Raw genomic sequence first — 104,827 nt, forward strand, 5'->3', positions numbered from 1 at the left:
AAAGCCTCGAACAGGTGACGCCAGACGCCCCGCGCTGACCATCGATGAAACCGGTTGTAGATCGTCGTCGCCGGGCCGTAGCAGGGCGGGCAGTCCTGCCAGCGGCAGCCGGATTTCAACACATGAATGATACCACTGATCACGCGGCGGTCGTCGGTACGATGTGCTCCAGGCTGATTGGTTGGAAGCAGCGGTTCAATCGCTGCCCATTGCTGATCATCAAGCCAGAATTCTCCTGCCATGAGCCAATCTCCTTCAAATATCCAGATTGAATCATACAGTTCAAGCAAAATCAAATGCATGATTGGGTTTGGAACCTAGAGCTTCGGGCTGAGCGGGACGATGGCGGCAAAGCGCAGCCAGTCCTTTTGCGCCTTCGGCGTCCATGCGGCCTCGGCAACGGCCGGCAGGCGTGGGAAGACCAGACGATTGAAGTAATCACGCGAGATGAAATTCTCCTGCCAGATGCAGGCCTGCACACCCTTCATGAGGTGCTTCAGTTCATCCGGGAAATCACCCTCCGCCTCGTAGGCATAGGTATGGGCCGGCGGCACCGTGCCGGCCCAGCTGGCACCGGGCTCCTGCCAGGCGTCGGCCTGCACCATGTCGAGATAATAGGCCTGGCCCGGGGTCATGACGACCTCATAGCCTTCGCGCGCAAGCTCGATGCCGACCTCGGGTTTTTCCCAGGCCATCAGCAGCGTGCCTTCGGCACCGACACCGCCGCCATGGGCGACTTCGTTCCAGCCGGCAAGCTTGCGGCCGCGCTCGGTCAGCATGGCCTTGATGCGCTTCAGGAAATAGGATTGCAGCGCAAAGGTGCCCGATATGCCTTCGCGCTCCATCAGCTTGCGCGCCAGGGGCGAAGCGAGCCAGGAACCGTTGGCGACCTCGTCGCCGCCAATATGGATATATTCGGAAGGGAAGAGCTCGACCATTTCGTCGAAGACCTTGCCGAGGAATTCGTAGGTCGGCTCGATGGCGGGGTTCAATGCGTTGTTCGGAAAGCCCTGGACGGAATGATAGCTGTCCGGCGCTTCCTGCCCGTCCGTCAGGTCAGGCAGGGCAACAAGGGTGGCGGTGCTATGGCCGGGAATATCGACCTCGGGCACGACCTCGATGCCGAGCGCCAGGGAATGGGCGACGATCTCGCGCACATCATCCTGCGAATAGAAACCGCCGACGGGCTCGGCGGCATTTCCTAGCTGCGGCAGCAACGGCTCATCGGGTCCGCGCAGCACGCCGGTCGATGTCAGCTGCGGATAGGCCCGGATCTCCAGCCGCCAGGCCTCGTCGTCCGTCAGGTGCCAGTGGAAGATATTGAGCTTCAGCCAGGCGAGAATGTCGAGCAGGCGCAGGACATCCGCCTTGGGGGTAAACTGCCTGGATACGTCGAGATGGCAGCCGCGCCAGCCGTAACGCGGTTGGTCGGCGATCTCGCCCGAAATCGGGAAGCGGAACTTGCCGGGTTCGCGTCGCGCGCCGTCCAGAAGCTGCGCCAGCGTCGTCAGGCCGTAGAGGCGGCCGGCATCGGCCGAAAAGGCGAGCACGACCTCATCGCCGGAGAAGGTAAGCTCATAGGCTTCGCGCGCGAGCACCGGCCGATCGACGAAGCGCAGCACCCTGCCCTGCGGCGCGGCGATGAGGCTGAAGGGAATGTGATTGGCGGGAAACAGCCGGCGGAACAGCGCCTGGGCCGTGGCGAGCGCCTTCACGCTTGCAGCATCCGTGCCCTTTGCGGGATAGAGCGCAACCGGGAAGTCTTTGCCCGGCTTGACATCGATCGTCGCCGGCCATGGTTGGATGGCGAAGGGAAGCTCCAGCCTGCCCTCCGGCAACAGCACCGGCGGCGGCTCGCTGACGCGGCCTTCGAGCAGGAGGTCCGACGTGAAGACGGTGACATGGCTGCCATCCGCCAGCGTCAAATAGGCTGATTTGGCGCCATCGGTGCAATGCCGCGCGACCCGGTGAAGGGCGGAGACACTGAACGTCCAGCTCTCTCCGGGACCTACGGAGAAGCCTGCCGGTGGGGCGAACTCATGGAAATTGGCGTTGCGGCGGACGAAGATGGCATTGTCGCAGGCCTCTGGATCGACGACGCGCGTCAGTGTCGTATAGGCAAGGCGGAAATTCGCGAGCGGCGCATCCGAGAAATTGAAAAGCGTCAGGGTCAGTCGACCATGCTTTCCTCCCTCGGGAGACCAGGTGTTTTCGAGATGAAAGGAAGCCGGCTGCATCTTTGTTCCCTCTTTGGCGACGCGCGTTCAGAGCATGATGCCGAAAAATGTAAGCGGTTTCCGGACGACATCATGCTCTACCTCTTTGATTCTAGAGCGGATTCAGATTTTAGGTCGAACAGACCTAAAATCATCCGACTCTAGTAGTGATCGGATTGTGAGAATGTGTGGGCGAGCTCGGCCTGCCCCGCAGTCAACCCGCAATCGACCGGCAGGCAGACGCCGGTAATGGCGGCGGCGAGCGGGCTTGCCAGGAAGGAAACCGCATTGGCGACATCGACCGGGTCGACGACGCGCTGCAGCGCATACCAGCGCTTTGCTTCCTCGAAGACATTCGGATTTGCGGCGGCGCGCTTTTCCCATGCCTGCGTGCGCACCGTGCCGGGTGCCACCGCGTTAGCACGGATGCCGAACTTGCCGTATTCGACAGCGACCAGCCGGGTGAAATGCAGGAGCCCCGCCTTGGCGGCGCTATAGGCCGGGTGGCCGAAGACCGCCAGGCCGTTGACGGAGGCGATGTTGACCAGCGACCCTTTCGAGGCCTTCAACATGTCCTCGACGGCGCGGAAGCAGAGAAACGCCGCTTCCAGATTGAGGGCATTGTCGGCGCGCCAAATCTCGGGCGTCGTATCGTGCAGACTGACGGCGCGGGCAGCCCCGGCATTATTGACCAGCGTCCTCAGCGTGCCGAGCCGAGCGGTAGCCTTCGCCATCTCGGCGGTATCGGCTTCGCTTGTTATATCCGCCTTGAACGCAACGAAGCGCTCTGCGGTGCCCAACGCCTCCGCCGTCTTTTGCGCGGCAGCCCCGTCGATATCGACGAGCAGGATGACATCGTGGTCATCCGCCAGGCGCTTGGCGATGGCGCGGCCGATATCGCCCGCGGCCCCGGTGACGATGGCTACCGATCTGCTCATATCTCTGTTCCCTTGATGAAATCCTAGTCCCCGAGAAGCTGGCGATCGTCGCCATCGCGATGGGTGACGAGCTGCTGTTTGATACGGCGCAATGTCACCGTGGCCTGCGGCTGGATGCGGTAGGCGACGAGGCTGGCGAGAATGTCGAGAACGGCCACATATGCGATGCGCGTCGATGTCGGCCGATAGATATTCTCGCCTTCCGGCAGATCGACCGGCACGGTGATGTCGGCGACGTGCGCCACCGGGCTTCCGCTCTGCGTCAGCGCAATGGTCGGCACCTTGGCCTCGCGCGCCAGCGTGAAGGCGCGCACGAGCTCGGCGTTGCGGCCGGAAAAAGACGAACCGATCAGCACGTCCGTCGGCTTGGCGGCTGCAGCCATCATCAGCTGCATGCTGTGGTCGGAGCTTGCGGTGATGCGCAGGCCGAGCCGGAACAGACGGTTCTGCATCTCGCTGGCGATCATCGAGGAATTGCCGCCGGAGCCGAAGGCGTAGATCATCTCGGCGCCGGCGAGCCGATTGGCCGCCTGTTCGATAGCCGCGACATCCAGCCCGCGGTGCAGCAGGAAGAGCGCATTCTGCGCCTTGGTGATGATGTCCTGCGCGACATCGGCCGGGGCGATGCTCTTCGGCTCTGGCTTGAGATAGCGCATGCCGACATAGGCCGTGCGCGCAAGCTGCACCTTGAAATCGGAGAAGCTTTCGCAGCCGAGACGGCGGCAGAAGCGGGTGACGGTCGGCGGCGAGACATCCGCCTTGCCGGCCAGCTCGATGATGGAAGCGTTAACAGCGAATTCGAAGTCACCGAGGACGATATCGGCGATCCGGATTTCCGATTGTGAAAGCCGCCCCCTCTCGTCCTGCATGGTCGTGAAGATATCCATCAGCTCCCCCTTTGCGTTGCTGCGCTTAAGAACGTCCGATACTTAATGAGCGACGCAATCCATCTCAATCCGGTTATCCATCATCGGGCCAAAACATGGCGCAAGAGCGGTTGCGGCTCGCCGCCTGCTCTTCTCTGGCCGGAACCATAACGCTTGATGGACATCATGCGATTCCTGCAAATTATTTTCTTGATGCGTTGACAAGTGACCATAGAAAGCAGAATTTGACCAGTGAAAATCGTGGATTATGAAAAGAATTTAAATGACGGCCGATACAATGCGTGATCCCTTCAAGAATCCCTTCCCTGCCAGCGATACCATAAGGCATGCGATCTGGGAGATGCTCGTGCCGCGTGACATCGACGCTTTCCTTGCCGCCGACTGGTCGTCGGTAGCAGGCGATTTCGTCGAGGAGGGCTTCATCGGCATCGACGGACGGCGCGAAATCAACCCCGACAAGTGGCGCCTCGCCTTTCCGACACTGTCAGCCTATCGCGAGGAATGGCTGCGCCAGGCGCGCGACTTCGCCGGCCAATCCTTTGCCGAGGATCCGCGTACCGCCATTTTCACGACGACGACGCTCGAAGACATCGAGATCGAAGGCGACACGGCGCTGGTGCGCAAGAAATTCGACGGCAGCCTGAAGAAGTCGGATGGCGGCATCGACGTGCTGAAATGGCAGACACTTTACTATTGCCGACTGCATGAGGGGCGCTGGAAGATCTCCGGCTTTACCGGTTACCTGCCGAACCCCATGGAATAAAGGCGACCGTATTGCGCATTTTCACTGCGGCATTCGCGACCGAGACGAATACCTTCTCCCCGATCTGTATCGACCGGCGCGCCTTCGAGGCTTCCCTCTATGCGCCGCCGGGCATGCATCCGGAAACGCCGACACTCTGTTCCGCACCGATCACTGTGGGACGGCGCGTTGCCGCCCAAAAGGGTTGGGACCTGATCGAGGGCACCGCGGCATGGGCCGATCCTGCCGGCCTGGTGAACCGCCGGACCTATGAGGACTTACGGGACGAGATCCTCGATCAGCTTCGTGCGGCCATGCCGGTCGATGCCGTGGTGCTTGGCCTGCACGGCGCCATGGTTGCGGACGGCTATGAGGATACCGAGGGTGACTTGCTGTCCCGGGTCCGCGAGATCGTCGGGCCGGACATTCTTGTCTGCGCCGAACTCGACCCGCACAGCCATCTGACCGAGAAGCGCGTCGCGGCTGCGGATTTCTTCGTCTACTTCAAGGAATTCCCGCACACCGATTTCGTCGATCGCGCCGAGGACCTCTGGCGCATTGCCGTCGATACGCTGGAAGGCCGCGTAGAGCCTGCCATGTCCGTGTTCGATTGCCGCATGATCGATGTCTTTCCGACATCGCGAGAGCCGATGCGCTCCTTCGTCGACAAGATCATGGCGATGGAAAAGAGCGATGCGGATATCCTGTCCATATCGGTCATTCATGGTTTCATGGCCGGCGACGTGCCTGAGATGGGCACGAAGCTGCTTGTCGTGACCAATAGCAAGCCGGATAAGGGCTCCGCGATTGCGCGTGCGCTTGGGCTGGAGCTGTTCTCCAAGCGCGGCACGTTCATCATGCCGCAGATCGACGAGAAGCAGGCGGTGAGCCAGGCCATGGCGGCGACATCAGGACCTGTCGTCATTGCCGACCTCTGGGACAATCCCGGCGGCGGTACTGCTGGTGATGCGACCGTCATTCTTCAGGAACTGCTCGACCGCGGCGCCACCGACACGGCGATCGGCACGATCTGGGATCCGATGGCGGTGCAAATCTGCATGGCGGCCGGCGAAGGCGCGGAAATCCCGCTGCGGTTCGGCGCAAAATCGGCGCCTGGCACGGGCAATCCCATCGACGGCCTGGTCAAGATCATCAGCCTCGTCGCCAGTGCCGAGATGCGCTTCGGCGAAAGCTTCGCCCCCTTTGGCGACGCCGCGCATATCCAGCTCGACGGCATCGACATCATCCTCAATTCGACGCGCGCGCAGAGTTTCGATCCGAGCCTCTTCTCCGTGATGGGCATCGACCCCACGCTCAAGAAGATCCTGGTCATCAAATCAACCAATCATTTCTACGCGTCCTTCTCCAGGATCGCCTCGGAGATCCTTTACTGCTCCGCCGGAACGCCCTATCCGAACAATCCGGCCCGCACGCCCTATCGCCGCGCGCGGAAAGATATCTGGCCGATGGTGGCCGATCCTCATGTGGAAAAACGGAAAGAAGCCTGAGATGGCACATGATATTGCGCTCGAAATCAGCCCCAAGCCCGGCGACCGGATCGACGGAATTTCGACGCCGCGTCCGATCATCGACGAAGAGCGGCTGGCGGCGAATATAGCCCGCGTGCAGTCCTACATGGATGCGCACGGCTTGAACTTCCGGCCGCATATCAAGACGCACAAGATTCCCGCGCTGGCGCGCGCCCAGGTGGCCGCCGGCGCCAAGGGTATCAATTGCCAGAAGATCACCGAGGCGGAAGCCTTCGCCGATGCGGGTTTCGAGGATATCCTGATCACCTTCAATATTCTCGGCCCCGAAAAGCTCGTTCGCCTCTCGGCCTTGAACGATCGCATTTCCGGCTTGAAGGTCGTGGCCGACAACACCGTCACCGTCGACGGGCTCTCCGCCTGGTTCGCCGAACGCAGACCGCTGACCGTTCTGGTGGAATGCGATACCGGCGGCGCGCGCTGCGGTGTGCAATCGCCAGCCGAAGCTGCTGCGCTCGGCAAGCATATCGCCGGCAAACCGGGCCTCGTCTTCGGCGGCTTGATGAGCTATCCGAAGCCGAACAATGCTGCCGGAACACAGGCGTTCCTCGCCGAAGCCGTCGCGTTGCTGAAGGGCGAGAACATCGAATGCCCGATCGTCAGCAACGGCGGCACGCCAAGCCTGTTCGAAGCGCATCTCGTGACGGCGGCCACCGAGCATCGCGCCGGAACCTATATCTACAATGACAGATCGATGGTGCGGGCAGGCCATTGCCGCGAGGAGGACTGCGCAATGCATATCCTCGCCACCGTCGTCTCGCGGCCGACGGAAGACCGCGCCGTTATCGATGCCGGCTCGAAGGCTCTTACCTCCGATCTCCTCGGCTTTGCAGATTACGGCCAGGTGATCGGCTACCCGGAAGCCGTGATCAAGGGCCTTTCGGAAGAACACGGCGTCATCGATCTATCCAATTGCACCGGTCCGCGCCCGCAGATCGGCGACAAGATCCGCATCATCCCCAACCATACCTGCGTCGTGTCCAACCTGTTCGATCAGATGGTGTTTCACCGCGACGGTATCGTCACGCGCGTCGAGGATGTCGCTGCGCGCGGCCTGGTCTGGTAACGGCTTCAGCAGCAACCCGCCCTCGTGGTTCGAGACGGCCCTATGGGCCGTCTCACCATGAAGGCTGGTCCTCATGCCTCGCGATCTACGCACCTCACCAGGAGAACTGATCCTTTCCCGTCCGGCGACGGGAAAGTTAATCGCTCGACTGCTATTTTGTCACAGCGCTGGCCATCTCCCCTCATCCTGAGGTACGCAGCCCACAGGGCGGAGCCTCGAAGGACGATGCGGCCCGAGATGGCAGCCGCTTCCCTTAGGAAGCCGCAGAATTCAGCAAATCCATGTCGATATCGGTCAGTTCCACCCTGCGCTCGAAGGCCATGCCGCTTTCATCGAACAGATGGCAATCGGCGATACGGATGCCGGTCTTGAGCGGTGCCTCCAGGCGGATGGCGACGCTGCCCGGCAGCGTGGCGCAAAAATTCTCGTCGACACCCTCGGCGGCGGCGTAGGCAACAGTCTGCGCACCCAGATGTTCGACGACGGTCGGCACGATGGTCAATGTCAGCTCGCCGCCACCGAGCTGGACATGCTCCGGCCGTATGCCGAGCGTCAGCGCCTTGCCGACCGCGCCCTGGCGCGGCGTCACCGGCAACAGCGCCTTCTGGCCCTTATAGTCTATTTCCACGCCGGCCTCGCTGACATCAGTGCAGGTCACGGGCAGGAAGTTCATCTTGGGATTGCCGATGAACCGGGCGACGAATGTATTCGCCGGCTTGTGATAAAGCTCCAGCGGCTCGCCGACCTGCGATATCTCGCCGGCATTGAGGACGACGATCCGGTCGGCCATGGTCATGGCTTCGACCTGGTCGTGGGTGACGTAGATCATCGTCGCCTGCAGCTGGTGATGCAGCTTCGCCAGCTCGATGCGCATGTCGGCGCGCAGAGCGGCGTCGAGGTTCGACAGGGGTTCGTCGAAGAGGAAGATCTTCGGCTCGCGGACGATCGCGCGGCCGATGGCGACGCGCTGGCGCTGGCCACCGGACAAATTGCCCGGCTTCTGCTGCAGGCGCTGCTCCAGATGCAAAATGCGGGCGGCATGCGCGACCTTGGCCTTGAGCTTGTCCTCCGGCATCTTCTCCACACGCAAGGGGAAGGCGATGTTCTCGAACACCGACATATGCGGATAGAGAGCATAGGACTGGAACACCATGGCAATGCCGCGCTTGACGGGCGGCAGATCGTTGACGCGAGCGCCGTCGATCAGGATGTCGCCACTGGTCACCTCGTCGAGGCCGGCGATCATCCGCAGCAGGGTCGACTTGCCGCAACCGGACGGCCCGACGAAGACGATGAATTCACCGTCCGTGACGTCGAGCTCGACGCCTTTGATGACCTCGAAATGACCATAGAATTTCTTGACCTGATTAAGGTGCAGCTTTCCCAAACTCTGTCTCCGCGCGGCGCCGCCATTGTGCGTGCAGGGCTCGAAAGGCCGCGCGCGATGCGCGCGGCCCGGCGATTTGCGATCTTATTTGTACTGCTCGAGATTGGCAGCTGCCTTCTTCAGGGCATCCGCCGGCTCGGCCTTGCCTGTTACGACCGACTGGACCATCTCGATCATCACATTCTGGAAGCCCTTATAGTCCTTGAACAGCGGCTCGGGACCACCATAGCTGATGCCGTCGATGAACGGCTTCCAGAAGGGATCCTTCTTCTCGAACTCATCGACCATCGGAGACGGACGCAAAGGCGTGAGACCGGCGCCGCCCTGCAGCTCATATTCGCCCTGCGGACCGGGCGATGTGATGAACTTCGCAAATTCGATCGCCTTGTCCTCGACGCCGCTGCCCTTGAAGACGGCAAGGCTGTCGGTGATGAGCAACGTGCCCTGGCCCTTGGCCGCCGGGCCGAGCGGCAACGGTGCGACGCCCCAGTTGATCTTCGTTTCCTTCAGGCGATAGGCAGCGCCCGAGCCCGCCTGAAGCATGCCGACTTTGCCGTCCAGGAAGATGGCGCGCATTTCGTTCTGCTCGTAAGCAGTCGGTCCTTCGACGGAGTAAGGCGTGATGTCCTTGTAGGCCTGAAGGGCGGCCAGCACTTCAGGGCTATCGAGCACGATCTTGTCGCCGTCGATCACCTTGCCGTTGTTGGTGTAAACCCAATGGAGGAACTGGTGCATGGTATTGTCGAAGGTCTTGGCCGAGAGGCCGTAGCCGGGGATACCGGTCTTTTCCTTGATCGTCTTGGCGTCGGCGATTTCTTCAGCCCAGGTAGTCGGCGGCTTCTCCGGATCGAGACCGGCCTGCTTGAAAAGGTCCTTGTTCCAGTAGAGCGCCTTGGTCGAGAAGGCGATCGGCACGCCCCACTGCTGGCCACCGGAGGTAACGGTACCGACGATACCCGGATAATATGTCTTCTTCTCATCGTCCGTCATCGGAATAGGAACGATGAGGTCGTTCTCCGCGAACTCCTTGAGCGTGCGCGAGCCGACATAGGCCATGGCGACCGGCGTGCCGGCTGCGGCAAGCGTCGTCGCCTTGTCCTGGCACTGTTCCCAGCCGACGACTTCGGGCTTGACCGCCCAACCCGGATTCTTGTCTTCCCATGCCTTGATATATTTCTCATGGATCGGGTCGATCTTGTCGCCGCAATAGATCCAGCTGATTTCCTTGTCGGCAGCATGGGCAGTCACAGCGCCAAGCGCGGTGGAGCCAAGCAAAGCAAGGGCAACCAGCCCCGTTTTGAAATGGAATGTCACGTTTAAGCTCCCGTTTCTCTGGTGTTTGATTGGTTTTATTGCTTCACCGCGCCGGCGGTCAGGCCGCTGACGAGATACCGTTGCAGGAAGAAGATCACGACCAGCGCCGGCGCGATGCCGACGAAGCTTGCAGCCATGAGTTCGTTCCAGACGACCTCCTGCCGGCCGAAATAGGCAAACAGCCCAACCGGCAACGGCATGTATTCCGTTTTCGAATTGAAGGTGAGCGCATAGATGAACTGCTGCGCATAGGCCTCGATGAAGGAAGAAATCGCAACCACAGTGATACCAGGCATGGCGATCGGCAGAATGACGCGGCGCAGCGTGTAGAGCTGGCTCGCGCCATCGACATAGGCAGCCTCGTCGAGTTCGCGGGGAATGCGCCTGATATAGGTGTGCAGCAGCCAGATGCCCGTGGGTATGATGAAGGCCACGCCGGGTATGATCATGGCGAAATAGGTATTGAGCACGCCGAAGGAGCGCATGAGCCGGAACAGCGGGATCAGAAGAACGGCGCCAGAGAACATCTTGACGGCCAGAAAGGCGCCGAGCAACAGGCCGGCGCCCCTGAACTCGAACCGGGCGAAGGCATAGGCGGCCGGCACCACGAGGATCAGCACGATGATGGTGATCGAACCGGAGATCAGGAACGAGTTGAAGATATACCAGCCGAAGCCCGGCACGCTGGTCCACATCGTGCGATAGGCATCGAAGGACCCGTGCTCGGGGATGAAGCGGTAAGGCGATGAAAAAAGCTGGCTGAGCGGCTTGAGCGAGACCAGGAACCCTTCGATGAAGGGCGCCAGGACGAAGGTGAGGAACAGCAGGATTCCGGCATAGATGCCGATGAGCTCATACCATTTGTAACGATTGATCATCGCGGGCTGGCTCATCGCTTGGCTCCTGTGGAAAAGCGGCTGGTGAGGCGGAAATAGGCAAGGCAGAAAAGCGACAGGAAGATGCAGATCAGCACCGCACGGGCAGCACCTTCCCCGTATTTGTAAGATCCGATCGCCGTGCGATAGGTGTCGATGATCATCGTCGTCGTCTCGCCGTTCGGGCCGCCGCGGGTCAAGATCCAGATGATGTCGAAGGAGTTGAACGTCGAAATCAGCGACAGCATCGACATGGTGACCAGAGAGGGCACCAGGAGCGGCAGCGTGATGCGGCGGAAGCGATAGAACCGGCCGGCACCGTCGGTCCAGGCGGCTTCATAGAGATCCTGCGGGATCGCCTGCATGGCCGCCAGCATATAAAGCGTCACCATCGGTACGCCGATCCAGACGTCGGTGACGATCGTCGCCCAGAAGGCCGTGCTGCCATAGGCAAGAAACGCAACCGGACTGTCGACGATGCCGAAGCGCTGCAGTAGGCCGGAAATCATGCCGAACTGGCCGTTATACATCCAGCCCCACATGAAGATGCCGATCGCCATGGGCACGATCCAGGGCGGCATGGTCAGCACCCGGAAGAGCGCACGCCCAGGAACCGCCGCATTCAACATGCTCGCGCCCAGGGTGCCGATGATCATCTTGATCGACACGGAAAAGAACGTCCAGATGAACGTGCGGACGATCACCGATGCGAATGTATCGTTGAAGATCTTGCCGTAGTTCTCGAAGCCGACCCAGTTCGTCACCCGCTTCAACGAGGCGTCGGTGAAGGACAGGATTATGGTGTCGACCAATGGATAGGCGACGATGATGGTGACGTAAAGGAGAGCCGGAAAAAGCAGGACCCAGGCGAAGATGATTGTGCTGCGTTGAACACCCATCTTGCGCCCCTCCCTAGGCTGCTCGTGAATAGAGCGCTTCGTCGAACTCGTCCCATATCGGTCGGAGATCCACGACGGTTCGCTTCATACGTGCCTCATCCATCGAAAGCGCCAGGATGCCTGCCTCCAGCGCATTCAAGGTCGAGACCGGCAGGTGCTGCCCCGATTTGACATGCGAGATGATATCGGCCGCCATCTGCTCGTCGGCACCGTAGTGCTGCGAAAGCGCTGTGCGCGTCGCATAGGTCTTTTCGACCACCTTGTTGCCGGTCAGCATCTCATGGACGTTGAAATAGCCGCGAATGAAGTCGCCTTCCGCCATGCCGCGCGAACCCATGATGGCGAAGCGACGGAACTGGTCCGGTACGTTGAGATTGGTGTGAAAGTTCATGCCGACGCCGTTGGCGTATTCGACGATCGCCACCTGGTAATCGATGATGTCGCCATCGCTGTCGAAGACCTTGTCCGATCCCATCCAGCCGCTCGGCTTGCGATGGAAAAGCTCTAGGTCGTTGATGCCTTCCCTGGCCGGATCGTTTTCCGGAATGAAGCTCTTGCGCCCGCCGAAGCTTGCGACCCTCTCCGGGCGCGCGCCGACCACGCCATTATAGAGATCGAGGTCGTGGCAGCATTTCTCCAGCATGAAGCTGCCGGAATAATGCTCGTAGCGGCGCCAGTCGCGCATGAAGAAGGCGCCGTGATAGGGCTCGATATGTTCGGACGCCTCGATGGAAACGACGTGGCCAAGCTTTCCCTCGGCCTGCGCGACCAGCAGATCGCGATACATGGGCGAATAGCGCAGGACGAGACCGACCATCAGCCTCTCATGGCCATATTTCGCCATCAGCCGGGCAAGCTCGATGCTGTCCTTGATGGTGGTGACGATCGGCTTTTCGCAGAAGATCTTGAGGCCGGCCTCAAGCCCGATGCGAATATGGTCGAGGTGCATATGGTTCGGCGAACCGATCATCAGCAGATCGAACTTTTCGTTGGCGATCAGCTCCTGCGGAGTGGCATAGGCCTTTCCGGCGGAAATGCCCTTTTCGATCAAGCCCGGCAGACCCGCCGGCTCCGGATCGACATATCCGGCGATCTCGAAGCTTTCATCAATCGCCTTGAAGACATAGCCCAGATATCCCAGGCGGAATCCCAGCCCAATGATTCCAACTCGCATGCTTTTTCAGTTCCCACTACGTAATTTATTTTCGTAAGATTGGGACAAATTTTCGCATTCGTCAACGACGTTCGCGCATTTACTCGAAAACATGAAATTTATTTTCAGATGGCCGCCTAAAAATGCGCAGCCCTATCGGAAGATGCTGCGCCTCATTTCATCGCATTGCTGCTTATTTCGGCATGGCAATGGCGTTATCTGTCAGGCTCGTTATATTGCCAATACTGGTAGTTCGGCTTTCTGGTGCTGCTGGAAGTAACGCCGTCCTGCTCGCAAACATAACCCAGGCGCGGGAGGCCTCGGTAGAAATAGCCCCTAATGAAGTCATCCGGATATAAGGTGGTCGTGCGGCATTGAAATTTCTCGTCGGCCGCCATTTTGGGCTCAGTTACACCAGGCAGGTTCTTGTAAGGGTAGACGGGGCGGACATATGGCTTAGGGAGAAGTGGGTTGTCGGCAAAGCCGGTCGCGGGCATGAGGCCTGCGAGGAACAGAGCAACAATGACGATTTTCGATCTGATCCACATGAATTGCTATCGTCCTTCACCGATGCGGACGCCACGACCGTGCGCCGCGTCAATCAGATATAGTGAGGCGGATGCCGGGCGCCAACGGGCAGGTCCGCAAAATCGCGTCCGGCGGGCAATATCCATCCCGGCAGGGAACCGTTCACGAGACGTTACACCAAACAAAATGCTTTTATCTCAAAATGCAACATCCACGTGCATCAGGCATTTGCGACAAGTGATAAGCATGTTATATAGTATAGATCTTGCATTCTTCATTTCCCGCCAACGCGATTTCTGTTTGTAGGAGTAACAGTCATTCTCGAACGGATTAGTCGTATTCCTCCGACCGGCGATCCTTTCATTGTTGCCGAGAGCGCGCAGCAAGTTCGCATCTATGTCATCAATCTCGATCGCTCGCGTGAGCGCTGGGAGAGATTGTGCGGGCAGGCCATGGACTACGACCTGAATATCACGCGAATTCCGGCTATCGACGGTCGTACGGTCGCGGAGAGGGATCGCGCCGATTTTCATCAGAAATCGTTCATCTACCATAACGGCCGCAAGCTGCTGCCCGGCGAATATGGCTGTTATCGCAGCCACCTGCTTGCCCTCCAGCAATTCGTCGCCAGCGGCGACAAGATGGCCATCATCATGGAGGATGACGTCGAGCTGAACGAAAGGCTGATCCCGCGTGCGATTGCCGCCATGGAGTGTGTCAATGGCGCACGCCTCGTCAAGCTGGTCAATCATCGCCTAGTCGGCTTCAAACCGATCTCGGAGACCGCCGAAAACGATATTGTCGGACGCTGCATGCACGGCCCACAAGGATCCGCCGCCTGCTACATCGTCAATCGAAAGGCCGCCAAGAAGCTGCTCATTACGCTGAAGCCCATGCTCCTTCCGTATGACGTCGCTCTTGAGCGCGGCTGGTCCACCGGCGTCGAGACATTTGCAACGCTCGAAAATATTGCGGATTTCAGCCCGTACCGCTCAGATACGACGATCGGCAAGCGCGTGCACTATCGCGCCGTGAAGCGACATTTCCTGCTGCGGGCAACCGCACACTGGTTCCGCACATGCGATCAGCTGCATCGCTGGCGCTATGCCATCAAGGTCAAGCGGGAAACGGGCGTCAGCATCAGCGAACGCTGACGTCGGAGCGGTTGCGCAATTCCGGACGGAAAACCACCGCGCACTTTTCCTGGAACTGCCCTACAGCGGCGCGACGTTGTCGAGATTCGGCTGAACGACGGCGAGGTCCGTTTCACGTTCGCGGTAAACCAGATCGACAACTTCACTGCTCGGCGCATAACCGGACACCAGCTTTTGCAGCATTGTCCGTGCCAGGGGTATGTCGTTCTCATCCAGCGCCGCCTCCAGCGCCGTAAGTCGCTTCGACAGTTCCGGCCAGGCCAAAAAATCCTCCTTGGCCTGCATGATGCGCGGATGGCTCGTCGGCTGCGGGTTGTCGCCGATCAGCAATTCTTCGAAAAGCTTTTCGCCGGGCCTCAAGCCGGTGATCTCCAGCTCGATATCGCCATCGGGCTCATCCTCGTCCCTAACCGTCAGACCGGACAATTCCACCATGCGGCGGGCTAGATCGGCGATGCGTACCGGCTCGCCCATATCAAGCAGAAAGACATCGCCGCCACCCGACATCGCACCGGCCTGGATCACCAGCTGCGAGGCCTCGGGAATGGTCATGAAATAACGGGTGATGTCGGGATGCGTCAGCGTGATCGGGCCGCCGTCGCGGATCTGCTGACGAAACAGCGGCACGACCGAGCCGGATGAGCCAAGCACGTTGCCGAAGCGGACCATGGAGAAATTGGTGCTGGCGACACCGGGTTTGCGACCGGCGTCCATCGCCTGCAGCACCATCTCCGCCAGCCGCTTGCTCGCGCCCATGATGTTGGTGGGACGGACGGCCTTGTCCGTGCTGATGAGGACGAAATCGTCGACGCCATAGTCACGCGCCGCCTGGGCCGTGATCAACGTGCCCAGCACGTTGTTGCGGATGCCTTCGGCGGGATTGTACTCGACAAGCGGCACGTGCTTATAGGCGGCGGCGTGATAGACGGTTTTCGGCCGCCATGCCTCCATGATCTGCCTGATGCGCTGGCCGTCCCGGACGGATGCGAGGAAGGGGATGATGCGGACATCGGCGGGTTCTGCGGATGCAGCCGATTTTTCAAGCTCACCGTGAATGGCGTAGAGCCCGAATTCATTCTGCTCAACCAGCAGCAGGGAGGATGGGCCGTTCTTCAGGATCTGGCGGCAAAGTTCGCTGCCGATCGAGCCGCCCGCACCGGTCACCATGACGACCTTGCCTCGGATGTTCTTCTCGATCAGCGCGCGGTCGGGGACAATCACGTTGCGGCCGAGCAGATCCTCGATATCGAGTTCGCGCAGGTCGGAGACTGCGACACGGCCCTGCGCGAGCGCCGTCAAATCCGGCATGGTGCGCACGGTGACGCGAGCCTTGCGCATATCTTCGAGAATTTCGTTGCGGCGTTGCCGCGTCGCGTTCGGCAAGGCCAGCAGCACGCCCTTGATCTCGCTGGTAACCGCAAGCGCCGGCAGGTCGGTCGGATCATAGATCGGCAGGCCGCCCATGATGCTGCCCTGCAGGTTGCGATCGTCATCGAGATAGCCGACGACATTCAGCTCGGCGCTGTTGGCAAGAGCGCCCGCGAGCTGGCGACCCGAAGCGCCGGCGCCGTAGATCAGCACCTTTGCGAGCTGATTGCGGTTCAAGAGCCGCTGATAGGCATTGCCGAGCCAATAGCGCGTCCACATGCGCGACAGGCCAATCGCGATCAGCAGCAGCAGCGGCTGCAAGATGCCGACCGTGCGCGGCACACCCGGCACGCTGATCGCGGTAAAAATCGTCATGAAGGCCAGCGCGTAGATGGCCACCGCCTTGAGAACCGTCACGAAAGCCGAAAGGCCCGCATATCGGAAAATGGCGCGATAGAGACCAAGGACGATGAAGATGGGGATGGCAACAAGGAGGGAGACGATGGCCGGCAGCCATTCGACGCCTTGCAGAATGACCCAATCGTCAAGGCGCAGACAATAGGCAAACCAAACCGTCAGCACGCAAAGGCTGGCGTCGACCAACAGCGCGAGCGCACGTTTGGTGGAGCGCGGCAGTGCCAGGAACGGCAGAACGAGCTTATCCGCGGGCACCATTGGTCAGTTTCCCCTGGCGCCGGTCATCGGAACAGCGCACCGCTTCTCTCGCATAGATCGTCTCACAATGTAGCCACATGACGCATGATGATTGCATCATGCCTTCATTAGTAAAATTCAATCATTCCCAGCGCCGATTTACATCTAGAACAGCCGGCGCACAATTGCATCCCCGATATTGAAGAGGCGGAAGGCGGAAAAAGATCAATAAGGTTCACTTGGCCAGATAGCTGCGGATCACGGGATGCCGGAACAGGCCGAGGAGAATGGCGAAGGTCATGCCAAGACCTGCGCCGAACATTGCGCCGGCGATCAATCCGGCTATCATCATCACTTTCCGAGCCGGACCATCCGCAGTCAGTGGCGGTTCCGCCTCGGAAATCACGCGAATATTGCTCTGCGACAGGTCCTGCGCATCGCTGCTCTGGCCGGATCGCTTGAGAAGCGACTCGTAGAGATCGCGGGTAGCGGCGGCCTTGCGCTGCAATTCGTTCAGACCGACGAGCTTGCCCGACGTATTGACCTGCGATGCTTTCTGCACCGCCAGCTCCTTGGCAATATCCTGCTCGGTCCCCTGCGCCTGCTCATAGTCGGCGCGCGCCGATGTCATCTGTCGCTGCAATTCGCTCCGTATTTCCGCGGCGAGGCTTTCCAGCGCGGATTTCGCCGCGAGCAGGCGGGGATGGCGGGCACCCAGCTGGCTCTGCAGGCTGCCGACATTGGCGGCAAGCGTCGCATATTGTTGGCGCAGGCTGCTCAGCGCCGTCGATGCCGTGCCGCCGGCAGGGTTGCTGGGGTTGTTGGCGACGACATCCTCGAAGCTCAGCTTGCCGGCCGCATCCGCCCGCGCCTTGGCCTCGATCGTCCTCTGCTGGGCGGTCACCAGCATGTCGTTCAGCGCCGTCAGGCGCTTGTCGGAGATCAGATTGCCCTCGACAGCAACCATGTCATTGTCGGCGCGATAAGCCTCTACCGCTTTTTCAGCTGAAAGCACCTGCTGGCGCAGATCGTCAAGCCTGCTGTCCAGCGCGCTGTTGCTTGTCTTGAAGCTCTTCGCAGCAGCTCCGCTCTCTTCCTCGATGAAGGAGGAAACGAGCTGGTTGGCGATCTTTGCCGATTTCTGCGGATCGCGCGTCGTCACCTTCGCTGTTACGACATAGGTGCTCGATTCGCGAGCGATCTGCACTGCCTTCGACAGGGTTGCCGTCGCTATGTATTTCGCTGCCTCGCCGGTGGCGCCGCCATCGAATTGCGGATCCTGATCGAGCTTCAAGGCGTCTACGACGCGGCCCAACACCCTACCCGAAGACAGGATCTGCGTCTGGCTGTCGATCATCGTCGTGATCAGTTCGGGAGCCGTCGGCGCCTGCTGCGAGGAATCGGCGCCTCCGTTGGGCCGAGGATCGAAATAAAGACTGGTCTCGGCCGAGAATTTCTGCGGGATGAGCGGAATAACGGCAGCGCCCAGCACGGCGCAGACCACCGCCAAGGCGAGAACCAGAAACTTCTTTGCCCAGATCGAGCGAATGGCGGAGCGCAGATCGATCAATGGCGTATCTGCCGCAGGTATCGGCCCCGGTTGCGGAGCGACCGGCGGTACGGCAACGGTTGCCGGTTCCGTGAGCTGCGCGGCGGCGACAGCCAACGGCTCGACAGTTAGCGGCGGCGTCGCTTCCTTTTGAAGCTCGTGCCGGTCCGGCATCTGCCTGGGCGCGGAGTTGTTGCTGCTGGCCTGATCGACTGGTTCCGATGATGTGTCGGCCTCTGCTTCGGCGACGAAGTCGCGCGGACGCAATACCGGACTGCGCAGACGCAGACCGTCGCGCTGCGCGTCAGACGGCTGCGTACCGCGCCAACCCGCAAGTCGGTTCGCTCTCCTGCTTTGTTCCATTGAGCTCATGTCAGACTTTCAATGCTCCGCAGGCCGATTCCACGCAGCAGATGCCGAGAGTTTAGAAATGTTTGGCTAACGGAACATTAAGGACACTCCCAGGAAGTCGCCATGCAGGCGCCGGTTCGGTCCGCCCCTTCATCATTATTCAATACCGTAGCCCTTATGAGAGCGACGTATTCTCGTGGACAACAGGAACGTGCAATGACGGGATCGATGACGGAATTTCTGCGCCGCCTGCTGGCCGGGACGGTCATGCTGGCCGCAGCGGTGCAGGCAGACAGCGGTTTTGCCGCGACGCAGCTCTGCTATCGGGGTGTCAATCTTTCCGGCGCGGAGTACGGCGAGCGCGACGGCGTGGCCAATGTCAACTACACCTACCCATCCGAGGAGACGGTCGGTTATTTCGCGAGCAAGGGCATGAACGTCGTGCGCCTGCCTTTCCGCTGGGAGCGGCTGCAGCCTGTGCTCGGCCAGCCTTTCGACAGAGCGGAAATGCAGCGCTTGAAGGAGGCCGTCGACCTCATCCAGAAGCACGACATGGCCGTGGTTCTCGACCCACACAATTTCGGCTACTACGACAAGACCCAGGTAACGCAAGCACCGGCAACGGATCTTGCCTTCGGCGATTTCTGGGCACGACTCGCCATCGAATTCGCCAATCGCAAGGGCGTCATCTTCGGACTGATGAACGAGCCGCACGACATCAGGGCGCCCGACTGGCTGGAGGCGGCCAATACGGCCATTCGCAGCATCCGCACGGTTGGGGCACGCAACCTCATTCTCGTACCCGGCACGAACTGGACGGGGGCGCATAGCTGGTCTACCGACGTGCTGGGCGGCGGCGCCAACGGCACCGTCATGCTTGGGGTCAAAGATCCGCTCGATTTCTACGCCTTCGAATTCCATCAGTATCTCGATGCAGACAGTTCCGGGACGCATCCGGCATGCGATGGCAGCGACAGCGCGCGACAGGGATTGCTCGATGTCACGGACTGGCTACGCAACAACGGCAAGCGCGGCTTTCTTGGCGAATTCGGCGTGCCCGGCACACAGCCTTGCCTCGACGGGTTGAAGGCCGTTTTCGGCATCATGGCCGACAATAGCGATGTTTGGCTCGGCTGGAGCTATTGGGCAGCGGGCGAATGGTGGCCGCCAGAGGAGCCGATGAACGTGCAGCCACGCAACGGCAAGGACCGGCCGCAAATGAAGACGATCACGGCGGCAGTCGGCAAGAAAACACCCTTGGCGCCTGGCTGCACAGCCGTCAAGCCGGCCGGCTGATCGGCTGAACTTCCGCGACCGGAGCAAGGTGGTTCGGCTTTTCACTGAAAGTCTGAGCCGCTCCAGTTCCTTGTTTTCCAGCACATCCGGACGGAAAACCGCTACGCGCTTTTCCCGGAATTGCTCCAGCGGTTAGCGCTTTGTCACGAATCACGGGACTGCTATCGTTGTGACAGCCAAAGCATGCGGCAGTCGTGGACGACAGATGAGAAGCCTCACAGACAAACAGCGTATCGATTATCCGATCCTGGCGATCACGCTGTTTTCGGTGCTCTACAACTGCATCCTCGCCTATATCAACCACAACATCATGCCGCTCTCGATCTCGCACGTCGTGCTGTGCGAGGGTCTGATGATGATCTCCAGCGTGGCTTTCATCCTGAAGAAGGGGATTTACGAGGAAGACCTGCCGATCGTCCTGTTTCTCGGCTTCGCGCTGGTCATCACGATCTACATCATCGTCTTCAACCGCCTGACCTTCATCGACCAGTTCCGCAACATTCTGATCATCTTCGCCTTTGCCGGCATCGGCAGCTGGGCGAGCGAGAGAACGGTGAAGCTCGCTTTCCGGATCGCCTGCATAGCAGTGCTGTTGTTTCTCGTCTGCGAAATCGTCAGCACGCCCTTTTATGTCAGCCTGTTCCATCCCGGCGAATATTTCGAGAATACGCGCGGCATCAAGCAGGTGAGCTTCAACTCGACCGGCCTTTTCGCCAATGCCCTCGGCTTCCAGGGGCGCTTCTCCTTCGGCCTCATCGATCACCGCTCGTCATCGATCTTCCTGGAACAGGTGTCGCTCGCCAATTTCTGCGGCGTCATCGTCATCTACCTGCTCTCCTTCTGGCCGAAGCTCGCCCTTCTTGAAAAGGCGCTGTGCATCTCGACTGTGCTTTTGATCCTGCTCACCAATGACACCCGCACGATGCTGATTTTTTCCTGCGTCAGCATCGGAGGCTATTTTCTGTTTCCGAAAATCCCGAAGGCATTCAATCTGACGCTGATGCCGGTCATTATCCTCATCGGCTTCTTCGTGCATTTCATGAAGCCGGACGAGGTTGGCGACAATTTCACCGGGCGCATCGGGGTCACGATCAAGAAGATGCTGGACCTCGACATCCAGGCAATGCTCGGCCTGTCGATCTCGCGTATCGGCGAATTTGCCGACAGCGGCTATGTCTATCTCATCTACGGATCGACGATTTTCGGCCTCATCGTCTTCTGGCTCTTCGTCTGCCTCTATCCGGCCGGAAGGACGGCGGCGCAAAGACGCTGTGCGCATTCACTCTCTCTTTTCATTTTTCTGAATATGATGATCGGCGGTACGGCGATCTTTTCCATCAAGATCGCCGGGCTGCTCTGGCTGCTCGTCGGTTACATGCGTGTTTCCGACAACCCGCGCGCCGTTCGGGTGCAGTCGGAAAACCTAAATGAAAGTAGAGTGCCGGGCTGACGACCATTCACGTCGGCAACGGCCGCGTGAGGATCGAGATGCTTGTTCAGTTGCAGTATCTGCGTGCCATCGCCGCGCTGATGGTCGTCTATTTTCATTCGATACTACAGGTGTCGAAGGTCCAGCCCGACTTCCAGACGGATTTCTACCTTTCCGGCGAAACCGGCGTCGACATTTTCTTCGTGCTCAGCGGCTTCGTCATGTGGCTCACCACTGCCGGGCGTGAAATACGTCCGCTGGATTTCTACCGACGCCGCATCCAGCGCATCGTGCCGCTCTACTGGCTGGCGACCTTGTTCGCAGCGAGCGTGGCACTTCTCGCTCCGACATTATTGAAGTCGACGGTCTTCGATCTTCCGCATCTGATTGCCTCGCTCTTTTTCCTTCCCTGGAAAAATCCCGCCGATCCGACGATGGCGGTCCCGGTGGTCGTTCCGGGCTGGACGCTCAATTACGAAATGTTCTTCTATTTCGTGTTCGGCTTGCTGCTGCTCGTGCGCGAAAAATATCGCATTGCGGCACTCTTTGCGACGATGACGACGATCATTCTCGTCTGCCGCTTCATGCCGGGCGGCATGACGGCGGCCAAATTCTACAGCGACCCGATCATCTACGAATTCCTGGCAGGCGTGGTTCTCGCCAAGCTCTATCTCGACAAGATCCTGCTGCCGCAGGCGGTTGCCTGGCCGGCGCTGGTGGTGGGATTCTCCTTTCTGCTGATCAACGAGGCACTTTGCGACGCCAGCACCCGCGCCTATACGTGGGGCATCCCGGCGATCGTCATCCTGTATTCGGCCGTGTCGATCGACTTTTCGAAGCTTCCGGTCATCGCGACGCTGAACTATCTCGGCGATGCCTCCTATAGCATCTATCTCACCCACGCCTTCACGCTCGCATTTCTACGTATCATTTGCGTCCATCTGAACATCCAGATTCTGACAAGTCCTCCGGTCTTCATCGTCAGCTGCATCATCTGCTCGGCAATTGGCGGCGCCATCATTCATGAGCTGACGACACCCAGCCGCTGGCGGAAATGGAAGAGGAAGCGCGCGGTCGCCGCTTGACCGCCTCCTATCAGATTTTTTGGCGTCTGCTCTCAAGACGACGGGGATACGCGGCTTAAAGGCGCAATGGGAACGGAGTTTTCCGCCGCCTGTCATAAGCTTTGTCCCACGTTCGGATCGGGGAGCTTTTCCCTGAGTGCTGATTGCGATAAGCGAGCGGCGACGATGAGCCGTTCTACGAGGGAAGAGACATGAAGAACTATGTACTGACTGTATCGTGCAAGTCGACGCGCGGGATCGTTGCGGCGATCGCCAATTATCTGGCCGACCAGGGCTGCAACATCGTCGATTCCAGCCAGTTCGACGATCTCGACACCGGCAAGTTCTTCATGCGCGTCTCCTTCATCTCCGAGCAAGGGGTCGGCCTGGAGGCGCTGGTCGAAGGCTTCAAGCCGGTCGCCGCCAAGTTCGAGATGGAGGCCGAGATCCATGATGGCAAGAAGCGCATGAAGGTGCTCTTGATGGTCTCGCGCTTCGGCCATTGTCTCAACGACCTGCTCTATCGCTGGAAGATCGGCGCGCTGCCGATCGACATCGTCGGCGTCGTCTCCAACCATTTCGATTACCAGAAAGTCGTGGTCAACCACGACATCCCCTTCCACCATATTCCGGTGACGAAGGCCAACAAGCCGCAGGCGGAAGCACGGATCATGGAGGTGGTCGAGCAGACCGGCACCGAACTGATCGTGCTGGCCCGCTACATGCAGATCCTGTCGGATTCCATGTGCCAGAAGATGTCTGGCCGCATCATCAACATCCATCATTCCTTCCTGCCGTCCTTCAAGGGGGCGAACCCCTACAAGCAGGCCTATGAGCGCGGCGTGAAGCTGATCGGGGCGACGGCGCATTACGTGACGGCCGATCTCGACGAAGGCCCGATCATCGAGCAGGACACGGCCCGCATCACGCATGCGCAGTCGGCCGACGATTACGTCTCGATCGGCCGCGACGTCGAGAGCCAGGTGCTGGCCCGCGCCATCCATGCGCATATCCACTACCGCACCTTCCTCAACGGCAACCGCACCATCGTCTTCCCGGCAAGCCCGGGAAGCTATGCATCCGAACGGATGGGGTGAGCCCCGATCGTTCGATCCACGGCCTTTCCCGATTACAGCATCCGCCGCAGCACCTCATCCTTTCGGAAGAGGTGGTGCCAGAGGGCTGCCACGACATGCAAGCTGACGATCGCATATAGGCAATAGGCGCCGTATTCATGGATTTCGGCGGCCATTCTCTCCAGCGGCTTGTCGAGCGGCAGGAGATTAGGCCACTGGAAAAGCCCGAACCACGGCAGGTCGTGACCGCCGGCCGCGGAGGTCGTGTAGCCTGCGAGCGGCATGAGGATCATCAGCCCATAAAGCAGGATATGCACGCCCCGCGCCGCATAGTGGTTGAGGGCGTCGAGCGGCTGCCGATATGCGGGCTCGCCGAAAGAAAACCTGAGCGGCAGGCGGATTGCAATCAACGCCAGCGCCGTCATGCCGAGCGATTTATGCACATCGAGAAGGCCGCGGCGAAGCGCGGAGCCCGGCACGAGATACGAGCAATAAAGGCCAAGGCCAAGAGCTGAGATGATCACAATGGCCATAGTCCAGTGCAGGATTCGCTGCGACGGTCGATATCGGAGTGTTGGCGTATCGGACGAGGCCTCGGTAGTGTTCGGCATATGCTGGTTCTCCGGTGGTCATGGGATTTCGGCGCAAATGGGTTGATCGTCCGGAACCTGGCTGATTTGAAGGCTTGTCAATTCACCTTCTCGCGAGCTGTGACGCCCGCAATCCGAAGCGCGATTGATGTCGTGCCAAAGGCGAAAACCCTTAGCGAGGCGATGGAAATCGTCCGGCGAGACGCGGGCCGGTTGCAGCTATTCGACTGAGGTCGACATCTGGGCGGAAGCCGCGCGAAGCCTATCTTCCGACTTATGTTCGATCACCCTATCTGTTTTCGGTGATTTTCTTTAGGATGGAATGGTTTAGTGTCGACGCAAATGAACCGTCCGGGGGGATGCCATGGCTGACGCCGCGCTCGTGAACCGTATGCAACTGCAAAGACCGGATATCACGCCGGAAGACGCAGCCGAGATCCTGCAGACGCATTACGGCCTCAGCGGAGCATTGAGCGAACTCGGCAGCCAGCAGGACCGAAACTATCGCATCGATGCCGGCGACAACGCCTATGTGCTGAAGATATGCCGGGCCGAATACGAGCTGGTCGAGCTCGAAGCGCAGAACGCCGCCATCCGCCACCTGCACGGCAAGCCCGATGCACCTCGCATACCCGATGTCGTGCCATCACTCAACGGTCGCGACATTCTCACCATCACCATCCGCGAACAGGACTATCTCGTCCGGCTGCTCGGTTTTCTCCCCGGGCAGACATTGACGCGGCGCAAACATCTCTCACCGGCGGCCGCCGCCGGTCTCGGAGCACTTTCGGCCCGGCTCGCACGCGACCTCGCCGATTTCGAGCATCCCGGCCTTCACCGGAACCTGCAATGGGACCTGCGCCGGGCCGGGCCGGTCGCCGTGCAGCTCCTGTCGGCCATAACGGACCATGAGGCGCGCGACCGCATCGCCAAGGCAATGGTGGCGGCGGTCAAGCGCATCCAGCCGCTCGCGAGCGCGCTGCGCGTGCAGCCCGTCCATCACGATGTCACCGACGACAATGTCGTCAGCCACCCTGATGCGCATGGTCAGCTCGTCCCGGATGGCGTGATCGATTTCGGCGATATCATCCAGGGCTGGCTGGTCGGCGATCTCGCCGTCACCTGCGCCTCGCTGCTGCATCACGCTGATGGCAATCCCTTCCAAATCCTTCCGGCCGTCAGGGCCTATCATGCGATCTATCCGCTGGAAGAGGCCGAGGCCAAGGCCCTATGGCCCCTGATCGTCGCGCGCGCCGTCATCCTGGCCGCAAGCACCGAACAGCAGCTCGCCATCGATCCCGACAACGACTATGTGCGCGGCAATCTCGATTTCGAACGCGAGATTTTCGATGTCGCGACCGGTGCGCAACCGGATGTGATGGAGGCCGCGATCCTGCGAACGATCGGCTTCGATGTCACCCCGATCGCGACCGAAGGCTGGTCGGCGCTGCTGCCGGATATCGATCCGCGAGAGATCGTCGCTGTCGATCTTTCCGTCACCGGGCCGGATTTTATCGATGGCAACTGGCAAAAGCCTGACATGGACTGGCGGCTGCTTGCCCAGGCGGCGATTGCCTCCGGCGCGGCGGCAACGCGCTACGGCGAGTTCCGCCTGTCACTCGCGGCTCCGCTCAGCATGGCGCCGCCACGGAATTTCGCTCTGCACAGTGACATCTGCCTGCCGGCCGGCGCGACGGTTGCGGCGCCCTTCCCCGGGCTTCTGCAGCGTCAAGGGCAACATCTTGTCCTTGTCGGCGAAGAGATCAGCCTGCATCTCGATGGTGTCGACACCGCACTCGAAGACGGCGCGGCCATCGAACGGGGCGCGACCCTGGGCACGATCGGCAGCGAGGGATCGGCGATCGGCGGATTGCGCGTGCAGTTCTGCCGTGTGCCGACACTGGAGCCGCCGCTCTTTGCTGCAGCGGATCAGGCTGATGGATGGTCTGCCGTCTGCCCCTCGCCCGCCGCTCTGCTCAATGCCGCCTGCGAAGCGCCACGGCCGGATTCCTCCTCACTGCTTTCCTTGCGCAATGCGCATTTCGCCGAGCCGCAGAAACATTATTACGAGATCCCGCCGCAGATCGAACGCGGCTGGCGCGAATTCCTGTTCGACATGCAGGGCCGCTGCTATCTCGACATGGTCAACAACGTCACCACGCTCGGCCACGCCCATCCGCGACTGACGGCGGCCATCGCGCAGCAATGGTCCCGGCTCAACACCAACTCCCGCTTCCATTATGCCGCCGTCGCGGAATTTTCCGAGCGGCTGGCGACGCTGGCGCCGGAGGGGCTCGACAGCGTCTTCCTCGTCAACAGCGGCTCCGAAGCCAACGATTTGGCCATTCGCCTCGCCTGGGCGCATACCGGCAAGAGAAACATGCTTTGCCTGCTGGAGGCCTATCATGGCTGGACAGTCGCGAGTGACGCCGTCTCCACCTCGATTGCCGACAATCCGCAGGCGCTGACGACGCGGCCCGACTGGGTCCATCCCGTCATTTCCCCCAATACCTATCGCGGCCCATTCCGGGGCCCTGACTCGGGCCCCGATTATCTCGACGACGTCGCCGCAAAATTGCAGGCCATCGACCAAAAGGGCGACGGCCTTGCGGGCTTCATCGCGGAGGCGGTCTACGGCAATGCCGGCGGCATCACCCTGCCCCATGGCTATCTTGCCGGCGTCTATGATGCCGTGCGGCAACGCGGCGGCCTCTGCATCGCCGATGAGGTGCAAGTGGGCTATGGTCGGCTCGGCGCGCACTTCTGGGGCTTCGAGAGCCAGGGCGTCGTGCCCGATATCATCACCATCGCCAAGGGCATGGGCAACGGCCATCCGCTCGGCGCTGTCATCACGCGCCGCGAGATTGCCGAATCGCTCAAAAAGGAAGGCTATTTCTTCTCGTCTGCCGGCGGCAGCCCGGTAAGCTCCATCGTCGGGCTTACGGTTCTCGACATTCTGAGGGACGAAAACCTGCAGGAAAACGCCCAGCTCATCGGCGATCGTCTGAAGGCGGGGCTGATCGCGCTCATGGAGCGCTTTCCCCTGATCGGCGCGGTGCACGGCATGGGCCTCTACCTCGGCGTGGAGTTCGTCCGCGACCGTGAAGCGCTGACGCCCGCCACCGAGGAGACGGCCGCGATCTGCGAGCGCCTGCTCGATCTCGGGGTCGTCATGCAGCCGACCGGCGATCACCTGAACGTGTTGAAGATCAAGCCGCCGCTCTGCCTTTCCGCCGAGAGTGCCGATTTTTTCGTGAAGGCGCTGGAAAAGGTACTTGGAGACGGATTTTGATCCGTCCAACAGCGCCATTAACCATTAGGGTAATTTAGCGGCGGGTGAATTTTAATGCCGCCGGGGCATTGCCGAATCTCTCGTTCATTCCTACTTGTCTGTCGGTGATCGGCAATACCGTTCCACTACGGAAAGTTGCGCGGAGGTTGACACAACCTACCCCGCAATTAGCCAGGTACGGAATTATATTTCCCCGATCGTCGACATTTTGACATCTTTCGGAATATGTTTCTGGAGATGTATTTGCTATTATCTACTAAGATTGTAGACAATAGCACATCGGATCACCGGCTCTGGAATCGGAGCCTTAACAAGTACAACACCAACTAGGGACGTGACATGCTGAAAGTTAAAGCCATCGCTTCGATCCTTGGGCGGTCCGTGCTTGGCCATGACCGCTCGGGCGCGCTCTCCAGCCCGCGCTGTCGAATGTGACGTTCGTCCCCTTACCGGATTCAAACAGTCAATTCGCCATGTCTGCGCCGATAGCGGTGCGGAGGGAGTATATTTATGAAGAAGCAAGTTATCGAATACGCCGGCGTTCCGGTCGGCATCGTCGTTCCCGATCAGGATCGGCTCAAGTTCATTGCTGTGAAATATCACGTCCATGATCTGGACGAGCAGCATTTCAGAAATGCAGACGAAGTGAAGCTCGCGATCCGCGATCTCCTTTCTCGCCAACAGGCAAAGCCGATCCACGTTTGATGGATCGGCCTTGCCGCTACTTTTACATTCCAATCACCCGCCCTCGCCCTTCGAGGGTCGCTACGCTCTCACCTCAGGGTGAGGGCTGATCTTTCCAATAGAATCAACCGGACCTATCCTGCTTTCGCCTTCGAAATCAGGTTTTATTGCATTCCACGCGAGGCCACTCCGCCCTCATGGTGAGGTGGCCCGAAGGCCCCTGGAACCACGAGGGTCGGCCCCGACGCTCCAACAAACCCATCTTGTCTTTTCATCCTCTTTACGGTCCTATCGCCATGACAGCCTCGCGCTGCAAAAGGCGAAGGATTTTTCATTGGCTGCTCTTCTCAATCTCCTGACCGATATCGAAGGCGTCGCCGTCGGTCATTCCACCGATCTTGCGCTCGGCTCCGGCGTCACCGCCATCATCTTCGACGAACCGGCCGTGGCCTCCTGCACAGTGCTCGGCGGCGCGCCGGGCGGACGCGATACCGCGCTGCTGGATCCGGCCATGACCGTCGGGGTGGTGGATGGCCTCGTTCTTTCAGGCGGTTCCGCCTTCGGGCTCGATGCGGCCGGCGGTGTTCAGGCGGGTCTTCGCGAAATCGGCCGTGGCCTGCAGGTCGGCGACGCGCGGGTGCCACTTGCGCCGCAGGCGATCCTTTTCGATCTCATCAATGGCGGCAACAAGGACTGGGGCCTGCATTCGCCCTATCGCGATATGGGCTATGCCGCCTTCAAAGCTGCGGGCAAAGGGCCGTTTGCACTCGGCAGCGTCGGCGCCGGCACAGGTGCCACGACGGCTACGGTCAAGGGCGGGCTCGGTTCGGCCAGCGCCGTCAGCAGCAAGGGATACCGGATCGCCGCCATCGTCGCCGTCAACGCGCTTGGCTCCGCCACCATCGGCGACGGCCCACATTTCTGGGCCGCTCCTTTCGAGGAGAATGGCGAATTCGGCGGGCTCGGCATGCCGAAAACCATTGATACACGCTTGCGGCTGAAGGGCACCAATGTCACCGCCACGACGATCGGCGCCATCGTTACCGATGCACGGCTGACCAAGGCGGAGGCACATCGCCTGTCGATCTTAGGCCATGACGGCTTTGCCCGCGCCCTGTTGCCGACGCATCTGCCGCTGGACGGTGATACGATATTTGCGGCCTCCACCGGCAAGCATGATCGCGACGACATGCCGAGCTTCATGGAGCTCTGCCACCTCGCAGCCATCGTCATGGCTCGCGCGATCGCCCGCGGCGTTTACGAGGCGACGGCGCTGCCGATCGACGGCACGCAGCCCGCGTGGCGGGATCGCTTCGCCAAGCCTGTCGCCTAGCCGGAGGTTTCGCGCATGCAGATCCGGGCGCTGATCTATTTCGACGAGCTGGTGCGCACCAGTTCGATGCGCCAGGCGGCCGAAAACCTGAATGTGGCGCCGACGGCCATCAGCCGGCAGATCGAGAATCTCGAATATCACTTCGGCACGCAGCTGGTGGAGCGCAGCGCCCGTGGCGTCAAGCTGACGGCCGCCGGCGAATTGCTGGCCGCACGCGCCGGCCGGACGCTGCGCGAACTCGAGCATGTGCATCAGTTGATCGAAGACCTGAAGGGCCTCCAGCGCGGCCGCGTCAGCATCTATGCCAATGGTGCTGCGGTCGCCAATATCCTCGCTCCCGCGCTTGCCGAATTCAGCCTGCGCTATCCGAGGCTTCGCTTCGAGGTGACCATCACCAGCGCTCGCGGCGCCATCGAAGCCGTCAACAGTGCCGAGGCCGATATGGCGGTGACGCTGTTTGCGCCGCCGCTTTCGGGAACCAAAGTGCGCCTGCGCTCCGAGCTGATTTACGACGTGATCCTCGCGGCCTCGCATCCGCTCGCGGGTAGCAAGGAGATCACTGTGGCCGAAATCGCCGCGCAAGCGCTTGCCGTGCCCGACCGCTCCTTCGGTGCGAGGCAAGCCTTCGACGCCCTGTTCGAGCGTGAGGGGCTGACGCTCGATCCGGTATTCGAGACTGGATCGCTGGAAATGCAGAAGGAGCTGGTGCTGCGTGGCGCTGCGATCACCATGCTGCCGGCGCTGACGGTGCAGCGAGAGATCGCGGCGGGCCAGCTTATCGCCTTGCCGGTCGCTGATGGTAAGGGAGTGAGGACACCGATCGACCTGTGCGTCGCTCCCGACCGCCAGCTTTCCTTTGCCGCCGGCAAGCTGCTTGATTTCATCGAGCGCTTCATGCGCCAGCAACTGACCGCCAAGGAGAGGCAGGATTGATCGAAATACTGTAGATGACGGAATTCAGTGTAGCGATATCGGCTACACTGAGCACACATTTTCAGAATTGAGTGTACGCCCGCGAGATGACACTATCTTGAAAAGACCGTATGCCGGAAGGGAAGCCGGACTTGCGGACAAAAGCAAGGGAACTGAAATGACCACGTTTTTACGCCCGAGCCTCGGCGATTTTGCGCGCCGCCTCGCCTGCGGTGCGGCGCTTTCCGCCGGTCTTTTGATGCTTGGTCTAACGCCAGCGGAAGCTGCCAAGACGACGCTCAATCTCGGCATGAGCGTCGAGCCGACCGGGCTCGATCCGACGATCGCAGCACCCGTCGCGATCGGTCAGGTCACCTGGCAGAATATCTTCGAGGGGCTCGTTGCCATCGACGAAAGCGGCAAGATCGTGCCGCAGCTCGCAAAGAGCTGGGAAATATCTGCCGATGGCCTGACCTATACGTTCAAGCTGCAGAGCGGCGTCAAATTCCATGATGGCGAGGCCTTCGATTCGGCAGCGGCGAAATTCGCGCTCGATCGCGCCCGCGGCAAGGATTCCGTCAATCCGCAGAAGCGCTTCTTCGCGACCATCGCCTCGATCGATACGCCGGATCCGCAAACGCTGGTCCTGCATCTTTCCTCGCCGACCGGCAGCCTGCTCTACTGGCTCGGCTGGCCCTCTGCGGTCATGGTCGGACCGAAATCCTCCGCCAACGACAAGACGACGCCCGTCGGCACCGGCCCGTTCAAGTTTTCCTCTTGGGCGAAGGGTGACCATGTCGAACTCACCAAGAGCCCTGATTACTGGAACAAATCCGTCGACGTGAAGCTCGAGAAGGTCACCTTCCGCTTCATTTCCGACCCGCAGGCCGAAGCTGCGGCCCTGAAAGCCGGCGATGTCGACGCCTTTCCGGAATTCGCCGCACCCGAGCTGATGAGCTCCTTCGACGGCGACCCCAGGCTGATGACCAAGATCGGCAATACCGAGCTGAAGGTCGTGGCCGGTATGAACAATACGCGCAAGCCCTTCGACGACAAGCGCGTGCGCCAGGCGCTGATGATGGCGCTCGACCGCAAGACGATCATCGAGGGCGCCTGGTCCGGTTTCGGCACGGCGATCGGCAGCCACTACACGCCGAACGATCCCGGCTACAAGGACCTGACGGGCACGCTTCCCTACGATACGGCGAAGGCCAAGGCGCTGCTCGCCGAAGCCGGCTATCCAAACGGCTTCAGCTTCACCATCAAGACACCGCAGATGGCCTATGCGCCGCGCAGCGCCCAGGTGATGCAGGCCATGTTCGCCGATATCGGCGTGACGATGAACATCGAGCCCACCGAGTTTCCGGCTAAATGGGTGCAGGACGTCTTCAGCGGCCGCAACTACGATATGACCATCGTCGCTCATGCCGAGCCGCTTGATATCGATATCTATTCGCGCGACCCTTATTACTTCAACTACAAGAACCCTGATTTCAACGAGCTGATGAAGAAGATCCAGCTCACTGCCGACCCGGTCGAGCAGAACAAGCTTTACGGGGAGGCGCAGACCATTCTCGCCGAGGATGTGCCCGCACTCTTCCTCTTCGTCATGCCGAAGCTCGGCGTCTGGGACAAGAAGCTGAAGGGCCTCTGGGAAAGCGAGCCTATTCCCTCGAACGTCCTTACCAACGTTTCCTGGGAAGACTGACCTCTTTCGCCTGCAGGCGCGGACGGGCGAATCGTTTCGCCCGCCGCCAACCATTTCGATGCCGGGCATGATCGGCCATGGACATGCTATGATCGCACTCCTCATCCGTAGGATTTTCGGGCTCCTGCTGACGCTGATCGCCGTTTCGCTGCTGGTCTTCGCGGTCATGGCGCTGCTGCCGGGCGATCCCGCTGCGATCACGCTCGGCACATCCGCGACACCGGAGACACTTGCAGCGCTGAGGCACGATATGGGCCTCGACCAGCCGCTGATCGTCCGCTACGGCCAATGGCTTGCCGGTGCGCTGACGGGTGATCTCGGCAAATCCTATACCTACGGCGTGCCGGTCGCCGGCCTGATTGCCGAACGGCTGGCCGTCACGCTGCCGCTTGCCGCCCTTGCCGTCGTGCTTTCGGTCCTCATCGCCGTTCCCCTCGGCGTTGCGGCTGCCGCCAGGCGCGGCGGCTTCTTCGACATCCTCGCCGCGCTGTTTTCGCAGATGGGCATTGCCGTGCCGGGTTTCTGGGTGGGGCTGCTGCTGGTGCTGCTGTTTGCCACCTCGCTCGGCTGGATGCCGGCCGGCGGCTTTCCCGGCTGGGGCAATGGGCTCTGGCCAGCGATGAAATCGCTGGTGCTGCCGGCTGTCGCCCTTGCCCTGCCGCAGGCGGCGGTGCTGACCCGGGTCACCCGTTCGGCCGTGCTCGACACACTGCATGAGGATTTCGCCCGCACGGCGCTTGCCAAGGGCCTGTCGCGCAACCGCGTGCTCTGGGGACATGTGGTGCCGAATGCGCTGGTGCCGGTGCTCACCATTCTCGGCCTGCAATTCACCTTTCTCGTCGCCGGAGCCGTGCTGATCGAAAATGTCTTCACCCTGCCCGGCCTCGGCCGGCTCGCCTATCAGGCGCTCAGCCAGCGTGACATCATCGTGCTTCAGGATGTCGTGCTGTTCTTTGCCGGCCTCGTCATCGTCGTGAACTTCCTGGTGGATCTCTCTTATCTCGTCATCGATCCCCGGCTTCGGGCTGGAGGTGCACGATGAGCGTCACCGACAGCGCGACCGTCGCCCGCCCCCTCCGTTCCCGCTTTCGCGGGCTGCGCCGCGCCAACCTGATCCTCGGGGCGATCATCATCCTTGCGCTTGTCGGCATCGCCATTCTCTCGCTGTTCTGGACGCCGGTGCCGCCGGCGAAGATGCAGATCACCCACAAGCTGCAGCCGCCTTTCGGCTTTGGGCTTCTCGGCACGGATCAGCTCGGCCACGACGTATTGTCCATGCTGATGGCCGGCTGCTGGAATTCGCTGTCGATCTCGGTCTCGGCCGTTGCGATCGGCGGCACGCTCGGGACGATCATCGGCATCACGGCGGCTGCGCGGCGCGGTATTTTCGAGGCGCTGATCATGCGGGCCTGCGATGTGATCTTCGCGCTGCCGCCCATCCTCTCGGCCATGATCCTCGGCGCCTTTTTGGGAACGGGGCGGACAACCGCAATTCTGGCCATTGCCGTCTTCATGGTGCCGGTGTTTGCCCGCGTGGCGCTTGGCTCTGCTCTGCAGGCCTGGAGCCGCGACTATGTGCTGGCGGCGCGCGCGATCGGCAATACACAGCTTTCGATCACCGTGCGTCACGTGCTGCCGAATATCATGAGCGGCATCATCGTGCAGGCGACGATCCAGCTTGGCCTCGCGATCCTGACCGAAGCCGGGCTTGCCTTCCTGGGCTTAAGCGTGCCGCCACCGGAGCCGACCTGGGGCAGGATGCTCGCCGATGCCCAGACCTATTTCCATGCCGCGCCGTGGCTCGCCCTCCTGCCAGGCCTTGCCATCGCACTCTCCGTCCTCGGCTTCAACCTGCTCGGCGACGGCCTGCGCGACCTTCTCGACCCCCGCGAGGCGGCACGCTGATTTCAGACACGAAGAGAATAGACCATGACCGAACCGACCGATCTTTCCATCCGAGACCTCAAGCGCAAATTTGCCGACAAGAGCCTATCGCCCAGCGAATACTGGCTGGCGCTCGAACGGCATATCGATGCGTGGGAGCCGACGATATCGGCTCTCTATGCCTATGATCCCGAGGATGCACGCAGGCAAGCAGCCGCCTCCAGCGCACGCTGGGCAAAGGGCGCGCCGCTTGGGCCGCTGGACGGCATCCCGGTGACCTTGAAGGAACTGATCGCCACCAAGGGCCAGCCGGTGCCGCTCGGCACGGCCGCCGTCGAGCTCGTTCCGGCAGCCGAGGACGCGCCGATCGCCGCCCGCATGCGCGAGGACGGCGCGGTGATCTTTGCCAAGACCACCTGCCCCGACTATGGCATGCTTTCCTCCGGCCTTTCGAGCTTCCACAAACTCAGCCGCAATCCATGGGATCCCTCACAAAATCCCGGCGGCTCCAGCGCCGGAGCTTCGGCAGCCGCGGCCGCTGGCTACGGACCGCTGCATATCGGTACGGATATCGGCGGTTCCGTGCGCCTGCCGGCCGGCTGGACCGGCATCTTCGGCTTCAAGCCGAGCCATGGCCGCATTCCCGTCGATCCCTATTATGTCGGGCGCTGCGCCGGGCCGATGACCCGAACCGTCGAGGATGCGGCCTTCTCCATGGCGACGCTGTCGCGGCCGGACTGGCGCGACGGCACCAGCCTGCCGCCGAGCGAGATCGACTGGCTGGACCTCGACATCGACGTCAGGGGAATGAAGATCGGCCTGATGCTGGATGGCGGCTGCGGGCTGCCTGTCGATGACGAGGTGCGCGATGCCGTTATATCAGCCGCCAGACGCTTCGAGGAAGCCGGTGCCATCATCATCGACGTTGCGCCGGTGCTGACACGGCAGATGCTGGATGGGCTCGACGTCTTCTGGCGCGCGCGCTTCTGGGGCGACATCATGGGTCTCAGCGAGGAACGCCGCAACATGATCCTGCCCTATATCCATATATGGGCCAAGGGCGGCGCCGATGTCAGCGGCGTCGAGGCAGTGCGCGGCTTCAACCAGACGATCGAGATGCGCAAGAGCTGCGGCAGGCTTTTCACCGAGGTAGACGCCGTGCTTTCGCCGACCAATCCGATCGTCTCCTATCCGGCGGAATGGGCCTCGCCCACCAACGACCCGGCCCTGCCGTTCGAGCACATCGCCTTCACCGTTCCCTGGAACATGTCGGAGCAGCCGGCCTCCTCGATTAATTGCGGCTTCTCCCGCTCCGGCATGCCGATCGGCCTGCAGATCGTTGGCCCGCGCTTCGACGACATGCTGGTCCTGCGGCTCTCCAAGGCTTTCGAGGACTGGACCGGCGGTGTTACCAACTGGCCGAAGCGGCCGGGATGAGCCGCCGGCTAGAGCGGTTACGCGGTTCACGGAATCCCTGACCGCTCTATGCTATTGTTTTTACGCAATTCCGGACGGAAAACCGCTACGCACTTTTCCTGGAATTGCTAGTCTCGTGCCAAGGGTAGCGTAAGACCGATCTTCACCCGGTCCATGGTGACGAGCGATTTGAACTTCGTCACATTCGGATTGTCGTAGAAAAGGCGGCGCGTCAGGACTTCATAGTCGGACATGCTGGCCACGACGACGACGAGAACGAAATCGGCCTCGCCGGTGACCTGGTAACATTGTTGAACTTCGGGTGCGTCAAGGAAGCTGCGCTTGATCGCATTGATAAGATCGTAGCGTTCGTTGGCGATCTGGACTTCGACGATGATGGTGATCGGCAATGCCACTGCCGCCGGATCGACGACCGCGATATTCGCCTGTATGACGCCGCTCGCCTGCATGCGCTTGATGCGCCGCTGCACCGCGGGTGCCGACAGGTGGACGTGCTCGCCGATCGATCGCTGCGGGACGGTGTTGTCCTTCTGAAGAATATCGAGGATCTCCAGATCGAAACCGTCGAGGTTGGGCATTTCAAAACATCCCGTCATCAAAAATGAAACAAAATTGCACGAATGCTGCCTAAATGGAGCCAAATCCTCGCTTCTTATGCAATAGATTTGCGCCACAAACCATCTGACTCCAAAAAAGGTACAGGAATGTCTGCGCCCGAATACGATATCCGGTCCCCGGCCCTTGGCGAAACCATGGCGGCGAAAGACGTTGCCGCCATCGGCGTAGCCTCCGCATCCGATGGCTCGAAGGGTCTGGTTGTCGGTCTGGTGGCGATGGTTCTCGCGGCGCTGGCGATGAGCATCTCCCCCAGCCTTGTGCGCCTGGCCGATGTCGGCCCCTTCGCCAGCGCATTCTGGCGTGTCTTTCTCGCCCTGCCTATCCTTTGGGTATGGATGCGATATGCTGAGGCGGCAGGGGCCGACGCGCCCCGCGCGAGCTTCACGCTGGCGACCATCCTTGCCGGTCTCGCCTTTACGGGAGACCTGTTCTTCTGGCATCTCGCCATCTTGCGGACCACCATCGCCAACGCGACCTTCTTTGCGACGATGGCGCCGCTATGGGTCGTTATCTTCGGCTGGCTGCTGCTGCGGCAAAGGGTCAACCGCGCCACGCTTGTCGGGCTCCTCGTATGCCTTTCGGGCGGCACGGCGCTGGTGGTGCAGAGCCTTGCATTCAATCCAAGCCGCGCCGTCGGCGATACGCTGGGGATCATCACCGGTGCCTTCTTCGGCCTCTATTTTCTGGCGGTCGGCGCGGCGCGCGGCAGGACGAACGCCGCACGCGCGACCTTCGAATTGAGCGTCGTCACATCGGCAATCCTCTTTGTCGTTGCCTTCTTCTTCGAGCCGAGGATGCTGCCGCAATCGGTTTCGGGATGGGGCGTTCTCCTTGCGCTCGGCCTTGTCAGCCATGCCGGCGGGCAGGGGCTGGTCTCGGTGGCGCTCGGACGCCTGCCAACCGTTTTCTCGTCGCTCGTCATTTTCCTCGAGACGATCGCCGCCGCGCTTTTCGCCTGGGTCCTATTCGGTGAAAATGTCACGCTGATACAGGCCCTGGGCGGGATCATCATCGTCGCAGGCATCTGGATTTCCCGGCCGCGCACGCCGTAGAGGCTGTCTCGCGAAGGAAGCACGGGGCGCCAACCGCATTACAGCGTGGCGGCGCCCTTTTGCTCGATGTCGGCATCGAGATCGTGCAATGCCTTTTCGATGACGCGCAGATCGTCCTGAAGACCGTCGTCCGCGCTCATCGAGCTTTCGCTGCCGGCGCGTTGGATGCCGCGCGCTTCACTTTGCAATTCGCGCAGCCTGTCGATCTTGCCGCTCTTGCGGATATGGCTGTCGCACAGAATATCCCTGACTGTCTTTTCCATCGCCGTAATGGGCATGTTTCTTCTCCTCTCGATAGGATATCGCGATCAGAAGAATAACGGACGAGCGGAGAGACTGTTCCGAGGCAGGTCAACCGACGAAGCGGCGGTATCCGGTCGGCTGTTGGTAGAGCCAGCCGATACGCTCGACGGCGGCGGCGAAATTCTCGCGCGCGACGGTCATGGTATGGCCATTCGCATGGACGATGGTCTCCGGGTCCTCCATGATCGCAACATGGCCTTTCCAGAAGACGAAATCGCCACGACGCAGCTCCTCGCGGGCGATCGGCTCGCCGAGACCCGCTGCCTGCATATCAGTGTCGCGCGGTGCTGCACGCCCTGTCATAGAGAGCGCCAGTTGCACCAGCCCGGAGCAATCGATGCCCAGGCCGGAGCGGCCACCCCAGAGATAGGGTGTCTCCAGAAAGCGCAAGGCGACGTCGACGTAATCGCCGCCGTCATTGTGACCGATCGACTCCACATGCCTGGCAAAAATGGCGGTGCCGTCGTCCAGAACGACGTAATGATTGCCGCGCGCTTCGGCGGTGCCGCTGACGCGCACGCGGCTGCCCATCGAAAGCACTGTAACATGCGGCTTGCGCAGCTCCGGTTCGGGATAAAGGAAGGTACGCTGCGGGATAACGATGTGCGTCGCTGCCGCCGTCCCTTCCTTGACCGCGCCTTCGGGGAGATAGCCGACATAGCCATCCGACAGGGACTTTACCCAGCACCAGCCATTGCTGCGCTCGAAAACCGTCACCTCCTCCCCCATCAGCAGCTCTGTATCGATGCCGGAGGCAAGATCCGGCTCTGGGCGAAGTGCTACAACGGGACCGACGATCTGTGCTTTGCTGCCTTCGACGAAGCGTTCGGCCTCGACTTTGCCTCGCAGCGAGGCTTCGGCGAGGTCAGGTCTGAAGGCGTTGAGACGGCGGTCGAGCGTCATGAAAAAAATCCCGAACTCATAGTTTGCGGCCCTGCTCGATAACGAGATCGCCGAGTTTTTCCAGATAGAGCGCGCCGGTAACCGTGCGCTTGATGATGACATTGCGGCGATCGCGATCGTCGCGCACGCGGTCGACCAGCCCCATCTCGCCCATCGTGTCAAGCGCCCGAGTGATGACCGGCTTGGTGACGCCGAGCGTCGCAGCAAGCCCGCGCACCGTATGCGGCGGCGGCACGAGATAGATCTGCAGCAGGATCGCGGTCTGCCGCAGCGTCAAATCATGATCCTCGCGGCGCACCTGAGTGAGCGTCACGCCGTGCCAGAGGCCAAGGGCCTGCGAGGCGGAGAGATCAAGCGGCAAGGGCAACCCCGAAAATCGTTACGCTACCGTTCCATTTTCGGCCAAGATCGTGGCGGATTCAAGGGGAATTCATCAACCCTTTCTCCCCGCGATGCGGGGAGAAAGTGGGACCGGGACATTGAGCTTAAGTGAAATGTCGAGGGCTCGGGATGGGGCTTTCTCTGCAGCAGCCTCAAGACGAGAGTTACCGTCCTTTCGGATCCGTTATTGGTGATGGTAAGGCCAGTCCGGCGTGACCGCGCCGACGTGCGTGGCCCCTCACCCCACCCCTCTCCCCGCAACGCGGGGAGAGGGAACTATAGTGCCCTAACGCACACTCTGCCGGATATGGTGATACAAAGCCCGGATCGCCTGCGCCTCGCCACCGCCCGGAGAGTGCGGTCGTTCACTCTGAGCCCAGCCGAAGATGTCGAAATGCACCCAGCTCGGCGTTTTCGTGACGAAACGCTTGAGGAACAGGGCGGCGGTGATGGAGCCGGCCATGCCGCCGGCGGGCGCATTGGTGATATCGGCGAATTTCGTGCGGATATCCTTGTCGTAGCCCATGTAGAGCGGCATGCGCCACAGCGGGTCGTCCGTCTCCAGGCTCGCCTCGGTCAGATCGCGGGCAAGATCGTTGTCGTCGGTGAAGAAGGGCGGCAGGTCCGGGCCGAGCGCGACGCGGGCAGCGCCGGTCAGCGTTGCCATGTCGATCATCAGGTCGGGCGCATCCTCGTCGGCATAGGCAAGCGCGTCGGCGAGGATCAGGCGTCCCTCGGCGTCCGTATTGTCGATCTGCACCGTCAGGCCCTTGCGGCTCTTGTAGATGTCACCGGGGCGGAATGCATTGGCCGAAATCGAGTTCTCGACGACCGGAACGATGACGCGCAGGTCGACCTTGAGCTTGGCGTCCATGATCATCAGCGCCAGGCCCATGACATTGGCGGCACCGCCCATGTCCTTCTTCATCAGGAGCATCGAGGATGCCGGCTTGATGTCGAGGCCGCCGGTATCGAAGCACACACCCTTGCCGACCAACGTGATGCGGCGATGGCCCTTCTTGCCCCAGCGCAGCTCCAAGAGGCGCGGGGCATCGGCGCTGGCGCGTCCCACAGTGTGCACCAGCGGGAAATTCTCCTTCAGCAGATCATCGCCGATGATGACGGACATGTCGGCCTTGTAGTGCTGGGCAAGCGCCCGGAAGGCGGCTTCGAGCTGTTCCGGCCCCATGTCGTTGGTCGGCGTGTTGATGAGATCGCGGGCAAGAAAGACGCCGGCAAGCTGACGCTTGATGTCGGTGGCATCGGTATCGCGCGGGATCATCAGCGTCGGCGCCGTTACCTTCTCGGACTTGTAGCGCTCGAAACGATAGCTGCCGAGACCGAAGCCAAGCGAAAGCCGGTTCGCGGTCAAAGGCGCCGTTTCGATATGCCAGTCGCCCGCCGGCAGGCTGCGCGCCAGCCTGCCGGTCAGGAATGGCTGCTCGGACGGATTGGAGCCAAGGCCGAACAATGCACCGCCCAGATGTCCATCTGCCGTCGGGATCAGGAGCAAGGAGCCGCTGTCGGCCTTGTAGCCGGCCTTACGCGCCCAATCGAGCGCGATGGGATCGATGGTGCCGGTTTCTATATGCGCCGGCGTGACGGCAAAGATCGGCAGCGTCGCCCCACCCTTCGAATTGAAGGGCGTCGCGCGCTCGATGAATTGATAAGGGGCCATGACTTTCCTTTGACGATGACTTCAGGGAATCGAGAGTTAACCGTCTGTTAGGGTTAACAGATTATTGCTGGAGCGAACATTGCGTCGAACCTTTCCCTGTTCCGATTCTAGGCCGGGCGCAAGACTTAAGGATTCAGGGAAAAGCGTCATGTCCGCCGGTTCAATCGCGTCTTCGTTCAGAACCTTTCTTTTCCAGGGCACCTCGGCCGCGCTTCTGGCGCTCGCACTCGCAAGCTGCTCGACAACGGGCAAAGACAAGATGACGACCGGCTCGATCCCGACGGCGTCGAAGTCCCTCGATACGATGAACGGCAGCGACCTGGCGCAGGCGACCCTTACCTTCGGCAAGGCCTATGACGCCAATCCCAAGGATCGCGACGCCGGCGTCAACTATGCCAATGCCCTGCGCATGAGCGGCCGCAACGATCAGGCGCTTGCTGTCATGCAACAGGTTGCGATCAACAATCCGAGCGATCGCGGCGTGCTGGCGGCCTATGGCAAGGCACAGGCGGCGGCAGGCCAATTGGACGAGGCGCTGGCGACCATCGATCGCGCCCAGACCCCCGACCGACCCGATTGGCGCCTGGTGTCCGCACAAGGTGCGATCCTCGACCAGCTCGGGCGTTCCACCGATGCCCGCGGCAAATATCGCGACGCGCTGGTGCTGGCTCCCAACGAGCCGACGATCCTTTCCAACCTCGGCATGTCCTACGTGCTGACCGGCGATCTCAAGAATGCCGAAACCTATCTTCGCTCCGCCGTCGGCCAGCCGGGCGCCGACAGCCGCGTGCGGCAGAACCTGGCGCTGGTCGTCGGCCTGCAGGGTCGCTTCGCAGAAGCCGAGCAGATCGCCCGGCAGGAGCTGACACCACAACAGGCGAACGCCAACGTCGCCTATCTGCGCTCTATGCTGGCGCAACAAAACTCATGGCAGAAGCTCGCCGCCAGTGGCGATGCGAAGAAAACGGTCCAATAAAATAATTCCAGTAAAATGAGCGGCGCTTGCCTCTGGAATTGCCCGTTCGCCAGTTGATCAACGCCAGATATGCCGTGGCAGGCCGTCGATCACCAACCGCGCTCCGAGCGCTCCGATGATGGCACCGGCAACCCTGTCGATCCACAATTTCGATCCGATGTAGAGCGCACGCGGGCGATTGGACGAAAAAGCCATCGTCACCACCATGTACCAGCCCGTCTCGACCACGAAAACTGCCGGCGGCACGGTGAGCAGCAACCGGGGAGCGGGAGACGCCGGAAGAAGTGCTGCAAAAATACTGCCGTAGAAGATGGCCGTCTTCGGATTGCTGAGCTGGGTTCCAAGCGCAAACAGGAAATTGCGCACGATACCGCCCGCCGCCGGCGTGGCCGGTGCGTCGATCGGGAGATCATGCGCCGCGCTGCGCCAGATGCGGATGCCGACATAGATCAGATAGAGGCCGCCCGCGACCTTCAGCGCGAGGTACAACCATTCGACCTTCATCAAAAGTGCGCTCAGGCCGAACAGAGCCAGCGTCGCGAAGATGACGCTTCCGGTTCCCATGCCGAAGGCGGCGGCGAGACCGGCCTTGCGCGAGCGGGAAACGGCAATGCGGGACACGAGCACAAAGCTCGGCCCGGGGCTGACGGCCCCTATAAAAACCGCGGCGATAACGCTGAAAAATATGGCTATGGATGACATGCGACACCTCCCAACATGCCTGGAAATCCGCTTAGCAACTGATGCGAACCTCCGCGCATCGGGGAGGCCATCCGCTGATGCTGTCAGCGACTTCAAATTGGAGATTAACCACGCTTCCGCGCTGGCGGCAAGCTTGCCGGTCAGAACTTGTCCATGGCCTGGATGATCGCCGGACCGAGAATGACCGCCATCAGAACGGGCAGGAAGAAGACGATCATCGGCACTGTCAGCTTCGGCGGCAAGGCGGCCGCCTTCTTCTCCGCCTCGTTCATGCGCTCGTCGCGGCCTTCCTGTGCCATGACGCGCAAGGCCTGCGATAGCGGCGTACCGTAGCGCTCGGCCTGGATAAGAGCCTGGGTGACCGACTTGACAAGCTCGATCTGTGTGCGGGCGGCAAGATTGTCGAAGGCGGTGCGGCGATCCTGCAGGAATGAAAGCTCCGCCGTGGTCAGCACCATTTCCTCGGCAAGCGGCGGGGATTGCTCGGCCATTTCCTCGGCCACACGGCGCATGCCGGCTTCGATTGATATGCCCGACTCCACGCAGATCAGCATCAGGTCGAGGGCATCGGGCCAGGCGCGCTTGATCGACTTCTGGCGCTTGGTCACCAAATTCGAAATATAGATGTTCGGCGCATAAAAGCCGAGATAGGCCGTGCCGATGACACCGAGCAGGCGGATCGGAAGAGGCTTGGCGGCGAAATATCCGAGAACGAAGACCAGGACGATGGCAACGGCCAGGAACAGGAACGGCAACAGAAACCGCGCCACCAGAAACATGTTCAGCGCGTTTTCCGAACGCAGGCCGGCGGCACGCAGACGGTTGACCGTATTTGCGTCCACCAGCGCGTTGCGCAGATTGAAACGCTCGACGATCTGCCTGACGTTACGATTGTTCTGGTTGCGCAGCGTTGCCTTGCCGCCTTCGGCGCTCAACCGCGCCCGCTCGCGCGCCCGGATCTGCTCGCGCTCCGTCGACACGGCCTTCATACGCTTATTGAGATCGCCGCGCTCAAGCATGGGCATGGCGATCGTATAGAAGGTAGCAAAGACGGCGATCGCGACGACGACGGCGAGAATGGTGCCGGGATCGGTCAGTTGAGAGGCCAGATCGGACATGGGCTATGCGGCTCCTTCCGCTCAGATCTCGAAATTGACCATGTTGCGCATGATGTAGATGCCGATCGACATCCAGATGCCAGCGCCCATCAGGATCAGGTGACCGCGCGGATCGCTGAACAGGACCATCATGTATTGCGGCGACGTCAGGTAGACGAGCAGCATGACGATGAAGGGCAGCGCGCCGATGATGGCGGCGGAGGCCTTTGCTTCCATCGACAGCGCCTGGACCTTCGCCTTCATTTTCTTGCGTTCACGCAGCACCCGCGACAGGTTGCCCAACGCTTCCGACAGGTTCCCGCCAGCCTGAGCCTGGATGGTGATGACGATTGCAAAGAAACTCACCTCTTGCAGTGGCATGTGGTTGTTCATGCGCCCACAGGCATCCGACATGCTGAGGCCGACCTGCTGTGCCTCGACCACCCGCCGGAACTCGGTCTTGACCGGCTCGCGCGCCTCGCCCGCCACCAGCCGTATGGCATCGTGGAGTGGCAGACCAGCGCGAAGCGAGCGAGTGATAAGATCCAGCGCGTTCGGAAATTCATCGAGGAATTTGTTCTGCCGGCGCTTGATGAGGAACCCGATGAGCCAGCGCGGCAGACCGAAGGCGGCAGCGAAGGGCAAACCCAGAATGACGAGGAACGGTGCACCGCCGATGAAAAGGATCAACATGACAAACAGGCCGAACAGCACGCTGAAGACGTAGAAACGCGAGGGCGCCAGCGACAGGCCAGCCTGTCCCAGGCGCGCTTTCAGCGACTGCTTCTTCTTGATGTTTTCGGTCTGGCGCTTTTCCAGATCCTTCAGCGAATCCTGCACCGACTTGCGCCGCTTCGACAGTTCCTGAACACGATCACGCGTAGCCTTGACCTTCAGCCGGTCTGTCTCGGCTTGGCTGACCCGGTTGACGCGGCTGTCGGCCTTTTTCTGCGACTCGATCCGCGAATAAAGAATGCCATAGCAGATCGCAGCCGCGGAGACGGCCGTGAGCAAGACAATCAGTAGCACCGTTGGATCGACACCGAACATGGGGAGTCCTATTGCGACTTTTGTTCCATCTCATCGAGGGCGGCGGCCAGGCGCTTTTCCTCGTTATAATAGCGTGCACGATCCCAGAAATGCGGCTTGCCGATACCGGTGGAGACGTGCCGGCCGATGATGCGGCCATTGGCGTCCTCGCCGTCCATCTCATAGCGCATCAGGTCCTGCGTAATGATCACATCGCCCTCCATGCCGATCACCTCGGTAATCTGGGTGATCCGTCGCGAACCGTCGCGCAGGCGCGCGGCCTGGATGATCACGTCGACGGAGCTGGAAACGATTTCGCGCACGGTCTTGGCCGGCAGGCTGAAGCCGCCCATCGCGATCATCGATTCGATACGGCTCAAGCATTCGCGCGGCGTGTTGGCGTGGATGGTGCCCATGGAGCCATCGTGACCGGTATTCATTGCCTGCAGCAGATCGAAGACCTCGGGGCCGCGCACTTCGCCGACGATGATGCGTTCGGGGCGCATACGCAGGCAGTTCTTGACGAGGTCGCGCATGGTGATCTCGCCCTCTCCCTCGATATTCGGCGGGCGGGTTTCGAGACGCACGACATGCGGCTGCTGCAACTGCAACTCTGCAGTGTCTTCGCAGGTGATGACGCGTTCGTGACGGTCGATGTAATTGGTCAGGCAGTTCAGAAGCGTCGTCTTGCCCGAGCCGGTGCCGCCGGAAATAACGACGTTGCAGCGTACGCGGCCGATGATCTGCAGCAGTGTCGCACCCTCCGGCGTGATGGCGCCGAAGCGGACGAGCTGGTCGAGCGTCAGCTTATCCTTCTTGAATTTGCGAATGGTAAGCGCCGGGCCGTCGATCGACAGTGGCGGCGCTATGACGTTGACGCGCGAGCCGTCGGGCAGGCGAGCGTCGCAGATCGGGCTCGATTCATCGACGCGGCGGCCGACCTGGCTCACGATGCGCTGGCAGATGGAAAGAAGCTGGGCATTATCGCGGAAACGGATTTCGGATTCGACGGTCTTGCCGCCCACTTCGATGAAAGTCTGGCCTGCGCCATTGACCATGATATCGGCGATATCATCGCGTGCCAGCAGCGGCTCCAGCGGGCCATAGCCAAGCACGTCGTTGCAAATATCCTCGAGCAGTTCCTCCTGCTCGGAAATGGACATCGCAAAATTCTTGATGGTGATGATGTCGTTGACGATATCGCGGATTTCTTCGCGCGCGGCTTCATTGTCGAGCTTGGAAAGCTGTGACAGGTCGATCGTATCGATCAGCGCGGAAAAGACCTGCGCCTTGGTGTCGTAATATTCCTCGGTGCGTGCGGGTCGGCGCCGGGCGGGCGTCTGCATCGAAGGCGGTGCCACCTGTTGACGCGGCTGCGCGGCGTCGCGCGACGGCTCGACCAGCACTGCCGGACCCGCGAGTGCGCCCGTCGTGGCAGGCGCGCGCGCCGGCGCCGGCGGAAGTGCGCCGCCACCGCTCTTTGCAGAACCTTCATTTCCGCGCTTGCCAAACATGGTCTCGATCCAACTCCATTACTGCAGCATGATTTTCACCGAGGGAAATCGACCCTTCGAAACTCATGCGAAATCAAACAACTACTTCCGCTTCAGGCGACCAAGAAGGCCGCCCCTTTTTGCCTTCTTCACAGCGATGCGCCCGGTGACGATGTGCGATATCTGCGCGAAGGTCTCGGCGACCGGCGACTTCGGATCCGTCTCCGAAATCATGCGACCACTATTGGCCGCATTGCCGAACAGATTGATGTCGAACGGGATGATGGCGATCGGATCCGTCTCCAATGGCGCGCAGAATTCCACCGGGTTGATCTCGGGGCGCTTCGGCATGCCGACTTGATTGAGAATGAGATGCGGCGCCTTGTCGTTGGGACGCAGTTTGCGCAGCGCGTCAATCAGGTTCTTGGTGTTGCGCAGATTGGCAAGATCGGGTGCGGCGCAAATGACGACTTCATCGACAGCCGCAAGCACAGAGCGTGTCCATTCCGTCCACTGATGGGGTACGTCGAGGACGGCGACCGGCGCGCTGCGCTGAAGAACATCCAGGACAGGCAGGAATGCCTGACCGTCGAAATCATAGGCACGATCCAGCATGGAGGGCGCAGCCAGCAACGACAGATGCTGCGAGCATTTGGTCAGCAGGCGATCGAGGAAGACCTCGTCAAGACGCTCCGGCGCATAGACTGCCTCGGCAATACCCTGAGCGGGGTCCTGGTCGAAATCGATGTTGGCCGTGCCGTACGGCAGATCGAGATCGGCAAGAATGGTTTCGGTCGAGAACAGGGTCGAGATTCCGAAGGCGCAATTATGCGCGATCGTGGATGCGCCTACCCCACCCTTCGCGCCGACGAAGGCAATGCTGCGGCCGAGCGGCTCCGCATCGGGGTCGATGAAAATCCCCGCCATCGCCGTCATGATATCGTTCATATCAACGGGCTGGACGATATATTCGGAAATGCCGTTGCGCATCAGTTCGCGGTAAAGGGCGATATCATTGTGGTAACCGACAATGATCACCTTGGTGCTCGGATCGCAGACGGCCGCGAGCGGCGCCAGTTCGGCCAGCAGATTGCGCGAATTTGCGCGCGTCTCGAGGACAATCAGATTGGGTGTCGGCGTCGAAGCAAACATGTTCGCAGCCGCCGCCGTGCCGCCGCTGGTGATCCGGAGGTTGACCTTGGACATGCGGCGATCGTTGGCGCATCGGTCCATAACCTGCTGCAACTGCTCGCTTTCGCAGAAGACATGCACGGAAATGCGTGGCAGCGGCCGCAAGTTGTCGAGGTTGCCAGAGCGCGGGGCTTCCTCGGCCTCCGCGGCAGTCGATCCAATGTCGTAATCGATGGCGCTCATCACTTTATCCTGTTCTGCCGACCGCTTGCTCTCAATTTCCAGAACTGAACCCGCCGAGGGTGGCCGTGCTGGTCGCGACCGAGCCGCTGCGATAATTGTCGATTATCTTGCCGCGCTGATCGGTATCGATCGGCGTCGTGGCGCGCGGTGAGATAAGATCCGTCGGGTTGGCGACCTGTGCCGCCAGGTTCTGCTGGGTCGCGCAGCCGAAATTGTAATAGTTCTGGTTGTCGAAGGCGTTGTCTGAGAGATCGTCGGGCCATTGGCCGCAAGCATTGGTGGCCGCCGTCGTCGCGGCGAAGCGCAGACGGATCGGAGCAGCGTCATCAGGACCACCGGCTGGATAATAAGTATCGACGATACGCCCCGACGGTATGCCATTTGCCACCATTTCCCGGCGAATCTGCCGGCGCAGCGCCGATGCGGCCAAAGTGTTTACCGACTGCCTTGGCGACAGTATTTCGACCGTGCCGGTCGCGTGCGCCCTATAGTCCTGAACGAAGCCGCGGACGGTGTCGCGCATGCCCGTGGTCAGGTGGCGGTCGCTGGCGGCCACCGGTATGTCGATATTATGTTCCTTCTCCGTCAAGACGATCGGGTGGCGCTGACGATAATCGTCATTGATGGCGCTGGTCGTCATGCGATCCCTTGAATCGGCACAGCCGCTGACGGCGACGGCCGTCAAGATCAAGACCGGGGCAATCAAGGCCAGCGTGGAGAAACGGGGCCGGCCGGTGCGGGGCGCGTTACGGTCGAGACTGGCCATCTTCTGATCTCTCGTTGATCCGGTTGAAAAGGTGCGCGTCATGCTCCGTGTCCCCTCATTTGTAGATGAAGCCAACGGTGCCGTGAAAATCGGCGTCGGCGACCCGCGGCGCATCCTTGCGGCCGTAAATCTTGTTGACACGGTTCATGAAGAAGCCGCTGACATCGTTGCTCGGCGAGAAATTGTCGTCGGGACGCGCCAGCTGACTGCGGGCCACCGGGCGGACCAGATAGGGCGTCGCAATAATGACCAGCTCGCTTTCGTCGCGCTGGAAGCTCTTCTGTCGGAACAGCGCACCGAGGATCGGGATTTTCGAGGCGCCGGGCGTACCGTTGGTGGTCTGTTGGATGGTATCATTCAAAAGGCCGGCAAGGGCGATCGAGCCGCCGGACGGCAATTCAACCGAGGTATCGGCGGCGCGCTGATTATACGTTGCCGTGTTTGCCGTGCCGATAGGGTTCGACACCTGCGTCTGTATGTGCAGGCTGATGCGTCCGGCAGACAATACGACCGGCGTGAAGGCCAGGCTGATACCATAGTTGAAGGGCGTGATTGTAACACTCCCATCCTTGTTCGACGTGGAATAGAGTGTCTGACCGCCCGAAGTGAAGGTCGCTGCCTGACCGGAGATCGCCGTCAACGTCGGCTCCGCCAATGTACGAACGGCGCCCGCCTGTTCCATTGCGTTGAGATAGGTGCCGATACTGTACTTGCCGACGGCAGTTTTGAAGAGGCTGGCAAGACCGCCGCCGGCAGCCGCCGCGCTCGCGTCGTTCTGAATACTGCCGAGCTGCGCCACCGTCAGACCCGAAGAGTTGCTGACAAGATTGTCGAAGCCGATCTGCTTCAGCACGCTGCGCTTGATCTCGGCGACGGTCACCTTGAGCGTGACCTGATCCTCGCCCTCGATTTGCAACATGTTGACGATCTGCGAGGTCTGCCGCCCTTCAGCGAAGAGAGCGACAGAGCTGTTGTCGCCGCTGCCTGTCGCCGTCGCGAAGCGAGTGGTTGCTTCACCGCCCTTCAGGAAGGCCTGGGCAAGCTGCACAGCCCGTGACGCATCCTGCGGCGTGCGCACGGTGCCTGTCAGGACGATATTGTCGGAAACAATTTCGACATTGATATCGGAGTCCGGGATGAAACGCTTGATATTGTCCTGCAGGCCGGCAATGTCGCGCTCGATCTGCAGGTCGAGGCTGACGATTTCCTTGCCGTCCGCACCGAAGACGAAGATATTGGTCTGGCCGACCGTCTTGCCGAAAAGATAGATGCGACGCGATGTGCGTGTCACAGCATCCGCCATTTTCGGATCGGAAACGAGAATATCATGTGCGTCGGCCGGCAGATCGACGACCAGCGCCTTGTTGAGACCAAGCTTCAAAGTGCGTTTCGTGCCGAGGCCGGCAATCGTAACGATGCTGTCGGAACCGCCTGCACGTGCGGCGGACATACGCAGAAAAGCCGGGATGTCCGCCAAGGGCAATCCCGCAAAAGCCACGGAAAACGAGAGAATTGCAGCAAGGGGAGAGCTGGCTTTCTTGTTGGTCTTGAACATGATCCCGCCCCTTCTCATTGTGGTTTCATTCCGGTTGGGCCATCGGTCACGATCGCTCCCGACTTGATGACTTGCACAAGGCCGCTGCCGCTGTCGCCGGCCAGCAGATAGTCGGCGGCGGTCGTATCCGGTTGCTGTGCGTCGGCGACGGAGCGCAATGCCAGCGTCAGCCGGTCGGCCATCTGGTGCGCGACGACCAGAACCTTCGTCTGATCCGGCGTCAGTTCCAGCGTCGCGGTCACCCCAACAGCAGCCTTGCTGCCGTCCTGCTTCTCCTCGATCTGCTGGTCGACGGCCAAGACACGCACGTTGCTGAGCACCGTCTCGGTTATGAGCTGCTGCTGCGCACCCTTGCGGACCATGATCACGTCGACGCGGTCATTCGGAAGAATGAAGCCGCCGGCGCCGGTTGCGACGGAAATCTCGGTGGCAACGGCCCGTTTGCCGGAAGGCAGCAACGAGGAAAGGATGCGGCTGTTGGAATCGGCGACCTTTTCTTCCCGGATCGGCTCGCCCTCGAAAATCGGCAGGCGGACCACCGCGCCGTTCAGGTCTTTCAGCGCGTCGGGCCGCTCGCTCTCGGTGATAAGGCCCTTGACGATGCCGCTTTCCGGCCAGCCCATCCAGTGGACCGAGCTCTCATTCAGGCGCGAGCCGACGGGCAGGTTGGCACTCGCAACGAGCACATTGATCGTTGCTTCCTTTTCCACCACCGCCGCAACCTGGGGCACGATATTGTGCGAACCGGCCAGACGCATCGCGAGCAGGCCGGCCATCCCTGCCGCGACAGCTGCCACTGCGAGTATCATTATGCGAGCGGGTTTCATGGTCATTCCTTGGGGAACAGGATTCTTCGCCCCGCAGAATGCTCAGCAATTGGTATAATTATAGTTAATGGTGTATTACATTTATAATTACTTAACCATAATTACTTGATGTAAATTAGAGAATATTTATATAGTGATTTAATTTATACTCGCCGATTTCCGGCTTAGAGCGCCCCTTGGGTCGCTGCAATCAAAAGCGGCGAGGAGGGAAAGGCAAGGATGCCGCCGATGGCAATCGCAATGCCGTAGGGGATTTTTTTGGCGACCATCAATGAATTCGGCACGGGCAGACCAATGGCCATGATGATGCTGGATTGCGACCGAAGCAAAACGATCAGAACCGTCACCACCCCGCCGATAAACGCGACATAGACGAGAAATTCCATCAGCGAAGAATCGAAACCGAACCAGAGTGCTGCAGCAGCCAAGAGCTTCGCATCGCCGCCGCCCATGACATTCAGCGCGAACAGCGCGAAGCAGGCAAAAAAGACAATGCCGGCGCCGGCGAAGTGCATACCGATTTCCGCAAATGAAAATCCGAAAACGGGCGCCAATACCAAGAATGAGACTGCGAGCGCCAGAGACACACGATTTGGGATCGTCATGGTCAGCAGATCGGAGATGGCCGCTATCGACATGCAAAGCGGAAAGATGAGTAATACTGCAGCTTCAAGCAATGCCAACTCCTCCGATCCTGTGTACTAAAAAAGAAACCGCCCACATTATTGGGCGGCTCCCATACCAAATTACTATTATGGCACCGCGACAGATTAATGTGCGGCCGAAGCGTTATTCATCTTCGTCGAGATGTTGTTGAAGGTCGTGCTGAGCGTATTGCCCAGGGTGGTTGCGCCGGCAATGATGGCGACCGAGATCAGAGCAGCGATCAGGCCGTATTCGATTGCGGTCGCACCGGATTCATCCTTCAGGAAGCGCGAAAAAAGCTTGGACATTGATTTACTCCACTCACTTTGTTGACAGCACGTCCGCCAACTGTTTGCCGTTGATCGGATGCGTTGAACCCTAGTCGCGCGCCGTTTCCATCGCTTTAAGGAAGTGGGTTAACGCAGTGTAAATTCTAAAGCGAAAATAGAATAGTTAACTCCAATTCATGTCTTTCCAAGCATTTTTAAAGAAAACTTTTAGCTTAAAAGAAATTATTAGGTACATGTATATTAGAATAATATGCGACTTGCCTCGTAATGACACGTATTTGTCGTGAAAAACGAAGAACGGAAGTCAGATGAGGGACACCAGCGTCATAATCACGCTATCGAGCGACGCCTTAATCGTTCATTCACCATTCTTTCTCATTCTGTGCGGTAAACATTTTCGACATCAACTCCAAGAGGCAAAGCCATGCCAATCGGCGGCAAAACCGCATTCCTTGCCGGCGTAGTCGCCCTGGCCAGCATGACACCACAGCTTTCCCAGGCTGCGGGAGAAAGCATGCTGCGCGTCTACATGGATCACGCGCGCGTATTGAAGCTTGACCGTCCCGTCGCGAAAGTCATCGTCGGAAATTCCCAGGTCGCCGATGCGACTGTCGCGGATCCGAAGACCATCGTGCTGACCGGCCGCAATTTTGGCACCACGAATATCATCCTGCTCGATGCTGACGACAATGCGATCGTGGACGAACAGATCCTGGTCTCGATCGATGAAGGCAATACAGTGCGCGTCTTTCGCCAGACGGATCGCGCCGTACTGTCGTGCACACCCAATTGCGAACAGCACGCCCAGCAGAGCAATACCGCGACAGCCGCGCCAACTGGCCAGTAAGACGCTTTTGTTGATGCAAATATTCGAAAGAAATATTTAGGAATTACCCTCCAATCGATAATTCTGGTTTCCTTTAAATATGAAGGGAGAAGAGAAACGGATTATCAAGAAAGCATCTCTAGTTTCACCCGCAGGCAAATCGCCGCGGATACTCAACGATGCCAGACGATGATCTTCTCGGAAACAAGAGCCCAGCACGGCGGCGTGCCCGAGGTCGTTTGCGCGAATTCGTGCGCTCTCGCGACGGAACCGCGGCGATCGAATTCGCTTTGCTTGCCATTCCCTATTTCCTGATCGTCTTCGCGATCCTGGAGACCTTCGTCGCCTTCACCGCCGAGCAGGTCATTTCCAATGCCGTCGACACCCTGTCGCGCCAGATCAGAACCGGACAAATCACCGCAAGCAATACAACTCAGCAGCAATTTCGCCAGGCCTTCTGCAATGAGATCTCGGTGCTGATCACCTGCTCGTCATCGGAAGCGACGACGCCATCGAGCCTCTATCTCGATGTTGAAAACTACACCAGCTTCGCAGCCATGCCGACGACAGTTCCGCGCCAATCGTCGACGGATCCCTATTCCGATCTCAAGACCACCGGCTTTGCATTCGCACCTGGCGGCGCCAAATCCATGAACATGGTGCGCGCCTATTATCGATGGCAGATCATGACGGACCTCATGCGGCCCTATCTCACCAACATACGACCGTCCGACGGCTCGATGCCGACGACCTACCTCATCGTCGCGACCGCTGCTTTCCAGAATGAGAACTATCCTTGAGCGGGCAAGCGAACATAATAGAGAAGGAAGGCACGTCCTTCGGCCTCCTGCGGCGCTTTGCACGCGACCGGCGCGGCGTCGGCGCGATCGAATTCGCCATTCTCTTTCCCGTGCTGCTGATGCTCTACCTCGGCGCTTTCGAGCTTACCGTCGGCCTCAGCTTCTCGAAGCGCGCCAGCCGCTCGGCCGGCTCGATCGCGGATATCGTCTCGCAGCAGTCGAGCGTCACGAAGTCGGTGCTTGCCACCATGCCGTCCGTGGCCAGTGCTATTTTCGCGCCCTATGTCACGACCGGCCTGACATTGAAGATTACCGGCATTGCGATCGACGCTACAGGAAATGCGACGGTGGCCTGGTCTTGGGCACAGGACGGGACGCGGCCCTATTCGGCCGGCACCGCGGTCACGATCCCCAGCAGCCTGAACCAGGCGAGCACGTTCCTCGTCCGTAGCGAGCTTGCCATCCCTTACCAGCTCATCAGTTTCGGCGCCAACTTCCTGCCGAGCGGCACCAACCAGATCACCATAAGCCGGCAGTATTACTATCGCCAGCGCGTCGGCACGTCGATCAGCTGCAGCGACTGCTGAGCGCGATCATCAAGACCAAGCTCGGCATTCCCAACCGAAACGGAAAATTGCCAAGTCGGTGGCTCCGTTATATGGGTGACGTCCAATGCACCCGGCGGAACCGCTGGGCGGCGATGATCTTTATCGGGTGATCCATGGCGCGCGCCTTTCTCTTCGTTCTGGACTCTTTTGGCGTCGGCGGCGGCCCGGATGCGGCAAGCTATGGCGACGAGGGCGCCGACACGCTCGGCCATATCGCCGAATTCTGTGCCGCCGGTGCCGCCGACCGCGAAGGCCTGCGCCAGGGACCATTGGTATTGCCGACCATGTCCGCCTTCGGGCTGCTGGAGATCGCCAAAGCGGCGACAGGCAGCTATCCCGCCGGAATGCCGCAGCCTGAGAAGCTTTATGGGGTCTACGGCTGCGCCAGCGAGGTTTCACGCGGCAAGGACACGCCATCAGGCCATTGGGAGATCGCCGGAACGCCTGTTATGTTCGATTGGGGTTACTTTCCGGCCGAGGGCGACGCCTTTCCGCCGGAGCTGGTGAAAGCCATCTGCGAGGCGGCCGATCTGCCCGGTATTCTCGGCAATTGCCATGCGTCCGGCACGGATATCATCGCCAGGCTCGGGGAAGAGCATATTCGCAGTGGCAAGCCGATCTGCTACACCTCGTCCGATTCCGTCTTCCAGATCGCCGCACATGAGCAGCATTTCGGGCTGGATCGGCTGATCGGCCTCTGCAAGATCGTGCGCACCCTGCTCGATCCCTATAATATCGGCCGCGTCATTGCCCGCCCCTTCGTCGGCGTGACGGCGGCAACATTCGAGCGGACCGGAAACCGCCGCGACTTCTCCGTGCTGCCGCCGGAACCGACCCTGCTCGACCGCCTCGTCAAGGCCGAACGCACCGTGCATGCGGTGGGCAAGATCGGCGATATCTTCGCCCATCAGGGCGTTTCCAAAGTCATCAAGGCCAATGGCAACATGGCTTTGATGGATGCCACGTTGAAGGCCATGGACGAAGCTGCCGACGGCGATCTGGTTTTCACCAATTTCGTCGATTTCGACATGGTCTACGGCCATCGCCGCGATGTGCCGGGCTATGCTGCGGCGCTCGAGGCCTTCGACGCGCGGCTGCCGGAAGTGCTTAAGAAAATGAAGGCAGGCGATCTCGTCATACTGACCGCCGATCACGGTTGCGACCCGACTTGGCGCGGCACGGATCACACGCGCGAGCGCGTACCGGTCATCGCCTATGGACCGGGCATCCGCTCGCGCTCCATCGGCATCCGCCAAACCTATGCCGACATCGGCGAGACGATCGCACAACATCTGGGCGTTGCGGCAGGACCGCATGGAAGGAGTTTCCTTTGACATCGCATTTGAAGAAGGTGGAGCTGCATTGCCATCTGGAAGGCGCGGCTCCGCCAGCGCTGACGCTCGCGCAGGCACGGAAATACGGCGTCGACACCAGCGCTTTCCTCAAGGATGGCATCTATCTCTGGAAGGATTTCGCCGAATTCCTCGTCTGCTACGACAAGGTTTCCGAGGTCTATCGCACGGAGGAAGATTATGCGCTGCTGACGGAAACCTATCTGGAAGAGCTTGCCGGCATCGGCACCATCTATAGCGAGCTCATCGTCTCGCCCGATCATGGGGACCGCATCGGCCTCGGCGCCGACGCCTATATGGCCGGGGTTTCTGCTGGTATTCGGGCCGCCAAGGCAAAGACCGGCATCGAGGCCCGGCTGATCGTGACAGGCGAACGCCACTTCGGCCCGGACCGGGTGGTGAAGGCGGCCGAATATGCGGCCAGGAGCGACAATCCGCTGATATCAGGTTTCAACATGGCGGGCGAAGAACGTATGGGCCGCGTCGCCGATTACGCCCGCGCCTTCGACATCGCCCGCGAGGCCGGTCTTGGCATCACCATCCATGCCGGCGAAGTCTGCGGCGCCTTCAGCGTTGCCGATGCCGTCGAGCTGGTCCGCCCCGATCGGATCGGCCATGGCGTGCGCGCCGTCGAGGATGCAGACCTCGTCAAGCGCCTCGCCGATCTCGGCACGGTGCTGGAGGTCTGCCCGGGCTCCAACGTCGCACTCAATGTCTTCCCGGATTTCCCATCGCATCCACTGCGCAAGCTGCGCGAGGCCGGCGTGCGGGTGACGATCAACTCCGACGATCCGCCCTTCTTCCATACGTCGCTCAAGCGTGAATATGAACTCGCTTCAACCGCTTTCGGCTTCAGCGACGACGAGATCGACGCCATGACACGCACGGCAATCGAAGCTGCCTTCGTGGACGAGGCGACCCGGGCGGCGTTGCTGGCGAGGCTGTAAAGGCTGGATTCCAGGCCGCAGACTGGGGATGAAATTTCCCAAAGCGGCCTATTTTCTTGCACCAGAGACGATTTCCGTGAAAGAAACATCTCATATCGCGGAATTACTGGAAGGCTGAAACCATGGACGGCGTCACTGTCATCGATCACCCGCTTGTGCAACACAAGCTCACAATCATGCGCAAGAAGGAGACGTCGACAGGGAGCTTCCGCCGACTGCTGCGCGAGATCTCGACGCTGCTTTGTTACGAAGTGACGCGCGACCTGGAATTGACCATCGAGACGATCGAAACGCCGCTTCAGCCGATGGACGCGCCGATCCTCGAAGGCAAGAAGCTGGTCTTCGCTTCGATCCTGCGCGCCGGCAACGGCCTGCTGGAAGGCATGCTCGACCTCGTGCCCTCGGCCCGTGTCTCGCATATCGGCGTCTACCGCGATCACGAGACGCTGCAGCCCGTCGAATATTACTTCAAGGCACCGGAGGATATCGCCGAGCGCCTGATCATCGTCGTCGACCCGATGCTGGCGACCGGCAATTCCTCGATTGCGGCGATCGACAAGCTGAAGGAACGTGGTGCCCACAATATCCGCTTCCTCTGCCTGCTGGCCGCTCCCGAAGGCATTGCCAATTTCCGCAACGCGCATCCGGACGTGCCGGTCTTCACCGCCGCGATCGACAGCCATCTGAACGAGAAGGGCTATATCGTGCCCGGCCTCGGCGATGCCGGCGACCGTATGTACGGCACGAAGTAGATTTCGCCGTTACATTTGCTGTTTTGCCCGGCGGTGTCCAACTGCCGGGCTTTTTACTGATTGCTTTAGCGGCCCTTCAGTAAAATTGACTTACATATGGCGATGCCCGCAGGAGGGGCCTCGCTGATGCTTGTTCGCGTTCTTGTCTTTGCCGGCATCATCGCCGTTGCGGCCACCCAGGTGCCACCGCTCTTGACCGGGATCGCAAACAGAGAAAAGCCCGCGCCGGTGGAAACCGTTTCCGTTCCGCCGCAGAAGGCCGAACCGCCCAGCCTCTATGGCACCGTATTGCTGCACGCCGATGCGAGCGGCCACTATCAGGGCGATTTCAACCTTAACGGCCGACCGGTGCATGGGATGATCGATACCGGTGCAACCTATGTCGCGATCAACGAAAGCACAGCACGCAGCATCGGCTTCAGCAGCGTCGATCTGGACTATCGTTATCCGATGCAAACCGCAAACGGCACTTCCAAGGTAGCTCTCGTCAAGCTCGGGCGCCTGGAGATCGGCGGGATCAGGGTCCGCGATATCGACGCCATCGTGGCGAAGGACAGCGCGTTATCCACGACACTGATCGGTATGAGCTTCCTGAAAAGGCTGAATTCCTATGGTGTCCAGAACAGCACATTGCGCCTGACGCAATAGGGCGGCCAAGCGTTTCGCAGAATCGCTCAACCGCTCCACTCTATTGTTTTGACGTCATATCCTGGTGACGATAACGGGCGGCAAGACAGGCGCAGTCTCAACGATGCGATAGCTGGCAGCCAGATCGGCCGTGGCCTTTTCCGCAGTTACCTCATCGACGGCGTGAACGGTTGCGATGCGGTCGCCTTTGCTGACCCTCGTGCCGAGCGGCAGGATATCGCTGAAGCCAACGCGATGATCGATCTTGTCCTGCGGATGACGTCGTCCGCCGCCCAGATCGATCACGCTCATGCCGATCGCGCGGGCATCGCAGGCGCCGAGCCATCCATCGGAGGAGGCAAGAACGGGCTTTTGCACCGGCGCGGCTGTCAGATACCGATCGGGATTCTCGAGCAGATCGACCGGACCGCCGAGACCATGCACCATGCGGCCGAACACGTCAGCCGCCCTCCCGGAAGCAATGGCGTCTCGCGCCCTGCCCTCCGCCTCGGTGCTGTCCGCAGCAATGCCGGACTGAACCAACATCTCCACAGCGAAGGCCAGCACGATCGTTTCAAGCCGCGTGCCCGCCTTGTTGCCCTTCAGGAAATCCAGGCAGTTGCGAAGCTCCACCACATTGCCGGCGGCATCGGCCAGTGGCTCATTCATATCGGTGATCAGGGCGGAGGTTTTCACGCCGGCGCCGTTGGCGACATCCACCAGCGAGCGCGCCAGTGTCTCCGCCTCCTCCTGCGACGTCATGAAGGCGCCATTGCCGATCTTGACGTCAAGCACCAAGGTTTCCAGCCCCGCCGCCAGTTTCTTCGACAGGATCGAAGCGGTGATCAAGGGTACGGAGTCGACGGTTGCGGTGACATCACGCACCGCATAGAGCTTGCCGTCGGCGGGTGCCAAAGCGCCGGTCTGGCCGATGATGGCGCAGCCCACCTCGTCCACCACCTTGCGGAAGCGCGCCGCATCCGGGGTGATCCCGTAGCCGGGAATGGATTCCAGCTTGTCGAGCGTGCCGCCGGTGTGGCCGAGGCCGCGACCGGAGATCATGGGCACGGCGAGGCCGCATGCGGCGGCAATGGGGGCCAGCATCAGCGAGACGTTGTCGCCGACGCCGCCAGTCGAATGCTTGTCGGCGATCGGCCTGCCGATGACGGACCAGGAGAGCGTATCACCGGAGCGGGCCATGGCGAGCGTCAAGGCCACGGTCTCATCGCGCGTCATTCCGCGAAACCACACGGCCATGGCAAAAGCGCCGATCTGGCTTTCCGCCAGTTCGCCACGCGCCAATGCACCGATGAAATCGTCGATATCGGCAGCCGACAGGGCGGCGCCGTTACGCTTCAGCCGGATGATTTCCTGCGGGATCATGAGTTCAATAGCCTGAGGAGGCCGTCTTCGACTCTCCGCCGGCCAATACGTTCAGGATATCGTCAAGCAGGCTCGACGCACCGAAACGGAAGGTCGATGGCATGGCCCAGTCGGGCGCCATGATGGTCTCGGCAAGGCTCAGGTAAAGCGCCGCGTCGGCGACGGAGCCGATGCCGCCGGCCGGCTTGAAGCCGACCTTGCGGCCGCTGGCGCGGATCGCCCGCAGCATGATGTCAGCCGCTTCGAGCGTCGCATTAACGGCAACCTTGCCGGTTGAGGTCTTGATGAAATCCGAGCCGGCGTCGATGGCGAGTTCGGAGGCGCGCCTGATCAGCGCGGCGTCCTTCAATTCGCCGGTTTCGAGAATGGTCTTCAAGATGACTGGCCCCTTGCACTCGGCCTTGACGGCAGCCACCATGTCGGTGACGGCCTGTTCATTGCCGGCCAGAAATGCGTGATAGGGAATGACCAGATCGATCTCGTCGGCGCCGTCGGCAATGGCTTCGCGGGCCTCGGCTGATACGTCGGCCACCTCCATGTCGCCGGCCGGGAAGTTCACGACAGTCGCGATCTTCACGACATGGTCGGTTCCGAGAATGCTGCGGGCCTGGGCGACGAAGCGCGGCCAGATGCAGATCGCGGCGGTATTGCCATAGGGGGATTGTGCGCGGGCACAGAGCGTCTCGATCTGGGCGGGCGTGCAATCATCCTTGAGATTGGTGAGATCGAGAAGGGAAAGCGCAACGGCCGCCGTTTCTCTGAGGGAATGGCTCGTCATTGGGGATCTCCTCCGTCGGCAATCATTTCTTTCAAGATGGCGGCGAGACGGGCGCCGCCGACCGGAGCCATGTCCTTGGTCTCGTCATGCGAGAGTTCGCCGCCGGTCATGCCAGCACCATAGTTAGTGATGACTGAGGCAGCGGCAACCCTCAGGCCGAAAAGACGTGCCAGAATGACTTCCGGCACGGTCGACATGCCCACGGCATCGGCACCGAGGATGCGCGCCATGCGGATCTCCGCCGGCGTTTCGAAACTCGGTCCGGAAAACCACATATAGACGCCGTGCGACAGCTTGATCTCGGCCTTTTCCGCCGCCTTGCGCATGCGCATGATCAGGTCGGTATCATAGGCGCTGGTCATGCCGACGAAGCGCTTGTCGCTTTCTTCGCCGATCAGCGGGTTCATGCCGGAATAGTTGATGTGATCGGTGATCTGCATCACCGATCCGGGCGCCATCTCCTCCCGCAACGATCCGGCCGAGTTGGTGAGAATCAGCGTCTCGACGCCGAGCGCCTTCAGCGTCTCGATCGGCACGCGCATGGCATTGGCGTCGCCCTTTTCGTAGTAGTGCACGCGGCCGGACAGCATGATAACAGGCACGTCGCCGAGCTGGCCCGCGACCAAAGTACCGGCATGACCGGAAACGGCGCTGACGGGGAAACCGGGCAGATCGGCATAGGGAATGCGCACGGCATCGCCAACCTCATCGACGAGAGAGCCGAGGCCGGAGCCCAAAACGACGCCGTAGCGCGGCTTCAGATCGCCGAGCTTTTCGGTGAGGATTTCGACGGCGGCGCTCATCCCAGCATCTCGGTTTCAAAGCTGAAGGGCAGCATCTCGTCCATGGTCATGGTCTTCTTCACGCCGGCCTCGTCGCAAAGGTAGATGCGTGTCTCCTTGCTGGCGAATTCGGCGATCTTCTGCCGGCAGCCGCCGCAGGGCGGGCAGAGCGGCAGCTTTTCCGCAATCACGGCCATCTCGACGATCTTCTTGGCGCCACCCATGATCATGTGGCTGATCGCTGTGGGTTCAGCGCACCAGCCCTGCGGGAAGGACAGGTTCTCGATATTGGCGCCGGTATAGATCTTGCCGTCCTCGGCGCGGATAGCCGCCCCAACGGGAAATTTCGAATAGGGAGCATGGGCGAAAGCCATCGCCCCGCGGGCAGCCTCGAACAGATCATGCGACATGGACTAGCGCTCCTTGGTATAGGGCACGCCACCGGCCTTGGGAGGCTTGGCGACACCGATAAAGCCTGCGAGCAGGATGCAGGTGAGGATATAGGGCAGCGCCTGGAAAATCTGTACCGGCACTTCGCCGATACCCGGAACCGCCTTGCCCTGCATGAAATTGGCGAAGGCATCGAGGAAGCCGAACAGAAGGCAAGTGAACATGACCGGCACCGGCTTCCACTTGGCGAAGATCAGCGCCGCAAGTGCAATATAGCCCTTGCCCGCCGACATGTTGTTGATGAAGGCGGCGGACTGGGCGATGGCAAGATAGGTGCCGGAGAAGCCGCAGAGAATGCCGGCGACGATCAGCGAACGATAGCGCAGCCACTCGACGGAGATACCGGCCGTATCGACGGCACCCGGATTTTCCCCGACGGCACGCAGCCGCAGGCCGAACCGGGTGCGATAGAGGATCCACCAGGAAATCGGCACGGCGAGGAAGGCGAGATAGGTGAGGATATTGTTGCCGGAAATGACGTTGGCATAAAGCGGCCCAATGAACGGCACGTCACGCATGGCATCGACGCCGGGCAGCGTGATCGAGGCGAAGCGCGCCGAGCCCGGCAGCGTCGGCGTGCGGCCGCCCTGGCCGAACCAGGCCTGTCCGAGCACAATGGTCAAGCCGGCGGTCAGGAAGTTGATGGCGACACCGGAGACGATCTGGTTGCCGCGATTGGTGATCGAAGCGAAGCCATGAAGCAGGCCGAGGACGACCGATATCGCAATGCCGGCGCCAAGCCCGGCCCAGGCCGAACCGGTGACGGAGGCGACACAGGCCGCAGCGAAGGCCGATGCCAGCATCTTGCCTTCGAGGCCGATGTCGAAAATGCCGGCACGCTCGGAAAACAGGCCCGCAAGCGCGGTAAAGATCAGCGGAATCGACAGGCGGATGGTCGAGCCAAGTATGCTGATGAGAAGATCATAATAGTCCATCATCCGATCCTCACGCCCTGGCAAATTTTTGATAGATGCGCGCAAGCGCAGGTCGGAACATATATTCCAGGGCGCCGGCGAACAGGATGACGAGGCCCTGGATCACAACGATCATGTCACGCGTGATGTTCGGCATATCAAAAGAGAGCGCGTCGCCGCCCTGATAGAGAATACCGAACAGGATCGCCGCCAGAATGATGCCGAACGGATGGTTGCGTCCCATCAACGACACGGCGATACCGACGAAACCGGCGCCGAGCACGAACTCCACCTGCAGGCGCGCGGAGGCTCCCATGACCGGATTAAGTGCCATCATACCGGCGAGACCGCCTGATATCAGCATGGCGATGACGACCGTGCGTGCATAGGGGATGCCGGCATAGACCGCGGCCGTCGGGCTGAGGCCGAGCGTGCGCATTTCATAGCCGAGCTTGGTGCGCCAGACGAGAACCCAGACCAGAAAACACATGACCAGCGCGATGAGAAAGGACACGTTGAGCGGCGCTGCCCCAATGGTCGAGCCGAAGATGCCCATCAGCCAATCAAGCTTCGGAAGTTGGCCGCCCTCGAGAAAGGTGCGGGTTTCCGGTGCCATCTTGCCCGGCACGATCAACACATGCACCAGGATGAAATTCATCATCGCCGAGGCGATGAAGTTGAACATGATGGTGGTGATGACGACGTGGCTGCCGCGCTTGGCTTGCAGCCAGGCGGGAATGAGAGCCCAGAGCGCACCGAAGATGGCCGCGCCGATCACCGCGAAGGGCATCGTCACATACCAGGGCACGTATCTGTCCAGCGCCAGCGCCACCAGGGCGCAACCGAGACCACCGACATAAGCCTGGCCTTCGGAGCCGATGTTGAACAGACCTGCATGGATGGCGACGGCGACGGAAAGGCCTGTGAAGATGAAGCTGGTGGCATAGTACAGAGTAAAGCCGATACCCTCACCGCTGCCGAGAGCACCCTGCAGCAGCAGCACAAGGGCATCGAGCGGGCTCTCGCCGATGAACCAGACCACGAGGCCGGAAATCAGAAAAGCAACGATCAGGTTGAGGATGGGGATCAGGCCGTAATTGATCCAATTTGGAAGTGGAACGGAAGCAGTACTCATCAAGGCCTCATGCCGCAATGCCGGCCATCATCAGGCCGAGCGTTTGTTCACCGGCCTCAGCCGTTTTTTCACCGACGATATGCCCGGCGAACATGACAAGGATGCGGTCCGACAGCGCGCGGATTTCATCCAGCTCCACCGAAACCAGCAGGATCGCCTTGCCGGCATCGCGCATCTCGATGATGCGCCGATGGATGAACTCGATGGCGCCGATGTCGACGCCGCGCGTCGGCTGACCGATCAGCAGCGCTTTCGGATCGCGCTCGATCTCGCGGGCGACAACGATCTTCTGCTGGTTGCCGCCGGAGAAGTTGGCGGTCTTCAGCCGCGCGTTCGGCGGGCGGATATCGTATTTCTCGATCTTCTCGACGGCATCCTTGCGCATGGCTTCGAGATCGAGCATTCCGCCCCGGCCGTATTTGACGTCGCGGTGATAGCCGAGCATCGAGTTCTCGTATTCCTCGAACTTGAGGACGAGTCCCATGTGATGGCGGTCCTCGGGGATATGGGCAAGGCCCAGGTCGCGCAGGGCGGCAGGATCGGCCATGCCGATCGGCTTGCCGTGCAGATGGATCTCGCCTGAGGCCGGCTTGCGGATGCCGGCGATCGCCTCCAGCAATTCGGACTGGCCGTTTCCGGCCACGCCGGCGATCCCGACGATTTCTCCCGCACGGACATCGAAGGAGACGTTGTCGACCATCGTGACGCCGCGGCCATCCTTGACGGTCAGATTGCGTACCGACAGCAGGACGTCGCCGGGATTGGAAGCACCCTTCTCGACGCGCAACAACACGCGGCGGCCGACCATCAGCTCCGCGAGTTCCTCCACCGTGGTTTCCGCCGTCTTGCGGGTGGCGACCATCTCGCCGCGGCGCATGACCGATACCGTGTCGGTGATCGCCATGATCTCGCGCAGCTTGTGAGTGATCAGGATGATCGTCTTGCCCTGATCGCGCAGCACGCGGAGAATACGGAACAGATTGTCGGCCTCGGCTGGCGTCAGAACGCCTGTGGGCTCATCGAGGATGAGGATCTCGGCGCCGCGAAACATTGCCTTCAGGATCTCGACGCGCTGCTGCTGGCCGACGGGAAGCTCCTCGATCAATGTGTCCGGATCGACCTCCAGGCCGTAATCCTTCTCCAGACGACTAAGCTCGGCGCGCGCGGCTGCGACGCCCTTGGCGAGCAACGCGCCGCCTTCGGCACCCAGCATCACGTTTTCGAGCACGGTGAAATTATCGACCAGCATGAAATGCTGGTGCACCATGCCGATGCCGGCGGCGATTGCCGCCTGGCTATCACGGATGGCGATGGGATTGCCGTTGATGCGGATCTCGCCGCTGTCAGCGTGATAGAATCCGTAGATGATCGACATGAGCGTCGATTTCCCGGCACCGTTTTCGCCGATGATCCCGTGGATCGAGCCTTTGGCGACGGTCAGGTTGATATCTTTATTGGCGTGGACAGCACCGAATTTTTTGTCGATGCCCACGAGCTCGATGGCAGGTGTTTGGCTCACTATAGGGGGCTCCAGAAACCAGATTCCGGATAAGAAAAGGGCGTATGACGTTTTGATCCGTCATACGCCCTTGTTTCATATCAGCTCTTCGGGCAGGCGTTGTCGGTCGTATAGTCGTGGACCTTGACGGTGCCGCCAATGATATCGGCCTTTGCCTTGTCGACCGCAGCCTTGATTTCCGGCGTCACGAGCGGCTTGTTGTTGTCGTCCATGGCGACGCCGACGCCCTCTTCCTTCAGGCCGAGCTCCTGCGTGCCGGGCGTGAACTTGCCGTTCTTGGCATCGCTGAATGCGTTGTAGACGGCGAGGTCGACGCGCTTGACGACGGAGGTCAGAACGGAGCCCGGATGCAGGTAGTTCTGGTTGCTATCGACGCCGATCGACAGCTTCTTGTTGTCGGCGGCCGTCTGCAGCACGCCGAGGCCGGTCGCGCCGGCAGCCGCGTAAACAACGTCGGCGCCCTGGTCGATCTGGTTCTTGGTGAGCTCGCCGCCGCGGACCGGGTCATTCCAGGCAGCGCCCGTCGTGCCGGTCATGTTCTGGAAAACTTCGATCTTCGGATTGGCGGCGCGTGCGCCCTGCTCGTAGCCACACTCGAACTTGCGGATCAGCGGGATGTCCATGCCGCCGACGAAGCCGACCTTGCCGCTCTTCGAAGACAGCGCAGCCATGACGCCGGCGAGATAGGAGCCTTCGTTTTCCTTGAACTTGACGGAGCGGACGTTCGGCAGATCAAGACTGTCGTCGATCAGCACGAATTCGGTCTTCGGATATTCAGCAGCAACCTTCTGGAGAGCAGAGGTCCACGCGAAAGAAACGGCGATGACCGGATTGAAGCCCTTGCTGGCAAAGTTGCGCAGCGCCTGTTCGCCCTGGGTGTCGCCCGTCGGCTCGAAGTCGCGATAGGCGATGCCGGTTTCCTTCTTGAACTTTTCAGCGCCATTGTAGGCAGCTTCGTTGAAGGACTTGTCGAACTTGCCGCCAGTTCCGTAGACGATTGCCGGCTTGATATCGGCCGCAAGCGCCGTTGCCGACATGGCAGCCAAGGCGAAAAGGGTCAGAAGGGATTTTTTCATGAGTTGCAGCCCTGTTGTTGCTATCTTTGTTGGGTCCTCCCGCAAGCCCGTTGGCCGGACATGTCTGCGGAACCGCCGGCCTCCCCCGAGGCCAAGCTGGCGCATCCTTGCATGGCTGCACGAAAAATTCACGAGAAATTTTTCAGTTGGTAAAGATTTGTGGGAATTGCCAAAAACCCGTCCAAAGGGGCCGATTTTTGAACAATTTCGCTCTCAAACTGCGATTTTATTAGCCAGCGAGGCGGTCGTCGAACGTCCGGCAGCCGTTGGTTTGGCGCTTCGCATTCCCTTTGCAAGACCGCCCGAGGGCGTCCCCGTCGCTGCCAAACTCCCCAAAATGGCACAGGTCCCGACGGCTCTTGCATAGCGCTTCAGACACTGAAGCGACCGGCAACCGGCGGCCGCTTGTAGGCGACCATCCAAAGGAGCAGCGCGAGCACCAGGAAAACGGCAAAGGCCGGCTGGGACAGCAGCCATTGCATCGCCAGATCATAGAATTGCGGATGGACATAATAGGAGATCATCGAGCGGAGCGTCGCCAGCGACGATGGGCTGACATCGTTCCAGGCATCGCCCATCGGGGTCATCACCACAGCCGATGCCGCGACCGACTGGATGGAATCGATGGTGCCGGCGATAACAGCAACCACCAGCGCGACAAGGCTGGCGAAACGCAGCAGGAAACGCATGAACCCCTCCGGATACTCAATTATCCTCGGCCATACACGTTTGGCCGGTCGCGTTCTTTTTCCGTCCTCATCTTTAGATAGGTTGAGAATGGCACAAACGCAATGGAGGAGAAGTGTGTAGTTTTTTGTCCAGAAGTCAAAAAACTGTCAGATTCAGGTTGATCCCAGAAAATTCATCGGTATATATCGCGCCGTTCCCACGATAGCTCCTTTATCGGACGCGAAGTGCAGATGGACAGGTGGCCGAGTGGTTTAAGGCGCACGCCTGGAACGCGTGTGTACGTGAAAGCGTACCGTGGGTTCGAATCCCACCTTGTCCGCCATCCAACGCTACAGCGTGATGTAACTCTCTATCCTCCGCAATAACCGGCGATCAGCGTGCGTTCACAAAATTGGAGGGCGCCAATGACCAGCGGCCCCGCGGATCAGCATATCATGCACGCCGAACGCTGTAAGAATGGCATCGAGATGGGTGCCGTCGAAACCGTCATCCCTCGTCTTTTGATGACCGTTTCCTCGCGGCCGGGTGCAAAATGCAGTTCCCATCCAGCCTGAAACGGCAGCGCTGCGGCCGCTCCGCAAAGATCGCGGCACTGCGCCTCACCGACGATTGGGCCACGCGCGCCAACTCTCGGCATGCACGCGCTCCGCCGAGGAGCTGGCACCGCCGGCACGGGATCTTTTCGAGCATCTGGCAGTAAAGTAACCGCAGTGCCCTCTTGGAAAAACGAAGCAGGATCGAATAGGTTCGTTCGCGTTGCTGCCTGGAGGAGGCAGCGCGTTGGGAGGTCAGCATGGAATTTCAGGACGACGGTCTCGATCGATTCGAGGCGGAGGGCGCAGCGCCCTTGCCGCACGCAGAGACGGAAGGACACGTCGATCACGACGGCGCTCGCATATGGTATGCGGCCTACGGCAGCGGCGCCCCGGTGATCCTCCTTCATGGCGGGCTCGGAAACAGCGGTAATTGGGGCTATCAGGTGCCGGCGCTGATCGACGCCGGCCATCGCGTCATCGTCATCGACAGCCGTGGCCACGGTCGCAGTACGCGCGACATGCGACCCTACACCTACGAGCTGATGGCTACCGACGTTCTGGCCCTGATGGACAGGCTGGGGGTCCGAAAAGCCGCCATCGTCGGATGGAGCGACGGCGCCTGTACGGGTCTCATTCTCGCAAGAACCCATCCGGAGCGCGTTGCCGGCGTCTTCTTCTTTGCCTGCAACATGGACCCGAGCGGTACGAAGGAATTCGTGGCCACGCCGGTCATCGACCGCTGCTTTTCCCGCCACACCAAGGATTACACGGCTCTGTCGTCAACACCAGATCAGTTCGATAGCTTCGTTGAGGCTGTCGGCCTGATGCAACGAACGGAGCCGAACTATACCGCCACCGATCTCGCCGATATCGATGTGCCCGTTGCCATCGTGCATAGCGAGCATGACGAGTTCATCAAGCGCGAGCACGCCGATCACCTCGCGCGGCACATCCCCGGCGCGGAATTGATCCTTCTGGCCGGCGTCAGTCATTTCGCCCCATTACAGCGACCAGCGCAGTTCAACGCCGCCCTGCTCCCCTTCCTTGCGAGGATTTCGGCCTGATATCAGATTCAGTTGCGCACGTCCGATTGTTGGAATAAATGATGATCATCATCTTATTCGAGACTCCCGAGACCGAATCGCCGCTGACAGGCCCTTCCCCCCCGGGGGGAGCAACATCAGCTCCAGGCAGGATAATTTTATGACAGCGACCTTATTTTCACCACTTGCCGTCGGCCCCTATGAACTCGCGCATCGCATCGTCATGGCGCCGCTGACGCGCATGCGGGCAAGCCAGCCGGGCAACGTGCCTTCCGCACTGAACGCCGAATATTATGCGCAGCGTGCCACCCAGGGCGGGCTGATCATTTCCGAAGGCTCGCAGATTTCTCTTGCCGGACAAGGCATGCCGGCAACGCCCGGCATCCACACGGCCGAACAGATCGCCGGCTGGAAGGCGGTAACGGAGGCTGTCCATCGCAAGAGCGGCAGGATCTTCCTGCAGCTCTGGCATGTCGGCCGCATCTCCCATTCCTCGCACCAGCCAGGCGGTGCTCTGCCCATCGCCCCTTCCGCCATCGCCGCCAAGGGACAGGCTTTCACCGCTTCGTTCGAACGCGTGCCCTTCGAGACGCCGCAGGCGATCGACATCGATCTCATGCCGCTGCTGATCGACGTCTATGCGCAGGCGGCTGCCAATGCCAAGCAAGCCGGATTCGACGGCGTCGAGATCCACGGCGCCAACGGCTATCTGATCGAGCAATTCCTGCAGGCGCGCACCAACCAGCGCGCCGACCAATATGGCGGCTCGATCGAGAATCGCACACGGCTGCTGCTCGAAGTGGTCGAGGCGGTTTCCGGCGTATGGGGTTCGAACCGCGTCGGCGTCCGCCTTTCGCCCTTCGGCATCGCCAACGATAGCGGCGAGGATGACCCCTTGCGTCTCTACGGCCATGTCATTCGCGAGCTGGACCGGCTGCATCTTGCCTATCTGCATCTGATCGAACCGCGCGCCAGCGGGGCGGGCTTCGCTGAGGTCGACCACAAGAATGTGCCATCGGCGGCGGAGCTGTTTCGCCCTGCCTGGTCGGGCACATTAATCGCAGCCGGAAACTTCCGGCCGGAGACCGCCGAAGCAGCACTTGCCGCCGGGCATGCAGACGCCATCGCCTTCGGCCGGCTGTTCATCGCCAATCCCGACCTGCCGGAACGCATCCGTCGCGGGGCTCCGCTCAATCCCTATCATCGCCCGACCTTCTACGGCGGCGGTGCCGAGGGCTATACCGACTATCCAACGTTCGATGCCAGGGAGGCCGCCGAATGAGCACGCCATGCGCCGTCATCGTCGGAGTGGGAGCAGAACAGGGATTGGGTGCCGCGCTTTGCCGGCTTCTGGCCGGTAAGGGCTATCATGTCATCATCGCCGGCCGCACACCGGCAAAGATCGACAAGGTCGCCGAGACCATCAAGGCATCCGGCGGCAGCGCCGAGGCCATCGAAACGGACGCAACGGACGAAGCCGCCGTCGTGCGGCTCTTCGAACATGCCTTTGCGCCGCGGGACGGCATCGCGGCGCCCGATTTCATCGTCTTCAACGCCGGCATCAACCGCCCGATCGGCTTTCGCGATCTGACAGCCGCCCAGTTCGAGGAGTTCTGGCGCATCTGCTGCTTCGGCGGCTTCCTCGTCGGGCGCGAGGCGGCCCGCCACCTCGTGCCGCTCGGCCGCGGCACCGTGATCTTCACCGGCGCTTCCGCCAGCCTGCGCGGCAAGGCGGGCTATGCGCAATTCGCCGCCGCCAAGGCGGGCTTAAGAATGATCAGCCAGAGCATGGCGCGGGAATTCGGGCCGCTCGGCCTGCATGTCGCCCACACCATCATCGATGGCGGCATAGACGGTGAGCGGCTGCGTTCCCGGCGGCCAGATATGGACGCCAGCGGCTTGCTCAATATCGACGCCATCGCCGAGAGCTACTGGCATATCCACCGCCAGCATCCCTCGGCCTGGACACAGGAGCTCGACCTGCGTCCCTACAAGGAAAATTTCTGAGGCCGGCAATCGAGGCACAGGCTAGCAATTCCGCGAGAGCGCTTTCGCGATGTTGAGAAATTTCGGCTGCGTGGCATCGCACTCGTTGCGACGCCACGCACTTGTTTCACTTTCAGCGTCAGGGGTTTCGCTGGGGATCGTGAAGGACCATGGAGACGGGCGGGACGGGCTACCGCGATACAGGCGACGAAGTCGGCCGAAAATGCCCCTCGCAGCAGCTCGATCCTTGTCCGCGCCCGAAGGCGGCTCGATCGCCTTCAGGTTTGCCGGATCACCCCAACGATCATTGTAAAGATCCCTGAAGAAATAGTTGGTCAGCATTTGGGTTTGCCTTTTTTGAACCGATTCAATCCTATATCGGATTCATTGACTTGAATCGGTTCAATCCTACGCTTGAATGCTCCGCTGTCAAGCGGAATTGAACCGATACAATTTCCTGCTACTGTGCACGGGAACGAAAATGGAGAGGCTATTGGTCAAGGGCACGATCAAGCTTGCAGATGTCGCCAAGGCGGCAGGGGTATCGCAGGGAACCGCATCGAATGTCTTCAGCCGGCCCGATGTGGTGCGCGAGGAGGTGCGCGAGCATGTCCTTAAGACCGCCAGACAGCTCGGATATGCCGGCCCGAGCCTCACGGGGCGGTTGTTGCGGGCAGGAAAGGTCAATGCGATCGGCGTCGCCGCCGTGGAACCGCTCGCCTATTTCTTCGACGACCCATGGGCGAGAGCCCTGTTGGCGGCCGTGGCCCAGGTCTGCGATGCCAGCGGCACCGGGCTGGCGCTCGTTTCGGCCAAGGACCGGCAGAAGCTGGACTGGAACATCAAGAGCGCCCTCGTGGACGGCTTCATCCTGTTATGCGTGGAGGGCGGCGAAAAGCTGGTGCAGCTGACGCGCGAGCGGCAATTGCCCTTCATTGCCCTGGCATTGAACGACGATGATCCGTCGGTCGCGTCGATCGGCGTCGACAATGTCGCCGGGGCTGCGACAGCCGCGACGCATCTGGCGGAACTGGGCCACCGGCGCTTTGCCGTGCTTGCCACCGAATTCTCTTACGATCATGTCGGGCCGGTGGGCCTCGGCGAGATCGAGCGGGCTGTTTATTCGACCTCGCGCGATCGTGCCACCGGCTATTGGCAGGCGCTTGAGACATTCGGCATCCGACGCCAGGATGTTCCGATCTACGAGACGGATAACCACAAGACGAGCGTCGAGACGGGTCTCGAATATCTGTTCTCGGCGCCTGAGCCGCCGACCGCCCTCCTCGCAATGTCCGACCATATCGCACTGCTGGCCATGAACTGGCTGCAGGCACGGGGACTTTCCGTTCCAAGAGATGTCTCCATCATCGGCTTCGATGGCGTTCCGGAGGGCGGCATGGTGGAGCCGGGCCTTACGACGATGGCGCAGCCCTTTGACCAGATCGCGCAACGCGCGGTAAGGGCGGTTCTGGACGATGCCATGCCGATCGAGCGCGAGATGATCGACGTCACGCTCATCGTCCGTGGCAGCACGGCGGCGCCGAAGCTATGATGCCGCGACACTATCCGACACAGCGTCTCAGCCCGCTTGCTGCGCGCCGTCGACGGCTGCAGTACGCATCTCCATGAGCTGCCGGGCAGCGGCGGCGGAAGCGTCCCTGTCGCTTGCCACCTGCACGGTCGGGAAGGCGAACTGGATGCCGTTTTCATCGAAGGCCTGCTTGATCAGCGCCAGCGCGCTGCGGCGGATGACCGAGACGTCGTTGGGCTTGGCGGTGAGCGCCAGCCTGATTTCGATCGCGAAATCGCCGAACTGTTCCACGCCCTTCATCTTCAGCGTCTGGATGATGCTCGGCGCCAGTTCAGGATCGTCGAGCAGGCGCTGGCCGATATCCCTGATGATCCGCTTCATCTTCACCAGATCGGTATCATAGGTGACCTTGACGATGATCTTGTCGATCGCCCAGTCACGATTCATGTTATTGACCGCGCCGAGCGAACCGAACGGAATGGTCGCCAGCGGTCCGCGCTGGTGACGCAGCTTGACCGAACGCAGGCTGAATGACTCCACCACGCCCTTGTGGTTGCCGCTTTCTATGTATTCGCCGACCCGGAAGGCATCGTCCCACAGATAGAAGACGCCGCTGATGACGTCCTTGACGATGGTCTGCGCGCCGAAGCCGACCGCGACGCCGACGACACCGGCACCGGCGATCAGCGGCCCGATCTGGATGCCGAGCCCCGACAACACCATCATGATGGCGATGATGCCGATGGCAACCGCAAGGATATTGCGGAAGATCGGCAGCAGCGTCTGCAGCCGGGCGCGGCTCGCCTTCATCTCCTCGGAATCGCTGTCGGCGGGCAAGGATTCCATCAGCTTGGCGTCGATATAGGTTTTCATCAGGTGCCAGACGAGATCGGCGACCAGCAGGATGACGATGCCGCTGAGAACACCGCGCGCGATTCGCCCGATGATTGATTCGCTGCTGCTCATCATCGCGTGGGCCTCGACACCCAGCATCCGCCCCAGCCAGAGGGCCGCGAAGGTGATGATCAGTGCCCGCACGCCGCGATCGAGAAGCACGGCTGCCAACTTGCCGGCGCCGAAAATGCCATCGGCCGCATCATGCAGCGCCTCGATGGCACGCGTGGATACCGAGAGAACGCGCGGCAACAGGATCGCATAGATGCCGAGCCAGAGAAGGCCGTCGAAACCGGCGACCCACAGGCACCAGAGGGCCACGAAGAAAATCGTCAATAGCCAGGAAATCGTCTTCGCCCCACGTTCCTCCGGCGCGACGGGCCTTGACCACACGGCCGTCACGGCGATGAGAAACAGGCCGATGCCGAGCGCATAGCTGATGAGATCCCGGGCGCCGACGGAAAATTCGAGAGACGTGACGGCCTGCAGAACTGCCCAACCGCAGGCAAAATAGACAGCAAACAGCGTGCATCGCCGATACCAGTATCTCGCCACACGCCGCCGTTCGGCAATGCGGGCGGTACCGCTGTCCTCGTCCAGAACATCGTTCGTTCGGCGCATGGCGATCAACTCCATCAGCAGTTTGCCGATGGAAATGACGAGCCTGATGGAAACCAGCGCAATGACACAGGCTATGGCGAAGCTTTCGATGGCCGGCGGCCAGTCGAAAGCGAGCAGCGGAACCAGCGTCACCAAGGCGTGAATGATCGCAGGCACCACCCCGCCCAAAAACTGGAACCGGGCAGCCTGCAGCTCGGTCTCGATGGCGGCAGCCCTTTCGGTGCGACGCATGTGCTTGGTGTTGATGAAGCGCGCAACGGCGAGCTCTGCCACAAGTCCCATGAAAAAGAGGATCACGACCTGGATGATAATACGCAGGATACCAACCGCCCTGCCTTCTCTTTCGAGCTTTTCGGATGCCGTCATCACCTCATAAGGCAACGTCATCGCCGCGCCGGATACGACCTCCAGGTGATGCCGAGTATGACCAAGCATGCCGGAGAGGACGGACATCTGGTCACCGTCGGACGTTCCGGGAGCGCTGGCGGCGAGTTGATTGTTCAGCTGGGCACCAAGCCATTGCTTGACCTCCGGTTCGTTCATCAGCTGAATGAGTTCGCGAACCTTTTCGGGCGCCGGCTGTGGTGCAGCCGTGTTTTGTGCGAGTGCCGCAAGAGGCGCGGCCAATGCAAAAAGACATAAAAGCAGTGTCCTGATCGACAGCCTGCTACCCCCGACATTCTTCATATACGCTGCCCTTCCCGCGATCGGGCCGCCGGCCCGTTTTTGCAGACTATACGCCTTTTTTATGCGGGCAAGCAGGCACTTACGCCCATGGCGCGATCGGCGCCGGCGGCATTGCCCCGGAGCGGTTGCCGCGCTAGGTTCTGCGGCAATACCGTTCGGTGCTCGGGGACGCGCGTGTTCAATTTCCTGAAAAAGCTCTTCGGTAAAGGCAAGCAACCCGAGCAGCGGCTCACGGCAACCGAACCGGTGACCTCCACACCAGTCAAGACGCTCGATCTGAACATTCCAGACGAAGCTTTGCAGGACGAAGCCTGCTTTGCGGCCTATCTGCAAGAACGGCTGCCGTTTTTCGGCGACCTGATCGGGATCGACTACGATGCCGCGGCCGGCAGCCTGACGCTGCACAGCCGCAATGGCGACACGATGACGAAATTCCTGAGCAATGCGTTGCTGGCGCTGCGCGAGAAGCGCGGACAAGCCCGCGCGCAGGCGCTGATGAACTATCTCAACATGACCGAAGCCATTGATGACGGCGACGAGCTCGCCAAGGTCCTGCCGGTCTTGAAGGCGCGCGACTTCGTTGACGTGGCGCGGCAACAGATAATCCAGGCCGTCAAGGACGAACCCGACCCGCCGCAATTCGTCTATCTCGACGAGGCGGAAAACCTGATCAAGCTCTTCGCCGTGAACGGCGAAACCACGGTCAGCTACGTGATGTCGACGGCGCTGGAAAGCTGGGGCATCGACGCCGAGGAACTTGCCGTGCTGGCACAGGCCAACCTGCAGAAATTCCTCGACAAGACCGGCGTACAGATCGCCAAGCGCAGCCAGTTTCAATATGTCGAGGTGGACGGCCAGTTCGAATCCAGCATCGCTTTCCTGCCGAATTTCTGGGCGCAGGTGCAGGAGCAATCCGGCGGAGCGGCGCCGATTGCGGCCTTTCTTTCACGCGACAAGGTCTTCTTCACCCATGAAAACGACACCCTGGGCCTGCAGCTGCTGGAGCTGATCGGCGCCGATCTCAGCGAGGTGCCTTACGTTATTTCGCCGGATCAGTATCGTTGGGAGAACGGCAGGTGGACGCTGTTCAAGCGGGTGGCGCCGATAGCGGCAGCTAAGCTCCACTAAAGCGATCAAGCTTTGAACGGAATCGCGCGATCATTCTAGAAGCGTTATTTTCACGCAATTCACGCAATTGCGGACGGAAAACGCTCTACACCAGCACTTCGTGATCGATGCGATCTTCTGCGCCGAAGAACTTCAGATAGCGCTCGACTTCCGCTGGTTCGCCCGTCGCCTTCTGCGGATTGTCCGAGAGCTTGACGGCCGGGCGGCCGTTGGCCTCGATGACCTTGCAGACGATGGAAATGGGGTTGAGGCCCTTGAGTTCGGTCGGCGCGCAGCCGGCGAAATCATTGGTAAGATTGGTGCCCCAGCCGAAGCTCATGCGGACGCGGCCGTCGAAATGCTTGTAGGTATCGATGATCGCATTGACATCGAGGCCGTCGGAGAAGATCAGCAGCTTCTGGCGCGGATCGCGGCCCATCTTCTTCCACCAATCGATGATCTTCTCGCCGCCTTCGATAGGCGGCGCGCTGTCGGGACGGAAGCCGGTCCAGTCGGCCACCCATTCCGGTGCATCGCGCAGGAACGAGGCGGTACCGAAGGCATCGGGCAGAACCACCAGAAGGTTGCCGCCATAGAGGCGGTTCCAGTCGCGTAGCACCTTGTAGGGCGCCTTGCCGAGCTCTTCGTCATTCTTGGCAAGAGCGGCTGCGACCATCGGCAGCTCATGTGCGTTGGTACCGACGGCTTCGAGATCCGAATCCATGGCGAGCAGCACGTTGCTCGTGCCGGTGAAAGCATGGGGCACGCCTTCCTTCAGCGCCTCGACGCACCAGCGCTGCCAGAGAAAGCTATGACGACGGCGCGTACCGAAATCGGAGATGCGCAGGTGCGGCAGCTCCCTCAACCGCTCGACCTTTTCCCACATCTTCGCCTTGGCGCGCGCATAGAGCACATCGAGCGTGAATGGACCGAGCGCCTTCAGCGCCGTGCGCGAGCGAAGCTCGTTGATGATGGCGAGCGCCGGGATTTCCCACATGGTCGTTTCCTTCCACGAACCGTGGAAGTCGAGAATATACTGGCCATCGCGCTTCGACAGTTCATAGTCCGGCAGCTGGAAATTCGACAGCCAGGCAAGGAATTCCGGCTCGAAAATCTGGGCGCGGCCGTAGAAGCTGTTACCCGCGAGCCAAATCATCTCCTTCTTGGAGAGCCTGAGCGTGCGGGCGTGATCGAGCTGTTCGCGCAGTTCCCTCTCATCGATCACCTCGGCAAGCCGGACGCTCTTGGTGCGATTGATCAAGGAGAAGGTGGCGTCGACATCCGGATAGAGCTTCCAGATCATCTGGAGCATCAGAAGCTTATAGAAATCCGTATCGATCAGGCTGCGGATGATCGGATCGAGCTTCCAGGTATGGTTATAGACGCGGGTGGCGATATCCGTCTTCGTCATGTCGTTCCTGCCCCGTCTCCTGCGCTCCGGACGTCATGCTTGCCGCCCGCCGACGCGTCGGCACGCGTATGTGGTGCCTGTTATCAAAAAATGTTGAGCGAAAGTCCAGTCACTGAAAGAAAATTGATGCCAAAGCGACCGCACCGCTTTTGAACATGCACGGGCACGGCTGAACTGTGCCCATAGCTGCCCATCCCGAACGATATAGTGGTCGGCAGAGGTCATTCCAGCGGGGCTTAGAGCGGTTTAGCGATTCATGGAATCGCCGAACGCTCTATCTGTTTATTTTTACGCAATTCCGGACGGAAAACCGCTGCGCACTTTTCCTGGAGTTGCTCTAGTAACCCCGGCCGCGATCCACCAGATGCAGCAGCGGCACACCGCGTTCGAAGCGGGCGATCTGTTCCTCGACATAGCGGAACAGCGCTCTTTCCTCCGACATGGCGGAATCATGCGGCGTGATGATAACATTTTCCAGACCCCAGAGGGGATCGTCCGCCGCCAAAGGCTCGACTGTAAAGACGTCGAGCGACGCGCCGCCAAGCACGCCAGTCCCGATCGCCGAGGCGATATCGGCCTGGACCTGGCTCTTGCCGCGGCCGGCATTGATGAACACCGGTTTGCCGAGCGCACCGTCGCGGCGGAGTCTGGAAAAGAGCGAGGCGTCGTATAGCCCCGTTGTTTCCGGCGTCAGCGGCAGCAGCCCGACCAGAATATCGGTCCGCGCGAGAAAGGTATCCAGCTCGCCGGCATCGAAGGTTTCCATGCCATCGATCTGTTTCTTGTTGCGGGACCAGCCGATGACGTTGAAACCCATGACCTTCAGCTTGGCGGCGGCATCGCAGCCGAGAACGCCAAGGCCCATGACGCCGACGGTGACATCACCTGCCTCGGGGCCATCCTGCGGAACCCAGACGCGCTGGCGCTGGTTCCTGAAATGCCCCGGAACATCGCGCAGGTGCATAAGGCATTGCATCACGACCCATTCGCTCATGCGCACCGTCAGGCTGCGATCGACGAAGCGGACGATCGGTATGTCCGGCAGGCCGGCAATCGACATCATCGAATCGACACCGGCGCCCCCCGAGAAAATGACCTTGAGATTGGGCGCACGCTCAAAAATGTCGGCATCCGGCTTCCACAGAAGCGCATAGTCGACATGGCTCAGATCCACACCCTTGCTCGCGGGATCGGCGAGATTGATGCTGCCGCGATCGGCAAAGGCGGTCTTCAGCACTTTGGCGATCATAGCGGGATCGAATTTGAGGTCGACGAGAACGGGGCTTTTGGCCGGCATGGCGATTGTCTTTATTGCTGGATAGTGGCGGTGGGCACCGCCTCGATGTTGAAGGCGGCGGCGAGAAGCGCCTTGGTATAATCCTCTTTCGGCGCGCGGAAAATATCGGCCGAGGTGCCCTGCTCCACGACCTTGCCGAAGCGCATGACGATCAGCTCGTTGGCGAGCGCCTTGACCACCTTCAGGTCGTGGCTGATGAAGAGGTAGGCAAGGTCATGCCGCTTCTGAAGGTCGCGCAGAAGGTCGACCACCTGCGCCTGCACGCTCATGTCGAGTGCCGAGGTCGGCTCGTCGAGCATGACGAAGCGCGGCTTCAGCACCATGGCGCGGGCAATGGCGATGCGCTGACGCTGGCCGCCGGAGAATTCATGCGGGAAACGCCAGCGGGTCAACGGATCGAGGCCGACTTCCTCCAGCGCCCAGCAGACGCGCTTTTCCCGCTCGTCCGCCGAAAGCGACCGCTCATGCACCTTGAGCCCCTCGGCGATGATTTCGCCCACCGACATGCGTGGGCTCAGAGAACCGTAGGGGTCCTGGAAGACGACCTGCAACTGGTTGCGGAGCGGCCGCATCTCGCGGAAGGAATAGCCGGCTATGTCCTTGCCGACGAAGGCGATGCGCCCCTGGGAAGAAATGAGCCGGGCCAGTGCCAGGCCGAGGGTCGTCTTGCCGGAGCCGGATTCGCCGACGACGCCGAGCGTCTGGCCGGCCCGGAGCTTGAGATCGATGCCGTCGACGGCTTTGACGTGATCGACGACCTTGCGCATGAAGCCCGCCTTGATCGGGAACCAGACGCGGATATCGCTGCCTTCCATGACCACGGGCTTGCTGGCATCGCCAAGCGGCGGCTCGCCGCGCGGCTCGGCGGCAAGCAGGTGACGGGTGTATTCATGCTGCGGCCGGGTGAAGACATCCTCCACCGGACCGGTCTCGACGATGTGGCCTTTGGTCATCACGCAGACGCGGTCGGCGAACTTGCGGACGATGCCGAGGTCATGGGTGATGAACAGCATCGACATGCCGTGCACGCCCTTGAGATCCCGCAGCAGCTCTAGGATCTGCGCCTGCACCGTCACATCGAGCGCCGTCGTCGGCTCGTCGGCGATCAGCAGCTCGGGACGGTTGGCGAGCGCCATGGCGATCATCACGCGCTGGCGCTGGCCGCCGGACAGCTCGTGCGGATAGGCCTTGAGACGCTTCTCCGGCTCACGGATACCGACCTGGTTCAGGAGCTCCAGCGTGCGGCTGCGGGCGGCCTGGCCGCCCATGCCCTGATGCAAGGCCAGGATCTCGCCGATCTGCCGTTCGATCGAATGGAGCGGATTGAGCGAGGTCATCGGCTCCTGAAAGATCATCGTGATGTCGTTGCCGCGCACGGCGCGCAGCTCGTTATCCGACGCCTTCAGCATATCCTTGCCCTTGAACAGGATCTCGCCCGAGGGGTGGCTGGCGGCCGGATAGGGCAGCAGCTTCAGGATGGAATTGGCCGACACGGATTTGCCTGAGCCGGATTCGCCGACCAGCGCCAGGACCTCGCCCTTTCTTATATCGAACGAGATGCCATCGACCGCGGTCAAGGTATTTCCGCCCTGGTGGAAGGCGACGGACAGATTGCGGACGGACAGCAGGGGAGTGGAATTCTCGCTCATCGGAACGTCTTCCTCGGATCGAAGGCGTCACGCACGGCCTCGCCGATGAAAATCAGCAGCGACAGCATGATCGACATGGTGAAGAAGGCCGACAGCCCGAGCCATGGAGCCTGCAGGTTGGATTTGCCCTGGGCGATCATCTCACCCAGCGACGGCGAGCCGGGTGGCATGCCAAAGCCTAAGAAATCGAGCGAGGTCAAGGTCGAAATCGAGCCTGACAGGATGAAGGGGACGAAGGTGAGCGTCGCGACCATGGCATTCGGCAGCAGGTGCCGATACATGATGGTGAGGTTGTCGACGCCGAGCGCCCGGGCGGCACGAACATATTCGAAATTGCGCGCCCGCAGGAATTCGGCGCGCACGACGCCGACGAGACCGACCCAGGAAAACAGCAGCAATATGCCGAGAAGGATAAAGAAGCCAGGCGGCAGGACGGACGCGATGATCAGCAGGATATAGAGCACCGGCATCGACGACCAGATCTCGATGAAGCGCTGCATCAACAGGTCGGTCCATCCGCCGAAATAGCCCTGCATCGCGCCGGCGCAGACGCCGACGACAGCCGAGCAGATGGTGAGCACCAGCCCGAACAGCACCGATATGCGGAAGCCGTAGATCAGCCGGGCCAGCACATCGCGCGCTTGGTCATCGGTGCCGAGCCAGTTGAAATTGCTCCAGTTGCAGTTCGGGTCGGCAACGCCTCCCGCATAGCCTGAACAGCGCTGCTCCTTGCTCATCATCCAGAACGGCGGGGTCGGCGCCGACTTTCCTTGGGGAAGGTTGGAATTTGCCGTCTGATAGGAATAGTGGATCGGCGGCCAGAGCATCCAGCCGTTGGCATTGATCTCGTCCTGAATGTCCTGCGCGCGGTAATCCGTCTGCGCCAGGAAGCCGCCGAACTTCTCTTCGGGATAATCGACGAAGATCGGCGTCAGGATCTCGCCCTTGTAGGAGACCAGGATCGGCCGGTCGTTGGCGATGAACTCGGCGCCGAGGGTGAGGACGAACAGAACGAGGAAAATCCAGAGCGACCAGTAGCCACGGCGGTTCGCCTTGAAATTCTCCCAGCGGCGCACGTTGGTCGGCGAGAACAGCCCCTTGCGCGGCGGCTTTACCGTCGTCGGGGTTGCCGGAGGGTTGGCTGCATCCATCACACGTCCCTCCGCTCGAAGTCGATGCGAGGATCGATCCAGGTGTAGATCAGGTCGGAAACGAGGCCGACGACGAGGCCGAGCAGCGAAAAGATGAAGAGCGTCGCAAACACCACTGGATAGTCGCGCTGGACGACGGAGAGATAGCTGAGGCGGCCGAGGCCATCCAGCGAGAAGATGTTCTCGATCAGCAGCGAACCGGTGAAGAAGGCGGAAATGAAGGCGCCGGGAAAGCCGGCGATGACGATCAGCATGGCGTTGCGGAAGACATGGCCATAGAGCACGCGCCGCTCGCTCAACCCCTTGGCGCGAGCGGTGGTGACATATTGCTTCTTGATTTCCTCGATGAAGGAATTCTTGGTGAGCAGCGTCGTGGTGGCAAAGGCGGCGAGCGACAGCGAAATCAGCGGCAGCACCAGATGCCAGAGATAATCGAGGATCTTCTGCCACCAATTGAGATCGGCGAAATTGTCGGAGACGAGACCACGCAGCGGGAACCAATCGAAGAAGGAGCCGCCGGCAAACAGCACGATCAGCATGATGCCGAAAAGAAAACTCGGGACGGCATAGCCGATGATGATGATGCCCGAGGTCCAGACATCGAAGGTCGATCCATCCTGCACCGCCTTGCGGATGCCCAGCGGGATTGAGATCGCATAGGAGAAGATCAGGATCCAGATGCCGAGCGAGATCGACACAGGCAGTTTCTGGCCAATGAGGTCGATGACCGAAGTATTGCGGAAAAAGCTTTCGCCGAAATCGAAGCGGATATAGTTCCACATCATCTGGCCGAAGCGCTCAAGCGGTGGCTTGTCGAAACCGAACTGTTTGTCGAGCTTGGCGATCAGCTCGGGATCGAGCCCCTGCGCGCCGCGATATTTCGAGCCGCTGTCCTCAACCGCCTGCTGCGCGAGCATGTCCGTGCCGCCCGAAAGCCGGCCGGTGGCGTTGTCGCCTTGGCCGGTCAATTGCGCGATGACCTGCTCGACCGGACCGCCGGGCGCAAACTGTACGATGGTGAAGGAAATAGCCATGATGCCGACGATGGTCGGGATCATCAGCAGCAGGCGTCTGAGGATATAGGCGCCCATCAGCCCATTGCTCCCTCGCAGAGGGACATGTCCCGCCTCGCCTCAATCCGTCCGTCGTTCAATTCACATTCCCTTCCGCCGCATACAGACCGGCGCAGTCATTTCAGCTTGAAACTTGCGAATCAGCCTTAGCATTTGGAGGCAGCAAGCCCCCTATTGCAAGAGAGCCTCACTTTCCGGCGCTTTTCGACCACCATACGTCTGGGAAGCCGATGGAGTAGTAAGGAAGTTCCGGAAGATGTTCGAACTTGTCCCAATAGGCGATCCTGGTCGTCGTCCCGTAGAAAGTGGGCAAAACATAGTGGTGGGCGAGCAGCACGCGATCGAGTGCCTTGGTCGTCGCTTCCTTCTCCGCCACGTCCTTCGCGAGGATCACTTTCTGGATGAGGTCGTCGACGCCCGGGTCGGCTATTCCCGCGTAGTTGCGCGATCCCTGGCGGGCGGCGGAGGCGGAGCCCCAGTATTCGGCCTGCTCGTTGCCGGGGTTCAGCGTCTCCGCCCAGACGACCCAGATCATATCATAGTCGAAGCTGCGGATGCGGTTGATGTACTGCGAGGGATCGACCGTCCTGACGCTGGCATCGATGCCGATGCGCTTCAGGTTCTGTACATAAGGCAGCACCGATCTTTCCAGCGAAGGATTGTTCAGCAAGAGTTCCAGCGAAAACGGCTGGCCGCTCTGCGCGTTCACCATTTTATTGCCCTTGAGAATCCAGCCCGCGTCCTTGAACAAACCAATAGCCTTGCGAAAATTATCGCGCGCCTTTTGCGGGTCGCCGCCGACGGGATTGGCATAGGGCACGGTAAAGACATCGGCGGGCACCTTGTCCTTGACGCTGTTCAGAACATTGAGCTCCTCGCCTTGCGGGAGACCGGAGGAGGCGAATTTCGTACCGAAAAAGAAGCTGTCGACACGCGTCAACTTCCCGAAGGAAAGGGTTCGGTTGAGTTCCTCGAAATCGTAAACGTAGTTCAGCGCCTCGCGGACACGCTCGTCCTTGAATTGCGCGCGTCGCATATTGGGAACGAGCGCCTGCATGATGCCGACCGAGCGCAGCGTGTTGGGTAGTTCCTCCCGCTTGATGCGGCCGTCCTTGGCAGCTGGAAAATCGTAGCCGGTCACCCAATGGCTTGTGGAATTGTCCTGCCAGTAATCGATGACGCCGCTACGAAACGCCTCGAACGCGACGTCGTAGTCAGAAAAATAGACATAATTTATCGCGCCGAAGTTGTTCGTGCCGATATTGACCGGCAGGTTCTTGCCCCAATAATCGTCGCGCAGTTCGTAGCGGATCGAAGAGCCAGGCTGGAAGGAAGCAATCTTATAGGGACCCGACCCCATGACGGGCTCGAGCGTGGTGCGCGAGATATCGCGCGGCTTGCCATCGGGGCCATTGGCTTCCCACCAATGTTTCGGCAGGATGGTCAGTTGGCCCAGGATCGAGGGAAGTTCGCGGTTGCCCTTCTCATCAAAACGAAAGGTAACGTCGCGCTCACCGGTTTTCTCGGCGCCCACGACATGGGCGTAGTAGCTTGTCACCATCAGATTGAGTTCTTTGGTTTTCTCAAAACTGAAGATCACATCCTCGGGCGTTACCGGCGTGCCGTCGGGCCACCTCGCTTCGGCGCGCAGCCGAAACGTCGCGCTCGAAACGTCATCGGGATAAGAGACGCCCTCGGCAAGCAAACCATAGGAAGAATTGGCCTCGTCATCGGCTTTCTTCAGCAACGTATCATAGATCAGCTCTGTCCCCTCGGCGATATTGCCCTTCGACAGGACAGGATTGAAGGTGTCAAACGTGCCGCTGCTCGACAGCTTCACCTCGCCGCCCTTCGGCGCATTCGGATTGACGTAATCGAAATGCTTGAAACCGGGCTGGTATTTGAGATCGCCGAGAATGGCCGTGCCGATGCGGAATTGCGGCTCTTCGGCTTTCGAGGACGCTGGCAGGGCCAGCAGGCACATGAGAGAAACAACCAAGCCTGCTTTCAACCGCGTCAATGCCATTCATCATCTCCTGATGCTTTTCCTAGAATCAGCATAAGCCAAATGAGGGCAAAAAACAGGACGCAATTGCTCACCTCTTCCCTCCGCAATCGTTTGGCAGCTCTCGAAATCAGGTTTTGGAGGTGGCTTCTTCGAGACGCCGGCGCAGCATCAGGCGCAATTCGCTGACGACGCGTTGGTCCTCTTTGGCGTCGGGTTCGTTGGCGACGGCCGCGGCGATGCGCAACAGTTCGAGGACGATACCCGACATCAGCGTGATATCGTCCGATATCGACGGCTCCGCTCGCCGCAAGACGGCGGCGATCAACTCTTTCAATTCCGCACGCGAGCGCATCTTCCGGTCTTTAGGGATATCGCGGCGCGCGGCAAGCACAGGAAATTCCGGAAATTCTTCGATAAATGCGCCAAGCGCATCGAAGATCGCTTCGCCGCTATCGGCTGCGGAGAGGCCGGAACTGCGTTCCGCCAGGTTCTGAAGACCCGCCTTCAGCCGCTCCAGGCGATCGATATGCAGCGTCTCGGCAAGCAAAGGCTTGGTCGGAAAGAATTGATAGAGCGAGCCGATGGAGGATTGCGCCTCGGCCGCGATCTCAGTCATCGTTGCGGCTTCATAACCCTTCCGCGCAAAGACCCTTGCGGCCGCTTCCAGCAGGACGACGACACGATCATGGCCGCGCTGCCGCTTCGGGGTGCGCGTCTTCAATTCTTCACTTGATTTTTGTGAGGTCATCCTCATATTTCCATTGTGAGGATGCCCTCATGTTTCTCTCGGAGCCCCAAATGCCTCTTTACGACCCCCGGACCACCGCGCTTATTTCCATCGACCTGCAAGGCCTCGTTCTCAGCCTGCCGCTTGCCCCCTATTCCGCTCAACAGATCGTTGCGAATACAGTTGCGATCGCGAACAAGCTGAAGGCCGATGGCGGAACCACCGTTTTTGTAACGGTTGGATTTTCCTCGGACTATACCGACGCTGTCAATCAGCCCACCGACGAAACCTTCGCCCTTCCCGCCGGAGGCTTGTCGCCGGCCGCCCTGGCGGCACCCATCGAAATCGCCGCGCTGACGCCGGATGTCGCGATCGTCAAACGCCAATGGAGCGCCTTCTACGGCACCGAACTCGATCTGCAGCTTCGTCGCCGCGGCATCAAAACGCTGATCCTGACCGGTGTCGCCACCAATTTCGGCGTCGAATCGACGGTGCGCGATGCCCATGCGGCAAATTATGCCGTCATCGTCGCTGAGGACGCGGTGACGACTTTTTCCCAGGAAATGCAGGATTTCGCCTGCACGAAGGTATTGCCGCGACTGTCGCGCATTCGCAAGACGGAAGAAATTCTAGCAAATTGATCCGTCGGAGGTGACGGCCTAAGCGGGCGGCGGGCGGTCGCTCATCAGCCAGCGGCGATTGAACGTGGATTACCCTCGCTTCCTTTTCAAGGTAATCTCGCCGCAAATCACCTCGGCTGACGCCGACCGCCTTTCAAGGATATGCATGGTTTCGCTCCTGGTTCGCACTTTCCAAACTATCGGCCAAACTATCGGCAAATTTTCCCTCATCGCCACGATCAGCACGGGTCTCATTGCCGGCGATGCGCTGGCGCAGCAGGCGGGGCCGACGCCCGGCAGTGCCAAGGCGATCTTCGGGGCTGTGACGCTGCCGACGCAGGGACCGACGCAATCGATCGGCTTTTATGCCAAGGGCTGCCTTGCCGGTGCCGTGGCGCTGCCCACCGACGGGCCGACCTGGCAGGCCATGCGCCTGTCGCGCAACCGTCGCTGGGGCCGGCCTGACATGATCGGCCTTCTCGAGCGCCTGTCACGCGATGCGGCAAAGCATGACGGCTGGCCGGGCCTGCTTGTCGGCGACATCTCGCAGCCGCGCGGCGGCCCGATGTTCAACGGCCATGCCTCGCACCAGATCGGCCTCGATGCCGATGTCTGGCTGACGCCCATGCCTCCGCACAAGCTGACGGTCGCGGAACGCGAGACCCTGCCCTTCACCTCGATGCTGGCGAAGGACAAGTTCCTGACCATCAACGACAGGGTCTGGACGCCGGCGCATGCCCGCCTGCTGATGCGCGCGGCCAGCTACCCCGAGGTCGAGCGCATCTTCGTCAATCCGGCCATCAAGAAAAAGATGTGCGATACATGGACCGGCGACCGCAGCAATCTCGGCAAGCTGCGCCCGGAATATGGACATGACTCGCATTTCCATATCCGTATCCGCTGCCCGGCCGGCTCGGTCGGCTGCACGCCGCAGGCGCCTGTTGCGGCCGGCGACGGCTGCGACAAGACGCTCGCCTGGTGGCTTGGCCCCGAACCGTGGGCAAAGCCGAAGCCCGACACGAAGCCGCCTGCAAAGCCCCGCGAGATCATGGTTTCGGATCTGCCCAGGGCCTGCCAGGCCGTGGTGGCCGCGCCGCCGGTCGCTTCCGTTCGTGCTGCCACCTATGGCGCCACGGGTATCGGCGCGTCCGCGGAAACGGAGACGATGCCGATCTCCGGCAATACGCCGCCCGGCCAGATCCCGCAGCAGTGAGGCTCGGATGGTCCTTGCCGGAGCGGCCTTTCAAAACGCCTCCCCTTGGTATAGAAGGCGGATAAATCGATTGAAAGTACTGGGTGGAGCAAGAGTTTCATGGCCGGCGGCAAAAGCATCGCGCTGATCGCGCACGATCAGAAAAAGGATGCGATGGCGGAGTTTGCGCGGCGTAACCAAGCCGCCCTTGCCGATTGGCATATCGTCGCGACCGGCACGACCGGCGGCCGCGTGCTCGACGCTTGCCCTGATCTCAAGGTCACCCGCCTGAAAAGCGGGCCGCTTGGCGGCGACCAGCAGATCGGTGCGCTGATCGCCACCGGCGAGATCGACATGCTCGTCTTCTTCATCGACCCCCTCACCCCGCTGCCGCACGATGTCGACGTGAAGGCATTGACGCGGCTTGCCGTTGTCTACGACATTCCGATGGCGCTCAACGAATCCACCGCCGAGCGGCTGATCAAAACACTGAACCATTAATCCGCCTTGCCGGCGGCAGACCACGGACCTGGCCATGCCCGAGCTCAATCACAGCGATGCCCCCCTGCCTTTTCCGATTCTCATCGGCGATATCGGCGGAACCAATGCGCGTTTCTCGATCCTTGCCGATGCGAATTCCGAACAGGAGCATTTTCCTGTCGTGCAGACGGCGAATTTCGAGACGATCGACGATGCGATCAAGCTGATCCTCGAAAAGAGCAAGGTCCAGCCCCGCGCCGCGATCCTTGCCATGGCCGGCCCCGTGCAGGGCGATGAAATTCCGCTGACCAATTGCGACTGGGTGATCCGCCCGAAGACCATGATCGCCAATCTCGGCATCGAGGACGTGCTGGTCATCAATGACTTCGAGGCGCAGGCGCTGGCAATCGCCGACGTTGCCGACGAGCATCGCGAAACCATCGGTGAGACAGGGGACAGCATGGCCGCCTCGCGCGCCGTGCTCGGACCGGGCACCGGGCTTGGCGTCGCCGGCCTGATCCACACCCAGCATCAGTGGATACCGGTGCCGGGCGAAGGCGGCCATATCGATCTTGGGCCGCGCACGGAACGAGACCTGCAGATCTGGCCGCATCTGGAAGCCATTGAAGGCCGCATCTCGGCCGAGCAGATCATTTGCGGTCGCGGGCTGCAGAACCTCTATCATGCCATCTGCAAGGTCGACGGCGTCGAGCCGAGCCTGAAGGAGCCCGCCGATATCACCACCCATGCGCTTGCCGGCACCAATGCGCAGGCCGAGGAGACGCTGACGCTCTTCGTCACCTATCTCGGTCGCCTTGCCGGCGATATCGCCATGATCTTCATGGCGCGCGGCGGCGTCTATCTTTCCGGCGGCATCTCGCAAAAGATCCTACCGGCGCTGCAGAAGCCGGAATTCCGCGCAGCCTTTGAAGACAAGGCGCCGCATACCGAAATGATGAAGACGATCCCGACCTATGTCGTCGTCAATCCGCTGGCTGCGCTTTCCGGCCTTGCGGCCTACGCCCGCAAGCCGTCGAGCTTCGGGCTTGCGACCGACGGCCGCCGCTGGCGGCCTTGATCGCTTCCAACAGCCGATGGCGCATCGAAACTACCGGCGCGTTATGCCTTTTTGAAGAAGCCGCCTTCCTCTATAATAAGGTCGGCTCCGAGATCGGCCTTAACCAGTGCCGCAGGCCATCCCTAGCCAAAGCCGTCCTAACTCTTTATAGAGCCGCGGCAGCATGTGCCGTGCGCGGCTCACTTGGTTTGAGACAGGAAACCGATTTTTGAAGTCGCCCAACACGAAAAAGACCGATATCGACAGCGAAGCCATTACCGTTGTCCTGAAGCGCGTTATAGCTGAAAACGGCCGTGATCATGTCTGGGGCTATTCGGTCGCAATCTTTTGCCTCGTTGTCGTCGCAGCATCCACAGCAATGATGGCCTTTGTGATGAGGCCGATCGTCAACGGAGCCTTCTACGAGCGCCGCGCCGAAGTCATGTGGCTGATTTGTCTTGCCATATTTGCGGCTTTTATAGCGCGTGGTTTTGCCGGCTATTTTCAATCGGTCATTCTGTCCAAGATCGGCAATGACATCATTGCTCGCTATCAACGGCGCCTCTATGCGCATCTGATGACGCTGTCGGTCGGTTTTTTCAGTGAAGCGCGCTCGGCTCAGATTGCCGCGCGGGTCAGCCAGAACGTTTCCGGCATCCGCGATGTGATGAACCTCGTCATCACGTCTACGGCGCGCGACTTTCTGTCATTCGTCTTTCTGCTCGGCAACATGGTCTATCAGGACCCATTGCTCAGCCTTATCTTTTTCGTCATTGCCCCACCTGTCTTTCTGGCCTTGCGCCACATCTCAAGGCGCCTGCGCGCCGTCACGCGCGAGGCGGTCGTTCTCAACAGCCGCGTGCTCGGCGCGATGCAGGAAACCATTCAAGGCATTTCCATCGTCAAAGCCTTCACGATGGAGCCCGAACTCGACCGCAAGATCAACAAGCTGATTACGGCGGCAGAGAATCGGCAAAACCGTATTGTTCGCATTTCCGAGCGTAACGGCCCGCTGATCGAAACGGTTGCCGGCTTTGCCGTCGCCGGTGTTTTTGCCTATGCCGCCTACCGTTCGATTTATGAAAATGTGCCGCCAGGCGCAGTGTTTTCCTTCATCGTGTCACTGCTTTTGGCTTATGATCCGGCCCGCCGCCTCGCGAAATTGCAGACGCAGCTTGAACGCGCGGTCGTCAATGCACGGATGATCTACGAACTGCTCGACATGGAGCCGCGCCAGCGCGATCTGCCCGAAGCCAAGGCGCTGGTTGTCACCGAGGCCCGCATCGAATTTCGTGGCGTCCACTTCGCCTATGGCGACGATACTGTTCTGGACGACGTGAGCTTCGTTGCCGAAGGCGGACAGACGACGGCGCTCGTCGGCCCTTCCGGCGCCGGCAAGTCCACCGTCATCAATCTCATTCCGCGCTTCTACGACCCGAAGGCCGGTAGCATCTTCATCGACGGGCAGGATATCAGCCACATCACCAAGCAGTCGCTGCGCCAGCATCTCGCCTACGTCTCGCAGCAGCCCTATCTCTTCGAAGGCTCGATCCGCGACAACATCCGTTATGGCCGCCCTGACGCGACCGACGCGGAGATCGAAGAGGCAGCCCGCCTCGCTTACGCCGATGATTTCATCATGGCGCAGTCGCAGGGCTACGACACGCCCGTCGGCGAAAACGGCGTGACGCTTTCCGGCGGCCAGCGGCAGCGCCTGTCGATCGCCCGCGCGCTGGTGCGCAATGCGCCGATCCTCCTGCTCGACGAGGCGACCTCCGCGCTCGACACGGAATCGGAAGCGGCCGTGCAGAAGGCGCTGGACGAAGCCATGAGCGGCCGCACGGTCGTCGTCATCGCTCACCGCCTGTCGACCGTCGTTCGAGCCGAGAAGATCATCGTCATGCAGAATGGGCGTGTCGTCGAAGAGGGCAACCACGAGACGCTTGCGGAGGCCGACAATGGCCTTTACGCTCGCCTCAACAACCTTCAGCGGCCGGCCGTTTCCGGCAACTCCCGCAAATGAGACGATAGAGACGACATGAGCGACGATGCGATGAAGCTGGTGGTGGTTGGCGCGGCGGGCCGCATGGGGCAGGCTCTGATCCGCCTCATTCACGCCACCGAGGGCCTGACCTTGCATGCCGCCGTCGCGCGTCCCGGATCCGTCTTCATCGGCAAGGATGCCGGCGAGATTGCCGGGTTGGGGCCGATCGGCGTTCCCGTCACCGACGATCCGCTTTCCGCCTTTCTGCATGCCGAAGGCGTCATCGATTTCACGACGCCGGCAACCAGCGTCACCTTCGCCGGGCTTGCCGCGCAGGCGCGCATCGTCCACATCATCGGCACGACGGGATGCACGGCCGAAGACGAAGCCAAGTTCCAGGCGGCGGCGCGCCACGCCCGCATCGTCAAATCGGGCAATATGGGCCTCGGCATCAACCTTTTGAGCGTGCTCGTCGAGCAGGCGGCACGCGCCCTTCCCTCCGCCGACTGGGATATCGAAGTGCTGGAGATGCATCACCGGCACAAGGTGGATGCGCCCTCGGGCACCGCACTTCTGCTCGGCCAGGCCGCAGCCAAGGGGCGCGGCATCGATCTCGACGACAATTCCGTGCGCGTGCGCGATGGCCATACCGGCCCGCGTCCGGCTGGCACGATCGGCTTTGCGACCCTGCGCGGCGGCGGCGTGGTCGGCGATCACTCGGTCATCTTCGCCGGCGAGAGCGAGCGGCTGACCCTGTCCCACAGCGCCGGCGACCGTTCGCTGTTTGCCCGGGGCGCGCTGCAAGCCGCTCTCTGGGCGCGCGACAGGAAACCCGGCTTCTATTCCATGCTCGATGTTCTCGGGCTCTCCACACGTTGACCTGATCCTGGAGCGGATCGGCATGGAACTGCCGATCCGCTCCAGCCTTTTATTGTCTCGCAATTCCGGACGGAAAAACACTACACACTTTTCCTGGAATTGCTTCATTAAGGAGAAATTTTATGAGCGGTACTCTTGTCCTCGTTCGCCATGGCCAGAGCGACTGGAATTTGAAGAATCTCTTTACCGGCTGGAAGGATCCCGATCTGACCGCCCTCGGCATCGAGGAAGCCAAGACGGGCGGCAAGGCGCTTGCCGACTACGGCATCAAATACGACATCGCCTTCACGTCGGCCCTCGTCCGCGCCCAGCACACGCTGAAGATCATCCTTGATGAAATCGGCCAGCCCGGGCTCGAGACCATCAAGGATCAGGCACTGAACGAGCGCGACTACGGCGATCTCTCCGGCCTCAACAAGGATGACGCCCGCGCCAAATGGGGTGAGGAACAGGTGCACATCTGGCGCCGCTCCTACGACGTGCCCCCGCCCGGCGGCGAAAGCCTGCGCGACACCGGCGCCCGCGTCTGGCCCTATTATCTGACGGAAATCCTGCCGCGCGTGCTCGCCGGCAAGAACGTGCTGGTCGCCGCCCACGGCAACTCGCTGCGCTCGCTCGTCATGGTTCTCGACCGATTGAGCAAGGAACAGATCCTGGCGCTCAACCTCGCGACCGGCGTGCCGATGGTCTACAAGCTCAAGGCCGACTCCACCGTCGCCTCGAAGGAAGTCCTTGGCGACATGTCCGGCGCGCATTGAGCGTCATCTAAACTAGCTATCTCCGAAAAGCCCCTGGCCCTCTCCCCGTTTGACGGGGAGAGGGGACGACCTCTCTTGCGGCAAACTCTTGACTCTTATTAGGTTGAGAAGCGACGGAGGGTGCGTCTTTCCCCTTCTCCCCGCCGGCAGGGAGAAGGTGGCCGACAGGCCGGATGAGGGGCCGCGCCCCAACCTCAATTCTCGATCGTGAACCGCACCCTGTCGGCGGCGAAGCGGGAGATCGAGTATTGGACCGGCACGTTGTCGAGATCGGTGTTCAGCGCCTGTGTGATCAGGACGATGGCGCCGGGAGATAGCTGAAGATCGGCGAGATCGCTCTCGTCGGCATGGGTCGCGGTAATCTCGGTGATGACGCGCACATAGTCCGGCACGCCAAGCTCCCGAAACGCCTTGGTGATCGATCCCGTCGCCCGGTAGATCTCGGCGATATTGCCAAACCGATCCGCCGGGAACCAGCTGGTGGCGCGCGATACCGGACGGTGATCCGCTTGACCGAGCGTTTCCAGGCGCACGAGTGGCGTACCGGTCTTGATCTTGAGGTGCCGGGCCACCTCCGCGCTCGCTGCCTCGTCGCTCGTCGCAAGCAGGACGCTGCGGGTCTCGCGCACCTGATCGCCGATGCCCTGCGAGAAACGTGTCCGCTTCGAAATCGGGAAGCTCAGCCGCTCCTTGCGCTCGATCAGCGTACCGCGCCCCTGCACAGCCCTGACGATGCCTTCCTGCGCCAGCGCGGCGAGCGCGCTGCGAATGGTATGCCGGTTGACCCCGAACTGCAGCGCCAGCGTCGTTTCCGGCGGCACCATGCCGCTTTCGTCGAAGTCGCCGTGATTGATCGACATCCGTATTCGGTCGGCGATCTGCCGCCAGAGCGCCACGCCTGTCTGCCTTTGAATCCTCTGCCCTGCCATTTCGCCCACTCGCCCTGTCACACGCTTGTCACGACTCACTAATAGATATAAATCTATCTTGTATGGTTGTCTATATCAATAGACATTTAGAGGAAGGCGCGATGAATTCAGCACAAAGGCAGGAAGCAGCCGCACAGGAGCGTCGGGAGCGCAAACGTGTTGCCGATCTTCTGGCACAGGCCCAGCGCGACGAGCTCGACGCAGCCTGGGAAGCATTGCCGAGCAAGCCGGCGGTACAGCCGGTGCGCGGACCGGAAACGGGGCTCGTCATGGTGCGCGGCCGCATCGGCGGCGGTGGTTCCCCCTTCAATCTCGGCGAGGTCACGGTGACGCGCGCCTCCATCCGGCTGGCATCCGGCACCATAGGCCATGCGCATGCACTCGGCACGGATCGCGAGAAGGCACGGCTTTCGGCCATATTCGATGCCCTCTGGCAGCAGTCGGCCACCAAGGAATTCGTCGAGAAGGCGATCCTGCAGCCGGTCACCGAGCGCATCGCAGACTATGATCGCAAGCGCGCGGAGGAAACGGCCGCTACCCGCGTCGATTTCTTCACCATGGTTCGCGGAGAAGACTGATGAGCTTCACTACCTCCACCTTCGGCAATGATGCATTGATCGGCGGCTTCACCGACCCGGTTTTCGATGCACAGAGCGTCTTCAAGATGACGATGGACGCGATGGCGCGGCCGGGCATCCTGCAGACCGTGACAGCCGATATCGCTCCGCCTGCCCCGCTTGGCATCGCTGCCGGCGCGATCGGGCTGACGCTTTGCGACCATGATACGCCGGTCTGGCTCTCCACCAGCCTTGGACGGTCGAGCCTGCCGGAATGGCTGAGCTTTCACACCGGAGCACCCATCATCCAGGAACGGCTGGAAGCGATGTTCGCCTTCATCGAGGGAGGCATGGCGCTTTCCTCCTTCAACCAGTTCGGCATCGGCACCCAGGAATATCCCGACCGTTCGACGACGCTGGTGCTGGAAGTCGAAAGCCTTGAAGGCGGCAAGGATCTGGCACTTTCGGGTCCCGGCATCAACGGCGTCCATATGATCGCGCCCAGGGGCCTGCCGGATGCATTCCTGCGCATCTGGACCGACAATCGCGCGCTCTTCCCGCGCGGCGTCGATCTCGTTCTGACGGCCGGCCGGCAATTCCTTTGCCTGCCGCGCACCACCAAGATCACCGCGACGGAGATGTGACATATGTATGTTGCCGTAAAGGGTGGCGAAGCCGCCATCGCCAATGCTCACCGGCTACTGGCCGACCGTCGCCGCGGCGACCGTTCGCTGCCGGCTGTTGGCATCGACCAGATCGTCGCGCAGCTGGCGCTCGCCGTCGATCGCGTCATGGCCGAAGCCTCGCTCTATGACCGCACCTTGGCAGCCCTCGCCGTCCGCCAGGCACGCGGCGACATGATCGAGGCGATCTTCCTGCTGCGCGCCTATCGCACGACGCTGCCGCGCTTCGGCTATTCCCAGCCGCTGGACACGGTGGCGATGAAGATCGAGCGCCGCATCTCCGCCACCTACAAGGATCTGCCGGGTGGCCAGCTTCTCGGCCCGACCTTCGACTATACGCACCGCCTGCTCGATCCGAGCCTTCTGACCGACGAGCAAGTGGACGAGCCGATGCAGCGGCCGGCCGAAGAGGGTCGCGTCATGCGCGTTTCCGAAATTCTCGATCAGGAAGGGCTGATCGAAGGCGACGGCGTCATGCCGGTCGATCATGAAATCGGCGACCTGACGCGCGAGCCACTGGAGTTCCCGATGACCCGCGACCTGCGCCTGCAGGCGCTCGCCCGCGGCGACGAAGGATTCCTGCTGGCGCTCGGTTATTCGACGCAGCGCGGCTACGGCCGCACACATCCCTTCACCGGTGAAATCCGTATCGGCGAAGTTGAAGTGGAATTCGAGGTGCCGGAACTCGGCTTTGCCGTGTCGCTCGGCCGCATCCAGGTGACCGAATGCCAGATGGTCAACCAGTTCAAGGGCTCCGCCAAGGTGCCGCCGCAGTTCACCCGTGGCTACGGGCTGGTCTTCGGCCAGAGCGAGCGCAAGGCCATGGCCATGTCGCTCGTCGACCGGGCGCTGCGCGCCGAAGAGCTTGGCGAAGACATCACGGCGCCGGCACAGGACGAGGAATTCGTCATCTCGCACTCTGACAACGTGCAGGCGACCGGCTTCGTCGAACATCTGAAGCTGCCGCACTATGTCGACTTCCAGGCCGAACTCGACCTGGTGCGGCGCATGCGCCGCGAATTCGAAGCCGCCCGTGACAGCGGCATGGACCCGATGACGGAGGCAGCCGAATGACCGAACTCGCCACCTATAATTTCGCCTATCTCGACGAACAAACCAAGCGGATGATCCGCCGCGCCATCCTGAAAGCGATCGCCATACCAGGTTATCAGGTGCCCTTCGCCTCGCGCGAAATGCCGATGCCCTACGGCTGGGGCACCGGCGGCGTGCAGCTGACGGCGGCCATCATCGGCCCGCAAGACGTGCTGAAGGTCATCGACCAGGGGGCTGACGACACGACAAACGCCGTCTCCATCCGCGCCTTCTTCCAGAAGGTTGCCAATGTCGCGGTGACCACCCGCACCGACGAGGCGACCATCATCCAGACGCGCCACCGCATCCCGGAAGCCAAGCTCGGCCCCAATCAGGTGCTGGTGTATCAGGTGCCGATCCCCGAGCCGCTTCGTTATCTGGAGCCGCGCGAGACCGAGACGCGCAAGATGCATGCGCTCGAGGAATACGGCCTTATGCATGTGAAGCTCTACGAGGATATCGCCCGCAACGGCCGCATCGCCACCACCTACGCCTATCCGGTCAAGGTCGCCGGACGCTATGTGATGGACCCGTCGCCGACGCCGAAATTCGACAATCCGAAAATGCATCTGTCGGATGCGCTGCAGCTGTTCGGCGCCGGTCGTGAGAAGCGTATCTATGCCGTGCCGCCCTATACCGAAGTCGTCAGCCTCGACTTCGAGGACCATCCTTTCGAGGTGCAGCGTTTCGACAAGCCCTGCGCCCTTTGCGGCGCCGAGCAGGTCTATCTCGACGAGGTGATCCTCGACGACAAGGGTGGGCGCATGTTCGTCTGCTCCGATACCGATTTCTGCGAGGACCGCCGCGCCCATGGCCATGTTGGCCCTATGCTGGCGCCAAATGGGCTCGCAGCCGATGGATTGCCTGATAGCAAGGAGGCCGCCGAATGAGCGACACACCGCTTCTGAAAGTCAAGGACATCTCGAAATTCTACGGCAGCCGCATCGGGTGCCGGGACGTGTCCTTCGATCTCTGGCCCGGCGAAGTGCTGGCCATCGTCGGCGAATCCGGCTCCGGCAAGACGACGCTGCTCAACTGCATCTCGACGCGGCTGCTGCCGACGACCGGCAGTGTCGAATATCATATGCGCGACGAGACCTATCGCGACCTGTTCCGCATGAGCGAGGCCGAACGGCGCTTCCTGATGCGTACCGACTGGGGCTTCGTGCATCAGAACCCCGCCGACGGCCTGCGCATGACGGTTTCGGCCGGCGCCAATGTCGGCGAACGGCTGATGGCGATCGGCAACCGCCACTACGGCAACATCCGCAACACGGCCATCGACTGGCTGGAGCGGGTCGAAATCGATGCCGACCGCATCGATGACCAGCCGCGCGCCTTCTCCGGCGGCATGCGCCAGCGCCTGCAGATCGCCCGCAATCTGGTGACCGGGCCGCGCCTGGTGTTCATGGACGAACCGACCGGCGGCCTCGACGTTTCGGTGCAGGCACGCCTGCTCGATCTCGTCCGCGGCCTCGTCAACGATCTCGGCCTGTCGGCGATCATCGTCACGCATGATCTCGCCGTCGCCCGGCTTCTGTCGCATCGCATGATGGTGATGAAGGATGGGTACGTCATCGAGCAGGGCTTGACCGACCGCGTGCTCGACGATCCGCGCGAACCCTATACGCAACTGCTCGTCTCTTCGATCCTGCAGGTCTGAGGAAGTATCATGGCAACCCCACTCGTCGTTTCCGAAGTCTTCAAAAGCTTCATCATGCACCTGCGCGACGGCATCTGCCTGCCTGTCGTCGCCGACGTCTCCTTCTCTGTCGCCTCTGGCGAATGTGTCGTGCTCGGCGGCCCCTCCGGCATCGGCAAGAGCTCGCTGCTGAAGATGATCTATGGCAACTATGCCGTCGACAACGGCCAGATCCTCGTTACGCACAACGGCAAGATCGTCGATCTCGCCACCGCCGATCCCCGCACCGTGCTCGAGGTGCGCCGGCAGACCATGGGCTATGTCAGCCAGTTCCTGCGCACGGTGCCGCGCGTCCCCGCCCTCGATGTCGTCGCCGAGCCGCTGCTGGCCCGCGGCGTCGCACCCGCTGACGCCCGCGAAAAGGCGGCCGGCCTGCTTGCGCAGCTAAACCTGCCGAAAGAGCTTTGGCAGTTGCCGCCTGCCACCTTCTCCGGCGGCGAGCAGCAGCGCGTCAATATCGCGCGCGGCTTCATTACCGACCACGCCCTCCTTCTGCTCGACGAACCCACAGCCTCGCTCGACGCCAAAAACCGAGCCGTCGTGGTCGACATGATCGAACAGAAGAAACAAGCGGGCGTCGCCCTTCTCGGCATCTTCCACGACGAAGAGGTGCGCGAAGCCGTCGGCAGCCGCATCCTCGATGTTTCGCAATTTTCGCCGAGAAAGGCTGCCGCATGAGCCGCAAGCTGGGCGAAACGCCCTTCATCAGTGCCTCGGCCAGCGTTAGCAAATCGACGCTCGGCCGCTATACCGAAGTGTCCGACCGCTGCCGCATCGATGAAACCGAGCTCGGCGACTATTCCTACATCATGCAGGACGGCGCCGTCTGGTGCACGACCATCGGCAAATTCGTCAACATCGCCGCGGCCGTGCGCATCAATGCCACCAATCATCCGACATGGCGGGCAACGCTGCACCATTTCACCTACCGTGCCGCCGACTATTGGCCGGATGCCGATATGGAAACGGACTTCTTCACCTGGCGGCGCGATCATCGCGTCGTCATCGGCAACGATGTCTGGATCGGCCATGGCGCCACCATCCTGCCTGGTGTCAAGGTCGGCAATGGCGCTGTTATCGGCGCGGGTGCTGTTGTCTCCAAGGATGTCGCTCCCTACGCGATCGTCGGCGGCGTGCCGGCCAAGCTGATCCGCGAGCGCTTCACCGCCGAGGTCGGAGCGCGTATGGATAAGCTATCCTGGTGGGATTGGGATCACGATCGCCTGCGCACGGCGCTTGCCGACTTCCGCGCCCTTTCCGGCGAAGAATTTCTGGATCGCTACGGCGCCTGAGGACGTTTTCTGCCCACATCGGGCTTGCATGGGGCCGACAGGCGATCCAGCCTCGGGCGATCTGTCCAGCCCGAGACCAAGGGAGGCTTCTCTTCATGGCAAAGCAGTTTTCCAGCATCGATGACCGGCTGCGCGATTTCATCGCGCGGCAACACATCTTCTTCACGGCATCCGCGACCGCGAATTTCCGTGTCAATGTTTCGCCGCGCGAAACGCTGTGCCTGCGCATCATTTCCCCGAACACAGCCATCTACCTCGATCGCACCGGCAGCGGCAACGAAACGTCAGCCCACATGAAGGCCGACGGCCGGCTGACCATCATGTTTTGTGCGATGGAAGGACCACCGATGATCCTGCGTCTTTACGGTCGCGGCAGGATCATGCATCGGGCATCGCCAGAATACCGGGAATTGCTGCATGACCACTACGCCGGAGATGAGCCGCTGGGCGCACGGCAGATCGTTTGGCTGGACATCGATCTCGTGCAGACGTCCTGCGGTTTCGGCGTGCCGCTGTTTTCTTATGAAGGCGAAAGACCAAGCCTCGATCAGTGGGCCAAGGCCAAGGGGCCTGATGGTATTGAGGAATACCGGCGCGAGAAGAATGCCCTCAGTATGGATGGTTTGCCGACGGGTTTGTTTGACGGCTAAAAGTAACCAAAGCCTTCAGCCGGCTAATAATATCGAATAGCCGCCGATTGTAACAGCACTTACACAAAACTGACATTGGAGCTTCACGAAGCGAGACTAATGCGTTGCCTTGTGCTTGGCGCGCGCCCCTTGAAACTCCCTTCGAGGCAAGGGTGTGCGCCCGTTCATAGCGTCGGATCGAATGCATTTTGCCGATCCAGGGCAGCCGCGAAAGGGAAGCTTCATGTTCGAACTCAGGAATGTCTCACGCCGGTTTGGCAACAAGCTCGCTGTCGATTCCGTGACTTTGGACATTCCGCAGGGACAGATGGTCGGCGTCATCGGCCGCTCCGGCGCCGGCAAGTCGACGCTGCTGCGCATGATCAACCGCCTGGCCGACCCGAGCTCCGGCTCCATCCATTTCTCCGGCGTCGACGTCTCCAAGCTCAGAGGCCGTGCGCTGCGCAACTGGCAGCGCGACTGCGCCATGATCTTCCAGCAGTTCAATCTCGTTCCCCGCCTCGACGTGCTCACCAACGTCATGCTCGGCCGCCTCAATCAGCGCTCGACCGTCATGAGCCTCCTTTCCGTCTTCACCCGCGAAGAGCGCATCGAAGCCATCGCGGCGCTGGAGCGCCTCGGCATCGAGCAGACGGCACTGCAGATGGCCGGCACGCTTTCCGGCGGCCAGCAGCAGCGCGTGGCCATCTGCCGCGCCCTCATGCAGCAGCCGAAGATGATGCTGGCCGACGAGCCGATCGCCTCGCTCGATCCACTCAATGCCAAAATCGTCATGGACGCGCTGCGCGACATCAACGAGCGCGAAGGCATCACCGTCATCACCAACCTGCATACGTTGGATACGGCCCGCAACTATTGCGAACGCATCATCGGCATGGCAGCCGGCCGCGTCGTCTTCGACGGCAAGGCGGCTGATCTCACGGCTGCAGCCGTCAAAGAAATCTACGGAACCGACAAGGACGGCGCCGGCATCGACGAAACCATGACGTCGACATCAATCAATTTCGCCGATCCGGCCGCGCAAGCCGCGGCCAGCGAATCTGCCGGCCCGCAACCGCTGGCACTGGCCGGTCTCTGAGAGAGGCAGCCGGGATCGAGAGCCCGCGTCAAGGGCACATTTTTTCTAGACCGAAGGCATCCGGGGACACCGGTTAATCAGGAGACGAACCCAATGTTGAAGAAGACCCTTCTCGCAGCCACGGCGCTTCTCGCGCTCGTCGGCGGCGCTGCCGCTCAAGACCTCAAGGAATTCCGAGTCGGCATTCTCGGCGGCGAAAACGAAGCCGACCGCCTGCGCAACTATGCCTGCCTCTCCGACCACCTGAAGAAGGAATTCGGTTTCGAGAAGGTATCGCTTTTCCCGGCCGCCGACTATGACGGCGTTATCCAGGGCCTGCTCGGCGGCACGCTCGACTTCGCCGAACTCGGTGCTTCCGGCTACGCAGCCGTCGCCATCAAGGACCCGAAGGCCGTCACCCCGATCCTGACCACGCAGCAGGCAGACGGCTCGACCGGCTACTACTCGATCGGTCTCGCCCTCAAGTCTTCCGGCATCAAGACCATCAAGGATGCCAAGGGCAAGAAGCTCGGCTACGCCGATCCGGACTCGACCTCTGGCTATCTCGTTCCGCTGACGCAGATCCCGAAGGATACCGGCGCTCCGAACGACAAGTTCTTCGCCTCGACGCAGTTCAACGGCGGCCACGAGAACAACCTGCTCGCCGCTTATGACGGCAAGGTCGACGTCGCCGTCGACGACTCCTCGGGCCTCGGCGATTTCAAGGACGGCTACACCTCCGGCACTTTCCGCAAGGAAGTCGACAAGGGCGCCGTCGACCCGAACAAGCTCGTCGAAGTCTGGCGTTCGCCGCTGATCCCGAACGGCCCGCTCGTTGTCCGCAACGCGCTCGGCGACGCATGGAAGACCAAGCTGACCGACTTCTTCCTGAAGCTCCCGACGACCGACGCCAAGTGCTTCTCGGCTATCGAAGGCGGCGACTTCAAGGGTTACGTCAAGGTCACCCCGGACTTCTACAACGCCGTTATCGACGTTCGTAAGGCTGCCATCGGCGGTTGATCCGCATTCTGAATACGGGGCGGCCGGCAACGGCCGCCCTTTTGCTATCACAAGGGCAGAATTCATGACGATTGCCGATACGCAGCTGAAGATGCAAGCAGCGCCGCAGAGCGCTCGGGATATCGGCGACGCCTGGAGCAAGATGGTGGCGCGGCGGCGCCTCTATACCGGCATCGGCCTGCTCATTCTGCTTGTTGCCTTCGTCAGTTCCGTCCGCTTTGCGGACGAAAGCAATGCCGGCCACTTCTTCGACCGTCTGCCGCACCTCTTCGACTTCCTGAGCTGGCTCATCCCCAAAGACTGGGCCGATGTCTACCGCGCGCTCTTCGATCTGCCGAGCCCCAACGGCGCCAATGGCGTCGGCGGCGAGGAATTCAACTTTCCGCTTGGCCGAGTCTATGTCTGGGGCGATTTCTATATTCCCGAATATTTCGAGCTGATGATCATCACGATCAACGTGGCGCTTGTGTCGACCATCATCGGTTTCGTCTTCGCGCTGCCGCTCAGCTTCCTTGCCGCGCGCAACCTGTCGCCTTCCAATCCCGTCCGCCTGGTGACGAAGCGGGTCATGGAATTCCTGCGTGCCTTTCCGGAGATCGTCATCGCCGGCCTGTTTTCGGCGATCCTGTCGATCGGGCCGATCGCCGCCATCATCGCCGTCGGCCTGCACACGATCGGCGCGCTCGGCAAGCTGTTCTACGAAGTCGCCGAGAATATCGACATGAAGCCCGACGAGGGCATGCGGGCCGTCGGCGCGAGTTGGACGGAGCGCGTCCGGTTCGGCGCCCTGCCGCAAGTGATGCCGAACTTCATGTCCTATGCGCTGCTGCGCCTCGAGATCAACGTTCGCGCCTCCACCATCATCGGCGCCGTCGGCGGTGGCGGTATCGGCGAGGAGCTGAAACTCTCGATCTCGCGCGGCTTCGGCGCCAAGACCGTGGCGCTCGTGCTGCTGCTCTTCGTGACCATCATCGCCGTCGACCAGTTTTCCGCATGGCTCCGCCGCCGTCTCGTCGGCGAACATGCCTTCCTTTTGCAGCATTGAGGTTCCCATGTCCGTCATCGACGCCGGCCGTATGCAGGAAATCGAAGCGCGCTACCCGGAGATCCTTCACCGGTCGTTCCGCCAGCGCTTCGGCGCGCTGATGATCTTCATCGGCGTGATCCTCTATGGCTTCTATGCGGTATGGTTCTTCGACCTGCCGAAAGTCATCGCGGAAGCGCATTGGGAACGCGTCGGCATCTATCTCAGCGAATGGATCAGCTACGACGTCCAGCCGGAATTCCGCATTTCCGGCGACAAGATCACCATCAAATATCCGCGCTTTTCGCCTCTGGGCGACAACCCCAACCCGGATTGGGTGAAGACCGCGCCCGACGGCAGCATGACCGTTTCGGTCAGCGGCACCAGCCGCATGGTCACGATCACCAAGACGCAGGCCATCGTGACGGCGCATGGCGTGACCATCCCGATCGATATCACCGGCGACATGCCGAAGATCGTCGGCTCACAACCCGTTCCCAGCTGGATGACCGTCTATGACGATAATATCCTCGCGAACATGGGTTTTGCCGGCGACGTCAGCATTTCCACGGACCGCGTGAAGATCCGCAAGCGTTTCATCGGCTGGGCCAATTTCGTCTTCGATACGCACTCGCCCTTCTTCGACAAGCCGGCCAGCGAAGTCATCAGCCTGATCGTTTCCGGCCCGCGGCTGGAGCCGGACCAGTCCAACCTCTCGCTGGCCTTCGACAATATCTGGAACAACGGCGCCTGGCAGCACGGCGATGTCTGGACCAAGCTGTTCCAGACCATCGTCATGGCCTTCCTCGGCACGTTGCTCGGTTCGCTCGCGGCCTTCCCGCTCGCATTCCTGGCCGCCCGCAACATTACGCCGAACCGGCTGCTCAATCAGGTGCTGAAGCGCTTCTTCGATTTCCTGCGCTCGGTCGACATGCTGATCTGGGCGCTGTTCCTGACCCGCGCCTTCGGCCCTGGCCCGCTCGCCGGCAGCGGCGCGATCTTCCTCACGGAGACCGGCACGCTCGGCAAGCTCTATTCCGAAGGTCTCGAAAACATCGACAACAAGCCGCGTGAAGGCGTGAAGTCCACCGGCTCGTCGACGATCCTCGTGCATCGCTACGGCATCGTACCGCAGATCGTCCCCGTCATCGTCAGCCAGACGCTCTATCAATGGGAATCCAACGTGCGCGGCGCGACCATCATCGGCGCCGTCGGCGCGGGCGGTATCGGCCTGAAGCTCTGGGAAGCGATGCGCACCAACGCCAACTGGGAAAACGTCGCCTACATGGTGTTGTTGATCCTGCTCGTAGTCTTCCTGTTCGACGCCGCGTCCAACGCTCTGCGCTCGCGCCTGATGGGCACACGCGTCAAATAAAAAGCCCGATATAAATCGAAACGCATCATCATTTTGTCACGGGAATCCGATAGCGCAGGCGCGGCAAGATCGCATCGATCGAGCCGGGTTTAGCCGGATTCGATAGGTTGCTGCCTTGCCGCTCTTGCGGTTTGTCGCAAATCACCCAACAGTGTCGCGCGCAGCCGATTTTTCCAAGGAATACAGCCTTGCGCTATGCTCTCTATTTCACGCCGCCCAAAGACGATCCGTTGACGTCGCTTGCTGCCCTCTGGCTGGGTCGCGATGCTTTTTCCGACGAGATTTTTTCCGACAAGGCCATCGGCCCGGTGCCGGAAGGCCATGCCGAACTGACGGCCGATCCGCGCCGCTACGGCTTCCATGCTACGTTGAAGGCGCCCTTCGAACTCGCCGCCTCGGTGAACGAGCGCGATCTGCTTGAGGTTGCCGCCGATTTCGCGGCCCGCACGAAGGCCTTCGTCATTCCCGAGCTGGTTCTTGGCCAGCTCGGCCATTTCTTCGCCCTCGTGCCCGGCTCGCTTTACCAGCCCCTGCAGGATTTCGCCTCGCGGGTGGTCAAGACCTTCGAGCCGTTCCGCGCGCCGCTTTCGCAATATGATATCGCCCGGCGCAACCCGGAAGGAATGACCGAGGCGCAGCGCGCCAATCTGCTGCGTTGGGGCTATCCTTATGTTAACGACGAGTTTCGTTTCCATATGACATTGACGGGGCGCGTCCCCGCCGAGCGCCAGGCTGAAATGCACGAGGTCCTGCGCGAACGCTTTGCCGACCATACCGGCAAGCCGCTCGACATTTCCGGTCTCGCCATCTTCGTCGAAGAAAAGCGCGGGGCACCCTTTACCGTCCGTTCCTGGCTTCCGCTTGCCGGCGCCTAAAAGTGAAAGACCTGACATGACCAAAGAAACCGTCCTCTCCAATGCCCGAATCGTCCTTGAAGACAAGATCGTCCAGGGCTCCGTGCTGATCCGCGACGGTCGCATCGCCGGCATTTCCGAAGGCAAGTCCGATATCGGCGAGGATTTCGAGGGCGATTTTCTGATCCCGGGCCTGGTCGAGCTGCATACGGATCATCTGGAAGCCCACTATTCGCCGCGCCCCGGCGTACGCTGGAACAAGACGGCGGCCATCCAGGCGCATGACGCCCAGATCGTCACCTCAGGCATCACGACGGTGTTCGACTGCCTGCGCATGGGCTCCGACGAGGACGGCGGTTTCGAAAAGGGCGAGATGCGCGATATGGCCGACGCCATCCAGGCGGCACAGCGCGAGGACCGGCTGCGCGCCGATCACCTGATCCACCTGCGTTGCGAAGTCTCCTCCGACAACGTCCTCGATCACTTCCAGGATTTCGAGAAGGATGACTATGTCCGTCTGGTCTCGCTGATGGACCATGCGCCGGGCCAGCGCCAGTTCCAGACCATGGATCAATATATCTTCTACTACCAGAAGAAGCGCGGCCTGAGCGACGAGGCCTTTGCCCGCTTCGTCGCCAAGCGCCAGGAGGAATCGGCCAGATACGCGACACCGAACCGCGACGCGATCTCCAAGGTCTGCTCCGAGCGCGGCATTACCGTTGCCAGCCATGACGACGCTACGCTCGCCCATGTCGACGAAGCCATTGCCTATGGTGTTCGCCTGGCGGAGTTCCCGACCAGCGTCGATGCGGCGAAGGCGTCGCATGGCGCTGGCATGAGCGTGCTGATGGGCGCACCGAACATCGTGCGCGGCAAGTCGCATTCCGGCAACATCGCCGCCCGCGATCTGGCTGAACTCGGCGTACTGGACGTGCTTTCCTCCGATTACGTGCCGCTCAGCCTGCTGCATGCACCGTTCATCCTGGCCGATGAAGTCGAAGGTATTTCGCTGCCGCAGGCCATTGCCATGGTGACGGCAACGCCAGCGAAAACCGTCAGCCTTAGCGATCGCGGACGCATCGCCGAAGGCCTGCGCGCCGATCTGGTGCGCGTTCGTCGCGATCACGGCGTGCCGGTCACGCGTTCGGTGTGGCGGGAAGGACGCCGGGTCGCATGAGCGCTGACGCCAACATCAAGCCGGCTAATGACCGTCTGCCGGATAACGCAGCTGGTATCATGGCCGTTGTCGTTGGCCCGAGCGGCGCTGGCAAGGATACGCTGATGAACCTCGCCGCCCGGCATTTCGCCGGCCGGCCGGACGTTCATTTCGTTCGCCGCGTCATCACCCGCGAGGGGGATGCCGGCAATGAAGACCACAGAAGCGTTTCCGAAGCAGATTTCGACGCCATGGAGCAGACCGGTGCTTTCGCTGTCTCCTGGGAAGCGCATGGCCTGAAATACGGTATTCCTGCCGACGTCACCGACGAGCTGGCGCGTGGCAATCTGGTCATCGCCAACGGCTCCCGTTCGGTCCTGCATCGTTTCCAGGCGGCCTTTCCAAGACTGAAGATCATCAACGTCACGGCGCGGCGTGAGGTGCTGGCGGAACGGCTGATGGCGCGCGGGCGCGAAAGCCGTGAGGATGTGTTGAAGCGCCTGGATCGCAGTTCGCTCACCGTTGGGGGCAGCTACGACGTGACCGATATCGACAATAGCGGCACACTTGGCGATGCCGAGCGCGCGATCATCTCCGCGCTGGAAGTGCTGATTGGGAAATAACCGTTCGGTGTTCTGCTCGGATCATCCCAACGCTTATACGTAGCAATACCCCACCCGCCCTCGTGGTTCGAGGCTCCGGCCTTTCAGGCCTCCGCACCATGAGGACTAGAGCGGTTCATGACTTATGGGAATCCGTTCTGGATTCCCAAATCAGCGGAATTGTGATTCATGATGGATGCTGGAATGGAGGCCAGCATCCATGACGCGACCTTATTCGAATGATCTTCGTGAACGCGTAGTGGCTGCAGTTGCGGCCGGTCAGAACTGTCGGGTGGTGGCGGAGCGGTTCGACATAGCCGTCTCCTCTGTGGTGAAGTGGTCACAGCGCTATCGCAGGACCGGCAGCGTGTCGCCCGGTAAGATGGGCGGCCATCGTCGGCGTATTTTGGAACCGCATCGGACTTTCATCGTCGAGCGGATCGAGCAGACCTCACACTTGACGCTGCACCGACTGAAGGACG

The 104,827-nt window shown here is 60.9% G+C and carries 100 protein-coding genes and 1 tRNA gene; 54 read left to right on the forward strand and 47 right to left on the reverse strand.

All coding sequences use genetic code 11. The features are described from left to right. The 4 genes from GA0061101_RS27390 to GA0061101_RS27405 all read right to left on the reverse strand — a co-directional run. The coding region (locus tag GA0061101_RS27390) for a transposase (protein WP_141694062.1) at positions 1–242 on the reverse strand (242 nt) is incomplete at its 3' end. A gap of 75 nt (positions 243–317) precedes the next feature. Beyond that, entirely contained in the window at positions 318–2,237 is a 1,920-nt protein-coding gene (locus GA0061101_RS27395; protein ID WP_092575911.1) for a beta-N-acetylhexosaminidase, read from the reverse strand. Positions 2,238–2,377: 140 nt separating this feature from the next. Further along, positions 2,378–3,154, reverse strand: coding sequence for an SDR family oxidoreductase (locus GA0061101_RS27400; protein WP_092575914.1), 777 nt, complete (start codon positions 3,152–3,154; stop codon positions 2,378–2,380). Between the two features lie 23 nt (positions 3,155–3,177). Continuing rightward, a complete protein-coding gene (locus tag GA0061101_RS27405) occupies positions 3,178–4,041 on the reverse strand; it encodes a MurR/RpiR family transcriptional regulator (protein ID WP_037197158.1) in 864 nt (287 codons plus the stop codon). Between the two features lie 277 nt (positions 4,042–4,318). Between GA0061101_RS27405 and GA0061101_RS27410 the strand changes: the two genes are divergently transcribed. The 3 genes from GA0061101_RS27410 to GA0061101_RS27420 are packed head-to-tail and all read left to right on the forward strand — an operon-like array spanning position 4,319 to position 7,396. Continuing rightward, positions 4,319–4,804, forward strand: a complete 486-nt coding sequence (locus tag GA0061101_RS27410; protein ID WP_092576009.1) for a hypothetical protein — start codon at positions 4,319–4,321, stop codon at positions 4,802–4,804. A gap of 11 nt (positions 4,805–4,815) precedes the next feature. Then, entirely contained in the window at positions 4,816–6,291 is a 1,476-nt protein-coding gene (locus GA0061101_RS27415; protein WP_092575917.1) for a M81 family metallopeptidase, read from the forward strand. A gap of 1 nt (position 6,292) precedes the next feature. Then, positions 6,293–7,396 (forward strand): D-TA family PLP-dependent enzyme, encoded by a 1,104-nt coding sequence (locus tag GA0061101_RS27420; protein WP_092575920.1) that lies wholly within the window; start codon positions 6,293–6,295, stop codon positions 7,394–7,396. A 253-nt stretch (positions 7,397–7,649) separates the two neighbouring features. Here the strand turns inward: GA0061101_RS27420 and GA0061101_RS27425 are convergent, their stop codons facing one another. The 6 genes from GA0061101_RS27425 to GA0061101_RS27450 form a co-directional block, all read right to left on the reverse strand. After that, positions 7,650–8,783, reverse strand: coding sequence for an ABC transporter ATP-binding protein (locus GA0061101_RS27425; protein ID WP_037197154.1), 1,134 nt, complete (start codon positions 8,781–8,783; stop codon positions 7,650–7,652). 84 nt (positions 8,784–8,867) lie between these two features. Continuing rightward, a complete protein-coding gene (locus tag GA0061101_RS27430) occupies positions 8,868–10,097 on the reverse strand; it encodes an ABC transporter substrate-binding protein (protein WP_037197153.1) in 1,230 nt (409 codons plus the stop codon). 35 nt (positions 10,098–10,132) lie between these two features. Continuing rightward, complete coding sequence (locus GA0061101_RS27435; RefSeq protein ID WP_034514198.1) at positions 10,133–10,990, reverse strand: carbohydrate ABC transporter permease; 858 nt, start codon at positions 10,988–10,990, stop codon at positions 10,133–10,135. After that, positions 10,987–11,871: a carbohydrate ABC transporter permease gene (locus GA0061101_RS27440; protein WP_037197151.1), complete on the reverse strand. Its 885-nt coding sequence runs from the start codon at positions 11,869–11,871 to the stop codon at positions 10,987–10,989. The genes GA0061101_RS27435 and GA0061101_RS27440 overlap by 4 nt, the downstream gene beginning before the upstream one ends. A gap of 13 nt (positions 11,872–11,884) precedes the next feature. Then, on the reverse strand, positions 11,885–13,045 hold the full coding sequence (locus GA0061101_RS27445) for a Gfo/Idh/MocA family protein (RefSeq protein WP_037197150.1): 1,161 nt from the start codon (positions 13,043–13,045) through the stop codon (positions 11,885–11,887). A gap of 194 nt (positions 13,046–13,239) precedes the next feature. Next, the gene (locus GA0061101_RS27450) at positions 13,240–13,572 is read right to left on the reverse strand and encodes a hypothetical protein (RefSeq protein WP_092575923.1); all 333 of its coding nucleotides are present in this window, start codon (positions 13,570–13,572) and stop codon (positions 13,240–13,242) included. Positions 13,573–13,953: 381 nt separating this feature from the next. Here GA0061101_RS27450 and GA0061101_RS27455 point away from each other — a divergent pair, with 381 nt between their 5' ends. Continuing rightward, positions 13,954–14,706, forward strand: a complete 753-nt coding sequence (locus tag GA0061101_RS27455) for a glycosyltransferase family 25 protein (protein WP_245297586.1) — start codon at positions 13,954–13,956, stop codon at positions 14,704–14,706. Between the two features lie 60 nt (positions 14,707–14,766). On the opposite strand, the gene GA0061101_RS27460 is transcribed toward GA0061101_RS27455, so the two are convergent. Both GA0061101_RS27460 and GA0061101_RS27465 read right to left on the reverse strand, forming a co-directional pair. Continuing rightward, entirely contained in the window at positions 14,767–16,749 is a 1,983-nt protein-coding gene (locus GA0061101_RS27460) for a polysaccharide biosynthesis protein (protein WP_037197147.1), read from the reverse strand. Positions 16,750–16,963: 214 nt separating this feature from the next. Continuing rightward, positions 16,964–18,649, reverse strand: coding sequence for a GumC family protein (locus tag GA0061101_RS27465; protein ID WP_092575932.1), 1,686 nt, complete (start codon positions 18,647–18,649; stop codon positions 16,964–16,966). A gap of 195 nt (positions 18,650–18,844) precedes the next feature. On the opposite strand from GA0061101_RS27465, the gene GA0061101_RS27470 reads away from it, so the two are divergent. The 4 genes from GA0061101_RS27470 (at position 18,845) to purU (ending at position 23,514) form a co-directional block, all read left to right on the forward strand. After that, positions 18,845–19,924: a glycoside hydrolase family 5 protein gene (locus GA0061101_RS27470; protein ID WP_047556374.1), complete on the forward strand. Its 1,080-nt coding sequence runs from the start codon at positions 18,845–18,847 to the stop codon at positions 19,922–19,924. 205 nt (positions 19,925–20,129) lie between these two features. Further along, complete coding sequence (locus GA0061101_RS27475) at positions 20,130–21,374, forward strand: hypothetical protein (RefSeq protein WP_092575935.1); 1,245 nt, start codon at positions 20,130–20,132, stop codon at positions 21,372–21,374. A 38-nt stretch (positions 21,375–21,412) separates the two neighbouring features. Then, positions 21,413–22,438 carry an acyltransferase family protein gene (locus GA0061101_RS27480; protein WP_092575937.1) on the forward strand — a complete coding sequence of 342 codons (1,026 nt, stop codon included), beginning with the start codon at positions 21,413–21,415 and terminating at the stop codon, positions 22,436–22,438. A 191-nt stretch (positions 22,439–22,629) separates the two neighbouring features. Further along, on the forward strand, positions 22,630–23,514 hold the full coding sequence (purU, locus tag GA0061101_RS27485) for a formyltetrahydrofolate deformylase (RefSeq protein WP_092575939.1): 885 nt from the start codon (positions 22,630–22,632) through the stop codon (positions 23,512–23,514). 32 nt (positions 23,515–23,546) lie between these two features. Here purU and GA0061101_RS27490 read toward each other — a convergent pair whose 3' ends face one another. Next, positions 23,547–24,104 (reverse strand): cytochrome b, encoded by a 558-nt coding sequence (locus tag GA0061101_RS27490; RefSeq protein ID WP_092575942.1) that lies wholly within the window; start codon positions 24,102–24,104, stop codon positions 23,547–23,549. Between the two features lie 343 nt (positions 24,105–24,447). Between GA0061101_RS27490 and GA0061101_RS27500 the strand changes: the two genes are divergently transcribed. The 8 genes from GA0061101_RS27500 to GA0061101_RS27535 all read left to right on the forward strand — a co-directional run bounded on the left by GA0061101_RS27500 (position 24,448) and on the right by GA0061101_RS27535 (position 35,333). After that, positions 24,448–27,375 (forward strand): aminotransferase, encoded by a 2,928-nt coding sequence (locus GA0061101_RS27500; protein WP_092575945.1) that lies wholly within the window; start codon positions 24,448–24,450, stop codon positions 27,373–27,375. 510 nt (positions 27,376–27,885) lie between these two features. Next, positions 27,886–28,080: a hypothetical protein gene (locus GA0061101_RS27505; protein ID WP_015338438.1), complete on the forward strand. Its 195-nt coding sequence runs from the start codon at positions 27,886–27,888 to the stop codon at positions 28,078–28,080. Between the two features lie 313 nt (positions 28,081–28,393). Beyond that, positions 28,394–29,392 (forward strand): P1 family peptidase, encoded by a 999-nt coding sequence (locus GA0061101_RS27510; RefSeq protein WP_092575947.1) that lies wholly within the window; start codon positions 28,394–28,396, stop codon positions 29,390–29,392. A 15-nt stretch (positions 29,393–29,407) separates the two neighbouring features. Further along, complete coding sequence (locus GA0061101_RS27515) at positions 29,408–30,325, forward strand: LysR family transcriptional regulator (RefSeq protein ID WP_037200970.1); 918 nt, start codon at positions 29,408–29,410, stop codon at positions 30,323–30,325. A gap of 157 nt (positions 30,326–30,482) precedes the next feature. After that, complete coding sequence (locus GA0061101_RS27520; RefSeq protein WP_047640312.1) at positions 30,483–32,012, forward strand: ABC transporter substrate-binding protein; 1,530 nt, start codon at positions 30,483–30,485, stop codon at positions 32,010–32,012. Positions 32,013–32,100: 88 nt separating this feature from the next. Next, a complete protein-coding gene (locus GA0061101_RS27525) occupies positions 32,101–33,054 on the forward strand; it encodes an ABC transporter permease (RefSeq protein ID WP_047560090.1) in 954 nt (317 codons plus the stop codon). Then, positions 33,051–33,917, forward strand: coding sequence for an ABC transporter permease (locus GA0061101_RS27530; RefSeq protein WP_047640313.1), 867 nt, complete (start codon positions 33,051–33,053; stop codon positions 33,915–33,917). Before GA0061101_RS27525 ends, GA0061101_RS27530 begins: the two co-directional genes overlap by 4 nt. A gap of 24 nt (positions 33,918–33,941) precedes the next feature. Then, positions 33,942–35,333 carry an amidase gene (locus GA0061101_RS27535; RefSeq protein ID WP_047640314.1) on the forward strand — a complete coding sequence of 464 codons (1,392 nt, stop codon included), beginning with the start codon at positions 33,942–33,944 and terminating at the stop codon, positions 35,331–35,333. 107 nt (positions 35,334–35,440) lie between these two features. Here GA0061101_RS27535 and GA0061101_RS27540 read toward each other — a convergent pair whose 3' ends face one another. Beyond that, positions 35,441–35,911, reverse strand: a complete 471-nt coding sequence (locus GA0061101_RS27540; RefSeq protein WP_037200975.1) for an Lrp/AsnC family transcriptional regulator — start codon at positions 35,909–35,911, stop codon at positions 35,441–35,443. Positions 35,912–36,037: 126 nt separating this feature from the next. On the opposite strand from GA0061101_RS27540, the gene GA0061101_RS27545 reads away from it, so the two are divergent. After that, positions 36,038–37,003, forward strand: a complete 966-nt coding sequence (locus GA0061101_RS27545; protein ID WP_037200976.1) for a DMT family transporter — start codon at positions 36,038–36,040, stop codon at positions 37,001–37,003. A 38-nt stretch (positions 37,004–37,041) separates the two neighbouring features. On the opposite strand, the gene GA0061101_RS27550 is transcribed toward GA0061101_RS27545, so the two are convergent. The 4 genes from GA0061101_RS27550 to GA0061101_RS27565 form a co-directional block, all read right to left on the reverse strand. Then, positions 37,042–37,281, reverse strand: a complete 240-nt coding sequence (locus GA0061101_RS27550) for a hypothetical protein (RefSeq protein WP_037200979.1) — start codon at positions 37,279–37,281, stop codon at positions 37,042–37,044. Between the two features lie 73 nt (positions 37,282–37,354). Next, complete coding sequence (locus tag GA0061101_RS27555; protein WP_037200980.1) at positions 37,355–38,209, reverse strand: C40 family peptidase; 855 nt, start codon at positions 38,207–38,209, stop codon at positions 37,355–37,357. A gap of 16 nt (positions 38,210–38,225) precedes the next feature. Continuing rightward, positions 38,226–38,570, reverse strand: coding sequence for a MarR family transcriptional regulator (locus GA0061101_RS27560; RefSeq protein ID WP_034511967.1), 345 nt, complete (start codon positions 38,568–38,570; stop codon positions 38,226–38,228). A 306-nt stretch (positions 38,571–38,876) separates the two neighbouring features. Further along, positions 38,877–40,268: a leucyl aminopeptidase family protein gene (locus tag GA0061101_RS27565; protein WP_037200981.1), complete on the reverse strand. Its 1,392-nt coding sequence runs from the start codon at positions 40,266–40,268 to the stop codon at positions 38,877–38,879. A 148-nt stretch (positions 40,269–40,416) separates the two neighbouring features. On the opposite strand from GA0061101_RS27565, the gene GA0061101_RS27570 reads away from it, so the two are divergent. Further along, positions 40,417–41,244 carry a tetratricopeptide repeat protein gene (locus GA0061101_RS27570; RefSeq protein WP_037200983.1) on the forward strand — a complete coding sequence of 276 codons (828 nt, stop codon included), beginning with the start codon at positions 40,417–40,419 and terminating at the stop codon, positions 41,242–41,244. Between the two features lie 57 nt (positions 41,245–41,301). On the opposite strand, the gene GA0061101_RS27575 is transcribed toward GA0061101_RS27570, so the two are convergent. From GA0061101_RS27575 to GA0061101_RS27620, 10 genes are all read right to left on the reverse strand, one after another. Next, on the reverse strand, positions 41,302–41,946 hold the full coding sequence (locus tag GA0061101_RS27575; protein ID WP_037200985.1) for a LysE family translocator: 645 nt from the start codon (positions 41,944–41,946) through the stop codon (positions 41,302–41,304). Positions 41,947–42,086: 140 nt separating this feature from the next. After that, on the reverse strand, positions 42,087–43,064 hold the full coding sequence (locus GA0061101_RS27580) for a type II secretion system F family protein (RefSeq protein ID WP_037200987.1): 978 nt from the start codon (positions 43,062–43,064) through the stop codon (positions 42,087–42,089). A gap of 21 nt (positions 43,065–43,085) precedes the next feature. Continuing rightward, the gene (locus GA0061101_RS27585; protein ID WP_092575950.1) at positions 43,086–44,093 is read right to left on the reverse strand and encodes a type II secretion system F family protein; all 1,008 of its coding nucleotides are present in this window, start codon (positions 44,091–44,093) and stop codon (positions 43,086–43,088) included. A gap of 8 nt (positions 44,094–44,101) precedes the next feature. Then, entirely contained in the window at positions 44,102–45,586 is a 1,485-nt protein-coding gene (locus tag GA0061101_RS27590) for a TadA family conjugal transfer-associated ATPase (RefSeq protein WP_037200992.1), read from the reverse strand. Between the two features lie 81 nt (positions 45,587–45,667). Beyond that, positions 45,668–46,939 carry a CpaE/TadZ family protein gene (locus GA0061101_RS27595; RefSeq protein ID WP_092575953.1) on the reverse strand — a complete coding sequence of 424 codons (1,272 nt, stop codon included), beginning with the start codon at positions 46,937–46,939 and terminating at the stop codon, positions 45,668–45,670. A 31-nt stretch (positions 46,940–46,970) separates the two neighbouring features. Next, positions 46,971–47,705, reverse strand: a complete 735-nt coding sequence (locus GA0061101_RS27600; RefSeq protein ID WP_092575956.1) for a CpaD family pilus assembly protein — start codon at positions 47,703–47,705, stop codon at positions 46,971–46,973. A gap of 55 nt (positions 47,706–47,760) precedes the next feature. Beyond that, complete coding sequence (locus GA0061101_RS27605; protein ID WP_092575959.1) at positions 47,761–49,260, reverse strand: type II and III secretion system protein family protein; 1,500 nt, start codon at positions 49,258–49,260, stop codon at positions 47,761–47,763. Between the two features lie 14 nt (positions 49,261–49,274). Next, positions 49,275–50,087: a Flp pilus assembly protein CpaB gene (gene cpaB, locus GA0061101_RS27610; RefSeq protein ID WP_092576010.1), complete on the reverse strand. Its 813-nt coding sequence runs from the start codon at positions 50,085–50,087 to the stop codon at positions 49,275–49,277. Positions 50,088–50,251: 164 nt separating this feature from the next. After that, the gene (locus tag GA0061101_RS27615; protein WP_092575962.1) at positions 50,252–50,764 is read right to left on the reverse strand and encodes an A24 family peptidase; all 513 of its coding nucleotides are present in this window, start codon (positions 50,762–50,764) and stop codon (positions 50,252–50,254) included. Between the two features lie 93 nt (positions 50,765–50,857). Further along, positions 50,858–51,040 carry a Flp family type IVb pilin gene (locus tag GA0061101_RS27620; RefSeq protein ID WP_092575965.1) on the reverse strand — a complete coding sequence of 61 codons (183 nt, stop codon included), beginning with the start codon at positions 51,038–51,040 and terminating at the stop codon, positions 50,858–50,860. Positions 51,041–51,446: 406 nt separating this feature from the next. Here GA0061101_RS27620 and GA0061101_RS27625 point away from each other — a divergent pair, with 406 nt between their 5' ends. From GA0061101_RS27625 to GA0061101_RS27655, 7 genes are all read left to right on the forward strand, one after another. Beyond that, positions 51,447–51,869, forward strand: coding sequence for a pilus assembly protein N-terminal domain-containing protein (locus GA0061101_RS27625; protein WP_037200393.1), 423 nt, complete (start codon positions 51,447–51,449; stop codon positions 51,867–51,869). A gap of 158 nt (positions 51,870–52,027) precedes the next feature. Beyond that, a complete protein-coding gene (locus tag GA0061101_RS27630) occupies positions 52,028–52,648 on the forward strand; it encodes a TadE/TadG family type IV pilus assembly protein (protein ID WP_037200391.1) in 621 nt (206 codons plus the stop codon). Continuing rightward, positions 52,645–53,235: a TadE/TadG family type IV pilus assembly protein gene (locus GA0061101_RS27635; RefSeq protein ID WP_234904012.1), complete on the forward strand. Its 591-nt coding sequence runs from the start codon at positions 52,645–52,647 to the stop codon at positions 53,233–53,235. Before GA0061101_RS27630 ends, GA0061101_RS27635 begins: the two co-directional genes overlap by 4 nt. 134 nt (positions 53,236–53,369) lie before the next feature. Further along, the gene (locus GA0061101_RS27640; RefSeq protein WP_092575968.1) at positions 53,370–54,590 is read left to right on the forward strand and encodes a phosphopentomutase; all 1,221 of its coding nucleotides are present in this window, start codon (positions 53,370–53,372) and stop codon (positions 54,588–54,590) included. Beyond that, positions 54,587–55,555: an adenosine deaminase gene (locus GA0061101_RS27645; RefSeq protein ID WP_037200388.1), complete on the forward strand. Its 969-nt coding sequence runs from the start codon at positions 54,587–54,589 to the stop codon at positions 55,553–55,555. The genes GA0061101_RS27640 and GA0061101_RS27645 overlap by 4 nt, the downstream gene beginning before the upstream one ends. Positions 55,556–55,677: 122 nt before the next feature. Beyond that, on the forward strand, positions 55,678–56,307 hold the full coding sequence (upp, locus tag GA0061101_RS27650; protein WP_037200387.1) for a uracil phosphoribosyltransferase: 630 nt from the start codon (positions 55,678–55,680) through the stop codon (positions 56,305–56,307). 126 nt (positions 56,308–56,433) lie between these two features. Continuing rightward, entirely contained in the window at positions 56,434–56,955 is a 522-nt protein-coding gene (locus tag GA0061101_RS27655) for a TIGR02281 family clan AA aspartic protease (RefSeq protein ID WP_047560084.1), read from the forward strand. 54 nt (positions 56,956–57,009) lie between these two features. Here GA0061101_RS27655 and deoA read toward each other — a convergent pair whose 3' ends face one another. The 9 genes from deoA to GA0061101_RS27700 form a co-directional block, all read right to left on the reverse strand. Then, a complete protein-coding gene (gene deoA, locus GA0061101_RS27660; RefSeq protein WP_092575970.1) occupies positions 57,010–58,317 on the reverse strand; it encodes a thymidine phosphorylase in 1,308 nt (435 codons plus the stop codon). A gap of 4 nt (positions 58,318–58,321) precedes the next feature. Continuing rightward, positions 58,322–59,095: a deoxyribose-phosphate aldolase gene (deoC, locus tag GA0061101_RS27665; protein WP_037200384.1), complete on the reverse strand. Its 774-nt coding sequence runs from the start codon at positions 59,093–59,095 to the stop codon at positions 58,322–58,324. Then, positions 59,092–59,898, reverse strand: a complete 807-nt coding sequence (locus GA0061101_RS27670; protein WP_047640316.1) for a purine-nucleoside phosphorylase — start codon at positions 59,896–59,898, stop codon at positions 59,092–59,094. The genes deoC and GA0061101_RS27670 overlap by 4 nt, the downstream gene beginning before the upstream one ends. Then, positions 59,895–60,287 (reverse strand): cytidine deaminase, encoded by a 393-nt coding sequence (locus tag GA0061101_RS27675; protein WP_037200381.1) that lies wholly within the window; start codon positions 60,285–60,287, stop codon positions 59,895–59,897. The genes GA0061101_RS27670 and GA0061101_RS27675 overlap by 4 nt, the downstream gene beginning before the upstream one ends. Before the next feature lie 3 nt (positions 60,288–60,290). Next, positions 60,291–61,262: an ABC transporter permease gene (locus GA0061101_RS27680; protein WP_037200398.1), complete on the reverse strand. Its 972-nt coding sequence runs from the start codon at positions 61,260–61,262 to the stop codon at positions 60,291–60,293. Between the two features lie 10 nt (positions 61,263–61,272). Then, the gene (locus GA0061101_RS27685) at positions 61,273–62,376 is read right to left on the reverse strand and encodes an ABC transporter permease (RefSeq protein ID WP_037200380.1); all 1,104 of its coding nucleotides are present in this window, start codon (positions 62,374–62,376) and stop codon (positions 61,273–61,275) included. A gap of 7 nt (positions 62,377–62,383) precedes the next feature. Beyond that, positions 62,384–63,895 carry an ABC transporter ATP-binding protein gene (locus GA0061101_RS27690; RefSeq protein WP_047560007.1) on the reverse strand — a complete coding sequence of 504 codons (1,512 nt, stop codon included), beginning with the start codon at positions 63,893–63,895 and terminating at the stop codon, positions 62,384–62,386. Between the two features lie 80 nt (positions 63,896–63,975). Beyond that, on the reverse strand, positions 63,976–64,971 hold the full coding sequence (locus tag GA0061101_RS27695; protein ID WP_037200377.1) for a BMP family lipoprotein: 996 nt from the start codon (positions 64,969–64,971) through the stop codon (positions 63,976–63,978). A 371-nt stretch (positions 64,972–65,342) separates the two neighbouring features. Beyond that, positions 65,343–65,660 carry a hypothetical protein gene (locus GA0061101_RS27700; RefSeq protein ID WP_092575973.1) on the reverse strand — a complete coding sequence of 106 codons (318 nt, stop codon included), beginning with the start codon at positions 65,658–65,660 and terminating at the stop codon, positions 65,343–65,345. Between the two features lie 233 nt (positions 65,661–65,893). Between GA0061101_RS27700 and GA0061101_RS27705 the strand changes: the two genes are divergently transcribed. The 4 genes from GA0061101_RS27705 (at position 65,894) to GA0061101_RS27720 (ending at position 69,247) form a co-directional block, all read left to right on the forward strand. Further along, positions 65,894–65,983, forward strand: a tRNA-Ser gene (locus GA0061101_RS27705). A gap of 471 nt (positions 65,984–66,454) precedes the next feature. After that, the gene (locus tag GA0061101_RS27710) at positions 66,455–67,261 is read left to right on the forward strand and encodes an alpha/beta fold hydrolase (protein ID WP_092575976.1); all 807 of its coding nucleotides are present in this window, start codon (positions 66,455–66,457) and stop codon (positions 67,259–67,261) included. Positions 67,262–67,400: 139 nt separating this feature from the next. Beyond that, positions 67,401–68,522 (forward strand): alkene reductase, encoded by a 1,122-nt coding sequence (locus GA0061101_RS27715; protein WP_092575980.1) that lies wholly within the window; start codon positions 67,401–67,403, stop codon positions 68,520–68,522. Then, positions 68,519–69,247, forward strand: coding sequence for an SDR family NAD(P)-dependent oxidoreductase (locus GA0061101_RS27720; protein ID WP_047559943.1), 729 nt, complete (start codon positions 68,519–68,521; stop codon positions 69,245–69,247). The genes GA0061101_RS27715 and GA0061101_RS27720 overlap by 4 nt, the downstream gene beginning before the upstream one ends. 21 nt (positions 69,248–69,268) lie before the next feature. Here GA0061101_RS27720 and GA0061101_RS27725 read toward each other — a convergent pair whose 3' ends face one another. Next, positions 69,269–69,568 (reverse strand): hypothetical protein, encoded by a 300-nt coding sequence (locus GA0061101_RS27725; RefSeq protein ID WP_037200373.1) that lies wholly within the window; start codon positions 69,566–69,568, stop codon positions 69,269–69,271. Positions 69,569–69,707: 139 nt separating this feature from the next. On the opposite strand from GA0061101_RS27725, the gene GA0061101_RS27730 reads away from it, so the two are divergent. Beyond that, complete coding sequence (locus tag GA0061101_RS27730) at positions 69,708–70,778, forward strand: LacI family DNA-binding transcriptional regulator (RefSeq protein WP_245297585.1); 1,071 nt, start codon at positions 69,708–69,710, stop codon at positions 70,776–70,778. Positions 70,779–70,805: 27 nt separating this feature from the next. On the opposite strand, the gene GA0061101_RS27735 is transcribed toward GA0061101_RS27730, so the two are convergent. Beyond that, positions 70,806–72,959, reverse strand: a complete 2,154-nt coding sequence (locus GA0061101_RS27735; RefSeq protein ID WP_047640323.1) for a mechanosensitive ion channel family protein — start codon at positions 72,957–72,959, stop codon at positions 70,806–70,808. 174 nt (positions 72,960–73,133) lie between these two features. Here GA0061101_RS27735 and GA0061101_RS27740 point away from each other — a divergent pair, with 174 nt between their 5' ends. Further along, on the forward strand, positions 73,134–74,087 hold the full coding sequence (locus GA0061101_RS27740; RefSeq protein WP_037200369.1) for a DUF1444 domain-containing protein: 954 nt from the start codon (positions 73,134–73,136) through the stop codon (positions 74,085–74,087). Positions 74,088–74,172: 85 nt separating this feature from the next. Here GA0061101_RS27740 and pncB read toward each other — a convergent pair whose 3' ends face one another. The 7 genes from pncB to GA0061101_RS27775 all read right to left on the reverse strand — a co-directional run bounded on the left by pncB (position 74,173) and on the right by GA0061101_RS27775 (position 83,403). Then, positions 74,173–75,477, reverse strand: a complete 1,305-nt coding sequence (gene pncB / locus GA0061101_RS27745; RefSeq protein ID WP_037200368.1) for a nicotinate phosphoribosyltransferase — start codon at positions 75,475–75,477, stop codon at positions 74,173–74,175. Positions 75,478–75,814: 337 nt separating this feature from the next. After that, positions 75,815–76,774: a 2-hydroxyacid dehydrogenase gene (locus GA0061101_RS27750; protein ID WP_047559931.1), complete on the reverse strand. Its 960-nt coding sequence runs from the start codon at positions 76,772–76,774 to the stop codon at positions 75,815–75,817. Between the two features lie 11 nt (positions 76,775–76,785). Next, positions 76,786–78,423 carry an ABC transporter ATP-binding protein gene (locus GA0061101_RS27755; RefSeq protein ID WP_092575986.1) on the reverse strand — a complete coding sequence of 546 codons (1,638 nt, stop codon included), beginning with the start codon at positions 78,421–78,423 and terminating at the stop codon, positions 76,786–76,788. Beyond that, positions 78,420–79,574 (reverse strand): ABC transporter permease, encoded by a 1,155-nt coding sequence (locus GA0061101_RS27760; RefSeq protein WP_037200364.1) that lies wholly within the window; start codon positions 79,572–79,574, stop codon positions 78,420–78,422. Before GA0061101_RS27760 ends, GA0061101_RS27755 begins: the two co-directional genes overlap by 4 nt. Then, complete coding sequence (locus GA0061101_RS27765; protein WP_037200362.1) at positions 79,574–80,665, reverse strand: microcin C ABC transporter permease YejB; 1,092 nt, start codon at positions 80,663–80,665, stop codon at positions 79,574–79,576. Before GA0061101_RS27765 ends, GA0061101_RS27760 begins: the two co-directional genes overlap by 1 nt. Before the next feature lie 169 nt (positions 80,666–80,834). After that, the gene (locus tag GA0061101_RS27770) at positions 80,835–82,673 is read right to left on the reverse strand and encodes an extracellular solute-binding protein (RefSeq protein ID WP_092575989.1); all 1,839 of its coding nucleotides are present in this window, start codon (positions 82,671–82,673) and stop codon (positions 80,835–80,837) included. A 109-nt stretch (positions 82,674–82,782) separates the two neighbouring features. Then, positions 82,783–83,403 (reverse strand): TetR/AcrR family transcriptional regulator, encoded by a 621-nt coding sequence (locus tag GA0061101_RS27775; protein ID WP_092575991.1) that lies wholly within the window; start codon positions 83,401–83,403, stop codon positions 82,783–82,785. A 50-nt stretch (positions 83,404–83,453) separates the two neighbouring features. On the opposite strand from GA0061101_RS27775, the gene GA0061101_RS27780 reads away from it, so the two are divergent. From GA0061101_RS27780 to GA0061101_RS27810, 7 genes are all read left to right on the forward strand, one after another. Beyond that, on the forward strand, positions 83,454–84,023 hold the full coding sequence (locus tag GA0061101_RS27780; RefSeq protein ID WP_092576013.1) for an isochorismatase family protein: 570 nt from the start codon (positions 83,454–83,456) through the stop codon (positions 84,021–84,023). Between the two features lie 145 nt (positions 84,024–84,168). Next, a complete protein-coding gene (gene mepA / locus GA0061101_RS27785) occupies positions 84,169–85,215 on the forward strand; it encodes a penicillin-insensitive murein endopeptidase (RefSeq protein WP_092575994.1) in 1,047 nt (348 codons plus the stop codon). Between the two features lie 99 nt (positions 85,216–85,314). Continuing rightward, positions 85,315–85,695 carry a methylglyoxal synthase gene (locus GA0061101_RS27790; protein WP_047640328.1) on the forward strand — a complete coding sequence of 127 codons (381 nt, stop codon included), beginning with the start codon at positions 85,315–85,317 and terminating at the stop codon, positions 85,693–85,695. A gap of 34 nt (positions 85,696–85,729) precedes the next feature. Further along, entirely contained in the window at positions 85,730–86,752 is a 1,023-nt protein-coding gene (locus GA0061101_RS27795; RefSeq protein ID WP_047640329.1) for a glucokinase, read from the forward strand. Positions 86,753–86,915: 163 nt separating this feature from the next. Then, a complete protein-coding gene (locus tag GA0061101_RS27800) occupies positions 86,916–88,754 on the forward strand; it encodes an ABC transporter ATP-binding protein (protein WP_092575997.1) in 1,839 nt (612 codons plus the stop codon). A gap of 15 nt (positions 88,755–88,769) precedes the next feature. After that, positions 88,770–89,594 (forward strand): 4-hydroxy-tetrahydrodipicolinate reductase, encoded by an 825-nt coding sequence (dapB, locus tag GA0061101_RS27805; RefSeq protein WP_047640330.1) that lies wholly within the window; start codon positions 88,770–88,772, stop codon positions 89,592–89,594. Positions 89,595–89,716: 122 nt separating this feature from the next. Further along, the gene (locus GA0061101_RS27810) at positions 89,717–90,352 is read left to right on the forward strand and encodes a 2,3-bisphosphoglycerate-dependent phosphoglycerate mutase (protein ID WP_037200350.1); all 636 of its coding nucleotides are present in this window, start codon (positions 89,717–89,719) and stop codon (positions 90,350–90,352) included. A 194-nt stretch (positions 90,353–90,546) separates the two neighbouring features. Here GA0061101_RS27810 and phnF read toward each other — a convergent pair whose 3' ends face one another. Beyond that, positions 90,547–91,281, reverse strand: coding sequence for a phosphonate metabolism transcriptional regulator PhnF (phnF, locus tag GA0061101_RS27815; protein ID WP_047560077.1), 735 nt, complete (start codon positions 91,279–91,281; stop codon positions 90,547–90,549). A 101-nt stretch (positions 91,282–91,382) separates the two neighbouring features. Between phnF and phnG the strand changes: the two genes are divergently transcribed. From phnG to GA0061101_RS27895, 16 genes are all read left to right on the forward strand, one after another. Continuing rightward, positions 91,383–91,859, forward strand: coding sequence for a phosphonate C-P lyase system protein PhnG (phnG, locus tag GA0061101_RS27820; protein ID WP_092575999.1), 477 nt, complete (start codon positions 91,383–91,385; stop codon positions 91,857–91,859). After that, the gene (gene phnH / locus GA0061101_RS27825) at positions 91,859–92,482 is read left to right on the forward strand and encodes a phosphonate C-P lyase system protein PhnH (protein WP_092576002.1); all 624 of its coding nucleotides are present in this window, start codon (positions 91,859–91,861) and stop codon (positions 92,480–92,482) included. Before phnG ends, phnH begins: the two co-directional genes overlap by 1 nt. Before the next feature lie 3 nt (positions 92,483–92,485). Then, on the forward strand, positions 92,486–93,595 hold the full coding sequence (locus GA0061101_RS27830; RefSeq protein WP_092576004.1) for a carbon-phosphorus lyase complex subunit: 1,110 nt from the start codon (positions 92,486–92,488) through the stop codon (positions 93,593–93,595). Next, positions 93,592–94,503, forward strand: a complete 912-nt coding sequence (locus GA0061101_RS27835; RefSeq protein WP_037200344.1) for an alpha-D-ribose 1-methylphosphonate 5-phosphate C-P-lyase PhnJ — start codon at positions 93,592–93,594, stop codon at positions 94,501–94,503. Before GA0061101_RS27830 ends, GA0061101_RS27835 begins: the two co-directional genes overlap by 4 nt. Continuing rightward, complete coding sequence (gene phnK / locus GA0061101_RS27840) at positions 94,500–95,276, forward strand: phosphonate C-P lyase system protein PhnK (protein ID WP_037200343.1); 777 nt, start codon at positions 94,500–94,502, stop codon at positions 95,274–95,276. Before GA0061101_RS27835 ends, phnK begins: the two co-directional genes overlap by 4 nt. Before the next feature lie 9 nt (positions 95,277–95,285). Further along, a complete protein-coding gene (phnL, locus tag GA0061101_RS27845) occupies positions 95,286–95,993 on the forward strand; it encodes a phosphonate C-P lyase system protein PhnL (protein WP_047640335.1) in 708 nt (235 codons plus the stop codon). Further along, the gene (locus tag GA0061101_RS27850) at positions 95,990–96,607 is read left to right on the forward strand and encodes a DapH/DapD/GlmU-related protein (protein WP_037200341.1); all 618 of its coding nucleotides are present in this window, start codon (positions 95,990–95,992) and stop codon (positions 96,605–96,607) included. The genes phnL and GA0061101_RS27850 overlap by 4 nt, the downstream gene beginning before the upstream one ends. A 95-nt stretch (positions 96,608–96,702) precedes the next feature. Next, positions 96,703–97,257, forward strand: coding sequence for a pyridoxamine 5'-phosphate oxidase family protein (locus GA0061101_RS27855; protein ID WP_092576007.1), 555 nt, complete (start codon positions 96,703–96,705; stop codon positions 97,255–97,257). Positions 97,258–97,480: 223 nt separating this feature from the next. After that, positions 97,481–98,335, forward strand: coding sequence for a phosphonate ABC transporter ATP-binding protein (phnC, locus tag GA0061101_RS27860; RefSeq protein ID WP_092576017.1), 855 nt, complete (start codon positions 97,481–97,483; stop codon positions 98,333–98,335). Positions 98,336–98,428: 93 nt separating this feature from the next. After that, complete coding sequence (gene phnD / locus GA0061101_RS27865) at positions 98,429–99,334, forward strand: phosphonate ABC transporter substrate-binding protein (protein ID WP_037200338.1); 906 nt, start codon at positions 98,429–98,431, stop codon at positions 99,332–99,334. A gap of 64 nt (positions 99,335–99,398) precedes the next feature. Beyond that, positions 99,399–100,379, forward strand: coding sequence for a phosphonate ABC transporter, permease protein PhnE (phnE, locus tag GA0061101_RS27870; RefSeq protein WP_037200337.1), 981 nt, complete (start codon positions 99,399–99,401; stop codon positions 100,377–100,379). Positions 100,380–100,386: 7 nt separating this feature from the next. Further along, positions 100,387–101,733: a phosphonate ABC transporter, permease protein PhnE gene (gene phnE, locus GA0061101_RS27875; protein ID WP_037200336.1), complete on the forward strand. Its 1,347-nt coding sequence runs from the start codon at positions 100,387–100,389 to the stop codon at positions 101,731–101,733. A 188-nt stretch (positions 101,734–101,921) separates the two neighbouring features. Then, complete coding sequence (locus GA0061101_RS27880; protein ID WP_047640337.1) at positions 101,922–102,608, forward strand: DUF1045 domain-containing protein; 687 nt, start codon at positions 101,922–101,924, stop codon at positions 102,606–102,608. A 16-nt stretch (positions 102,609–102,624) separates the two neighbouring features. Continuing rightward, positions 102,625–103,764: an alpha-D-ribose 1-methylphosphonate 5-triphosphate diphosphatase gene (locus tag GA0061101_RS27885; RefSeq protein ID WP_047559888.1), complete on the forward strand. Its 1,140-nt coding sequence runs from the start codon at positions 102,625–102,627 to the stop codon at positions 103,762–103,764. Further along, positions 103,761–104,366 carry a phosphonate metabolism protein/1,5-bisphosphokinase (PRPP-forming) PhnN gene (phnN, locus tag GA0061101_RS27890; RefSeq protein WP_052224374.1) on the forward strand — a complete coding sequence of 202 codons (606 nt, stop codon included), beginning with the start codon at positions 103,761–103,763 and terminating at the stop codon, positions 104,364–104,366. Before GA0061101_RS27885 ends, phnN begins: the two co-directional genes overlap by 4 nt. Positions 104,367–104,565: 199 nt before the next feature. Further along, a partial coding sequence (locus tag GA0061101_RS27895) for a helix-turn-helix domain-containing protein (protein WP_141694125.1) occupies positions 104,566–104,827 on the forward strand: 262 nt, incomplete at its 3' end.

The sequence above is a fragment of the Martinezella lusitana genome, assembly GCF_900094565.1.
GTDB lineage: Bacteria > Pseudomonadota > Alphaproteobacteria > Rhizobiales > Rhizobiaceae > Rhizobium > Rhizobium lusitanum.

Coding starts and splice junctions, on each gene's coding strand:
- GA0061101_RS27395 (WP_092575911.1), bottom strand. CDS start 2,237: ATGCAGCCGGCTTCCTTTCATCTCGAAAACACCTGGTCTCCCGAGGGA.
- GA0061101_RS27400 (WP_092575914.1), bottom strand. CDS start 3,154: ATGAGCAGATCGGTAGCCATCGTCACCGGGGCCGCGGGCGATATCGGC.
- GA0061101_RS27405 (WP_037197158.1), bottom strand. CDS start 4,041: ATGGATATCTTCACGACCATGCAGGACGAGAGGGGGCGGCTTTCACAA.
- GA0061101_RS27410 (WP_092576009.1), top strand. CDS start 4,319: ATGCGTGATCCCTTCAAGAATCCCTTCCCTGCCAGCGATACCATAAGG.
- GA0061101_RS27420 (WP_092575920.1), top strand. CDS start 6,293: ATGGCACATGATATTGCGCTCGAAATCAGCCCCAAGCCCGGCGACCGG.
- GA0061101_RS27435 (WP_034514198.1), bottom strand. CDS start 10,990: ATGAGCCAGCCCGCGATGATCAATCGTTACAAATGGTATGAGCTCATC.
- GA0061101_RS27440 (WP_037197151.1), bottom strand. CDS start 11,871: ATGGGTGTTCAACGCAGCACAATCATCTTCGCCTGGGTCCTGCTTTTT.
- GA0061101_RS27445 (WP_037197150.1), bottom strand. CDS start 13,045: ATGCGAGTTGGAATCATTGGGCTGGGATTCCGCCTGGGATATCTGGGC.
- GA0061101_RS27450 (WP_092575923.1), bottom strand. CDS start 13,572: ATGTGGATCAGATCGAAAATCGTCATTGTTGCTCTGTTCCTCGCAGGC.
- GA0061101_RS27460 (WP_037197147.1), bottom strand. CDS start 16,749: ATGGTGCCCGCGGATAAGCTCGTTCTGCCGTTCCTGGCACTGCCGCGC.
- GA0061101_RS27465 (WP_092575932.1), bottom strand. CDS start 18,649: ATGAGCTCAATGGAACAAAGCAGGAGAGCGAACCGACTTGCGGGTTGG.
- GA0061101_RS27470 (WP_047556374.1), top strand. CDS start 18,845: ATGACGGGATCGATGACGGAATTTCTGCGCCGCCTGCTGGCCGGGACG.
- GA0061101_RS27475 (WP_092575935.1), top strand. CDS start 20,130: ATGAGAAGCCTCACAGACAAACAGCGTATCGATTATCCGATCCTGGCG.
- GA0061101_RS27480 (WP_092575937.1), top strand. CDS start 21,413: ATGCTTGTTCAGTTGCAGTATCTGCGTGCCATCGCCGCGCTGATGGTC.
- purU (WP_092575939.1), top strand. CDS start 22,630: ATGAAGAACTATGTACTGACTGTATCGTGCAAGTCGACGCGCGGGATC.
- GA0061101_RS27490 (WP_092575942.1), bottom strand. CDS start 24,104: ATGCCGAACACTACCGAGGCCTCGTCCGATACGCCAACACTCCGATAT.
- GA0061101_RS27500 (WP_092575945.1), top strand. CDS start 24,448: ATGGCTGACGCCGCGCTCGTGAACCGTATGCAACTGCAAAGACCGGAT.
- GA0061101_RS27505 (WP_015338438.1), top strand. CDS start 27,886: ATGAAGAAGCAAGTTATCGAATACGCCGGCGTTCCGGTCGGCATCGTC.
- GA0061101_RS27515 (WP_037200970.1), top strand. CDS start 29,408: ATGCAGATCCGGGCGCTGATCTATTTCGACGAGCTGGTGCGCACCAGT.
- GA0061101_RS27520 (WP_047640312.1), top strand. CDS start 30,483: ATGACCACGTTTTTACGCCCGAGCCTCGGCGATTTTGCGCGCCGCCTC.
- GA0061101_RS27525 (WP_047560090.1), top strand. CDS start 32,101: ATGATCGCACTCCTCATCCGTAGGATTTTCGGGCTCCTGCTGACGCTG.
- GA0061101_RS27530 (WP_047640313.1), top strand. CDS start 33,051: ATGAGCGTCACCGACAGCGCGACCGTCGCCCGCCCCCTCCGTTCCCGC.
- GA0061101_RS27535 (WP_047640314.1), top strand. CDS start 33,942: ATGACCGAACCGACCGATCTTTCCATCCGAGACCTCAAGCGCAAATTT.
- GA0061101_RS27540 (WP_037200975.1), bottom strand. CDS start 35,911: ATGCCCAACCTCGACGGTTTCGATCTGGAGATCCTCGATATTCTTCAG.
- GA0061101_RS27545 (WP_037200976.1), top strand. CDS start 36,038: ATGTCTGCGCCCGAATACGATATCCGGTCCCCGGCCCTTGGCGAAACC.
- GA0061101_RS27550 (WP_037200979.1), bottom strand. CDS start 37,281: ATGCCCATTACGGCGATGGAAAAGACAGTCAGGGATATTCTGTGCGAC.
- GA0061101_RS27555 (WP_037200980.1), bottom strand. CDS start 38,209: ATGACGCTCGACCGCCGTCTCAACGCCTTCAGACCTGACCTCGCCGAA.
- GA0061101_RS27565 (WP_037200981.1), bottom strand. CDS start 40,268: ATGGCCCCTTATCAATTCATCGAGCGCGCGACGCCCTTCAATTCGAAG.
- GA0061101_RS27570 (WP_037200983.1), top strand. CDS start 40,417: ATGTCCGCCGGTTCAATCGCGTCTTCGTTCAGAACCTTTCTTTTCCAG.
- GA0061101_RS27575 (WP_037200985.1), bottom strand. CDS start 41,946: ATGTCATCCATAGCCATATTTTTCAGCGTTATCGCCGCGGTTTTTATA.
- GA0061101_RS27580 (WP_037200987.1), bottom strand. CDS start 43,064: ATGTCCGATCTGGCCTCTCAACTGACCGATCCCGGCACCATTCTCGCC.
- GA0061101_RS27585 (WP_092575950.1), bottom strand. CDS start 44,093: ATGTTCGGTGTCGATCCAACGGTGCTACTGATTGTCTTGCTCACGGCC.
- GA0061101_RS27590 (WP_037200992.1), bottom strand. CDS start 45,586: ATGTTTGGCAAGCGCGGAAATGAAGGTTCTGCAAAGAGCGGTGGCGGC.
- GA0061101_RS27595 (WP_092575953.1), bottom strand. CDS start 46,939: ATGAGCGCCATCGATTACGACATTGGATCGACTGCCGCGGAGGCCGAG.
- GA0061101_RS27600 (WP_092575956.1), bottom strand. CDS start 47,705: ATGGCCAGTCTCGACCGTAACGCGCCCCGCACCGGCCGGCCCCGTTTC.
- GA0061101_RS27605 (WP_092575959.1), bottom strand. CDS start 49,260: ATGTTCAAGACCAACAAGAAAGCCAGCTCTCCCCTTGCTGCAATTCTC.
- cpaB (WP_092576010.1), bottom strand. CDS start 50,087: ATGAAACCCGCTCGCATAATGATACTCGCAGTGGCAGCTGTCGCGGCA.
- GA0061101_RS27620 (WP_092575965.1), bottom strand. CDS start 51,040: ATGTCCAAGCTTTTTTCGCGCTTCCTGAAGGATGAATCCGGTGCGACC.
- GA0061101_RS27625 (WP_037200393.1), top strand. CDS start 51,447: ATGCCAATCGGCGGCAAAACCGCATTCCTTGCCGGCGTAGTCGCCCTG.
- GA0061101_RS27630 (WP_037200391.1), top strand. CDS start 52,028: ATGCCAGACGATGATCTTCTCGGAAACAAGAGCCCAGCACGGCGGCGT.
- GA0061101_RS27640 (WP_092575968.1), top strand. CDS start 53,370: ATGGCGCGCGCCTTTCTCTTCGTTCTGGACTCTTTTGGCGTCGGCGGC.
- upp (WP_037200387.1), top strand. CDS start 55,678: ATGGACGGCGTCACTGTCATCGATCACCCGCTTGTGCAACACAAGCTC.
- GA0061101_RS27655 (WP_047560084.1), top strand. CDS start 56,434: ATGCTTGTTCGCGTTCTTGTCTTTGCCGGCATCATCGCCGTTGCGGCC.
- deoA (WP_092575970.1), bottom strand. CDS start 58,317: ATGATCCCGCAGGAAATCATCCGGCTGAAGCGTAACGGCGCCGCCCTG.
- deoC (WP_037200384.1), bottom strand. CDS start 59,095: ATGACGAGCCATTCCCTCAGAGAAACGGCGGCCGTTGCGCTTTCCCTT.
- GA0061101_RS27670 (WP_047640316.1), bottom strand. CDS start 59,898: ATGAGCGCCGCCGTCGAAATCCTCACCGAAAAGCTCGGCGATCTGAAG.
- GA0061101_RS27675 (WP_037200381.1), bottom strand. CDS start 60,287: ATGTCGCATGATCTGTTCGAGGCTGCCCGCGGGGCGATGGCTTTCGCC.
- GA0061101_RS27680 (WP_037200398.1), bottom strand. CDS start 61,262: ATGGACTATTATGATCTTCTCATCAGCATACTTGGCTCGACCATCCGC.
- GA0061101_RS27685 (WP_037200380.1), bottom strand. CDS start 62,376: ATGAGTACTGCTTCCGTTCCACTTCCAAATTGGATCAATTACGGCCTG.
- GA0061101_RS27695 (WP_037200377.1), bottom strand. CDS start 64,971: ATGAAAAAATCCCTTCTGACCCTTTTCGCCTTGGCTGCCATGTCGGCA.
- GA0061101_RS27700 (WP_092575973.1), bottom strand. CDS start 65,660: ATGCGTTTCCTGCTGCGTTTCGCCAGCCTTGTCGCGCTGGTGGTTGCT.
- GA0061101_RS27710 (WP_092575976.1), top strand. CDS start 66,455: ATGGAATTTCAGGACGACGGTCTCGATCGATTCGAGGCGGAGGGCGCA.
- GA0061101_RS27715 (WP_092575980.1), top strand. CDS start 67,401: ATGACAGCGACCTTATTTTCACCACTTGCCGTCGGCCCCTATGAACTC.
- GA0061101_RS27720 (WP_047559943.1), top strand. CDS start 68,519: ATGAGCACGCCATGCGCCGTCATCGTCGGAGTGGGAGCAGAACAGGGA.
- GA0061101_RS27725 (WP_037200373.1), bottom strand. CDS start 69,568: ATGCTGACCAACTATTTCTTCAGGGATCTTTACAATGATCGTTGGGGT.
- GA0061101_RS27730 (WP_245297585.1), top strand. CDS start 69,708: ATGGAGAGGCTATTGGTCAAGGGCACGATCAAGCTTGCAGATGTCGCC.
- GA0061101_RS27735 (WP_047640323.1), bottom strand. CDS start 72,959: ATGAAGAATGTCGGGGGTAGCAGGCTGTCGATCAGGACACTGCTTTTA.
- pncB (WP_037200368.1), bottom strand. CDS start 75,477: ATGACGAAGACGGATATCGCCACCCGCGTCTATAACCATACCTGGAAG.
- GA0061101_RS27750 (WP_047559931.1), bottom strand. CDS start 76,774: ATGCCGGCCAAAAGCCCCGTTCTCGTCGACCTCAAATTCGATCCCGCT.
- GA0061101_RS27755 (WP_092575986.1), bottom strand. CDS start 78,423: ATGAGCGAGAATTCCACTCCCCTGCTGTCCGTCCGCAATCTGTCCGTC.
- GA0061101_RS27760 (WP_037200364.1), bottom strand. CDS start 79,574: ATGGATGCAGCCAACCCTCCGGCAACCCCGACGACGGTAAAGCCGCCG.
- GA0061101_RS27765 (WP_037200362.1), bottom strand. CDS start 80,665: ATGGGCGCCTATATCCTCAGACGCCTGCTGCTGATGATCCCGACCATC.
- GA0061101_RS27770 (WP_092575989.1), bottom strand. CDS start 82,673: ATGGCATTGACGCGGTTGAAAGCAGGCTTGGTTGTTTCTCTCATGTGC.
- GA0061101_RS27775 (WP_092575991.1), bottom strand. CDS start 83,403: ATGACCTCACAAAAATCAAGTGAAGAATTGAAGACGCGCACCCCGAAG.
- GA0061101_RS27780 (WP_092576013.1), top strand. CDS start 83,454: ATGCCTCTTTACGACCCCCGGACCACCGCGCTTATTTCCATCGACCTG.
- mepA (WP_092575994.1), top strand. CDS start 84,169: ATGGTTTCGCTCCTGGTTCGCACTTTCCAAACTATCGGCCAAACTATC.
- GA0061101_RS27790 (WP_047640328.1), top strand. CDS start 85,315: ATGGCCGGCGGCAAAAGCATCGCGCTGATCGCGCACGATCAGAAAAAG.
- GA0061101_RS27795 (WP_047640329.1), top strand. CDS start 85,730: ATGCCCGAGCTCAATCACAGCGATGCCCCCCTGCCTTTTCCGATTCTC.
- GA0061101_RS27800 (WP_092575997.1), top strand. CDS start 86,916: ATGTGCCGTGCGCGGCTCACTTGGTTTGAGACAGGAAACCGATTTTTG.
- dapB (WP_047640330.1), top strand. CDS start 88,770: ATGAGCGACGATGCGATGAAGCTGGTGGTGGTTGGCGCGGCGGGCCGC.
- GA0061101_RS27810 (WP_037200350.1), top strand. CDS start 89,717: ATGAGCGGTACTCTTGTCCTCGTTCGCCATGGCCAGAGCGACTGGAAT.
- phnF (WP_047560077.1), bottom strand. CDS start 91,281: ATGGCAGGGCAGAGGATTCAAAGGCAGACAGGCGTGGCGCTCTGGCGG.
- phnG (WP_092575999.1), top strand. CDS start 91,383: ATGAATTCAGCACAAAGGCAGGAAGCAGCCGCACAGGAGCGTCGGGAG.
- phnH (WP_092576002.1), top strand. CDS start 91,859: ATGAGCTTCACTACCTCCACCTTCGGCAATGATGCATTGATCGGCGGC.
- GA0061101_RS27830 (WP_092576004.1), top strand. CDS start 92,486: ATGTATGTTGCCGTAAAGGGTGGCGAAGCCGCCATCGCCAATGCTCAC.
- GA0061101_RS27835 (WP_037200344.1), top strand. CDS start 93,592: ATGACCGAACTCGCCACCTATAATTTCGCCTATCTCGACGAACAAACC.
- phnK (WP_037200343.1), top strand. CDS start 94,500: ATGAGCGACACACCGCTTCTGAAAGTCAAGGACATCTCGAAATTCTAC.
- phnL (WP_047640335.1), top strand. CDS start 95,286: ATGGCAACCCCACTCGTCGTTTCCGAAGTCTTCAAAAGCTTCATCATG.
- GA0061101_RS27850 (WP_037200341.1), top strand. CDS start 95,990: ATGAGCCGCAAGCTGGGCGAAACGCCCTTCATCAGTGCCTCGGCCAGC.
- GA0061101_RS27855 (WP_092576007.1), top strand. CDS start 96,703: ATGGCAAAGCAGTTTTCCAGCATCGATGACCGGCTGCGCGATTTCATC.
- phnC (WP_092576017.1), top strand. CDS start 97,481: ATGTTCGAACTCAGGAATGTCTCACGCCGGTTTGGCAACAAGCTCGCT.
- phnD (WP_037200338.1), top strand. CDS start 98,429: ATGTTGAAGAAGACCCTTCTCGCAGCCACGGCGCTTCTCGCGCTCGTC.
- phnE (WP_037200337.1), top strand. CDS start 99,399: ATGACGATTGCCGATACGCAGCTGAAGATGCAAGCAGCGCCGCAGAGC.
- phnE (WP_037200336.1), top strand. CDS start 100,387: ATGTCCGTCATCGACGCCGGCCGTATGCAGGAAATCGAAGCGCGCTAC.
- GA0061101_RS27885 (WP_047559888.1), top strand. CDS start 102,625: ATGACCAAAGAAACCGTCCTCTCCAATGCCCGAATCGTCCTTGAAGAC.
- phnN (WP_052224374.1), top strand. CDS start 103,761: ATGAGCGCTGACGCCAACATCAAGCCGGCTAATGACCGTCTGCCGGAT.